Source organism: Ferrovibrio sp. GW821-FHT12F09 (assembly GCF_058806775.1).
In genome coordinates this window covers 1,116,905-1,229,291 of record NZ_JBXAPZ010000001.1, presented here as the reverse complement: position 1 = coordinate 1,229,291, position 112,387 = coordinate 1,116,905, and the positions used below count along the sequence as shown (strand labels likewise).

110 protein-coding genes (1 of these 110 only partly in view) are annotated in these 112,387 nt (G+C 64.3%); 40 read left to right on the top strand and 70 right to left on the bottom strand.

Annotated elements, in window-relative coordinates; genetic code table 11:
* Positions 1 to 23: 23 nt before the first annotated feature.
* From AC1ROB_RS06255 to kdpF, 7 genes are all read right to left on the bottom strand, one after another.
* Positions 24 to 1,307 carry a tyrosine-type recombinase/integrase gene (locus AC1ROB_RS06255; protein ID WP_492972067.1) on the bottom strand — a complete coding sequence of 428 codons (1,284 nt, stop codon included), beginning with the start codon at positions 1,305 to 1,307 and terminating at the stop codon, positions 24 to 26.
* A gap of 334 nt (positions 1,308 to 1,641) precedes the next feature.
* A complete protein-coding gene (locus AC1ROB_RS06250; protein WP_492972068.1) occupies positions 1,642 to 2,328 on the bottom strand; it encodes a response regulator in 687 nt (228 codons plus the stop codon).
* The gene (locus tag AC1ROB_RS06245; protein WP_492972069.1) at positions 2,321 to 5,035 is read right to left on the bottom strand and encodes an ATP-binding protein; all 2,715 of its coding nucleotides are present in this window, start codon (positions 5,033 to 5,035) and stop codon (positions 2,321 to 2,323) included. The genes AC1ROB_RS06250 and AC1ROB_RS06245 overlap by 8 nt, the downstream gene beginning before the upstream one ends.
* Before the next feature lie 7 nt (positions 5,036 to 5,042).
* Positions 5,043 to 5,621: a potassium-transporting ATPase subunit KdpC gene (kdpC, locus tag AC1ROB_RS06240; RefSeq protein WP_492972070.1), complete on the bottom strand. Its 579-nt coding sequence runs from the start codon at positions 5,619 to 5,621 to the stop codon at positions 5,043 to 5,045.
* Between the two features lie 11 nt (positions 5,622 to 5,632).
* Positions 5,633 to 7,666: a potassium-transporting ATPase subunit KdpB gene (gene kdpB, locus AC1ROB_RS06235; RefSeq protein WP_492972071.1), complete on the bottom strand. Its 2,034-nt coding sequence runs from the start codon at positions 7,664 to 7,666 to the stop codon at positions 5,633 to 5,635.
* A gap of 12 nt (positions 7,667 to 7,678) precedes the next feature.
* Entirely contained in the window at positions 7,679 to 9,376 is a 1,698-nt protein-coding gene (gene kdpA / locus AC1ROB_RS06230; RefSeq protein WP_492972072.1) for a potassium-transporting ATPase subunit KdpA, read from the bottom strand.
* Between the two features lie 9 nt (positions 9,377 to 9,385).
* Complete coding sequence (kdpF, locus tag AC1ROB_RS06225) at positions 9,386 to 9,475, bottom strand: K(+)-transporting ATPase subunit F (protein ID WP_492972073.1); 90 nt, start codon at positions 9,473 to 9,475, stop codon at positions 9,386 to 9,388.
* Positions 9,476 to 9,784: 309 nt separating this feature from the next.
* Here kdpF and AC1ROB_RS06220 point away from each other — a divergent pair, with 309 nt between their 5' ends.
* The gene (locus tag AC1ROB_RS06220) at positions 9,785 to 10,225 is read left to right on the top strand and encodes a hypothetical protein (protein ID WP_492972074.1); all 441 of its coding nucleotides are present in this window, start codon (positions 9,785 to 9,787) and stop codon (positions 10,223 to 10,225) included.
* Positions 10,226 to 10,230: 5 nt separating this feature from the next.
* Positions 10,231 to 11,157, top strand: a complete 927-nt coding sequence (dapA, locus tag AC1ROB_RS06215; protein ID WP_492972075.1) for a 4-hydroxy-tetrahydrodipicolinate synthase — start codon at positions 10,231 to 10,233, stop codon at positions 11,155 to 11,157.
* Between the two features lie 111 nt (positions 11,158 to 11,268).
* On the opposite strand, the gene AC1ROB_RS06210 is transcribed toward dapA, so the two are convergent.
* Positions 11,269 to 13,053 carry an acetolactate synthase catalytic subunit gene (locus AC1ROB_RS06210; RefSeq protein ID WP_492972076.1) on the bottom strand — a complete coding sequence of 595 codons (1,785 nt, stop codon included), beginning with the start codon at positions 13,051 to 13,053 and terminating at the stop codon, positions 11,269 to 11,271.
* Between the two features lie 202 nt (positions 13,054 to 13,255).
* Here AC1ROB_RS06210 and AC1ROB_RS06205 point away from each other — a divergent pair, with 202 nt between their 5' ends.
* Entirely contained in the window at positions 13,256 to 14,047 is a 792-nt protein-coding gene (locus AC1ROB_RS06205) for a TetR/AcrR family transcriptional regulator (protein ID WP_492972077.1), read from the top strand.
* Between the two features lie 16 nt (positions 14,048 to 14,063).
* Here the strand turns inward: AC1ROB_RS06205 and AC1ROB_RS06200 are convergent, their stop codons facing one another.
* The 15 genes from AC1ROB_RS06200 to AC1ROB_RS06130 all read right to left on the bottom strand — a co-directional run bounded on the left by AC1ROB_RS06200 (position 14,064) and on the right by AC1ROB_RS06130 (position 30,303).
* On the bottom strand, positions 14,064 to 14,645 hold the full coding sequence (locus AC1ROB_RS06200) for a cupin domain-containing protein (RefSeq protein ID WP_492972078.1): 582 nt from the start codon (positions 14,643 to 14,645) through the stop codon (positions 14,064 to 14,066).
* Positions 14,646 to 14,670: 25 nt separating this feature from the next.
* Positions 14,671 to 15,642 (bottom strand): ABC transporter ATP-binding protein, encoded by a 972-nt coding sequence (locus tag AC1ROB_RS06195; protein ID WP_492972079.1) that lies wholly within the window; start codon positions 15,640 to 15,642, stop codon positions 14,671 to 14,673.
* Positions 15,643 to 15,647: 5 nt separating this feature from the next.
* Positions 15,648 to 16,661, bottom strand: coding sequence for an ABC transporter ATP-binding protein (locus AC1ROB_RS06190; protein WP_492972080.1), 1,014 nt, complete (start codon positions 16,659 to 16,661; stop codon positions 15,648 to 15,650).
* Positions 16,662 to 16,669: 8 nt separating this feature from the next.
* Positions 16,670 to 17,560: an ABC transporter permease gene (locus AC1ROB_RS06185; protein ID WP_492972081.1), complete on the bottom strand. Its 891-nt coding sequence runs from the start codon at positions 17,558 to 17,560 to the stop codon at positions 16,670 to 16,672.
* The gene (locus AC1ROB_RS06180) at positions 17,557 to 18,498 is read right to left on the bottom strand and encodes an ABC transporter permease (RefSeq protein ID WP_492972082.1); all 942 of its coding nucleotides are present in this window, start codon (positions 18,496 to 18,498) and stop codon (positions 17,557 to 17,559) included. The genes AC1ROB_RS06185 and AC1ROB_RS06180 overlap by 4 nt, the downstream gene beginning before the upstream one ends.
* Positions 18,499 to 18,519: 21 nt before the next feature.
* The gene (locus AC1ROB_RS06175; protein WP_492972083.1) at positions 18,520 to 19,614 is read right to left on the bottom strand and encodes an NADH:flavin oxidoreductase/NADH oxidase; all 1,095 of its coding nucleotides are present in this window, start codon (positions 19,612 to 19,614) and stop codon (positions 18,520 to 18,522) included.
* A gap of 13 nt (positions 19,615 to 19,627) precedes the next feature.
* Positions 19,628 to 21,199, bottom strand: a complete 1,572-nt coding sequence (locus AC1ROB_RS06170; RefSeq protein WP_492972084.1) for an ABC transporter substrate-binding protein — start codon at positions 21,197 to 21,199, stop codon at positions 19,628 to 19,630.
* Positions 21,200 to 21,230: 31 nt separating this feature from the next.
* Positions 21,231 to 22,235, bottom strand: a complete 1,005-nt coding sequence (locus AC1ROB_RS06165) for a succinylglutamate desuccinylase/aspartoacylase family protein (protein WP_492972085.1) — start codon at positions 22,233 to 22,235, stop codon at positions 21,231 to 21,233.
* Positions 22,236 to 22,373: 138 nt separating this feature from the next.
* On the bottom strand, positions 22,374 to 22,862 hold the full coding sequence (locus AC1ROB_RS06160; protein WP_492972086.1) for a nuclear transport factor 2 family protein: 489 nt from the start codon (positions 22,860 to 22,862) through the stop codon (positions 22,374 to 22,376).
* 31 nt (positions 22,863 to 22,893) lie between these two features.
* Positions 22,894 to 24,486 (bottom strand): ABC transporter substrate-binding protein, encoded by a 1,593-nt coding sequence (locus AC1ROB_RS06155; RefSeq protein WP_492972087.1) that lies wholly within the window; start codon positions 24,484 to 24,486, stop codon positions 22,894 to 22,896.
* A gap of 14 nt (positions 24,487 to 24,500) precedes the next feature.
* Positions 24,501 to 26,150: an ABC transporter ATP-binding protein gene (locus AC1ROB_RS06150; protein ID WP_492972088.1), complete on the bottom strand. Its 1,650-nt coding sequence runs from the start codon at positions 26,148 to 26,150 to the stop codon at positions 24,501 to 24,503.
* Between the two features lie 5 nt (positions 26,151 to 26,155).
* On the bottom strand, positions 26,156 to 26,995 hold the full coding sequence (locus AC1ROB_RS06145; protein WP_492972089.1) for an ABC transporter permease: 840 nt from the start codon (positions 26,993 to 26,995) through the stop codon (positions 26,156 to 26,158).
* Positions 26,992 to 27,969, bottom strand: a complete 978-nt coding sequence (locus tag AC1ROB_RS06140) for an ABC transporter permease (protein ID WP_492972090.1) — start codon at positions 27,967 to 27,969, stop codon at positions 26,992 to 26,994. The genes AC1ROB_RS06145 and AC1ROB_RS06140 overlap by 4 nt, the downstream gene beginning before the upstream one ends.
* 266 nt (positions 27,970 to 28,235) lie before the next feature.
* Positions 28,236 to 29,423 carry a serine hydrolase domain-containing protein gene (locus tag AC1ROB_RS06135; protein WP_492972091.1) on the bottom strand — a complete coding sequence of 396 codons (1,188 nt, stop codon included), beginning with the start codon at positions 29,421 to 29,423 and terminating at the stop codon, positions 28,236 to 28,238.
* A 268-nt stretch (positions 29,424 to 29,691) separates the two neighbouring features.
* Positions 29,692 to 30,303: a cupin domain-containing protein gene (locus AC1ROB_RS06130; RefSeq protein WP_492972092.1), complete on the bottom strand. Its 612-nt coding sequence runs from the start codon at positions 30,301 to 30,303 to the stop codon at positions 29,692 to 29,694.
* A 108-nt stretch (positions 30,304 to 30,411) separates the two neighbouring features.
* Here AC1ROB_RS06130 and gabT point away from each other — a divergent pair, with 108 nt between their 5' ends.
* Together gabT and AC1ROB_RS06120 are read left to right on the top strand one after the other, a co-directional pair.
* Complete coding sequence (gene gabT / locus AC1ROB_RS06125) at positions 30,412 to 31,698, top strand: 4-aminobutyrate--2-oxoglutarate transaminase (protein WP_492972093.1); 1,287 nt, start codon at positions 30,412 to 30,414, stop codon at positions 31,696 to 31,698.
* A gap of 65 nt (positions 31,699 to 31,763) precedes the next feature.
* On the top strand, positions 31,764 to 33,311 hold the full coding sequence (locus AC1ROB_RS06120) for an acetolactate synthase large subunit (RefSeq protein WP_492972094.1): 1,548 nt from the start codon (positions 31,764 to 31,766) through the stop codon (positions 33,309 to 33,311).
* 4 nt (positions 33,312 to 33,315) lie between these two features.
* On the opposite strand, the gene AC1ROB_RS06115 is transcribed toward AC1ROB_RS06120, so the two are convergent.
* The 6 genes from AC1ROB_RS06115 to AC1ROB_RS06090 are packed head-to-tail and all read right to left on the bottom strand — an operon-like array spanning position 33,316 to position 39,722.
* Complete coding sequence (locus AC1ROB_RS06115) at positions 33,316 to 34,026, bottom strand: ABC transporter ATP-binding protein (RefSeq protein WP_492972095.1); 711 nt, start codon at positions 34,024 to 34,026, stop codon at positions 33,316 to 33,318.
* Complete coding sequence (locus AC1ROB_RS06110) at positions 34,019 to 35,785, bottom strand: branched-chain amino acid ABC transporter ATP-binding protein/permease (RefSeq protein ID WP_492972096.1); 1,767 nt, start codon at positions 35,783 to 35,785, stop codon at positions 34,019 to 34,021. The genes AC1ROB_RS06115 and AC1ROB_RS06110 overlap by 8 nt, the downstream gene beginning before the upstream one ends.
* Before the next feature lie 2 nt (positions 35,786 to 35,787).
* A complete protein-coding gene (locus AC1ROB_RS06105) occupies positions 35,788 to 36,645 on the bottom strand; it encodes a branched-chain amino acid ABC transporter permease (protein WP_492972097.1) in 858 nt (285 codons plus the stop codon).
* 21 nt (positions 36,646 to 36,666) lie between these two features.
* Entirely contained in the window at positions 36,667 to 37,866 is a 1,200-nt protein-coding gene (locus AC1ROB_RS06100) for an amino acid ABC transporter substrate-binding protein (protein ID WP_492972098.1), read from the bottom strand.
* 34 nt (positions 37,867 to 37,900) lie between these two features.
* Entirely contained in the window at positions 37,901 to 38,755 is an 855-nt protein-coding gene (locus AC1ROB_RS06095) for a fumarylacetoacetate hydrolase family protein (RefSeq protein ID WP_492972099.1), read from the bottom strand.
* Between the two features lie 34 nt (positions 38,756 to 38,789).
* Positions 38,790 to 39,722, bottom strand: a complete 933-nt coding sequence (locus AC1ROB_RS06090) for a VOC family protein (protein WP_492972100.1) — start codon at positions 39,720 to 39,722, stop codon at positions 38,790 to 38,792.
* Positions 39,723 to 39,841: 119 nt separating this feature from the next.
* Here AC1ROB_RS06090 and AC1ROB_RS06085 point away from each other — a divergent pair, with 119 nt between their 5' ends.
* The 5 genes from AC1ROB_RS06085 (at position 39,842) to AC1ROB_RS06065 (ending at position 43,741) form a co-directional block, all read left to right on the top strand.
* Positions 39,842 to 40,546 carry a GntR family transcriptional regulator gene (locus AC1ROB_RS06085; protein WP_492972101.1) on the top strand — a complete coding sequence of 235 codons (705 nt, stop codon included), beginning with the start codon at positions 39,842 to 39,844 and terminating at the stop codon, positions 40,544 to 40,546.
* A 23-nt stretch (positions 40,547 to 40,569) separates the two neighbouring features.
* Positions 40,570 to 41,157, top strand: a complete 588-nt coding sequence (locus AC1ROB_RS06080; protein WP_492972102.1) for a malonic semialdehyde reductase — start codon at positions 40,570 to 40,572, stop codon at positions 41,155 to 41,157.
* A gap of 19 nt (positions 41,158 to 41,176) precedes the next feature.
* Positions 41,177 to 41,461, top strand: coding sequence for a YciI family protein (locus tag AC1ROB_RS06075; RefSeq protein WP_492972103.1), 285 nt, complete (start codon positions 41,177 to 41,179; stop codon positions 41,459 to 41,461).
* Between the two features lie 125 nt (positions 41,462 to 41,586).
* Positions 41,587 to 42,345 (top strand): phosphatase PAP2 family protein, encoded by a 759-nt coding sequence (locus AC1ROB_RS06070; RefSeq protein ID WP_492972104.1) that lies wholly within the window; start codon positions 41,587 to 41,589, stop codon positions 42,343 to 42,345.
* 175 nt (positions 42,346 to 42,520) lie between these two features.
* Entirely contained in the window at positions 42,521 to 43,741 is a 1,221-nt protein-coding gene (locus AC1ROB_RS06065) for a GAF domain-containing sensor histidine kinase (protein WP_492972105.1), read from the top strand.
* 4 nt (positions 43,742 to 43,745) lie between these two features.
* On the opposite strand, the gene AC1ROB_RS06060 is transcribed toward AC1ROB_RS06065, so the two are convergent.
* On the bottom strand, positions 43,746 to 44,234 hold the full coding sequence (locus AC1ROB_RS06060; RefSeq protein ID WP_492972106.1) for a hemerythrin domain-containing protein: 489 nt from the start codon (positions 44,232 to 44,234) through the stop codon (positions 43,746 to 43,748).
* A gap of 309 nt (positions 44,235 to 44,543) precedes the next feature.
* Here AC1ROB_RS06060 and ku point away from each other — a divergent pair, with 309 nt between their 5' ends.
* Entirely contained in the window at positions 44,544 to 45,416 is an 873-nt protein-coding gene (gene ku, locus AC1ROB_RS06055; RefSeq protein WP_492972107.1) for a non-homologous end joining protein Ku, read from the top strand.
* On the opposite strand, the gene ligD is transcribed toward ku, so the two are convergent.
* Genes ligD through AC1ROB_RS06040 form a run of 3 tightly spaced genes read right to left on the bottom strand, consistent with a single transcriptional unit; the run spans position 45,391 to position 50,412 of the window.
* Positions 45,391 to 47,925 carry a DNA ligase D gene (gene ligD, locus AC1ROB_RS06050; protein WP_492972108.1) on the bottom strand — a complete coding sequence of 845 codons (2,535 nt, stop codon included), beginning with the start codon at positions 47,923 to 47,925 and terminating at the stop codon, positions 45,391 to 45,393. The genes ku and ligD overlap by 26 nt on opposite strands.
* Before the next feature lie 47 nt (positions 47,926 to 47,972).
* On the bottom strand, positions 47,973 to 49,193 hold the full coding sequence (locus AC1ROB_RS06045) for a CaiB/BaiF CoA transferase family protein (RefSeq protein WP_492972109.1): 1,221 nt from the start codon (positions 49,191 to 49,193) through the stop codon (positions 47,973 to 47,975).
* 28 nt (positions 49,194 to 49,221) lie between these two features.
* Complete coding sequence (locus AC1ROB_RS06040) at positions 49,222 to 50,412, bottom strand: acyl-CoA dehydrogenase (protein WP_492972110.1); 1,191 nt, start codon at positions 50,410 to 50,412, stop codon at positions 49,222 to 49,224.
* A 129-nt stretch (positions 50,413 to 50,541) separates the two neighbouring features.
* Here AC1ROB_RS06040 and gcvA (AC1ROB_RS06035) point away from each other — a divergent pair, with 129 nt between their 5' ends.
* Positions 50,542 to 51,438, top strand: a complete 897-nt coding sequence (gene gcvA / locus AC1ROB_RS06035; protein WP_492972111.1) for a transcriptional regulator GcvA — start codon at positions 50,542 to 50,544, stop codon at positions 51,436 to 51,438.
* Here gcvA (AC1ROB_RS06035) and AC1ROB_RS06030 read toward each other — a convergent pair.
* The gene (locus tag AC1ROB_RS06030) at positions 51,428 to 52,441 is read right to left on the bottom strand and encodes an adenosine deaminase (RefSeq protein ID WP_492972112.1); all 1,014 of its coding nucleotides are present in this window, start codon (positions 52,439 to 52,441) and stop codon (positions 51,428 to 51,430) included. The genes gcvA (AC1ROB_RS06035) and AC1ROB_RS06030 overlap by 11 nt on opposite strands.
* A 64-nt stretch (positions 52,442 to 52,505) precedes the next feature.
* Here AC1ROB_RS06030 and AC1ROB_RS06025 point away from each other — a divergent pair, with 64 nt between their 5' ends.
* Positions 52,506 to 53,102: an HdeD family acid-resistance protein gene (locus AC1ROB_RS06025; protein WP_493031398.1), complete on the top strand. Its 597-nt coding sequence runs from the start codon at positions 52,506 to 52,508 to the stop codon at positions 53,100 to 53,102.
* Between the two features lie 3 nt (positions 53,103 to 53,105).
* Here AC1ROB_RS06025 and AC1ROB_RS06020 read toward each other — a convergent pair whose 3' ends face one another.
* Genes AC1ROB_RS06020 through AC1ROB_RS06010 form a run of 3 tightly spaced genes read right to left on the bottom strand, consistent with a single transcriptional unit; the run spans position 53,106 to position 55,564 of the window.
* Positions 53,106 to 54,614, bottom strand: a complete 1,509-nt coding sequence (locus AC1ROB_RS06020; protein ID WP_492972114.1) for a sensor histidine kinase — start codon at positions 54,612 to 54,614, stop codon at positions 53,106 to 53,108.
* Positions 54,607 to 55,335, bottom strand: coding sequence for a response regulator transcription factor (locus AC1ROB_RS06015; protein WP_492972115.1), 729 nt, complete (start codon positions 55,333 to 55,335; stop codon positions 54,607 to 54,609). The genes AC1ROB_RS06020 and AC1ROB_RS06015 overlap by 8 nt, the downstream gene beginning before the upstream one ends.
* Positions 55,319 to 55,564 carry a hypothetical protein gene (locus AC1ROB_RS06010; protein ID WP_492999668.1) on the bottom strand — a complete coding sequence of 82 codons (246 nt, stop codon included), beginning with the start codon at positions 55,562 to 55,564 and terminating at the stop codon, positions 55,319 to 55,321. Before AC1ROB_RS06010 ends, AC1ROB_RS06015 begins: the two co-directional genes overlap by 17 nt.
* 592 nt (positions 55,565 to 56,156) lie before the next feature.
* Here AC1ROB_RS06010 and AC1ROB_RS06005 point away from each other — a divergent pair.
* From AC1ROB_RS06005 to AC1ROB_RS05995, 3 genes are read left to right on the top strand one after another with little or no spacing between them, the layout of a single operon-like run.
* Positions 56,157 to 56,393, top strand: coding sequence for a YMGG-like glycine zipper-containing protein (locus AC1ROB_RS06005; protein ID WP_492972117.1), 237 nt, complete (start codon positions 56,157 to 56,159; stop codon positions 56,391 to 56,393).
* A gap of 51 nt (positions 56,394 to 56,444) precedes the next feature.
* A complete protein-coding gene (locus AC1ROB_RS06000) occupies positions 56,445 to 57,026 on the top strand; it encodes an RT0821/Lpp0805 family surface protein (protein ID WP_492972118.1) in 582 nt (193 codons plus the stop codon).
* A gap of 57 nt (positions 57,027 to 57,083) precedes the next feature.
* Positions 57,084 to 57,269 carry a hypothetical protein gene (locus AC1ROB_RS05995; RefSeq protein ID WP_492972119.1) on the top strand — a complete coding sequence of 62 codons (186 nt, stop codon included), beginning with the start codon at positions 57,084 to 57,086 and terminating at the stop codon, positions 57,267 to 57,269.
* A gap of 85 nt (positions 57,270 to 57,354) precedes the next feature.
* Here the strand turns inward: AC1ROB_RS05995 and AC1ROB_RS05990 are convergent, their stop codons facing one another.
* The 3 genes from AC1ROB_RS05990 to AC1ROB_RS05980 all read right to left on the bottom strand — a co-directional run bounded on the left by AC1ROB_RS05990 (position 57,355) and on the right by AC1ROB_RS05980 (position 59,170).
* Positions 57,355 to 57,993: a LysE family translocator gene (locus AC1ROB_RS05990; protein ID WP_492972120.1), complete on the bottom strand. Its 639-nt coding sequence runs from the start codon at positions 57,991 to 57,993 to the stop codon at positions 57,355 to 57,357.
* Positions 57,986 to 58,543 (bottom strand): phosphonate metabolism protein/1,5-bisphosphokinase (PRPP-forming) PhnN, encoded by a 558-nt coding sequence (phnN, locus tag AC1ROB_RS05985; RefSeq protein WP_492972121.1) that lies wholly within the window; start codon positions 58,541 to 58,543, stop codon positions 57,986 to 57,988. The genes AC1ROB_RS05990 and phnN overlap by 8 nt, the downstream gene beginning before the upstream one ends.
* 69 nt (positions 58,544 to 58,612) lie before the next feature.
* Positions 58,613 to 59,170 (bottom strand): histidine phosphatase family protein, encoded by a 558-nt coding sequence (locus AC1ROB_RS05980; protein WP_492972122.1) that lies wholly within the window; start codon positions 59,168 to 59,170, stop codon positions 58,613 to 58,615.
* A gap of 74 nt (positions 59,171 to 59,244) precedes the next feature.
* On the opposite strand from AC1ROB_RS05980, the gene AC1ROB_RS05975 reads away from it, so the two are divergent.
* From AC1ROB_RS05975 to AC1ROB_RS05965, 3 genes are all read left to right on the top strand, one after another.
* Positions 59,245 to 59,781, top strand: coding sequence for a hypothetical protein (locus AC1ROB_RS05975; protein ID WP_492972123.1), 537 nt, complete (start codon positions 59,245 to 59,247; stop codon positions 59,779 to 59,781).
* Positions 59,782 to 59,844: 63 nt separating this feature from the next.
* Positions 59,845 to 60,441, top strand: a complete 597-nt coding sequence (locus tag AC1ROB_RS05970) for a PAS domain-containing protein (protein WP_492972124.1) — start codon at positions 59,845 to 59,847, stop codon at positions 60,439 to 60,441.
* A gap of 124 nt (positions 60,442 to 60,565) precedes the next feature.
* Entirely contained in the window at positions 60,566 to 61,753 is a 1,188-nt protein-coding gene (locus AC1ROB_RS05965) for a urate hydroxylase PuuD (RefSeq protein ID WP_492972125.1), read from the top strand.
* Here AC1ROB_RS05965 and AC1ROB_RS05960 read toward each other — a convergent pair whose 3' ends face one another.
* The 6 genes from AC1ROB_RS05960 to AC1ROB_RS05935 are packed head-to-tail and all read right to left on the bottom strand — an operon-like array spanning position 61,754 to position 66,560.
* A complete protein-coding gene (locus AC1ROB_RS05960; protein ID WP_492972126.1) occupies positions 61,754 to 62,557 on the bottom strand; it encodes an alpha/beta hydrolase in 804 nt (267 codons plus the stop codon).
* A gap of 11 nt (positions 62,558 to 62,568) precedes the next feature.
* The gene (locus tag AC1ROB_RS05955) at positions 62,569 to 63,042 is read right to left on the bottom strand and encodes a nucleoside deaminase (RefSeq protein WP_492972127.1); all 474 of its coding nucleotides are present in this window, start codon (positions 63,040 to 63,042) and stop codon (positions 62,569 to 62,571) included.
* A 17-nt stretch (positions 63,043 to 63,059) separates the two neighbouring features.
* Positions 63,060 to 63,413 carry a hydroxyisourate hydrolase gene (gene uraH, locus AC1ROB_RS05950; protein ID WP_492972128.1) on the bottom strand — a complete coding sequence of 118 codons (354 nt, stop codon included), beginning with the start codon at positions 63,411 to 63,413 and terminating at the stop codon, positions 63,060 to 63,062.
* A 12-nt stretch (positions 63,414 to 63,425) separates the two neighbouring features.
* On the bottom strand, positions 63,426 to 63,962 hold the full coding sequence (uraD, locus tag AC1ROB_RS05945) for a 2-oxo-4-hydroxy-4-carboxy-5-ureidoimidazoline decarboxylase (RefSeq protein WP_492972129.1): 537 nt from the start codon (positions 63,960 to 63,962) through the stop codon (positions 63,426 to 63,428).
* 31 nt (positions 63,963 to 63,993) lie between these two features.
* Positions 63,994 to 65,298, bottom strand: coding sequence for a serine hydrolase domain-containing protein (locus AC1ROB_RS05940; protein WP_492972130.1), 1,305 nt, complete (start codon positions 65,296 to 65,298; stop codon positions 63,994 to 63,996).
* Positions 65,295 to 66,560 (bottom strand): glycerate kinase type-2 family protein, encoded by a 1,266-nt coding sequence (locus tag AC1ROB_RS05935; RefSeq protein WP_492972131.1) that lies wholly within the window; start codon positions 66,558 to 66,560, stop codon positions 65,295 to 65,297. The genes AC1ROB_RS05940 and AC1ROB_RS05935 overlap by 4 nt, the downstream gene beginning before the upstream one ends.
* Before the next feature lie 128 nt (positions 66,561 to 66,688).
* Here AC1ROB_RS05935 and AC1ROB_RS05930 point away from each other — a divergent pair, with 128 nt between their 5' ends.
* Entirely contained in the window at positions 66,689 to 67,933 is a 1,245-nt protein-coding gene (locus tag AC1ROB_RS05930) for an allantoate amidohydrolase (protein ID WP_492972132.1), read from the top strand.
* Between the two features lie 3 nt (positions 67,934 to 67,936).
* A complete protein-coding gene (gene puuE / locus AC1ROB_RS05925) occupies positions 67,937 to 68,911 on the top strand; it encodes an allantoinase PuuE (RefSeq protein ID WP_492972133.1) in 975 nt (324 codons plus the stop codon).
* A 3-nt stretch (positions 68,912 to 68,914) separates the two neighbouring features.
* Here puuE and AC1ROB_RS05920 read toward each other — a convergent pair whose 3' ends face one another.
* Positions 68,915 to 70,156: an aminotransferase-like domain-containing protein gene (locus AC1ROB_RS05920; RefSeq protein WP_492972134.1), complete on the bottom strand. Its 1,242-nt coding sequence runs from the start codon at positions 70,154 to 70,156 to the stop codon at positions 68,915 to 68,917.
* 68 nt (positions 70,157 to 70,224) lie between these two features.
* A complete protein-coding gene (locus AC1ROB_RS05915; protein WP_492972135.1) occupies positions 70,225 to 70,896 on the bottom strand; it encodes a TetR/AcrR family transcriptional regulator in 672 nt (223 codons plus the stop codon).
* A gap of 133 nt (positions 70,897 to 71,029) precedes the next feature.
* Here AC1ROB_RS05915 and AC1ROB_RS05910 point away from each other — a divergent pair, with 133 nt between their 5' ends.
* Complete coding sequence (locus tag AC1ROB_RS05910; protein ID WP_492972136.1) at positions 71,030 to 71,764, top strand: SDR family oxidoreductase; 735 nt, start codon at positions 71,030 to 71,032, stop codon at positions 71,762 to 71,764.
* A 3-nt stretch (positions 71,765 to 71,767) separates the two neighbouring features.
* Here the strand turns inward: AC1ROB_RS05910 and AC1ROB_RS05905 are convergent, their stop codons facing one another.
* On the bottom strand, positions 71,768 to 72,676 hold the full coding sequence (locus AC1ROB_RS05905) for a GntR family transcriptional regulator (protein WP_492972137.1): 909 nt from the start codon (positions 72,674 to 72,676) through the stop codon (positions 71,768 to 71,770).
* Positions 72,677 to 72,817: 141 nt separating this feature from the next.
* On the opposite strand from AC1ROB_RS05905, the gene AC1ROB_RS05900 reads away from it, so the two are divergent.
* The 5 genes from AC1ROB_RS05900 to AC1ROB_RS05880 all read left to right on the top strand — a co-directional run bounded on the left by AC1ROB_RS05900 (position 72,818) and on the right by AC1ROB_RS05880 (position 78,871).
* On the top strand, positions 72,818 to 73,852 hold the full coding sequence (locus tag AC1ROB_RS05900) for an NAD-dependent epimerase/dehydratase family protein (RefSeq protein ID WP_492972138.1): 1,035 nt from the start codon (positions 72,818 to 72,820) through the stop codon (positions 73,850 to 73,852).
* A gap of 196 nt (positions 73,853 to 74,048) precedes the next feature.
* Positions 74,049 to 75,362, top strand: a complete 1,314-nt coding sequence (locus AC1ROB_RS05895; protein WP_492972139.1) for a TackOD1 domain-containing metal-binding protein — start codon at positions 74,049 to 74,051, stop codon at positions 75,360 to 75,362.
* On the top strand, positions 75,359 to 76,699 hold the full coding sequence (locus AC1ROB_RS05890; protein ID WP_492972140.1) for a glycosyltransferase family 2 protein: 1,341 nt from the start codon (positions 75,359 to 75,361) through the stop codon (positions 76,697 to 76,699). The genes AC1ROB_RS05895 and AC1ROB_RS05890 overlap by 4 nt, the downstream gene beginning before the upstream one ends.
* Before the next feature lie 15 nt (positions 76,700 to 76,714).
* Positions 76,715 to 77,761: an HlyD family secretion protein gene (locus AC1ROB_RS05885; RefSeq protein WP_492972141.1), complete on the top strand. Its 1,047-nt coding sequence runs from the start codon at positions 76,715 to 76,717 to the stop codon at positions 77,759 to 77,761.
* A gap of 120 nt (positions 77,762 to 77,881) precedes the next feature.
* Entirely contained in the window at positions 77,882 to 78,871 is a 990-nt protein-coding gene (locus AC1ROB_RS05880; protein WP_492972142.1) for an NAD-dependent epimerase/dehydratase family protein, read from the top strand.
* Between the two features lie 8 nt (positions 78,872 to 78,879).
* Here the strand turns inward: AC1ROB_RS05880 and AC1ROB_RS05875 are convergent, their stop codons facing one another.
* From AC1ROB_RS05875 to AC1ROB_RS05860, 4 genes are all read right to left on the bottom strand, one after another.
* Positions 78,880 to 79,182: a hypothetical protein gene (locus AC1ROB_RS05875; protein ID WP_492972143.1), complete on the bottom strand. Its 303-nt coding sequence runs from the start codon at positions 79,180 to 79,182 to the stop codon at positions 78,880 to 78,882.
* A gap of 44 nt (positions 79,183 to 79,226) precedes the next feature.
* A complete protein-coding gene (locus AC1ROB_RS05870) occupies positions 79,227 to 80,417 on the bottom strand; it encodes a benzoate/H(+) symporter BenE family transporter (protein WP_492972144.1) in 1,191 nt (396 codons plus the stop codon).
* An 85-nt stretch (positions 80,418 to 80,502) separates the two neighbouring features.
* A complete protein-coding gene (locus AC1ROB_RS05865) occupies positions 80,503 to 81,159 on the bottom strand; it encodes a LysE family translocator (RefSeq protein ID WP_492972145.1) in 657 nt (218 codons plus the stop codon).
* 155 nt (positions 81,160 to 81,314) lie between these two features.
* Positions 81,315 to 82,103 (bottom strand): alpha/beta fold hydrolase, encoded by a 789-nt coding sequence (locus tag AC1ROB_RS05860; RefSeq protein ID WP_492972146.1) that lies wholly within the window; start codon positions 82,101 to 82,103, stop codon positions 81,315 to 81,317.
* 145 nt (positions 82,104 to 82,248) lie between these two features.
* On the opposite strand from AC1ROB_RS05860, the gene AC1ROB_RS05855 reads away from it, so the two are divergent.
* Positions 82,249 to 82,737, top strand: a complete 489-nt coding sequence (locus AC1ROB_RS05855) for a MarR family winged helix-turn-helix transcriptional regulator (protein ID WP_492972147.1) — start codon at positions 82,249 to 82,251, stop codon at positions 82,735 to 82,737.
* A 3-nt stretch (positions 82,738 to 82,740) separates the two neighbouring features.
* On the opposite strand, the gene AC1ROB_RS05850 is transcribed toward AC1ROB_RS05855, so the two are convergent.
* Positions 82,741 to 83,232, bottom strand: coding sequence for a GNAT family N-acetyltransferase (locus AC1ROB_RS05850; protein WP_492972148.1), 492 nt, complete (start codon positions 83,230 to 83,232; stop codon positions 82,741 to 82,743).
* A gap of 25 nt (positions 83,233 to 83,257) precedes the next feature.
* Positions 83,258 to 83,419 (bottom strand): hypothetical protein, encoded by a 162-nt coding sequence (locus AC1ROB_RS05845; RefSeq protein WP_492972149.1) that lies wholly within the window; start codon positions 83,417 to 83,419, stop codon positions 83,258 to 83,260.
* A gap of 284 nt (positions 83,420 to 83,703) precedes the next feature.
* Here AC1ROB_RS05845 and purB point away from each other — a divergent pair, with 284 nt between their 5' ends.
* Both purB and AC1ROB_RS05835 read left to right on the top strand, forming a co-directional pair.
* Entirely contained in the window at positions 83,704 to 85,074 is a 1,371-nt protein-coding gene (gene purB / locus AC1ROB_RS05840; protein WP_492972150.1) for an adenylosuccinate lyase, read from the top strand.
* A 72-nt stretch (positions 85,075 to 85,146) separates the two neighbouring features.
* Positions 85,147 to 86,028, top strand: coding sequence for a haloalkane dehalogenase (locus AC1ROB_RS05835; RefSeq protein ID WP_492972151.1), 882 nt, complete (start codon positions 85,147 to 85,149; stop codon positions 86,026 to 86,028).
* Here AC1ROB_RS05835 and AC1ROB_RS05830 read toward each other — a convergent pair whose 3' ends face one another.
* Positions 86,029 to 86,481 (bottom strand): VOC family protein, encoded by a 453-nt coding sequence (locus AC1ROB_RS05830; protein ID WP_492972152.1) that lies wholly within the window; start codon positions 86,479 to 86,481, stop codon positions 86,029 to 86,031. It lies immediately after the preceding gene.
* A gap of 114 nt (positions 86,482 to 86,595) precedes the next feature.
* Between AC1ROB_RS05830 and gcvA (AC1ROB_RS05825) the strand changes: the two genes are divergently transcribed.
* Both gcvA (AC1ROB_RS05825) and AC1ROB_RS05820 read left to right on the top strand, forming a co-directional pair.
* Positions 86,596 to 87,480, top strand: a complete 885-nt coding sequence (gene gcvA, locus AC1ROB_RS05825) for a transcriptional regulator GcvA (RefSeq protein WP_492972153.1) — start codon at positions 86,596 to 86,598, stop codon at positions 87,478 to 87,480.
* 83 nt (positions 87,481 to 87,563) lie between these two features.
* A complete protein-coding gene (locus AC1ROB_RS05820; RefSeq protein ID WP_492972154.1) occupies positions 87,564 to 88,460 on the top strand; it encodes a DMT family transporter in 897 nt (298 codons plus the stop codon).
* A gap of 53 nt (positions 88,461 to 88,513) precedes the next feature.
* Here the strand turns inward: AC1ROB_RS05820 and argB are convergent, their stop codons facing one another.
* The 6 genes from argB to rpmH are packed head-to-tail and all read right to left on the bottom strand — an operon-like array spanning position 88,514 to position 92,777.
* Positions 88,514 to 89,431 carry an acetylglutamate kinase gene (gene argB / locus AC1ROB_RS05815; RefSeq protein ID WP_492972155.1) on the bottom strand — a complete coding sequence of 306 codons (918 nt, stop codon included), beginning with the start codon at positions 89,429 to 89,431 and terminating at the stop codon, positions 88,514 to 88,516.
* Between the two features lie 46 nt (positions 89,432 to 89,477).
* The gene (yihA, locus tag AC1ROB_RS05810) at positions 89,478 to 90,131 is read right to left on the bottom strand and encodes a ribosome biogenesis GTP-binding protein YihA/YsxC (protein WP_492972156.1); all 654 of its coding nucleotides are present in this window, start codon (positions 90,129 to 90,131) and stop codon (positions 89,478 to 89,480) included.
* A 6-nt stretch (positions 90,132 to 90,137) separates the two neighbouring features.
* Positions 90,138 to 91,952, bottom strand: coding sequence for a membrane protein insertase YidC (gene yidC, locus AC1ROB_RS05805; RefSeq protein WP_492972157.1), 1,815 nt, complete (start codon positions 91,950 to 91,952; stop codon positions 90,138 to 90,140).
* Complete coding sequence (gene yidD / locus AC1ROB_RS05800) at positions 91,952 to 92,245, bottom strand: membrane protein insertion efficiency factor YidD (protein ID WP_492972158.1); 294 nt, start codon at positions 92,243 to 92,245, stop codon at positions 91,952 to 91,954. The genes yidC and yidD overlap by 1 nt, the downstream gene beginning before the upstream one ends.
* Positions 92,242 to 92,631: a ribonuclease P protein component gene (gene rnpA / locus AC1ROB_RS05795; RefSeq protein ID WP_492972159.1), complete on the bottom strand. Its 390-nt coding sequence runs from the start codon at positions 92,629 to 92,631 to the stop codon at positions 92,242 to 92,244. Before rnpA ends, yidD begins: the two co-directional genes overlap by 4 nt.
* Positions 92,632 to 92,642: 11 nt before the next feature.
* Positions 92,643 to 92,777 (bottom strand): 50S ribosomal protein L34, encoded by a 135-nt coding sequence (gene rpmH / locus AC1ROB_RS05790; RefSeq protein WP_492972160.1) that lies wholly within the window; start codon positions 92,775 to 92,777, stop codon positions 92,643 to 92,645.
* Between the two features lie 305 nt (positions 92,778 to 93,082).
* Here rpmH and rpmB point away from each other — a divergent pair, with 305 nt between their 5' ends.
* Positions 93,083 to 93,376, top strand: coding sequence for a 50S ribosomal protein L28 (gene rpmB / locus AC1ROB_RS05785; protein WP_492972161.1), 294 nt, complete (start codon positions 93,083 to 93,085; stop codon positions 93,374 to 93,376).
* A 66-nt stretch (positions 93,377 to 93,442) separates the two neighbouring features.
* Here rpmB and AC1ROB_RS05780 read toward each other — a convergent pair whose 3' ends face one another.
* The gene (locus AC1ROB_RS05780; RefSeq protein WP_492972162.1) at positions 93,443 to 94,342 is read right to left on the bottom strand and encodes an esterase-like activity of phytase family protein; all 900 of its coding nucleotides are present in this window, start codon (positions 94,340 to 94,342) and stop codon (positions 93,443 to 93,445) included.
* 141 nt (positions 94,343 to 94,483) lie between these two features.
* Here AC1ROB_RS05780 and AC1ROB_RS05775 point away from each other — a divergent pair, with 141 nt between their 5' ends.
* On the top strand, positions 94,484 to 99,412 hold the full coding sequence (locus tag AC1ROB_RS05775) for a PAS-domain containing protein (protein ID WP_492972163.1): 4,929 nt from the start codon (positions 94,484 to 94,486) through the stop codon (positions 99,410 to 99,412).
* Between the two features lie 5 nt (positions 99,413 to 99,417).
* Here the strand turns inward: AC1ROB_RS05775 and AC1ROB_RS05770 are convergent, their stop codons facing one another.
* The 4 genes from AC1ROB_RS05770 to AC1ROB_RS05755 form a co-directional block, all read right to left on the bottom strand.
* Entirely contained in the window at positions 99,418 to 101,073 is a 1,656-nt protein-coding gene (locus tag AC1ROB_RS05770; protein ID WP_492972164.1) for a vWA domain-containing protein, read from the bottom strand.
* A gap of 103 nt (positions 101,074 to 101,176) precedes the next feature.
* The gene (gene cobT / locus AC1ROB_RS05765; RefSeq protein ID WP_492972165.1) at positions 101,177 to 103,063 is read right to left on the bottom strand and encodes a cobaltochelatase subunit CobT; all 1,887 of its coding nucleotides are present in this window, start codon (positions 103,061 to 103,063) and stop codon (positions 101,177 to 101,179) included.
* Positions 103,064 to 103,078: 15 nt separating this feature from the next.
* The gene (gene cobS / locus AC1ROB_RS05760) at positions 103,079 to 104,080 is read right to left on the bottom strand and encodes a cobaltochelatase subunit CobS (protein WP_492972166.1); all 1,002 of its coding nucleotides are present in this window, start codon (positions 104,078 to 104,080) and stop codon (positions 103,079 to 103,081) included.
* A gap of 88 nt (positions 104,081 to 104,168) precedes the next feature.
* Positions 104,169 to 104,783: a J domain-containing protein gene (locus tag AC1ROB_RS05755; protein ID WP_492972167.1), complete on the bottom strand. Its 615-nt coding sequence runs from the start codon at positions 104,781 to 104,783 to the stop codon at positions 104,169 to 104,171.
* A gap of 103 nt (positions 104,784 to 104,886) precedes the next feature.
* Here AC1ROB_RS05755 and AC1ROB_RS05750 point away from each other — a divergent pair, with 103 nt between their 5' ends.
* Positions 104,887 to 105,186, top strand: a complete 300-nt coding sequence (locus AC1ROB_RS05750) for a BolA family protein (protein ID WP_492972168.1) — start codon at positions 104,887 to 104,889, stop codon at positions 105,184 to 105,186.
* 90 nt (positions 105,187 to 105,276) lie between these two features.
* Complete coding sequence (locus AC1ROB_RS05745) at positions 105,277 to 105,645, top strand: ribbon-helix-helix domain-containing protein (protein ID WP_492972169.1); 369 nt, start codon at positions 105,277 to 105,279, stop codon at positions 105,643 to 105,645.
* Here AC1ROB_RS05745 and AC1ROB_RS05740 read toward each other — a convergent pair.
* The 3 genes from AC1ROB_RS05740 to AC1ROB_RS05730 are packed head-to-tail and all read right to left on the bottom strand — an operon-like array spanning position 105,599 to position 108,254.
* Positions 105,599 to 106,489, bottom strand: a complete 891-nt coding sequence (locus tag AC1ROB_RS05740; protein WP_492972170.1) for an AEC family transporter — start codon at positions 106,487 to 106,489, stop codon at positions 105,599 to 105,601. The two genes, AC1ROB_RS05745 and AC1ROB_RS05740, sit on opposite strands and share 47 nt — an antisense overlap.
* A gap of 3 nt (positions 106,490 to 106,492) precedes the next feature.
* Complete coding sequence (gene aroB / locus AC1ROB_RS05735) at positions 106,493 to 107,626, bottom strand: 3-dehydroquinate synthase (RefSeq protein WP_492972171.1); 1,134 nt, start codon at positions 107,624 to 107,626, stop codon at positions 106,493 to 106,495.
* A 4-nt stretch (positions 107,627 to 107,630) separates the two neighbouring features.
* Positions 107,631 to 108,254 carry a shikimate kinase gene (locus tag AC1ROB_RS05730; RefSeq protein WP_492972212.1) on the bottom strand — a complete coding sequence of 208 codons (624 nt, stop codon included), beginning with the start codon at positions 108,252 to 108,254 and terminating at the stop codon, positions 107,631 to 107,633.
* Positions 108,255 to 108,501: 247 nt separating this feature from the next.
* Here AC1ROB_RS05730 and AC1ROB_RS05725 point away from each other — a divergent pair, with 247 nt between their 5' ends.
* From AC1ROB_RS05725 to AC1ROB_RS05710, 4 genes are all read left to right on the top strand, one after another.
* Positions 108,502 to 108,642, top strand: coding sequence for a hypothetical protein (locus tag AC1ROB_RS05725; protein ID WP_492972172.1), 141 nt, complete (start codon positions 108,502 to 108,504; stop codon positions 108,640 to 108,642).
* A 3-nt stretch (positions 108,643 to 108,645) separates the two neighbouring features.
* Positions 108,646 to 110,544, top strand: coding sequence for a hypothetical protein (locus AC1ROB_RS05720; protein ID WP_492972173.1), 1,899 nt, complete (start codon positions 108,646 to 108,648; stop codon positions 110,542 to 110,544).
* Between the two features lie 8 nt (positions 110,545 to 110,552).
* Positions 110,553 to 111,464, top strand: a complete 912-nt coding sequence (locus AC1ROB_RS05715) for a site-specific tyrosine recombinase XerD (protein ID WP_492972174.1) — start codon at positions 110,553 to 110,555, stop codon at positions 111,462 to 111,464.
* A gap of 328 nt (positions 111,465 to 111,792) precedes the next feature.
* Positions 111,793 to 112,387: the 5' portion of an HpcH/HpaI aldolase/citrate lyase family protein gene (locus AC1ROB_RS05710; RefSeq protein WP_492972175.1), read on the top strand. It continues 383 nt past the right edge of the window; only the first 595 of its 978 coding nucleotides appear in the window; the start codon lies at positions 111,793 to 111,795; its stop codon lies beyond the right edge, outside the window.

The window sequence follows — 112,387 nt, the reverse complement described above, 5'->3', positions numbered from 1 at the left end:
ACTAGGCGTCACAAAGAGTTCGTTCAACGTGCAGCAACGTGCGTGATTTTCTTCACCTCTTCATCAAAACCAAAGCTTGGCGCTGCAGTGGCGATAATATCACGCATGTAACTGTTGTTCAGATGCCCGTAGTGGCGCTCAACCATGCGCGTGTCGCGGTGCCCAAGATTCTGCGCCACGACAATTAAGGGCGCACCATTCATTATAGTGAGACTCGCCCAAGTATGCCGCAGTTCATGAAATGTGAACTCCGGATCTATACTCGCAGCCTTGATCGCTGCCTTGAAGGGGCGAAAATACATGTCTCGCCGCCACCGCTCACCATTATCCATGCATAGCATGGGTGTATTGCCTGGTCGCTCACCAAGGAGACTGGCGAAAAATGAAATACCAGCCCTATTCAGGAAAATGTGACGAGACTTTCCACTCTTGCTATCTCGAATGTGGATGCACTCAGATAGAGACGAGAAATCCTCGACATTGAGATTGCAGAGCTCGCCATAGCGTGCCCCCGTGAGCAATGCAGCTTTAATGAGATTGCGTAGAGCCGGTTTACTAACCGCCAACAAATCTTGGGCCTGCTCAGCCGTGAGATACCGAGTGCGCTGACGCTCTACCCCCTTGAATGGCTGAACACGCTCCCAAGCATCACGATGAGTCACAAGGCCGTCTCGCCAGGACAGGTTTAGGGCCGCCTTTAAGGTCGTGAGATGGCGGTTTGCCCGTAACTGACGCTTGCGCCGTGCCTCAGCGACGTCGTCATCCTCCTCGCGATACCGTTGGGGACCGATTTTCTTCTTGCGCAAGCGAGGGGGCTCTTTAGCGATACCTTCATGCCATCGCCGCACCATTGTTGTCGTTAAGTCGATAATCCGCACCCTACCCAAACGAGGTAGAATGTAGGCGTCGGCATAGGTTTTTAGGTGCTCAAAGGACTTCCGATGGGCTCGAATGAACTCGAGATAGCGTTCAAGCGCATCCCCTACTGTTAAGCGGCTGGAGCTGAGCTCTGAACCACCATTTTCTTTGGATTGAAACCATGCACGGGCTTTCTCTTGGGCCTGCGCAAAGTTCAACGAGACAATACCATCTGCGTCTACGGCATCATCTGCAGCGCCAAGGGCCAGCAAGTGCCGAAACTTAGTCTTATCGCGATACCGCGCAATCCAAGAGCCACTGCTGGCACTTAGTTTGCGGTATCCGAGATGACAGCCCCCGATGATTTTTAGCCAATGTGGCTCTCTACGGACCGCGAGCTTCTTACGGGCTTCGCGACTATCAATTCGCCCCTGAACTTGGCGACCCATCTGGCTTCTCCGTACGGCAAAAATACGGCAAAACCATACTAGATGTACCCATATTGTACTAGATGATAAATTATTAAGTTATTGATTTATATATGTACTTAGATGATCCTGGACTGAATTCCCACTTTCCCAAGCTTACGACGGGGGTTCGATTCCCCTCACCCGCTCCAGGACTTGGCAGATCGATAAGCTGACAGAGCTTACGACAGCGAAGCCAGTTCCCTTAAAAAAACCCGGCACTCAAGCCTGCCTTGCGGGACAAGTGGAGACGCTTCAGGAAAATTGCTCTTGCTTCCAGCCATGACCGGCGGTCACGCAAAAGGCGATCGGCAACTCACGCCATGAGCCGGTAACCAACCCCGGGCTCTGTCAGCAGCAACACGGGCTGGGTTGGGTCGGCTTCGATCTTCTGGCGCAGCTGCCGGGCGAAGACCCGCAGATACTGCACGTCGCTTTCATGGGCCGGGCCCCAGACCTGGCGCAGGATGAACTGGTGGGTCAGTACCTTGCCGGCATGCTGCACCAGCAGTTTCAGCAGGTCGTATTCCTTGGGTGAGAGCTTCACCGGCTCGCCTCCCAGGCTCACCTGCCGCTTCTCCAGATCGACCTTCAACTCGCCCGTTGTGAAAACCGCGATCCCTGCACTGGCGCCAACCGTGTGGCGCAGCGCCGCCCGGATGCGGGCCAGCAGTTCGCCGGTGCCAAACGGCTTGGTGACATAATCGTCAGCCCCGGCATCCAGCGACGCGATCTTGTCGACTTCATCCGCCCGCACCGACAGCACCACAATCGGCACCGTCGTCCATTCGCGCATGCGGGCGATGACCGCCTGGCCGTCCATATCCGGCAGGCCGAGATCAAGCACGACCAGGTCAGGTTTTTCCAGGGCCGCCAGACGCAGCCCCTCCTGCCCGCTGGCGGCTTCGAGGATACGGAAGTCATGCGCCTCGAGGCTGACCCGCAGATAGCGCCTGATCTGCGGTTCGTCGTCGATCACCAGAATCTTCGCGCCGTCAGCCATGGGAGGCCTTCTCTTCATTCGGCAATGCCGGCTGTTCTTCCAGCGGCAGCGTCACGATCATACGCGTCCCCTTGCCATCGGCCACCGGACTCTCGGCCCGGATGTCGCCGCCATGGGCCTTCAGGATGCTGCGACAGATCGACAGGCCCAGCCCGGTGCCCGCCACCTGCCGGTCGCCGGCCTTGACGCGATAAAACATATCGAAGACCTGTTCAAGCTCGGCCGCCGGAATACCGGAGCCGGAATCGGTGACCGTCAGCATAAGGCGGTCGCGCTGCAGCGACAGGCACACATCGACCGGGCTTCCTTTGGCCGAGTATTTCGCCGCATTGTCGAGCAGGTTGATCAGCACCTGCTCGATCAGGATGTAGTCCACCCGCAGCAACGGCATGTCCGGCGCCACATCGATGCGGATGTCATGCCCCTGGGTCAGCGGCGCCGCGCGTTTCACCGCCGTGGCGACCAGTTCTTCCGGATCGACCCAGTCGAGCTTGGGCTGCATGGCGCCGGCCTCGATCTTCGTCATGTCGAGCAGGTTGCCGACGAAGCGGTTCAGCCGCTCGGCCTCGTCGCGCACGGTCTGCAGCAGTTCGCTGCGGCCGCGCTCATCCAGCCGGCTGTCGAAATTCATCAGGCTGGAGACGCCACCGATGATGGACGCCAGCGGCGTGCGCAGGTCATGGCTGATCGAAGAGAGCAGCGCCGAGCGCAGCTTCTCGGTTTCCGCCGAGACGCGGGCCTCCTCGACATCGCGGTTGAGCAGGCTGCGTTCGATGGCCAGTGCGGCCTGTCCGGCCAGGGCATCCAGCAGGCGCCGCTCGTCCGGGCCCAGCGCCGCGCGATCCTCGGGGAAGCGGATGCCCAGCGCGCCGAGCTTGCGCTCGGCCGTTCGCAACGGCAGAAACAGCCAGTCCGAGGATGGCAAGGTGCCGGTGCCGCGCCCGGCCGGCTCGCCCTTCTCCCAGGCCCAGTCGGCGGCGGCCCTGGCCTTGTCGTCGATCTGGTCTTCCGGCGGATAGGCAGCGCGCACGGCGAGCCGGCCGTTCTCCGGCATCAGCACCAGCGACTGCGCCTTGGCCAGTGCGGCCACATGATGGACGACGGCCCAGAGGATGTCGTCCTCCGCTGCGGCACCTGTCACCATGCGGCTGAAGTCATACAGCGAAGCCGTGCGAGCCTCACGAATACGCGCGGCTTCGGCCTGCGCCCTGATCCGCGCCGTCAGGTTGCTGGTGATCAGCGCCACGGCGAGGAAAACGAAGAAGGTGTAGATATTCTCCGCATTGGCGATGGTGAAGGTATAGAGCGGCGGCAGGAACAGGAAGTTGTAACCCAGCACCGTCAGCACCGAACTCAGCACCGCTGCCGCAGAGCCATACCGGAGCGAACAGAGCAGTACGGCCACCAGGATCAGCAAAGGAATACTGGAAGCCGGCAGCCACGGCTCGGCCAGTTTCACCAGCCCGGTCGCCGCCAGCGAGATCAATGCTGCCGGCACCAGGCCATCCAGGCTCATGCTGGCAAGGCGAGACCGCATCACGCCAAACCACGATTCGGCGTCGGGCGATCCGGTAATGACATGGATATTGATGCCATCCCCCAGTTCGACCAGACGGTCGGTCAGCGTGCCGCGCAGACGGTTGATCAGCCGGCTGCGATGACTGCGGGCGACCACGATCTCGGTGACATTGCGCTGGCGCGCCTGCCGGATGATCTCGGCCGGCACATTGCTGCTGGCGACCGTGACGACCTCGGCGCCGAATTCCTCGGCCAGGGTCAGCGCCCGGTTGATCTGAGTCTTCTCGGCATCCGACAGGCGATCATGCGCCGGCGTCTCGATATAGAGCGCGATCCACGGGGCGCGCCGGCGCTCGGCGATGCGGCGCGCGGTGCGCACCAGCCGCGGCATCAGCGGACTCGGGCTGATGCAGGCCATGATCCTGTCCCGCGTCGGCCAGGGGCCGGATATCGCATGGGACTGCATATAGGACAGCATCTGGCCGTCGACCTGGTCGGCTGCCTTGCGGAGCGCCAGTTCACGCAGGGCCGTCAGGTTGCCCGGCGCGAAGAAGTGATGCACGGCGCGGGCGGCCTGTTCCGGCACATAGACCTTGCCTTCTTTCAGGCGCCGGATCAGGTCCTCGGGTGCAAGATCGACGACCTCGATGCTGTCGGCCTGCGCCAGAACGCTGTCTGGCACCGTCTCGCGCACCTTCACGCGGGTGATCTGCGCCACCACGTCGTTCAGGCTGTCCAGATGCTGGATATTCAGCGCTGTATAGACGTCAATCCCGGCATCGCGGATTTCCTCGATGTCCTGATAGCGCTTCTCATGCCGGCTGCCGGGCACATTGCTGTGCGCCAGTTCGTCGACCAGCACCAGCTGCGGGCGGCGCTGCAGAACCGCATCGAGATCGAGTTCGCTGAAGGCCCGGTCGCGATAGTCGACATGGCGCAGGGGCACCTGTTCCAGTCCCTGCAGCAGCTGCGCAGTCTCCGGCCGGCCATGGGTTTCCACCACGCCGATGACGACATCCACGCCTTCGCGCCGGCGGATATGGGCCGCCTCCAGCATGGCATAGGTCTTGCCCACGCCGGGCGCCGCGCCGAGAAACACGTTCAGACGGCCGCGCTTTTCCTGCACGGCCGCCTGAAGCAGGGCTTCCGGGGATGGTCTGGTCTCGGGATCGGATCGCTGATCGGCCATCAGGCCTCTATTTGGTCACTGGCCTGATCTTATCCAAGGCCAGGTTCAGCGTCAGCACGTTCACACCGGGCTGACCAAGGAATCCCAGCCAGGGCTGCTCGGTATGGGCGTCCACCAGCGCCTTCACCTCGGCCACGCTCATGCCGCGCGCCTCCGCCACGCGCAGGATCTGCCGGGCCGCATTGGCCGGCGAGATATGCGGGTCCAGCCCGCTGCCCGAGGTGGTGACGGCATCCACCGGCACCTGCGCGGAACCGTCCCGGCCCTTATACGTCTCCACGTCGCCAGCCACACGCTCCACCAGCGCCTTGGCGGTCGGCGCGAGATTGGAGCCGCTGGACGAGGTCGCGTCGAAGCCATCCTTGCCGGCACCCGACGGACGCGGCTGGAAATACTGCGGCGCCGTGAAGGCCTGCGCGATCAGCGCCGAACCGACCACCTTGCCATCCTGTTCGATCAGACTGCCGCCAGCCTGGCGCGGAAACAGGCCCTGGCCGATACCGGTGATCGCCAGCGGATAGAGCAGGCCGGTGACCAGCGTGAAGAAAGCCAACAGAACCAGGGCGGGACGAATGTGACTGAGCATGACGGTTCTCCTTACACAAGACCGAGGGCAGCCACGGCCATGTCGATGGCCTTGATGCCGAAGAAGGGCAGCACGACGCCGCCGAGGCCGTAGATCACCAGATTGCGCCGCAGCAGGGTGACGGCCGGCAGCGGCCTGTAGCGCACGCCCTTCAGGGCCAGCGGGATCAGGGCGATGATGATCAGCGCATTGAAGATCACCGCCGAGAGGATGGCGCTCTGCGGCGAGCTCAGCTGCATCACATTCAGCGCCCCGAGCTGCGGATAGGTGGCGACGAACAGCGCCGGGATGATGGCGAAGTATTTCGCCACATCGTTGGCCAGGCTGAAGGTGGTCAGCGAACCGCGGCTCATGAGCAGCTGCTTGCCGATCATGACGACTTCGATCAGCTTGGTCGGGTTGCTGTCGAGATCGACCATGTTGCCGGCCTCGCGCGCCGCCGCCGTACCGATATTCATGGCCAGGCCGACATCCGCCTGGGCCAGCGCCGGGGCGTCGTTGGTGCCGTCGCCGCACATGGCGACCAGCTTGCCTTCGGCCTGTTCCTTGCGGATCAGCTCCAGCTTCTTTTCCGGCGTCGCTTCGGCGATGAAATCGTCGACCCCGGCTTCCGCCGCGATGGCGGCGGCGGTCAGCGGGTTGTCGCCGGTCACCATCACCGTGCGGATGCCCATGCGGCGCAGTTCGGCGAAGCGCTCGCGGATGCCGGTCTTCACAATGTCCTTCAGGTGGATAACGCCGAGGATGCGGCGATCCTGCGCCACCACCAGCGGCGTGCCGCCCGACTTGGCGATCCGTTCCACCGCGCCCGTCAGTTCGGCCGAGACTGGTGCCGCCACATAGCGCAGCACGGCATCGAAGGCACCCTTGCGGATCTCGCGGCCCTTGAGGTCGAGGCCGCTCATGCGGGTCTGGGCGCTGAAAGGAATGAAGCTGCCCGCCTTGGCGCGCTCGGCCTCATGGCCCAGCCCGTATTTCTCTACCGCCAGCGCCACGATCGACTTGCCTTCCGGCGTCTCGTCGGCCACCGAGGCCAGCATGGCGGCTTCGGCCAGTTCATGCTCCGACACGCCGGCGAGCGCGATGAAGGCCGAGGCCATGCGGTTGCCATGGGTGATGGTGCCCGTCTTGTCGAGCAGCAGGGTATCGACATCGCCCGCGGCCTCCACGGCGCGGCCCGACTTGGCGATCACGTTGTGGCGGATCAGCCGGTCCATGCCGGCGATGCCGATGGCCGACAGCAGACCGCCAATGGTGGTGGGAATCAGCGTCACCAGCAGCGCGATCAGGTAGACCACCGGCACCGGCATGCCGGAATAGATCGCCAAGGCTTCCAGGCTGCCGGTGGTGACCAGGAAGATCAGTGTCATGCCGACCAGCAGCACGGTGAGCGCGATCTCGTTCGGCGTCTTCTGCCGCTTCGCGCCTTCCACCAGGCCGATCATGCGGTCGAGGAAGCTTTCGCCCGGATTGACGGTGATCCGCACCTTGATCCAGTCCGACAGCACCCGGGTGCCGCCGGTGACACCCGAACGATCGCCGCCGGATTCGCGAATGACGGGCGCGGATTCGCCGGTGATCGCCGATTCATCCACCGAGGCGATGCCCTCGATGACATCGCCGTCGCCGGGGATCGGATCGCCGGTCTCGACCAGCACCACATCGCCGACCCGTAGCGTGGTGGCCGATACCACCTTGATCCGCCCGGGGGCATCCAGCAGCTTGGCCGTGGCCTCGGTCTTGCCGCGCCGTAGGGATTCCGCCTGCGCCTTGCCACGGCCTTCGGCCAGGGCTTCGGCGAAATTGGCGAACAGCACGGTGAACCACAGCCAGGCCGAAATCTGCCCCAGCAGGACGATTTCGCCGCCGGTGAAGATGTCGCGGATGAAAATGACGGTCGAGACGGCCGCCACCGTGGCAGTCACGAACATCACCGGGTTGCGCCACAGAATGCGCGGATCGAGCTTGACGAAAGACTGACGGACAGCTTCGCCCACCAGTGACGGATCGAAGATCGGCTGCGCGACAGCAGAACGTTTGGTCATGACTCTAGCTCCTTAAAACGTCTGGCCGGCGACGAGCAGCAGATGCTCGACGATCGGCCCCAGCGCCAGCGCCGGGAAGAAGGTGAGGCCGCCGACGATCAGGATGGTGCCGGCAAGCAGCAGGACGAACATCGGGCCATGGGTCGGGAAGCTGCCCGCCGAAACCGGAGCCGCCTTTTTAGCCGCAAGGCCACCGGCCAGAGCCATGACCGGCACGATCATGGCGAAGCGGCCGAGCAGCATGACCAGGCCCAACGCGGTGTTGTAGAAGACCGAATTGGCGGTCAGGCCGGCGAAGGCGCTGCCGTTGTTGCCGGCCGCAGACGTGAAGGCATAAAGCACTTCGCTCAGGCCATGCGGACCCGACGACAGCAGGCCAGCCAGGCCGGCGTCGCTGACCAGCGCAATCGCCGTGCCGACCAGAATGGCCATCGGCGAGATCAGGATGGCCAGCACTGCCAGCTTGGCCTCGCGGGCTTCGATCTTCTTGCCCAGATATTCCGGGCTGCGGCCGACCATCAGGCCGGCAATGAACAGCGTGGCCACGATGAACAGCGCGATGCCATAGAAGCCGGCGCCGACACCGCCGACGATGATCTCGCCCAGCATGATGTTGATCATCGGGATCATGCCGCCCAGCGGCAGGAAGCTGGAATGCATGGCGTTCACCGCGCCGCAGGAAGCGGCCGTGGTGATGACTGCGAACAGCGCGGAACTGAAGCTGCCGAAGCGGACTTCCTTGCCCTCCATATTGCCCATGGCCGGATCGACGCCCAGCGCGGTGAGCAGCGGGTTGGCCCCGGCCTCGACATAGGCCGTGACCAGAACGCCGGCCACGAACAGCAGCAGCATGGTGGCGAGGATGGCCCAGCCCTGCCGCTGGTCCTTCACCATGCGGCCGAAGACATTGGTCAGCGCCGCGCCGATGACGAAGATCAGCAGCATCTGCACGAAGTTGCTGAGCGCTGTCGGATTCTCGAAGGGATGCGCCGCATTGGCGTTGAAGAAACCGCCGCCATTGGTGCCGAGCATCTTGATCGCCACCTGCGAGGCCACCGGCCCCTGGGCGATCATCTGCTCGGCACCTTCCACCGTGGTGGCGGTGGTATAGGCGTCGAAATTCTGCGGCATGCCCTGCCAAATCAGGAAGACGGCCGCGATGATGGCGCCGGGCAGCAGCAGGCCGAGCGTCGCGCGCGTCATGTCGGTCCAGAAATTGCCGACGGTTTTGGCGGACTTGCGGGCAAACGCGCGGATCACCACCAGGGCGATGGCGATGCCGGTGGCAGCCGAGATGAAGTTCTGCACCGTCAGGCCGACCATCTGGCTGAAATAGCTCATGGTGCTTTCGCCACCATAGGACTGCCAGTTGGTATTGGTGACAAAGCTGACCGCGGTGTTGAAGGCCAGGTCAGGCGACAGGCCCGGCAATCCTTGCGGATTGAGCGGCAGCAGATCCTGCAGGCGCAGGATACCGAACAGCAGCAGGAACCCCGCCAGATTGAAGATCAGCATGGCGATGGCATAGACCGACCAGTGCTGCTCACGCTGCGGATCGACACCGGCCAGAGCATAGAATGGCCGTTCGACGGGCCGCAGCCAGCCGATCTCGCCATTGAACAGACGGACCATATAAAGGCCGAGGACGGGCGTGGCCGCCAGGATGATGGCGAGGAAGACGCCGAGTTGGACGTAATCGTTCTGGGTCATGGCCAGCCTTTAGAACTTTTCTGCCCGCAGCAGGGCGTAAAGCAGATAGATCGCGAGCAGCAGCGCGATGCTGCCGCCCAAGATGAAATCGAATGTCATGGGGTGGCTCCTAAAGCCGCTCGCAGAGCAGCGTGTAGGCAATGAAGCCGGCAAAGAGGCCGGCACCGAGGGCGATGAAGATGAGATCAGGCATGGGGCGCTCCAATGAGACCCCTGATCTAGGCCGCTCCCGCATTAAGCCGCCATGTGGGATGCCGCAGGGTTGCATAAAGAAAGCATAAAGACGCCTGTAGAGCGGTCCTTATCCGGTCCTTATGCATTCCTTATGCCCTTGAAGCGAAAGCCACATGGCCGCCTTAGCGCAAATACCCAAGTCTTCGGCATCGGAAACAGCCAAGGAGACCATCCGTGTCGACCATGCCCAGGCGGCTTCGTCAGTTTACGGTTCCCCACGATGCCCATACCGTCCGTGACCTTGTGGCCATAACGCCAACCCGTGACACCGACGGTGTCGTCGTGATCGGACGCGGCACCTTGCCGCTGTTCATTGCTTTCCTGAATCGGGGCTGCCGTAGCGCCGCGGAACTGCGTGTTGGTGTTGCATCACCTTCGGCCGAGCATGCCGATCTGGTCTGGATTACCGGTATTGCCGAACCGGAGGAATGCGACAGCGCCATCAAGATGGCCCTGCGACGCGCCGGCAAGACCGGTCGGATCGCCATCGACGCAACGATGCTGGTCGCCCGCAAGGGCATGGAGCGCCTGGTCCGCTATCTGAAGCGCCTCGGCCTGCATGTCGACAGCACGCACAGCGTGGGCACGCGGATCGTTCTGCTGGCCCATGGGTGAGCACCATGCCTCGTCATAAACCAGAGCTTCGCGGCTCGATTGTCGCCCTCGTGACACCCTATCGTGGCAGCACCATCGACATGGACTGCTTTTCCCGGCTTGTGGCCCGCCAGATCGAGCGCGGCACAACCGCCATCGTTGCCGGCGGCAGCACGGGAGAGGCGGCCATGCTGGTCGACGAAGAACACGCCGGGCTGGTTGAAGCAGCCGTTGTCGCTGCCCGTCGCCGCGTACCGGTCATTGCCGGCATCGGATCGCCCTCGACCGAGCGGGCCGTCTTCCTCGCCCGTCAGTCGGAACGCCATGGCGCCGACATATTGCTCTGCAGCGCGCCATCCTATGTGCGGCCCACGCAGGAGGGCCTGTTCCGCCATATCAAGGCGATCCACGATACCGTGCGCCTGCCGATCCTGCTCTACGACGTTCCGACCCGGACGGCCTGCGCATTCTCCGACGAGACCATCGGTCGCCTGTCGGAACTCGCCCGCGTCATCGGCATCAAGGATGCCACCGCCGATCTCGGCCGCCCGGCGCGGCTGCGGCACCTGACCGGAACCGACTTCCTGCAATTCTCCGGCGACGATGCCACGGCGCTTCACTATCGGGTTGCCGGTGGCCATGGCTGCATATCGGTCCTCGCCAATATCGCTCCCGGCCTCTGTGCCCAGATGCATGAGCGGTTCGAAGCCGACGATATGGCTGCGGCGATTCGGCTGAATGGGCGGCTGCTGCCGCTGGTGCAGGCCCTGTCGCTGGAAAGCAATCCGATCCCGGTGAAGCGCGCCCTGTCCCGCCTCGGTCTATGTGCCGACACGCTTCGCCTGCCACTGACACCGCTCAGCCTGGCAGCCGATGCTCCGCTGGCCATGGCGCTCGAGCCGGTCTGGGCGCAGGAGGAATCTGCGGTCCGCGGGAGCCATCGGGCGGCGTAACCGGGTCATGCTGATGGCGGTGGGGCTGGCGGGAGGCAGGGGGATCGGGCCGCGATGCATATCCTGGGAATGCCGGTTGCGTGAGCCTCCCAAGCTTACGACAACGCGCAATCAGCCCTGCTGCGCCAGCGCCCGGCGCGACTGCCGGATCTTATCGATCTGGACGTCGAAGACCGTTAGCGGCGGATAGGCCTCCGGGTCGGTCACCACATCGATCAGCGTCGGCCCCGGACTGGACAAAGCCTGCTGCAGGGCGGCGGCATACTCCGCAGCCGTGCTCACCCGGATGCCGGTGCAGCCGGCAGCGCGCGCCACGGCGGCATGATCGACGGCCGAGAAATAGATGGCATCGGTGTGGCGGCCATGGCGCTCGTCCTCGCCATCCTTCTGGAAACCGAGAATCTGGTTGTTGAAGATGGTAACGACCACCTTGATCTGCTCGCGCACGGCCGTCTCCAGCTCGGACCAGACATGACCGAAGCCGCCATCGCCGGCAAAGCACAGCACGGTTGCATCCGGACGAGCACAACGCGCACCCATGGCCAGCGGCAGTCCCCAGCCGAGTCCGGCCAGGCCGCGCGGCGTCAGGAACCGCATGCCGGGCTTCAGCGCCCGCAGGTAATTGGCGAGCCAGACCGAGGAGTAGCTGGCATCGGCCACCGCGATCATATCCGCGCTCAGCACCCTGGCCACCTCGGCCATGACGCGCTCGGGCCGCAGCGGCGAACCATCGCTTTCAACGACATCCCGAGCTTCATCCTGGTGCTGCAGCCTGGCCCTGGCGATTTCAGCCTCCAGAACCGGCCGCTGCTGCTGCCGCCTGCTCAAGTCCTGTCTGCGCAGGGCCGCGGTCAGCGCCGTGAGCGTCAGCCGGGCATCGCCGGCCAGGCGCAGGCTTTCATAATTGCGGCCGATCTCGCCGCCATCGATATCGATATGGATGAAGCGCACATCCTTGGAGAACAGACGCCAGGATTCCGTGCCATTCTGCGCCGTGCGGGTGCCGACCAGCAGCACGACATCGGCCCGGTCGATCACCGGCTTGCAATACCGCGAAGCACTGCGGCGGCCCATGATATTGCCGATCACGCCCAGCGACAGCGCATGGGTTTCGTCGACGCCACCCTTGCCCATCACCGTGGTGCCAACCGGCAGCGCCGCCTGGTCCTGCAGGGCCGCCAGCGCGTCATGGGCCTGCGACAGATGCACGCCACCGCCCGAGACCACCAGCGGATACTGCGCCCGGGCCAGCAGGCTTGCCGCTTCCTCGATCAGCCGATGTTCAGGCTGCAGGCGATCCAGCGGGTAGTGCCCCAGCACGGACTGGCGCTGCGGCAATGCTTCCATGCGCTCGGCCAGGAAATCCATGGGCAGCAGCAGAACGACCGGCCCGGGGCGGCCGCTGGTGGCTGCGGTGATCGCCATGTCGATATAATCGTCGATGCGCGCCGGGTCGGTCAGCCGCCGGATCCACTTGGCGCAGCCGCCGAACAGCGCGACATGATCGAGTTCCTGGAAAGCATTGCGGTCGACGCCCGAACGCGCCACATCCTGCACGATCGCCAGCAACGGGATGGATGACTTCAACGCCTCGGCCAGGCCCGGCACCAGCAGGGTGGCCGCCGGGCCGTTCTGTGCCGCTACCACGCCGATGCGGCCGGATATGCGGGCATAGCCATCGGCCATGGCCGCACCGGCATTCTCGGTGCGATAGACCACCTGGCGGATGCCGATGTCTTCACAGGCCAGCATCAGGGCAGAGGGAATGCTCTGGCCGAACACCGTGTCGATACCATGGCGCCGGAAGGCGGCGGCAATCGCATCGGCGACGATGAAATCGGGATTCCGGGACAGAGCTTTGGGCGTGCGCGGTCCCTGCAGCGAGACATGTCTCATGTTTCATTCCCATTCCGGCTGCGCTTGGTGCGCGGCGGATTTTATTAATCAATCGATTGGTTATCTATATCGTCCGGTCCGCGCATCGTCAACCGCGGGGCGATAACGGCTAAGTTAATTGTTTTATTGGGCAAAATGCGGAAAACAGTCCTTCTAATGCGCGGCGATGCGGGTTAAATAAGCGACAGGTAAAGGGAATCGCATGGCTAAAGACATCAAGGCGAAACAGGCTCCGCGCGCAACACGCCAGCGTGGTGCGGCCAGTCGCGAACGAATCCTGGACGCCGCCGAACGCCTGTTTGCGGAAACCAGCTTTGCCGCCACCTCGACCCGCGCGATTGCCGCCGCGGCCGAGCTCAACATCGCCATGCTGCACTATCACTTCAAGGGCAAGACCGACCTGTTCGAGGAGGTCTTCAAGCGCGGCAGCGTGCGGCTGGCGACACGCCGCATCGAACTGCTGGATATCGCCGAGAAGGAAGCCGCCGGCAAGCCCGTGCAACTGCATCGCATCATCCATGCCTTTGTCGCACCGGCCCTGGAAATGATGGCATCTCCCAGTAACGGCCGTCACTTCATGCTGATGCACAGCCGCTTCAACGACGAGCCGCGCGAAGTGATCGCCAAGATCCGCCCGCAGGCCTTCAACACCAGCACCATGCGCTTTGCCAACGCCTTCCGGCGCACCCTGCCGGGACTGGATGTCGACGGCATATACTGGCGCATGCATTTCATGATGGGGATCTACATCTACAATACGGCGGACAGCGGCCGGCTTGAGGAAATCTCTGCTGGACGCTGTACGACTAGAGATCGCGAAAAGTCGCTGAATGAAATTATCGACTTCATCGTCGGTGGTTTCCAAGCCGCCCGACACCAGAGCGACTACAAGCTGAATAAGGACAGACGTCCCCGCCGCACCGCAAAGCTGGCCGAAAAGAAGCCGGAAAAGCCGAAAGCCGCGAAAACCAAGGCCCGATCAGGCCGCGCCTGATACCGCTGGACTGCAATCAGAGAAATGGTGGCGTACAGCCGCTGACGATCTCGCAGACCTCGTCGCCGACATTGCGGAAGCGATGGGGCCGGCGGCTGTCGAACAGATAGGCGTCGCCGGCACGCAGGATTTCGCACTGGTCGCCGACGGTGAGTTCGATCGCTCCGTTGATGACGACGCCACCTTCTTCCGCATCATGCTGCAGCATGGCCCGCCCGGTATCAGCGCCGGGCTCGTATTTCTCATGCAGGATCTGCAGATTGCGCTCGCGCACATTGCCGACCTGGCGAAAGGCAATGCGCCCCTTGGTCAGCGAGATGAGCTGGTTCGAACGATAGAAGACCTGCTCCTTTGGCGGTCCCGACAGACTGAAGAATTCCGCCAGCGGCATCGGGATGCCCTGCAGGATCTTGCGCAGGGAGGCGACCGAAGGGCTGACGCGGTTCTGCTCGATCAGGGAGATCACACCATTGGTGACGCCGGCCCGGCGCGCCAGTTCGCGCTGCGACAGGCCGCAGCCGATCCGAACCGAACGCAGGCGCTCGCCGACATCGAAGTCATCCTGCAGATTCTCGAAGATATCCAGTTTCATATCCATGGGGGCAACCCTGCTCGATACCGGTTCAACCATGCAAATGACAGGCAACGATGCGCCCGGGCGCCGGCTGTGTCTGCGCCGGCACCTCGGTGCGGCAGCGCGCCATGGCATGGGGACAGCGCGTATGGAAATGGCAGCCGCCCGGCGGATTGATCGGGCTGGGCACATCGCCGGTGAGGATGATCTTCTCGCGCCTGTGGCGCGGATCGGGCACCGGGACAGCGGACAGCAGTGCCTGCGTATAGGGATGCAGCGGATTGGCAAACAGCGATTTACGGTCGGCCAGTTCCACGATCCGCCCGAGATACATCACGGCAATGCGGTGGCTGATATGCTTCACCACCGCCAGGTCATGGGCGATGAACAGGTAGCTCAGGCCGAATTCCTCCTGCAGGTCTTTCAGCAGGTTGATGACCTGGGCCTGCACCGAGACATCAAGCGCTGAGACCGGTTCGTCGCCGACGATCAGGCTGGGACCGAGCGTAAGCGCACGAGCGATGCCGAGGCGCTGGCGCTGGCCGCCGGAGAATTCATGCGGATATTTTCGCATCTGCTCGGGCCGCAGGCCGACTTTGGCAAACAGGGCGGCGACGCGCTCGCGGATTTCAGCCGCCGACAGATTCTCATAGTTCAGGAAGGGCTCGGCGACGATGGCGCCGGCCGACATGCGCGGATTCAGGGAAGCATAGGGATCCTGATAGATGATCTGCATGGTCCGGCGATAGGGCCGCATCGCTGCCGTATCCAGCGCGGTGATGTCCCTGCCTTCGACATGGATGCTGCCGGCCGAGGGTTCGATCAGCTTCAGGATCGCCTTGCCGGCCGTGGACTTGCCGCAGCCGCTTTCGCCCACCAACCCCAGGGTTTCGCCATGGCCAAGCGTGAAGCTGATGCCATCCACCGCCCGCACCTGCCCCTTGCGACGGGCGAAGAAACCCTGGCCCAACGGGTAATGCTTCTTGAGGTCGCGGACCTCCAGCAGGGGATGTTTTGCCACGGCGTTCACTGGGCGGCCCCCATCTGCTGGATGGCAGCCCAGTTCCAGCAGGCCACGCCATGGCCGCCCTCGACCATCTGGAAGGCCGGCACCTGCACGTGACATTGCCCGGTGGCGTGCCGGCAGCGCGGCGCGAAGCCGCAGCCTGCCGGCTTGCGGCGCAGCGATGGCACCAGGCCGGGGATTTCCGTCAGCCGCCGGTCTTCGTCATCCGTGTCGGTCAGCCGGGGCACGGCGGCGAGCAGACCCTGCGTATAGGGATGCAGCGGCCGGTCAAACAGCGCGGTGACCTCTGCCTCTTCCACCTTGCGGCCGGCATACATGACGACCACGCGCCGTGCAGTTTCGGCCACCACGCCCAGATCGTGGGTGATCAGCACGATGGCGGTGCCGAACTCGCCCTGCAGGTCTTTCATGATCTGCAGGATCTGCGCCTGAATGGTCACATCCAGCGCGGTGGTCGGTTCATCGGCGATCAGTACCGACGGATTGCAGCACAGCGCCATGGCGATCATGATGCGCTGTCGCATGCCGCCCGACAGCTGATGCGGGTATTCATCCAGCCGGCGCCGGGCTTCCGGAATCCGCACCTTGGTGAGGATGGTTTCGGCCCGTTGCCAAGCCTCGGCCTGGCTGAGCCCCAGATGCAGCACCATGGCTTCCGAGACCTGCCGACCGATGGTCAGCACCGGGTTGAGCGAGGTCATCGGTTCCTGGAAGATCATCGAGATGCGGTTGCCGCGCACCTTGCGCAGCTCGGCCTCGCTGCAGGCCAGAAGATCGACGCCGTCGAAGCGGATGCTGCCATCGACGATGCGGCCTGGCGGCATCGGGATCAGGCCCAGGATCGCCAGGGTGCTGATGCTTTTGCCGCAACCGCTCTCGCCGACGATGCCGAGCGTTTCGCCCTGGTGCAACTGCCAGGACACGCCGTCGACCGCATGGATGACGCCATCCTCGGTCTGGAAGTCGATCTGCAGATTCTCGACTTCAAGGATCGGCGCCGGATTACTCTTCATGTCCATCATCATGTGCGGCGCCGAATGAAGCGCGGATCGAGCGCATCGCGCAGGCCGTCGCCCAGCAGGTTGACGGCCAGCACGGTCAGCGACAGGAACAGGCCCGGGAACAGGATGATATGCGGCGCCACCTGGAACAGGCTGCGACCATCGGCCAGGATATTGCCCCAGCTGGGGATTTCCGGCGGCGTACCAGCCCCCAGAAAGCTCAGCGTGGCCTCGGTCAGGATCGCCGCGGCGGCGACATAGGTAGCCTGGATCACCAGCGGCGCGATCGTATTGGGCAGCACATGGCGCAGGATGATCTTGTGAAACGGCGTGCCGATGGCCCGCGCCGCCTCGATGAAGGGCTGTTCGCGCAGGCTGAGCACCACACCACGCACCAGACGGGCAACACGCGGGATTTCGGCAATGGTGATCGACAGGATGACGCCCTGGATGCTGGCGCGCGACAACGCCATGACCGCAATGGCCAGCAGCACGGCGGGAATGGCCATCAGGCCATCCATCAGGCGGCCGATGACAGCATCGGCGCGCCGGTTGAAGCCGGAAATAAGACCGATAGCCAGACCGCCGCCGACCGAGAGCAGCGCCACGCCGAAGCCGACGATCAGCGATATCCGCGCCCCGTAGATCACCCGGCTGAAGACATCCCGGCCCAGCATGTCGGTGCCGAACCAGAACCGCTCTGACGGCGGACGCAGCCGGCGGATCGGACTGACCGACAGCGGATCATACTGCACCAGCAGCGGCGCGAAGATCGCCATCAGGGCCAGCAGCAGCAGCAGGATGCCGCCCAGCAGGGCCAGCGGATGATGCCGCGCCATGCGCCGCAGGAAATGCGGCCGGCCGGGTGTATCGTCGTCAGTTGCGACGGCGGGCGTGGAACCGGCACTCAATAGCGAATCCTCGGATCGAGGAAGGTGTAGGAAATATCCACCGCGAGATTGATCAGCACATAGGACCAGGAAAAGACCAGGATCACGCCCTGAATCACCGGATAATCGCGCCGCAGGATGGCATCCACGGTGAGGCGCCCGAGACCCGGAATAGCGAAGACGCTTTCGGTTACCACCACGCCGGTGATGACCAGAGCAAAACCAAGGCCAATGGTGGTGACGATAGGAATGGAGGCATTCTTGAGCGCATGACCGAATAGCAGTTCGCGATTGCTCAGGCCTTTTGCCTTGCCGGTGCGCATGTAATCCTGGTTCAGCACTTCCAGCATCGCGGCCCGCGTCATGCGCGTGATCAGCGCCGTGAAGACCAGCGCCAGCGCGATGCTGGGCAGGATGATTTTTTCGATGAACGGCCCGAAGCCCTCCCTGATGCTGGTATAGCCCTGCACCGGCAGCCATTCGAGCGACACCGAGAAGGCAAAGACCAGGCAATAGGAAATCACGAAGACCGGCAGCGAGAAGCCCAGCACGGCGAAAAACATCACCAGATGATCGACCCAGGTGCCGGCTTTCCATGCCGCCAGAATGCCCAGCGGCACCGACAGCAGCACGGTGATCAGCATGGTCAGAACCGTCAGCGCCAGCGTCGGCTCCATGCGCTGGGCGATCAGCTCAGTGACCGGCATGTTGGAAAAGACCGAGACACCCAAGTCGCCGGTCAGCACGCCCCAGGCCCATTGGCCGAACTGCAGCAGGAATGGCCGGTCCAGGCCAAGCTGATGCCGGATGCGTTCGATATCTTCGGGCGAGGCATTGTCGCCGCCGATGATGGTCGCCGGATCGCCGGGACTGAGATACAGCAGGGAAAACACGAACAGCGCCACCACCAGCATCACCGGCAGGGTGCCGAGAACACGCTTGATAATGAAGCCGAACATGCTGCGCCTGCCCCGTTCCGCTTAACGGCCGAAGGACGGCAGGTCGGCCTTGGTGGCGCCGCGGCGATAGGGCACCGGCACCTCGATGCTCACGCCCAGCTCCTCGGCGGCATGCCAGGCCCAACGCGGATCGTTGAGGAAGCCACGACCGATGGACACCATATCGGCCTGGCCACCGGCCACGATGGCCTCGGCATGTTGGGGAGCACGGATCAGGCCGACCGCCATGGTCGGGATGCCGACTTCGGATTTGACCTGCGTGGCGAACGGCACCTGATAGCCGGGACCGGTGGGGATATTGGCCAGACAGTTGCCACCGCTGGAGACATCCACATAGTCGCAGCCATGAGCGGCCAGGGCCTTGGCATAATTCACCGCATCGTCGGCGCCCAGGCCACGCTCATCCCAGTCGGTGCCGTTGAAACGCACACCGAGCGGCTTTTCTTTAGGCCAGGCCGCACGCACGGCGTCGAAGACCTCGAGCGGGAAGCGCAGGCGGTTTTCCCAGCTGCCGCCATATTCGTCGGTGCGGGCATTGGCAATCGGCGAGAGGAAGCCGCTGAGCAGATAACCATGGGCGCCATGGATTTCGAGCAGATCGAGCCCGAGGCGGGCGCAGCGCTGCGTCGCCTGCACGAAGGCGGCCACCACATCGTCCATATCCTTGCGGTCCATCGCCCGCGGCATCGGCCAGTTGTCGGCAAAGCGCAGCGCCGAGGGCGCAATGGTTTCCCATCCGCCATTTTCGGGACTGAGATGGCCGCGGCCATCGGCCGGGTTCATCAGCGACGCCTTGCGGCCGGCATGGCCCAGCTGCAGGCCGATCGGCATCTTGCTGTACTGCCGCACGATCTTCAGCACCCGGGCCAGCGCCGCCTCGTTCTCATCGCTGTACATGCCCAGGCACTGGTTACTGATGCGGCCGCGCGGTTCGACGCCGGTCGCCTCAATGATCAGCAGGCCGGCACCCGACAGGGCCAGATGGCCGAGATGGATAGTATGCCAGTCGGTGGCGCTGCCATTCTCGGCCATGAACTCGCACATCGGCGCAATCACGATCCGGTTGGGCAGCGTCAATCCGCGCAGCTGGATCGGTTCAAACAACTTGCTTTTCATAACCCTGACCCTGTCACTTGCGATCGATATTCCAGAACACCAGCTGCGGTCCCTTCAGCACGCCGGTAATTTCCTTGCGCCAGGCAAATGGCGTGAAGTACTGGCCGGTCGGGATGATGGGCAGCGAGGCCCAAAGCGCCCGGGACAGCGCTTCCAGCTTCACCTTGCGGGCGGCCTCGTCAGGTGCGTCCGCGTATTCGCGGCGCAGACGCTCGACGTCCTCGTCGCAGGCCCAGCCGACATAATTCTTCTGGTCGCAGCGCGAGTCGATGACGAAATTGGTCAGCGGCGAATACATGATCGAACCGCTGACCGCGATATGGAACAGGTTCCAGCCGCCCTGGGCCGCCGGTTCCTTGCGATTGCGCCGCGACAGCATGCCGGCGAAATCCATGATCTGCAGATCGACATTGGCGCCGATCTCGCGCAGGTTCGCCGCCGTCACATCGGCCAGCGCGCCCTGCCCCGGCAGTTCGCGGGTGGCCAGGATCACGATCGGCTCGCCCTTGTAGCCGGACTCGGCCAGAAGTTTCTTTGCCTGCGCGAGATCCTGCTTCTTGTAGAGGTCCGAGCCGGCGGTCGTGTCGTTCGGGCTGTTGCAGATGAAGTAGGACATGCAGTTTTCCAGCCACAGGTCCGGCGTGCCGTAACCAGCCAGCATGTAATCCGACTGCTTGACCAGCAGTGCCAGGGCCTGGCGCGCCTTCAGATTGTTGAAGGGCGGATTCAGGTGATTGGGCCTGATGAAGGTCTGCGCGCCCGCCTTGTTGAGGATCTGCACCTCGACCTTGCTGTTCTTTTTCAAGATCGGCATGACATCCGCCGGCACCTGGTCGATCAGGTCAATCTCGCCATTGATGAGCGCCGTCGCCCGGGTATTGGCATCGGGGATGAAGCGCATCTCGATACGGTCGAAATTGGCGACCTTGCCGCCCGACATGCCATTGGGCTTTTCCTTGCGCGGCACGTAATCCTTATTGCGCTCCCAGACAGCGCCGTTGCCCGGCTGCCATTGCTCGCGCAGGAAGCGGTAAGGGCCGGAGCCAATGGCCGTGGTCAACGGCTTGAAGGCATCGGTCTCGGCATCGGCCCGCCGCATGATGACGGCCTGGTTGGCCATGGTGGAAGCCAGCGCCACCTCGACGAACGGGAAACGCTTCTTGAACAGCATGACGAAGCCGTCCGTGCCGTCAGCGCGGAACTCGGCCATGGCCGCCTTCATCTGCTGCCCCAGCACATCGCGCGTCATCCAGCGGTTGATCGAAGCAACCACATCGTCGCCGGTCACCGGCTGGCCGTCATGGAACTTCAGGCCGGGCCGCAGCTTGAAACTATAGGTCAGTCCGTCCGGCGAGACCGAATAGGTATCGACCATCTGCGGATGCGGCACCAGCGATTCATCGAAGGCGAACAGCGTGTCGAACACCATCATGCCGAGCTGGCCGGTGGTGGTGGTCTGGGTGGTGTGCGGGTCGAGATTGTTCAGGTCGCTGCTCGGCGAGTAGCGGAAAACCTTCGGGGCCTGCGCGGCAGCCGGCAGGGCCGTGGCAAGCAGGACGGAAACCAGAGCAGCATAGCGAAGCATGTTATCCCCCTGTGAATAGTGATCGGATCGGTCAGCGCCGCGGCACTGGCATGTCGCCCCGGCTCCAGCCCAGCATGAACAGCAGGGCGCCGGCACGGACCATGGACGGCACATACTGGGCGATCATCAGCAGTGGCGGCGCGGTCATCACGAAAGGCTCCATGACAACGCGGCCGAAATGAATAAAATCCGGCCCCTCGCCACTCTTCTCCCCGAGCGCGGGTACGCTGAATTCCTCGACGCGCTTGCCGGTGACCACATTGGTGATCCAGGCGAACACGCCGGAGGGCACCGGCTCGCCCACATGTTCGGGTCCATAGGGGCTGCACAGGGCGCCATCGGTGGAGGCGACGCAGTATTTCACCTTGTCGAACACCGCCACCTTGTCCGGGCCGGTCGGCGCATCGTCGAGATGGCCGCGATAGCGCAGGATGTTGAGCACGCTTTCCAGGCCGACCTCGGTATCCTGGTCCGAGCCGCCGCCGAATTCGAGCGTGCAGGACTTGATGCCTTTGGCCATGGCGCTGGAGCAGAGATTGCCGGGATTATGACGATTGATCATCACCGGCATATGTCCCGCCGAAGCGGTCATATCGAGATTGCCGTAGTCGTAGGCAAAGACCGTACGCCGCATCGGCGTGCCGGAATGCAGGTCGATGATGGCGTCGACGCGTTCGAACAGGGCCGTCATCAGCGCATGCGCCAGTTGGTCCGACACCAGGCCGCGCGTGCTGCCGGGGAAGCGGCGATGCAGCTCGACCAGATCGGGATTGTGCCGCGTGCCGCCCTGCAGGCCGAAGGGATTGGCCGCCGGGATGATGATGATGCGGCCGGCGATATCCTTGCGCTCCGCCAGTTGCCCGACCAGATCGTGCAGCGCCAACACACCCAGCGGCTTGTCGCCGATGGTGCCCGAGATCACCGCCGTCGCTGGACCCGGCCGGTCGCCGACGATCTCATGCACATGAATCCGCCAGGGGAATTCATCGACCCGAGTGTCGGGCAGATCAATCGTCCAACGTTTCACCTCGGCCACGCAGACGTCCCTTTCACCACAAGGCAACAGCCAAAACCAGCTTTGCCCGGCTGTTAAAAATATAAGTCGATCGCCGATTTCTGTCTATTTATTTAATCGGTCGATTGCTTAGTTAGAAGTGCAAAAAACAGACGGCACTCACTTCACCCAAGGCTTGTCATAGGGCGTGAGGAACTTGAGGCGCACGGTGTATTTCTTCAGCCGCCAGCCCTGCGGCGTGCGCACATAGTCATCCTCGGTGAGCGCCGACATCCACAGCGCCTTGTTCTCCGTTTCCTGCGTGCAGGGCTCCCACAGCATCCAGGTGGCATGGGCCTTGTCGCCATCCAGCGTGATATGCGGGTTCAGATAATAATGCATGGCGAAGGTCCAGCGGCTCTGACACAGCCGCTGGCAGATCGCTTCTCGTCCCTTGATCGGCGGAACGGCTGGGCTGCCCTGCCACTCCGCATCCTCGGTGAAGGTGACATCCACCATCGGCCGGATGATCGCCTCGATTTCCGCCTCGGACTTCGGCTTGTGATCGTCGGTGAACTTGTCGTCGCAGGCCCAGGCGTAATAGGCCTTGAGCTGGCGGATCGCCTCGAAATCCTCCAGACGGCGGATACGGCTTTCAAGATCGGACATAACGGGACTCCGGCTTCAGGGATGTTGAGCTTCAGGCGACCTTACGCGCTCGACGATAGGTTTCGTTGACGCCGATGGCGGTGACCACGCAATCGTCGAACCGCTTGTCGAGCAGCACCGGGCGTTCCGGCTCGAACATCCAGACCATCGGGACATCCTCAAGCAGGATCCGCTGGATCTCGGAGTAGATCGCCTGACGCTCGGCTTCGACGATGGTCTCGCTGCCTTTGGCGAACAGCTCGTCGATCTTGGGGTTCACATAGCCGGTCGTGTTCGAGAAGGGCACGCCCTTGCGGATGTTGCTCGAAATGAAGAACCGCGCGACGCCCAGCGCCGGATCGCCGAACTGATACGGCAGATTTATGGTCATCTGGAAATCCCAGTTGCCATAGCGCGAGGTCCAGCCGGCGAAATCCACCGATTCGAGCTCGACTTCGACGCCGATCCGCTGCAGGGCCTGCTTGATGTATTCCGCCAGGCGTAGGTAATTGTCGCCCAGTGGCAGACGCAGCAGCGAGATCTTGGTGCGCATTCCGTTGGCGCCCGGCTTCAGGCCCATCTCATCGAGCAGGGCCCGCGCCTTGGCAAGATCGAGATCGTAACGCTTGACCTTATTGTCATAGAACCGCGTCCGGCTGTTGATCGGACCGGTGGCTTCCCGGCCCAGGCCGAAGAAGATCGAGTCGCGCACAAACTTCTTGTCGATGGCGTAGTTGATTGCCTGGCGGAAACGTTTGTCGTCGAACGGAGCGATACGGTTATTGAGTTCGATGCGAACAACCGGGCCATAGAACTCGAAGCCACGATTGATCTTCTGCAAATGCGGTAGATCCTGCAGGCGGATGGCATCCAGCGGTTCAAGATCAACCGACTGGACCTGATTGATCTTCTTCTGCTCCACCGCCACCGCGCGCGAAGCGGCATCCGGGATAATATGGAAGTAGATCTCGTCCAGATTCGGCTGATCTTTGATGTAATAGTCGGTGTTTTTCACCAGCTTGATGAATGCGCCCTTGCGCCATTCCTCCAGCTTGAACGGGCCCGTGCCTACCGGCTTGGCGTTGTTCGGGTTGGTGCGGAAATTGGTGCCCTTATAGAGATGCGCCGGAACGATCGGCGTGGTCGACATCTCGAAAGCGATCATGAAAGGCGCGAACGGGGTCTTCAGGTGGAAGCGCACCGTCAGCGGATCAAGCGCCTCGATCACATCGCAATTCTGGAAAATCGCCCGGGCGCGCGGATGCACCTCCATCAGAAAATCCTTGATCGAAAACACCACGTCATCGGCCGTGAAGGGCGCGCCATCATGCCATTTGACGCCTTCCTGCAGCCGGAAGACATAATTCAGGCCGTTTTCGGTGATCTCCCAGGACTTCGCCAGGCTGGGCATCGGCTTGAAATCGAAATCGTAGGTCAGCAGGCTTTCGTAGATCTTGCCGGCCACCAGCTGGGTCGGGCCGTTCTGATCGAGGCCGATAAACAGGGTGGAAGGCTCCGGGAAGGCGATCGCATTGAAAACGCCACCGCTGGGCGCGGCCTGCAGATTGCCAAGCTTCAACGCAAAGACCGAGGTTGCCGTTGCCGCGCCAAGAACTGCACGGCGGGTCATCATGAAATCAGCCATCTTCCCCTCCAGATTCAGCCCACCGGTATGGCGGGCGCGTGTTTGTCCGTTGTCGTAATCCTGTTTTCCCAATCCTGTCCCGGAATCGCGCCGATCAGGCAGCGCGTGTACTCATGCTGCGGCCGCTCGAAGATCGCGACCGAATCCCCGGTTTCCACAATTTTGCCTTTCTGCATCACGATCACCCGGTGGCACATCTGCGAGGCCACGCGCAGGTCATGGGTGATGAACAGCATCGAGATGCCGAATTCGTCGCGAATCTCGCGCAGCAGGTTGAGCACTTGGGCCTGCACCGACACATCCAGCGCCGATACCGCCTCGTCGGCCACCAGCAAGGCCGGCTCCACGGCCAGGGCGCGGGCGATGCCGATGCGCTGGCGCTGGCCGCCAGAGAATTCATGCGGAAAGCGTTCGGCTGCCGCCGCGTCGAGGCCGACGCGCTTGAGCAGGCGATACATGCGGCGCCGGGCCTGATCTTCTGACACGCCATGGGCCAAGGGTCCGGCCATGATGCTTTGTCCGACCCGGTAGCGCGGATTCAGGGAGTCAAACGGATCCTGGAAGATGATCTGGATCTTGCTGCGGTAGGGCCGCATGGCCTGGCGGTCCAGTTTGGCCAGGTCCTGCCCGCGAAACTCGATAACGCCGCTATCGGGCTCGATCAGCCGGATCAGACAGCGGCCGACCGTCGACTTGCCAGACCCGCTCTCCCCCACAAGCCCGACCGTCTCGCCATGCCCGATGTCGAAGCTGACATCGTCCACGGCTTTCACCGTTGCTGCTGGCTGGAAGAAGCTGCCCTTGCCGCCATAGCGTTTGTTCAGATTGCGGACACTCAGCAGCGGCTGGTCGCTGTGCTGCTCCAGGATATCCTTGCGGAAATGCGGCACGGCAGCGATCAGGGTGCGGGTATAGGCGTGCTGCGGGTTATACAGAACCTCTTGCGCCGTGCCGATTTCAACAATGCGGCCATTCTGCATCACGGCAACCCGGTCGGCGATATCGGCCACCACGCCGAAGTCATGGGTGATGAACATCACGCCCATGCCGCGGCTGCGCTGGATATCGCGGATCAGCGTCAGGATCTGCGCCTGGGTGGTGACATCCAGCGCCGTGGTCGGCTCGTCGGCGATCAGAATCTGCGGTTCCAGTGCCAGCGCCATGGCGATGACGACGCGCTGGCGCTGACCGCCCGACAGGCGGAAGGGATGACGATGGCGCAGGGTTTCCGGGTCGGGCAGACCGACCGCGCGCAGCAGCTCCAGCACGCGCGCCGGCCGCTCGGCCGCTGGCACGTCATGGGCCTCAAGCACCTCTTCGATCTGCCTGCCGATACGCATCACCGGATTGAGGGCCGACATCGGCTCCTGGAAGATCATGCCGATATCGGCGCCGCGGATCTGGCGCAGGGATTCTTCCGGCAGCCGCAAAAGATCGGTGCCCTTGAACAGGACCTGGCCGGAACGCAGCTTGACGCCGCTTTCCGGCAGCAGGCCCATCACCGCAGAGGCCGTTATCGACTTGCCCGAGCCGGATTCGCCGACGATGCAGAGAATTTCCCCGGCCCGGACCTCGAAGCCGACATCCTCGACCGCATTCAACCGGTCGCCGGCATTGGACAGGCCGATGGTGAGGTTCTGGACCGAAAGCAGCGTCTCACCCATCGCCATCACCGCTTGTTGGTCTGGCGCGGGTTGAGCATGTCGTTCAGTCCCTGCCCGACGATATTGAGCATCAGGACGACCAGGAAGATCACCAGGCCGGGAAAGAAACTCATCCACCAGGCCTGGCGGATCACTGAACGCGAAACGCCGATCATGTAGCCCCAGCTCATCATGTTGGGGTCGCCCAGGCCAAGAAAGCTGATCGCGGCCTCGGCCAGGATGGCAGTGGCCACCATCAGCGTGCCCATGGTCACCACCGGCGAGATGGTGTTCGGCAGGATCTGGCGGAAGATGATCCGGCGGTCGCTCTCGCCCAGCGCAATGGCGGCCTGCACGAATTCACGGTTGCGCAGGCTGGAGAACTGTCCGCGCACCAGCCGGGCGATCGGCGGCCAGGTCACAATCGCGATGGCAAGAATGATGGAATAGATCGACGGCCGCAGGATCGCGACCATCACCAGGGTAAAAATGAAGGTTGGGATGGTCTGGAAGAATTCGGTGATGCGCATCAGCAGGTCATCAGCCCAGCCACCGTAATAACCGGCAACGGCACCCAGCACGACACCGACCAGCAGGGAGCAGACGGTGGAGACCAGACCCACGATAAGCGATACGCGCGCGCCATAGGCCAGGCCGGCGGCGATGTCGCGCCCCAGCATGTCGGTGCCAAGCGGGTAACTCATATTGGTGAAAGGCGGCAGGAACGGCCGCGTCACCATCTGCCACGGATCCTGTTCGTAGAGAACCGGCGCAAAAATGGCGACGAGGACGACCGCGGCCAGCAGTACCAGGCCGACAATCGTCCCGACCCGGCTGAGGAAATACCTGAGCGCGACAATGTTCATGCCACGGCTCCGATACGCGGATCGGCGAAGCGATAGATCGCATCGGTAATCATGTTGAAAATAATGACCATCAGCGAGGTCACCAGGAAAACGCCGAGCAGAACCGCGTAATCACGCTGCAGCAGGGCATCGAAAGCCAGCCGGCCGATACCTGGCCAGGCGAAGACCGTCTCGGTCAACACCGCACCACCGACCAGCTGTCCGGCCTGTATGCCGGCGAAGGTGATGACCGGCAGCACCGCGTTGCGCAGGATATGGCGCGTGATGATCGGCCCGCGTCGCATGCCCTTGGCCTTGGCGGTGCGCACGAAGTCAAGGTCCTTCACTTCCAGCACCGAGGAGCGCGTCAGCCGCGCGTAAATGGCAACGTAGAACAGACCCAGCGTTCCGGCCGGCAGGATCAGATGCGAGATGATGTCGAGCGCGCGCTTCCAGCCGGTATAACCCGCGCCGATGCTTTCCATGCCATTGGCCGGCAGCCAGTCGAGCCAGACGGAAAACAGCATGATGGCCAGCAGGCTGAGCCAGAACAGTGGTACGGCATAAAACAGCAGCGCCAGCAGCGTCACAACGCCATCCAGCAGTTTGCCCACCTTCAGCGCAGCCAGTACACCCAGGCTGACACCGACCAGGATCGCGAAGACAAAGGCCGTGAGGGTCAATATCAGCGTCGCCGGCAAACGTTCGAGGATCAGGGTCAGCACCGGTTCGTGCTGACGGTAGGAATAGCCGAGATCGAGCTGTATCACGCCGAGGAAATAGCGGCCTATCTGTTCGTACAACGGCTTGTCGAGGCCGAATTGCTCGCGCAGCTGCGCCACGAACATCGCATCGGCCACACCGGCCTCGCCCGCCATCACTTCGGCGGGGTCACCGGGCGCCATGCGGATCAGAATGAAATTGAGGAGGATGATGACCGCGAGTACGGCTATGCCCTTCAGGATTCGAACGCCGGCATAACCAAGAATCCGCATCCCCAACACCCCCGCACGCTATCGCTGTCTTGTTCCGTCCCGGATTGCCCGTGTGCCGCAGGACGATCTTTAATCACTCGATTAATGTTGCATTTTTAAAACAAACACGCAGTTTTGTCCACGATTAATAGACACAGCCTGCGGGCTGTCTGCGCTCGCCGATCCACCACTCATAAGCGCAGGCGTCTTGGCATCGCACACAGTCACAGACAGCCGCGCGACATGCCGTAGCGGCAATGCTCGCACCATGCGATGCCCGGCGCGCGTCAGATCTTGCCGCCGCCCAGGGCATTCACCAGCGCGCGCCAGACCTCGAAGGTTTCGGCATTGCGCTGCTCGTCGACCGGAATCTGCCGCACGGAAGTCTGCTCCATCACCAGCTTCGATGCCGGATCGACATAGATCATCTGGCCGCGAATACCGCGCAGCGAAAACATACGACGTTCGCGGTTCGGCACGATCCAGGTCTGGAAACCATAGGCCTTGCCGGCCTGCTGCGGCTGCGGGGAAGCCACGCCTTCCGCCGGCAACGTCGTCGCTTCCTTCACCCAGGCCTCAGGGATGATCTGCTCGCCATTCCAGTTGCCGTCATGGGCGAGCAGACGGCCGAAACGTGCATAATCGCGCGCCGTGGCATTGATCCCGGCATAGGCGATTTCATGGCCATAGACGTCGGTCTGCCATGTGGCATCGGATTCACAACCGATCTTGTGCCAGATCCTGTCGGTCAGATAATCCGACAGATGCCGGCCGGTGACGTTGCGCAGCACCACGCCTAGCAGCGCCGTATCGATGCCGGCGTAATTGAACACCTTGCCCGGCGGGTTGGCCATCTGGCTGAAGGCGAGCAGCAGGCGGTTGCGGTTGACCACGCGCGAGCCCATCAGCTGCGCATTGCGGAACTCGCCGAGATTGTCGCGCCCCCCGTAATCTTCCGAGAAGTCGAGGCCCGAGGCCATCTGCAGGGCGGCGCGCACCGGAATGTCACCGATGGCGCCGGCGCCCAATGCCGGCTCGTATTGCTTGATCGGCTTGTCGATGTCGATCAGCCCTTCGCCTACCGCGATGCCGACCAGCATGGCGGTCACGGTCTTGGCCATCGACATCGAGGTGAAGCGATGACGGTCGTTGCGGGCGTAGCGGTAGCGCTCGTAGAGGATCTTGTCGCCCTGGGCGACGATGAAGGAGGTGACCGGGTTGTGGGTGAAATAATCCTCCAGGCCGCGGGGCTTACCCTCATGCTGGTAGGTGATCGGCGGCAGTGCGGCGCGTGCAAAATTCCAGGGCTCGGCCGCCCGATGGATCACATGATGGGGATAAATCTGGTCGTAATGGCTGTAGGAGCCGACAATGAACGCAGGCTGGGATTCGGTGTAGAAATTGCCGACCGGGTAATTGAGCGCCTGTCCGTTGCGCTCGGCCTCGAAGCCCGCGGTATCGAAAATCGGTGTCATCCACGCCCCTCTAATCAATCAGTCGATTAGTTTCCGTATCATCTGAAGAGAGACGGCGGCAAATTGCAATGCCCTTATCTCTCCCGCGCAGCGGCCGGGTTTGGCCTCCCGGCAGCGGTCCCAAAGCGGGCGAGGCGGGCGGATTCGGCAGTATCTTGCTCAAAATTCTGCACAATTTGACCGCAGCCTGTCCGACGCAAAGCGGGCCGGAGCCCGCCAGGCCAGTTACGGCCCGGAAAAATATTGCTCCGGGAACCGGAAAACCGCCTCAGAGATAGGGCGGCGTGCAGGCGCTGACGACCTCGCAGGGCTCGGTGCCGATATTGCGGAACCGGTGCAGCAGGCGGCTGTCGAACAGATAGGCGTCGCCCGGCTGCAGGATGCGCACCTGATCGCCCACCGTCACCTCGATGCTGCCCGAGAGCACGATGCCGCCTTCATGGGAGGTATGCTCCAGCATGCTTTCGCCGGTATCCGCACCGGGCTCGTAGCGCTCCTGCAGTATCTGCAGGTTATGGGCATGCGCATCGCCGACCTGGCGCAGAATCACGCGTCCCACCTTGTCTTTCATGGTGCCGTGGATATGCGAGGTCAGGTCGAGGAAGTCGCCCGGACCGAAGAAAACCTTCTCGGCATTCTTCTGGCTGTCTTCGTTGAAAAAGTCGGCCAGCGTCATCGACAGGCCATCCAGGATCTTGCGCAAGCTGGCCACGGAAGGGCTGCTCTTGTTCCGCTCCACCATGGCGATCTGGCCATTCGGCACCCCCGCCCGCAGCGCCAGCTCGCGCTGCGACAGGCCGGCGGCCGTGCGCAGATCCCGCAGCCGGCCGCCAACATCGAACTCGCTGGCCGGTTCTTTCGCGGTGGCTTCGCTCGACACTGTCGCCCTCCTTGCCTGATTACCCATGCATGGCCTCTTGCTCAAGATATTGAGCAGTGCCATATTGCCCGCTCCATCATGGCCTGACAATCCCGGAAAGGAAATCCGATGGCTACGGCCCCCTCGCTTGCCACCCGCCAGTCCAGCGCTGTTCCCCGCGGCATCGCCACCAAGGCGCTCTACGCCGCCCGCGCGGAAAATGCCGAACTCTGGGACGTGGACGGCAAGCGCTATATCGATTTCGCCGCCGGCATTGCCGTGCTGAACACCGGCCACCGCCATCCTGCCGTGATCCAGGCGGTGAAAGACCAGGCCGATGCCTTCACCCATACCTGCTTCCATGTGGCGCCCTATGAGAGCTACATCCGGCTGGCCGAACGGCTGAACAGCCTGACGCCGGGCGATCACGCCAAGAAGACCATGTTCGTCACCACCGGCGCCGAAGCCGTGGAGAATGCCGTCAAGGTGGCCCGGGCCCATACCGGCCGCACGGCGGTGATCGCCTTCAGCGGCGCCTTCCATGGCCGCACGATGATGGGCATGGCACTGACCGGCAAGGTGACGCCCTACAAGAAGAATTTCGGTCCCTTCCCGGCCGAGATCTATCATGCGCCCTATCCCAAGCCCTATCACGGCATCAGCACGGCCGATGCGATCAACGCGCTGCAGCAGCTTTTCTTAAGCGACGTCGACCCGGCCCGCGTGGCGGCGATCATCGTCGAACCGGTGCAGGGCGAAGGCGGCTTCTATATCGCCCCGGCAGACTTCCTGCAGGAAATCCGCCGCATCTGCGACGAACACGGCATCCTGATGATCGCCGACGAGATCCAGACCGGCATCGGCCGCACAGGCCGCATGTTCGCGGTCGAGCATGCGGGCGTGGTGCCCGACCTGGTGACCACGGCCAAGGGCCTGGCTGGCGGCTTCCCGCTGGCCGCGCTCACCGGCCGCGCCGAAGTGATGGATGCGGCGCAGCCGGGCGGCCTGGGCGGCACCTATGGCGGCAATCCCATCGGCGTGGCCGCGGCCAATGCCGTGTTGACCGTCATCGAGGACGAGAAGCTCTGCGAGCGTGCCGAGGAGCTGGGCACGCTGATGGCCGACCGCCTGCGCGAGATGGCACGCCGCAACAGCTTTTCCTGTATCGGCGAGGTGCGCAACCTCGGCTCGATGGTGGCGATCGAACTGGTCAAGGACCGCAATACCCGCGAGCCCGATGCAGCGCTGACCAACGCGCTGATCGCCAAGGCGCAGGAAAAGGGCCTGATCCTGCTGTCCTGCGGCGTCAATGCGAACATCATCCGCATCCTGGCGCCACTGACCATTCCAATGGCGCAGGCCAAGGAAGGCCTCGACATCTTCGAGGCCGCGCTGGCCGAAGTCGTCGGCGCCTGATTAAATCGGGCAGCGGCAATCCCGCTGCCCATTTTTCTGTTTTGCACATCCAGGAAGTCAGTCCGATGAACGGTGCCGATCGCCTTTGCGACACGCTGCTTGCCCATGATGTCGATGTCTGCTTTGCCAATCCCGGCACGTCGGAAATGCATTTCGTCGCCGCGCTGGACCGCAAGCCGCAGATGCGCTGCGTGCTCGGCCTGTCCGAAGGCGTGGTGACCGGCGCCGCCGATGGCTATGCCCGCATGGCCGACAAGCCGGCCGCCACCCTGCTGCATCTGGGCCCCGGTCTGGGCAATGGCCTGGCCAATCTGCATAACGCGCGGCGCGCCTTCACGCCGATGATCAATGTGGTGGGCGATCATGCCACCTATCACCTGCATCTGGATGCGCCGCTGACCAGCGATATCGAAAGCATCGCCCGTCCGATGTCGCAATGGGTCGGCCGTATCACCCGGCCCGACGAGGTGGAAAGCCAGACCGTCGCCGCCTATCAGGCCGCGATGACCAAACCCGGTATCGCCACCCTGATCCTGCCCGCCGATGCCGCCTGGGGCGACCTGCCGGCCGCCAAGGTGACCCGCGCCGCCCTGCCGGCGCTGCAGCCGGTGGCACCCGAGGCCATCCGCAAGGCGGCCGCAACCCTGCGCACCAAGGGTGCCCGCACCGCCATCATGATGAGCGGCAAGGCCATGCGTGCCGATGCGCTGGAGATCGCCGGCCGCATCGCGCAGGCTACCGGCGCGCGGCTGCTGACCCAGGGTGCCAATGGCCGTATCGAACGCGGCGGCAATCGCGTGAGTGCGGCCCGCATTCCCTATGTTATCGACGTGGCTGTACCGTTCCTGAAGGAGCTGGACGCCCTGATCCTGATCGGCGCCAAGGAGCCGGTCGCCTTCTTCGCCTATCCCGGCAAGCCCGGCCGCCTGGTGCAGGATCATTGCGAGGTGCTGCCGCTCGCCGGCCCCGAGAATGACCTGAAGCATACGCTGGCCTGGCTGGCCGACGAACTGGGGGCGAAAACGCCGCTGGCAACACCCGCCGCGCAACCGCTCGATCGGCCCGGCAGCGGCAAGCTGACCGTGGAGGCCATCAACCTCGCCATCGCCGCGATGATCCCGGAGAATGCCATCCTCTGCGATGAGTCGATCACGTCGGGCCGCAAGTTCTACGACCTGTCGCAGCAGTCGGCCCCGCATGATTTCCTGGCACTCACCGGCGGCGCCATCGGCATCGGCATTCCGCTGGCCACCGGGGCGGCGATTGCCTGCCCCGACCGCAAGGTGATCGGCCTGCAGGCCGATGGCAGCGGCATGTACACGATCCAGGCGCTGTGGACGCAGGCGCGTGAGAACCTGGATGTGGTTACTGTCGTCTTCGCCAACCGTTCCTACGCCATCCTGCAGGGCGAGATGCGCAATGTCGGCGTCAACGATTTCGGCGAGAATGCCAAACGCATGCTGAACCTCGATGCCCCGAACCTCGACTGGGTTTCGATGGCCCGTGGCCTGGGCGTGACGGCGGCACGCGCCGACAGCGTCGAAACCTTCGTCACGCTGTTCGAGGGCGCCCTGCGCCAGCGCGGCCCGATGCTGATCGAGGCGGTGCTCTGACCGGTCAGTGCGTCAGGCCGAGATAGGCCTGGCGGATTTCCGGACGCTGCATCAGGTCGTCGGCCGGACCTTCCATCACGATGCGGCCTTCTTCCAGCACATAGACGCGCTTGGCCAGCTCCATGGCCATGCTGACATTCTGCTCGACCAGCAGGACCGATAATCCGTCGGCATTGATGCGCCGGATGGCGTCGAACATGTCCATCACGATGGATGGCGCCAGACCCAGCGAAGGTTCATCGAGCAGCAGCAGCTTTGGCAGCGCCATCAGCGCCCGGCCAATCGCGACCATCTGCTGCTGCCCGCCCGACAGCGACCCCGCCGGCATCGGCAGTTTCTGCCGCACGGCGGGAAACAGCTCGCAAACCTGCTCCAGCGTCTGCTTGCGGCGCGCCTTCGCCTCGGGCAGGAAGCTGCCGAGTTCCAGATTCTCCAGCACCGTCATGCTGGTGAACAGCCGGCGGCTTTCGGGCACGATAGCGATGCCGGCCTGACAGAATTTATGCGGCGCGATGCGGGTGACATCCGAACCGTCGAACACGATGCTGCCCAGAGAGGCGCGGTTGAGGCCAGCCAAAGCGTTGATCAGCGTGGTCTTGCCGGCGCCATTCGGACCGACGACGCAGACCAGTTCGCCGGTCTGCACCTTGATGCTGACATCCCACAGCGCCGGAGCCGCTCCATAGGCAACCTTCAGATTGCTGACTTCAAGCATGCGCTTTCCCCAGATAGGCGGCCTTGACCTGCTCGTCGTTCATCACATCGACGGCATCGCCCTGGGCAATCAGGCCGCCGTAATTCAGCACCACGATACGGTCGGTCAGCGCCATGACAGCGCGCATCACGTGCTCGACGAAAATAATGGTGGTTCCGCGATCGCGGATACGGCGGATCATCTCGATGGCCTCGTTGATCTCGCCGGGCGTCAGGCCGGACAGCACCTCGTCCAGCATCAGCAGCTTGGGTCGCGCCGCCAGTGCACGCGCCAGTTCCAGGAACTTGCGCTGATGCAGATTGAGATCTTCGGGCAACACATGCGCTCGATGGGAGAGTCCGGCAAAGGCGATAAATTCCTCTGCCTGCCGTAGCGCCTCGGGCCGGCTCATGCCCTTGCCGCCAAACATCCCGACCATGGCTACATTCTCCAGCACGGTCATTTGACTGAAGGGCCGCGGGATCTGGTAGGTGCGGGCGATACCGGTCTGGGCGAAGCGATGGGCATCCAGGCCGGCCAGATTCTGGCCGTCGAAGATGATCTCGCCGGCGGTCGGCTTGAAATGGCCGCTGACGACATTGATGAAGGTCGACTTGCCGGACCCGTTCGGTCCGATCAGGCCCAGGATTTCGCCCTTGCGCACTTCCAGCGTCACATCGTTCAGCGCCTTCAGGCCGGCGAAGGCCTTGGTCAGGCCGCGCACCTGCAGCAGCACTTCGGCCGAAGCCGCCGGCTTGGTGGCCAGCCGCGCCACCGGTGCTGCCTGCCCATCAACGCCAGCATGCGCGGGCGGCGGTTCGACCGCCACTTTCCTGCGACGACCGTTCAGCCAGCTGGAGACCACGCCGAGGAAACCGGACGGCATGAACAGGATCACCACCACGAGGACAAGGCCGACCAGGGCACGGCCCAGCACGGCATAATCACCGGAAGTGAAGAAATAGAGCAGGCAGGTGATGAAGACCGCGCCGACCGCCGGGCCGATCCAGTGCCGGCTGCCGCCCAGGATGCTCATCAGCACCACCGACAGTGGCACCGTGATCGAGAAGGTTTCCGACACGGTGATATAGGACACGAAGACCGCATGGATGCCGCCGGCCAGGCCGGCCAGGCCGCAGGAAATCGCGAGCGCATAGAGCTTGAAGCGATAGGTTGGCACGCCCATCACCTCAGCCACATCCTCGTCATCATGGATCGCGAACAGGCCGGCGCCGAATTTGGAGACATAAATCCAGTAGGAGATCGCCACTGTTCCCACCGCCGCGACCAGGCCCAGCATGTAGATCGACGAAGCCTGCGAGGGACCGAGATGCGGAATGTCGACGCTGAGCAGGTAGATGCCGGGGCCGCCGTCGATGCTGGTATTGAGAATGATGGTGGCGAGCACGAAGGTGACCGCCAGTGTCAGCAGCGCGAAGAGTTCGCCGCGCACGCTCGCCACCCGGAACACCACGGCGCCGAGAGCCACGCCGAGCACCGCCGCCACCAGCACGGCCGCCGGCAGCGTTGCCAGGAAGGGCCAGCCCATCTTGCCGGCCAGATAGGCCGTGCCGTAAATGCCGGCACCGAAGAAAGCGCCGTGGCCAAAGGAGAAATAGCCGGTATAGCCGGACAGGATGTTCCACGACACTGCGAGGATAACCCAGTGGAACAGCAGGTAGAGGAAGGATTCCCAGAAAGCCGGCGCGCCGAGCCAGGGCAGGGTGGCAAGCGCGATGCCGGCCGCGAAGATGCCGGAAAGAATGGCCTTGTTCAGCATGATCAGGCCCTACCCGGACGGAACAGCAGCATGAGGATCAGTAAAGAGAACGACACAATGGGAGCCCAGGAGGGCGCGAAGATCACCATGGCGATGGCTTCGCTGACCCCGATGATGATGCCGGCCACCAGCGGCCCGAGCGCACTGCCCAGTCCACCCAGCATGACGACGGCGAAGACCACGCCCACCCAGGAGAAAATCTGCGTCGGTGTGAGCGTGAAGGTGAGTGCGAAGCAGACGCCGGCGATGGAGGCCAAGGCGACACAGACCCCTGACAGCATGAGCGACAGCCAGCGCTGGTTGATGCCGAAGGCGGCCGCGATCTGGCCGTCCTCCGCCATGGCTCTCATCGCCTTGCCGATATCGGTGAAGCGCATCGCCGCCCAGACGGCGAAGGCGAAAAAGATGGCGAGCACGAGGGTCAGCAGTTCGGGCACCGGCACGAACAGGCCGCCGATCCGGAACTTCTCCTCGCCATAAGACGACTGCAATTTGCGGAAATCGGCGGTCCAGACATACTGGATCAGGCTTTCCAGCATCACCGTCATGCCGAAGGTGACGAGCAGAGAATTGAACGGCGAGATCTTGAATCGCGACAGGACCGCCTGCTGGGCGACGCCGATCACGAAAAACACCGGCGGCAGGATCAGCAGGGTCAGCAGCGGATCGATCCGCCAGACCGAGACCATGTGGTAGCTGAGATAGGCCGAGAGAAAGACGAAACCGAAATGCGCCAGGTTGATCTGGCGCAGCAGGCCCCAGGACAATCCCAAGCCCAGACCGATCAGACTGTACATCCCACCAATGAAGACGCCAGACAGGATGGATTGCAGCAGAAGGTTCAGGCTTGGGAAAGTCATCAGGATTTACTCGTTAAACGGTTACTGCTTGAGCGTGGCGCCGGGCGCAGCCCATTCCTTGGGCCAGACCGTGACCCAGTTGTCGCCCTGCACCTGCTTGATGCGCATCAGGTCGTCGCCAAAGTTGTTGCCCTTGTCGAAGCGCAACGTGCCCTGGATCGTCGGCACCTGATTGGCTTTCAGCCAGTCAGCCATCTTGCGGTCGTCGAGGCTCTTGGTGGCCACGACCGACGCTTCCAGCAACTGCCAGGCCGTGAAGGACGCGGCCGCCTGCACCTCAACCTTGGTGTAGGGGAAACCGGCCGCCTTGGCCCGCTCGTTGAAGGTCTGGACGAACTTCGCCGCAACCGGGTTGTTGGTGTAAGGCGCATGCTCCTCGAAGATCGTGACCGAGAGGGCATTCTTGGTTTCCGGAGAGGTCGCCATCGGACCGGGTGCCGGATAGAGATGGAAGTGCAGCGGCGGCTCGTAATCCAGCTTCTTCATCGCCTCGAGCAGCATGTTGCCTTCCAAGCCGATATCGCCGACGAAGACGAGATCGGGCTTGGCATCCTTCACGCGGGCGGCGATCGGACCGAAGTCGCGGTTGCCGAATTCCCACTCGAGGAACAGAACCTCCTGCAGGCCACGCTTCTTGGCCACCTCACGCGCGCCCAGCGACAGGAAATGCAGCGAGGGGAATTTCGAGGTGACGACGGCGATGGTCTTCGGCGGCTTGGGCGCTTTTTCCAAGGCGTCGAACAGCGTGTTCGGCACAGTGGTGCCCGGATCCGGGCCGAGCGACCAGGCCGGGAAGTGCATGTCGTACTTCACCAGCGACGGAATGCCCATCGTGTGCGAGATCAGAATCTTGTTGTAGCGCTGCGCCACGCCGACGGCGGACAGGATCGCGCCGGTGGCATAGGGCCCCATGAACAGATCGACCTTGTCCGACGTCAGCAGCTGTTCATAGAGGGTGCGGGCCACTTCCGGCTTGGACTGGTCGTCCTTGACGATCCATTCCACCTGCCGGCCGAGCAAGCCACCGCGCTTGTTGAGGTCTTCGACATAGATGTCGCCGACCAGCTTGTGGACCAGCGCGGTGGCCGAGAGCGGGCCGGTCAGCGCCAGCGAGCTGCCGATGCGGACCGGACCGGACTGCGCCTGGACCGGTGCAGCGGCCAGGCCCAGACAGCCAGCCGCCATCACCGCCAGTGCGGCAATGCGTTTCAAGCTTTTCATTGTTTCCTCCCTAGTGTGAAATTTTATAGACGACTTACTCGTTCCTGACGCCATTGCGCAGGATGCCGATCTTTTCGACTTCCACTTCAACCACATCGCCCTGCTTCATGAAGATCGGCGGCTTGCGCGCGAAACCGACACCGGCCGGCGTGCCCGAGATGATCACATCGCCCGGCTGCAGCTCGAAGACTTCGGAGCAGGTGCTGACCAGGGTCTGCACATCGAAGATCATGTCCTTGGTATTGGCATCCTGCAGTACTTCGCCATTCAGGCGGCACTGGATACGCAGGCCGACCACGCCGGCCGGCAGTTCATCGGCGGTGACCAGATCCGGGCCGAAGGACGCGGTCTTGTCGACATTCTTGCCGATCATCCACTGGTGCGACTTGAACTGGTAATCGCGGATCGAGCCATCGTTGAACAGCGAATAGCCGACCACATGCTCCAGCGCCTTGTCCTTGGCGATGTAGCGACCGGCCTTGCCGATGATGACAGCGACTTCGGCTTCGTAATCGAACTGGTCGGAAATCTTCGGCTTGATCAGCGGCTCGTCATGGGCGACCCAGGATGACGGGAAACGATGAAACAGCACCGGATATTTCGGCGCGTCCTTGTAGGGGCTCTCGGCGGCGTGGTCGATATAGTTCAGGCCAACCGCAATCGCCTTGGACGGATTGAGCACCGGGGCCAGCAGCTTGGCGCCGGCAAACGGCGTCTTCTCGGTGCCGGCGGCAGCGGCGGCCTTGGCCTTGTCCAGACCGGCGGCGCCGAGGGCCAGCAGGGCATCGGTGCTGTCGGGCAGGCCGGCGGCGGTCAGGTCGACAATCTGGTCGCCCACGCGCGCGCCGAGCGAACGACGGCCGGCCTTGATGTAATTCACGAGTCTCATTGATCTGTCCTGGTTACGGTGTTGGGGAGAAGGGTCAGCCCTTGTGGGCCTGGGTTTCATGGTTGGTGACGAAATCTTCCGGCACGGCCGGTCCCCAGAGGTAGAAGGAATCCTCCGGCGGGTGATCCTGGGCCGGCCAGCCATCGAGACCGACGAAGTCGATATCGTAGGAATATTCGGTGAAGCTGCCCCAGGGATCGCGCTGGTAATAGAAGTAATTCGACCCCAGCACATGGCGGCCCATGCCCCAGCCATACTGGTAGCCCTTGTTCAGCATCTGCTCCATGCCGAGGCCGACTTCGTCCACGCCGCGCACCACCCAACTGGTATGGTGCAGGCCGGGACCGTCGGACTTGGCGAAAGCCAGCAGGTGATGGTCACTGGAATGCACGCCATGCATGAAGGCGATACCGTCGCCGGACTGATCCGAAAGATTCATGCCCATGGCTTCGCGATAGAAGTTCAGCGACCGCGGCACGTCGGAGCAAAACAGCAGCGCATGGGTGAGGCGCACCGGCTTCACCGGCTGCATCGTGCGGCGGTTGATGCCGATGTCGATGCCAGCCGGGTTTTTCATGTTCATCGGGCCGAAGGTTTCGCCCTTCTGGCTGGGCGAGGATTTCTCGGCCACCACGACCTGCAGGGTGATGCCGTCAGGATCGCGCAGCCAGAATCCCTGCTCGTCGACCAGCGGGTGCGGGTCGATCAGCGGGACGCCGCTTTTTTCCAGATGGCGCCGCAGCGGCTCGTAATCGTCCGGATAGACGCCCAGCGCCAGATATTCGAGCTTCTTCGGCTTGCCGCTTTCATAGATCGAGCCCCAGCGATGGGGATGGTCGAAGGTGTAGAGATCGAGGCGCTGGCCGACCTGGCGCACATCGAGGCCGAAGTCGGTGAAGTATGTCCGAGCTTCATCCAGGTCCGGGACGCTGAAGACGAAACGGTCAAGGGAATGGATAGCGGTCACACCGGGCCGCCTCGGGTCTGCCATTGCTCGGTCCTCCTGTCCGTTCTTGCAAGAACGTGACTTTTTATATATTTTTTGGTCTATCATATGGATTAAACAGCTGGCAATATATTTTTCAGATGAAAATAGCTGAAACCCTGGTTGAGCTTGAAACGGCCGCCGAACCCACGGCGCTGACCAAGTCCCATCGCGCCTACACCCAGATCCGCGCCGATATCCTGTCCTGCCGCCTGTTGCCCGGTATGAAGCTCAATATTGCCGGCCTCGCCGCCGACCTGGATGTCAGCCTGGGGGCCGTGCGCGAGGCCCTGTCGATGCTGCAGTCGGAGGCGCTGGTCGTCTCCGAGCCCCAGCGCGGCTACACGGTCAGCCCGGTTTCGCCCAAGGAACTGGCCGATATCACCGAAGCCCGCATCGCCATCGAAAGCCTGTGCCTGCGCGCCTCGATCGCACGCGGCGACCTGAGTTGGGAGAGCGGCATCGTCGCCGCCTTCCATCGGCTGTCGCGGCTCAGCGAGACCGTCGAAGGCAAGGACATGCATCTGAGCGAACCCTGGTCGCGGGCGCATGCGGATTTCCATGCCGCGTTGCTCGGGGCCTGTGGCAACGACTGGCTGCTGCGCATGCGGGCGATGCTGTACGAACAGAGCGAGCGCTACCGCCGCATGTCGGTGCCGCTCGACAGTGGCACCCGCAACGTCCATGGCGAGCATAAACTGATGTTCGAGGCCGTGATGGCCCGCGATGCCGACCGCGCCGCCGCCGCGCTGGAAAATCACCTGCGCCGCACCGCCACGATCGTGCGCGAGTCGGTCAGCCTTTAACGCCCCCACCACGGATTGCATCGATGACAAAGATTGCCCAGGCCGCCCTGGACCAGCTGTTTTTCAACGCACGTACCCAGAATGGCTGGCTCGACAAGCCCGTGTCGGATGCGCAACTGCGCGAGCTGTATGACATCGCGAAAATGGGCGCCACCTCGATGAACACCCAGCCGATGCGCGTGGTCTTCCTGCGCACGGCCGAGGCCAGACAGCGCCTTGCCCCGGCGCTGTCGCCCGCCAACCTGGACAAGACCATGGCTGCGCCGGTGACCGCCATTGTCGCCCGCGATACGCAGTTCTACGAATTCATGCCCGAGATCTGGCACAAGCCCGAAGCGCGCGAGACCTTTGCCAACAATGCCCCGATGGCCACGGCCACCGCGCAGCGCAATGCCACGCTCCAGGGCGCCTATCTGATGATGGCCGCCCGCGCCATCGGCCTCGACTGCGGCCCGATGAGCGGCTTCGATATCGCCAAGGTGAATGCCGAATTCTTCCCCGACGGCCGCTGGCAGACCGATTTCCTGTGCAATATCGGTTACGGCGACAGCTCGAAGCTGTTCGGCCGCCAGCCGCGGCATGATTTCGACCGCGCCTGTCGTTTTCTGTGATCTGCCGCCTGCTGTGACGATGCTGTTCGCCATCCACTGCATCGACGGTGCCGACGCCCTGCCGCGCCGGCTGGCGCATTACGATGCCCACAAGGCCTATCTGGCCCAGGCCCGCGTGAAGACCGTGATCTCCGGTCCGCTGATGTCGGATGATGGCGAGCGCATGATCGGCAGTCTGTTCGTGGTGGAAGCCGGAAGCCGCGCGGATGTCGAGGCTTTCAATGCCGGCGACCCCTTCCGCCTGAATGGCATCTGGGACCGTATCGCCATCCACGTGTTCAACAAGCGCGTCGACAACCGGTAAATCCGACCGCCCTGCATACCGTCCGGTCACCGTCTGGTCACCGGCCCGGGCCCCTTGGTCACAGCCGCGCCACCATGAACGTTTTATGACACCCGAAACCGTCATAACCGTCCGGGTGGAACGCCATGTCCAGTCTCGCCACGCTTGTGGCACCGATCGCCGGAATCGATCGCGCCATCGCCATCTGGCTCAACCAGTTCGTTGGGCATGACGCGCGGCTTGACCGGTTTGTCTATAACATCGCCGATTCAGCCATCTTCAAGGGCGGCCTGTTCATGGCGTTTTTCTGGTGGCAGTGGTTCCGACGCGATCACGAACCGGAACAGCGGCGCCAGACGATCATCACGGCCCTGGCCGGCAGTGTGGTGGCGATTGGCATTGCCCGCCTGCTGCAACTGATGCTGCCCTTCCGGGAGCGACCGCTGCACAACACCGGGCTGGACCTGACCCTGCCGCTGGGCATGGACGCGCAGAATCTCGATGGCTGGAGCTCCTTCCCGAGTGACCATGGCGTCCTGTTCTTCGCGCTTTCCGCCGCCATCTGGCGCCTGCAGCCACGACTGGGCCAGGTGGCCATTGTCTGGACCCTGCTGGTGATCTGCCTGCCGCGCATGTTCCTGGGCTATCATTACACCACCGATATCCTGGCAGGCGGCATCATCGGCATCGCCGTGATGCAGGTGTCCTTCCTGCTGCTTCGTCCGCGCTTCCTGGCCCAACCGCTGCTGCGCTGGGAAGGGGCGCATGCCACATCCTTCTACTGCATAGCATTTTTGGCCAGCCTGGAACTGGCCGTCCTGTTCCAGGATCTGCGGCAGCTGGTGAGCGACAGCCTGCACATGATGCAGTATTTCACGGCGACCTCCGGCGGCCCAGCCACATAGGGATCGCTCCGGCTATACGGAGCGGAATATAAAGAAACGGAAACCTGTCAGGAAAACCCGGCTTTTCGGGCCGGGCCGGGACGGCCGTTACTGTAAAGTTAGGCTGCCCTCTTCAGGGCCGATGATAGCGTTCCGGTCGATCGCACACTCGCGATTGCATCGAAGGTCCGCCATCATGACTGTTGCCGCCGCCCTGCCCGTCCATGAAGCCGAACGTCTCGTCGCATTGAACAGCTATCAGATTCTCGATAGCGCCCCTGATGTGCGCTTCGACCGCGTCACACGCCTGGCTGCCGATCTGTTCGACACGCCGATCGCCATGGTCTCGCTGGTCGACGCTGAACGGCAGTGGTTCAAGTCCAGTTACGGTCTGGCCGTGCAGGAAACCACCCGCGACATCGCCTTCTGCGCCCATGCGATCCTCGACGACATTCCCTTCCTCATCGAAGATGCCGAAGCTCATCCGCTGTTCCGCGATAACCCGCTGGTCACCGGCGCGCCCCATATCCGCTTCTATGCCGGCATCCCGCTGGTGACCGCCACCGGCCACCGCATCGGCACTTTCTGCGTGGCTGACCGTCAGCCGCGTCATCTGACACCCCAGCAACTGGGCCATCTGCAGAGCCTCGCCGCCATCGCCATGGATGAACTGGAGTTGCACAAGGCGAAACGGCAGGCCGAGCAGCATGCCGCCGAGCAGGAAGCCTCCAATCGCATGAAGAGCACCTTCCTCAGCTCGATGAATCATGAATTCCGCACACCCCTGAACGCCATCATGGGCTTTGCGCAGATCCTGCGCATGAATCCCAGTGGCACCCTGTCTTCAAATGAACTGGATTATGTTTCAGCCATCGAGACCGGTGGCCGGACCCTACTGGCACTGACCGACGGAATCATGACCATGGCCTATATCGAAGCCGGCAACCTGAAGATCGAGCGCGAAACGATGACCGCGGCCGAAGTGATCGCCGAAGCCTTCGATCTGCACCGGCCGGCCGCCAAGCTGAACAGCCTGACCCTGGTGGAGAATCCGGGCCAGCAGATCCTGCGCTTCCAGGCCGACCACACGCAGCTGATGCGCGTGCTGGGCAACTTCATCAGTAATGCCTACAAGTTCACACCGCCCAGCGGCAAGGTCGAGCTGGGCTGCCGGTGCGAAAACGATGCCGTGGTGCTGTATGTGGCCGATACCGGCTGCGGCATCCCGGCGGCGCGGCAGGCCGATACCTTCAAGAGCTTCAACCGGCTGGGTCGCGAGGGCAGCGCCGTTGCCGGCAGCGGCCTGGGGCTGGCCATCGCGCGCCGCTTGACCCAGGCGATGGGCGGCGAGATCGGCTTTGAAAGCCAGGAAGAGGCCGGCAGCCGCTTCTGGGTGCGCTTCCCGCTCGCCGCGTAAGCGGTCAGGCCCGACAACGGACTTGCTGCGGCGCCTGAGCGGTCAGCTCGTCGCGGGCCGCCAGGAAAACCGCCACCATATCGGCCTGCTGCGCAGCGTTGAAATGGCGGTCCAGCATCGCGAAGAGGATCTGCCGCTCGTCTTCGACATGCCGCAGCAGCAGCGATTTCAGCACCACGGCGTGGGCCGTCCAGGGCGGGCTGGTGGTGGCGCTCGAGCGTCCAAGCTTTTCGATGATATGGTCGAACAGGCTGTGCTCGACATAACCCTGCAGGGCCAGGGCTTCGGTCCCTACGCCCTTCGCTGCCTTCAGCATCTCGTAGACCGCCGCTTCTTCCGCCCGCGCCGCCAGGCTCCAGGCCAGCCTGAACCGATGCAGGATGTCGCGCCGCTGCTGCGGATTGTCCTCTTCGCGACAGAGTTGATCCGCCAGGTCAAGAACCGCGTCATGGCTTTGGCGCAGCAGCGCGGTAATGCCGGCTCCGGCTTCCACGGTTATCACTGCTGACGCTGCTGCTGGGCCTGCTCCTGCTGGCGGCTGGCCTGGGGATTGCTCGCTTGCTCAGGGCGCGGCGGAAGATGGTTGGGTGCGGCTGGAGCGGATTTGGGCGGCGCGGGCCGGGATGACAGCAACGTCTGATCCTGCATCTTTCCCTCCATGGTCCTGTGGTTGCCGAGCCAAACCCCAACGAGGCCTATGCGTTCCATGGTCGGGCGAATATTTCTCCGGAACCCCCGTCCAGGGCTTCCGTTCGACTCACGCCATCAATTTCATGCCATTGGATTTTCCCGGAGAATCGCCATGCAACGCCCCAGTTGGGAAGGTCATCTCAAGTTGTCGCTGGTGTCCTGCCCGGTGGCTCTGTACAGCGCCACCACACGCGGCAACGATATTGCCTTCCACCTGATCCACAAGAAAACCCACCGTCGCATCCGCATGGTGCCGCATGACCCAAAGCTGGGAGCCGTAAAGCGGACCGACCTGGTGAAAGGCTACGAAGTGGGCAAAAACCGCCATGTGATTCTGACCGACGCCGATATAGACGCTGCCCGCATTGAATCGACGAAGAATATCGACATCGAAAGCTTCGTTGGCATGGACGATATCGACAGGGTTTACTGGGACCAGCCCTATTACGTCGCACCGAATGGCAAGAATGCCATGGAAGCCTACAGCATCATCCGGGAAGCAATGGAAAGCACACAGCGTATCGCCATTGGCCGGGTTGTGATGCATACCCGCGAACGTGTTGTCGCCGTCGAGCCGCGCGGCCGCGGCCTGTTGCTGACAACCCTGCGCAGCCACGATGAAATACGCGATGAAGACTCTGTCTTCCGGGGTATCCCGGCACGCAAACCTGACAAGAAAATGCTGTCCATCGCCGAACAGATCATCGGCCAGCAGGCGGAAGCCTTCGATCCGTCCGATTTCATCGACCGCTATGAGGATGCCCTGCGCAAGATCATCAAGCGCAAGCAGAAGGGCCAGAAAATCACCGCACCGCCGCCGGATGAGGACAAGGCGGAAGAGAGTGATCTGTTGGGTGCCCTGCGCCGCAGCCTGAAGGGTAGCGGCAAGGCGGCGCCGGCCAAACCCTCCAACCGGCGCCGCAAGGCAACCACCCGCAGCGCATCCCGGAAAAAGGCCGCTATGCGCCGGCGCGCCGCAGCATAGCTGGAGTCAACGCCACGCGGCTGGCCTCGAAATCATCCCAGTCACCAATATGCTTCAGCGCCGCCGGCAACTTTTTCATGCTGTAGACCGGCAGCCGCTTCTGTCTGGTCAGAAAATCCCAGGTGACCGGCACGGCCAGCGGTGCGCCGGGTCTTGCGCGCGGCGACCAGCATGACACTGCCGTGGCGGTGCGGTCATTGCGCAGGTAGTCGACAAAAATCTTGCCTTTGCGCTTGGCTTTGCGTGCCTCGGCAATGAAATGTTCCGGATCGGCCTGCTCGAAGGCCACGGCCACTGCGTGGGTGAAAGCCTTGATCTCCTTCCAGCCCGCCTTCGGCTGCAGCGGCACCACCACATGCACGCCCTTGCCGCCGGTGAGCTTGGGGAAACTCGCCAGGCCCAGCCCGGCCAGATGATCGCGCATCGCCAGTGCAGCTTTCTTCACGAAACTGAATGGCACGGTCGCATCAGGATCAAGATCGAAGATCATCTGGTCGGGGTGTTCAATATCCTTGACCGTCGATCCCCAGGGATGCAGTTCCAGCACGCCGAACTGCGCCATAGCCTGCAAACCCTCGGCGTCTTCCACGGTGAGATAGGGCTGCGTCTCGCCCCTTATCTTCACCTTACCGATCAGGGCAGAGGTTCCGCGATTGTGGTGTCGCTGGAAAAACTGCTCGCCAGCAATGCCGTCGGGCGCGCGAATGATCGACAAGGGTCGATATCCGGCGAAACGCAGCAACGGCACGGTCATGCGCGCATAATAGGCTGCCAGATCCAACTTGCTGATCTTCTCCTTCGGCCACAGAAGCTTGTCGGGGTTGGTCAGCACCACCTTGCTTTCGGCCCCTGGAATCTTTGCTCGCGCCACGGCCTTGCCCTCGCCTTTCACGGTTTTCGCCGGCTTATCTTCGCGCAACCCCTTGTACGATGCATGCCTCAGCAGCCCCTCACCGGTCCAGCCGCCATATTCCACTTCCGCCACCAATTGCGGCTTTACCCAGCGCACGTCGGAAGTCTTCTCCGGCTGCGGGCCGATAAACGGCGTCGCTTTCACGGATAATGGCTTCAGGGCTTTATTCAATACCTTTGATAGCGTGACATTGAATCCGGTGCCGACCCGGCCACGGTATTTCAGGTCCCTGCCATCGTAAACGCCAACCAGAAGAGAACCCATACTTCTGCCGGCCGTACCCAGGCTGTAACCGCCGATCACAAATTCCTGCCGGCCTTTGCACTTGGTCTTCACCCACAGATCGCTGCGGCCAGAACGGTATGGAGCATCGAGCTGCTTGGAGATTATGCCTTCCAGCGCCATGCGGCAGGCGGACTGGCGCAGGCTCTCGCCCGGCAAGATGAAATGCGGCACATACCGGATCAGCACCTGTTTCTTTTCGGGGGCCAGATAATCCTGCAGTAGCCGTTTGCGTTCCTCGTAACGCTCGACGCGCAGGTCCCGGCCCTCACTCCAGAGCAGGTCGAAGGCGAAATAGACGAGATCCGCGGTGTCGCCCTCCTGCAGGGCAGCCTGTAGCGCCGGAAAGTCTGGTCTGTCCGCATCATCCAGCGCACATATTTCGCCATCAACGATACCGTCCGGAAATTGCCTGGCCGCATTGGCGATCTCGGGAAATTTTTCGGTCCAGTCGAGCCCGCTCCGCGACCAGGCCGTCACGGCGCCATCATGAATCCGGAGCTGGATGCGATAGCCATCGAACTTGATCTCGTGGGCCCAGCCTGATTCCTCGGGCGGCGCATCCCAGAGCTTGGTCAACTGCGGCTCGATGAAACCCGGAGGCTCATCCTCCCGGGATTTGCGGCGGGCGGATTTCTTCTTTGCCGCCTTCCGTTGTCCGGTCTTTTTCTTCGCCGTCTTTGGTTTTGCCACTGCTTTCGGTTTCACGGCCTTACCGCTACGCCACTCCGCCGAATTGCCCTCGGCGATCTCGGCCAGACTGCGGCCGCTCTCCACCGACTCGTCGATGGCGGCGATATTGGCGGCGCGCCCGGTTTTGACGAAGCGGTCCTTTTCCTTGATCAGCAGCCAGTTCCTGCCGTCCGGATTGCGCGATCCGCGCATTTGCACCAGCGCCCAGCGGCCATGCAGGCGCTCGCCTTCCAGTTCGAAGGCGATCTTGCCCTGGCGAAGGGCTTTGGCCGCATCGTCGGTCTCGACCGGATGCCAGTGGCCCCGATCCCAGAGCTGCACCGTGCCACCGCCATATTCGCCCTCGGGGATCGTGCCCTCGAAGGTGCCGTATTCGACCGGATGATCCTCCACCTGCACGGCTAGGCGCTTGTCGGCCGGATCGAGGCTCGGACCTTTGGGCACAGCCCAGGATTTCAGTACGCCGTCATGCTCGAGCCGGAAATCGAAATGCAGACGACTGGCATCGTGTTTCTGGATCACGAAGCGATGCTGGTCACGCTTGTGGGCCTTGCCGCGCGGTTCGTCGGTTTTTCTGAAGTCGCGTTTGCGGTTGTAGGTGGAAAGGGTCTGTTTCGGCATGCCGGGTAAACCGCCGGCAGGCATCGAAGTTCCGGGCTGAAACCAGCCTAGATCACGCCCTTCTTGCGCAGTTCGGCGAGTTTCGCCGCATCCATGCCCAGCCGCTCGGCCAGCACCTCATCCGTATGTTCGCCCAGCAGCGGCGGACCCCGGTCATAGCTGACGGCGGAGTCCGACAGGCGCAGCGGGCTGGCCACGCTGGGTAGGCTGCCCTGCTGGGCATGCGGCACGGTTTTCTGCAGGCCGCGGGCCTGCACATGCGGATCGGCGAAAACGCGATCGACGGTGTTGATCGGGCCGCAGGGCACGGCGCGCTTTTCCAGCGCCGCGATCAGGTCGTCCATCGTGCGCTTTTTCGTCTCGGCCTCGATGGCGGCGACGATTTCGGCACGGTGATGCAGCCGGTCGATATTCTTGGCGAAGCGCGGATCAGTCTTCCATTCCGGATGGCCAAGCTCGTCCGCCAGCTTTCCGAATTGGCCGTCATTGCCCACCGCGATGATCACGAAACCGTCCGATGCCGGGAAACTCTGGTAGGGCACGATGGCAGCATGGCCGTTGCCCATGCGCACCGGCGCTTCGCCGCCGACCAGATAGTAGGTCGCTTGATTGGCCAGCGCCGCCACCTGCACATCCAGCAGCGCCATGTCGATATACTGCCCCCGGCCCGAACGTTGACGCTGGTTGAGCGCACCGAGAATGGCGATGGTGGAGTACAGCCCGGTCATCACATCGGCCAGCGCCACGCCGGCCTTCTGCGGGCCGCCGCCGGGAAGATCATCCTTCTCGCCGGTCACGCTCATCAGGCCGCCCATGCCCTGGATGATGAAATCGTAGCCGGCGCGCGGCGCATAAGGCCCGGTCTGGCCGAAGCCGGTGATCGAGCAGTAGACCAGACGCGGATTGATCTGCGACAGGCTGTCGTAATCCAGCCCGTATTTCTTCAGGCCGCCGAGCTTGTAATTCTCCACCACCACATCGGCCTTGGCCGCGAGGTCGCGCAGGATCTGCTGGCCCTCCGGCGTCGCCATGTCGACGGTGATCGAGCGCTTGCCGCGATTCGCTGCCAGGTAATAGGCGGAATCGGCACGCGCGCCGGTCTCGGGGTCCTTCAGATAAATCGGGCCCCAGCTGCGCGTATCGTCGCCCTCGCCGGGCTTTTCCACCTTGATCACGGTGGCGCCGAGATCGGCCAGATTCTGGGTGCACCAGGGCCCGGCCAGAACCCGACTGAGATCGAGCACGACGATGTCGTCGAGCGCGCGCATCGGCGCCTCCGTGTCTATGGTGGAAGGCTTAGTAGAAAGCCTGGATACCCGTCTGGGCGCGGCCGAGGATCAGCGCATGGACGTCATGCGTGCCCTCGTAGGTGTTCACCGTCTCCAGATTTACCAGATGGCGCATCACATGATAATCCTCATGGATGCCGTTGCCGCCGTGCATGTCGCGGGCGACGCGGGCGATATCCAGCGCCTTGCCGCAGTTGTTGCGCTTGATCAGCGAGATCATCTCCGGCGTTTCCTGGCCGGCATCGCGCAGACGGCCAACGCGGAGCGCCGCATTCAGCCCCAGGGCGATTTCGGTCTGCATGTTGGCCAGCTTGAGCTGGATGATCTGGTTGGCGGCCAGCGGCCGGTTGAACTGCTTGCGGTCCAGCACATACTGCCGCGCCAGATGCCAGCAGGTTTCCGCAGCACCCATGGCGCCCCAGGCGATGCCGTAGCGCGCGCTGTTCAGGCAGCCGAACGGACCTTTGAGGCCCTGCACATTCGGCAGCATGTTTTCTTCCGGCACGAACACGCTGTCCATGACGATTTCGCCGGTGATCGAGGCACGGAGCGACAGCTTGCCGTTGATCTTCGGCGCCGACAGACCCTTCATGCCCTTTTCCAGGATGAAGCCGCGGATGATGCCATCCTCGGTCTTGGCCCAGACGACGAAGACCGTCGCCAGCGGCGAATTGGAAATCCACATCTTGGCGCCGGTCAGTTCATAGCCGCCGGGCACCTGCTTGGCGCGGGTCTTCATGCCGCCGGGATCGGACCCGTGATCGGGTTCGGTGAGGCCGAAGCAGCCGATCCATTCGCCGGTCGCCAGCTTGGGCAAATACTTCTGGCGCTGGGCTTCCGAGCCATAGGCATAGATCGGATACATCACCAGACTCGACTGCACGCTCATCATCGAGCGGTAGCCGGAATCGACGGCTTCCACTTCGCGGGCGACCAGGCCATAGGCGACGTAAGACGCGCCGGCGCAGCCATAGCCATCGATCATCGAGCCGAGCAGGCCCAGTTCGCCCATCTCGCGGAAGATCGCCGGATCGGTCTTTTCCTCGCGGAAGGCCTCCTTCACGCGCGGCAGCAGCTTGTTCTGGCAGTATTCGCGCGCCGTATCGCGGATCAGCCGCTCGTCCTCGGTCAGCTCCGCGTCCAGGTTGAACGGATCTTCCCATTTGAAGGCGGCTTTGGCGGCTTTCTGCACGTTCATGGCGGTTTCCTCAGGCAGGCGTGTTTGAAGGAGCAAAATATACCCCTCAGGCGAGGCCGCAAGCTGCCCGACCCGCCCTTGGCGCGCAAACGACTTCTCGCTATTACTTGATAACCGGAGGTTATCAATATGGCCCTGCCCCGCCGCTACCTGCCGCCGCTTTCGGCGCTCACCGCCTTCGAGGCCGCCGCCCGCCACGAAAGCTTCACAGCCGCCGCATCCGAGCTGAATGTCAGCCAGGCGGCGATCAGCCGGCGGGTACAACTGCTGGAGGAGATTCTGGGCCTCACCCTGTTCGAGCGTATCCGGCAGCGCGTGGTGCTCAGCCCGGCCGGCGCGGCCTATGCCCGCGAGTTGCAGGAGGCGCTGGGCCGCATCGGCACGGCGACAGTCAACACCATGGCGGCGCGCGGCGGCCACGCCACGCTGACCATCGCCACGCTGCCCACCTTCGGCACTCGCTGGCTGATCCCGCGCCTGCCGGATTTCAATGCCCGGCATCCGCAGATCACGGTAAACCTGCCGACCCGGATCGAGAGTTTCGATTTCACCGCCGAGCCGCTGGATGCCGCAATCTCGTTCGGCGATCCGGTTTCGCCCGGCGCCGCTGTCGACCGCCTGATCGAGGAAGAGCTGGTGCCGGTGGCATCGAAAAAACTGCTGACCAGGAATCGCATCCGCAAGCCCGAAGATTTGTTCAGGCTGCCGCTGCTGCAACAGTCGACGCGCCTGTCAGCCTGGCCCGACTGGTTCGCGGCACTGGGAATCAGTTGTCCGCCGGTGCCGCTGGGGCCGCGCTACGGCCAGTTCGCCATGGTGGTGCAGGCGGCCGTGATCGGCATGGGGGCCGCCATCGTTCCACGCTTCCTGGTCGAGCAGGAACTGAAGGACGGCAGCCTGGTGATCCCGTTCCCGCAGACAATCGGCAGCAAGCAGGCCTACTGCCTGTTCTATCCGGAGGCGCGCCGCAACGACCCGGTGCTGCGCGCCTTCCGGGACTGGCTGCTGGACGCCGTCAAGGCTTAGCCGCGTATACCTGCAGCGCGGCGAGATGGCGCGTCTTGGCCGCGTCGTCGATAAAGGCACTGCGAAAACCGTTGGCCGCCAGCACGACGATCTCGTCCCGGTTCAGATCCAGCGCCTGCTGCACGGCCAGGTAATTCTCGGTGACATAGCCACCGAAATAGGCCGGATCGTCGGAATTGATCGTCGCCATCAGGCCGGCCTGCAGCATTTTCCGCAACGGATGCTGCGTCATATCGTCAATGACGCAGAGCCGCAGGTTCGACAGCGGGCAGACGGTGAGCGGCATCTGCTCGGCGGCCAGCCGCGCCACCAGCGCCGCATCCTCCAGCGACCGGTTACCGTGATCGATGCGGTGCACGTGCAGCAGGTCGAGCGCTTCCCAGACGTAAGCCGGCGGCCCCTCCTCGCCGGCATGGGCCACGGCTTTCAGGCCATGTTTATGGGCCTGCGCGAAAACGCGCTGGAATTTCGAAGGCGGATGGCCCTTCTCCGATGAGTCCAGACCGACGCCAATGAAGCGGTCACGCCAGGGTTGCGCCTCCGCCAGCGTTTTCAACGCGCTCTCTTCATCCAGATGCCGCAGGAAGCACAGGATCATGCTGATGGTCATGCCGAAGTCTTTCTCGGCATCGGCTTTCGCCCGCCACAGGCCATCGATCACGGTCTGGAACGGCACGCCGCGATCGGTATGGCCCTGGGGATCGAAAAAGATTTCCGCATGCCGCACCTGCTGCGCCGCAGCCCTGCGGAAATAGGCCATGGCAAGGTCGTAGAAGTCCTGTTCGACCAGCAGCACGCCCATGCCCTGGTAATAGAGATCGAGGAAATCCTGCAGGCTGCCGAAGCGGTAGGCGTCGCGCAGCGCCTCGACAGACGCATACTGAAAGGCGACGCCGTTGCGTTGCGCCAGCGCATACATCAGCTCGGGCTCGAACGTGCCCTCGATATGCACATGCAGTTCGGCCTTGGGCAGACCGGTGATGAAGGGGCTGAGGTCCGTCATGGGGTAAAGAGTAGCGCGCCACCACCGCCGCGACAATTGCGGTATTCGGCGTTATACTGCCGCCATGCAACAAGGAGATGACGAGATCATGGTCGAACGCATGCCGCCGGGTACCGCCGCCCCGATGCCGCGCCGCCTGTGGTGGATGATCGTGCTGCGCGGCCTGGCCGCCCTGGCATTCGGCCTCGTCGCCATCTTCTGGCCCGGCGTCAGCCTGGCGATGCTGGTCATGATCTTCGGCGCCTATGCCATGGTCGATGGCGCCATCACCCTGCTGCTGGCCCTGCGCGCAGCGCCCGGCCAACCCGGCCGCACATTCCTGCTGGCGACCGGGATCGCCGGCCTGACCATCGGCCTGGTCAGTGTGCTGTGGCCGCAGGTCACGGTCACGCTGCTGATCTATATATTCGCGGCCTGGCTGGTGCTGTTCGGACTGATCGCCATTGCCAACAGCCTGAACATGCGGCGCCAGTTCGGCGCCACATGGCCCATCAGCAAGGGCGGTATGCTGCTGGTGGCGCTCGGCCTGCTGCTGACACTGTTCCCCAATGCGGTAGCGGTGGCTGCCACCTGGGTGATCGGCATCCTGGCGTTGCTGCTGGGCGGCGGCCTGCTGGCCTTCGCCTGGCGGCGGCACCAGCGCGACAGCATGGTGCTGTAACCGTCAGCCGAGCGGCAGGCCCAAGGTCACAATAAAGCCGCCGCCGCGCCGGTTGGCCGCCTCGATGCTGCCACCGACGGCTTCCATGTTACGCTTGGCGACCCAGAGGCCGAGGCCGAAATTCGGCGGCGCGCCGGTGCCGCGATCACTGCGGCCGCCGTCGCGGAACGAGACATGGCGATCGAAAATCCGCGGCATCAGAGCCGGGTCGACGCCGGGGCCGGTATCGGCCACCACGATCAGCACCCGCCTGGTGCCGCGATGGAGCGTGATCGTGACGGCGCTGCCGGCCGGCGCATAACTCAGGGCATTCTCGATCACCTGGCCGAGCGCCGCCGCGATCAGGCGGCCGCCCAGCGGCGCGGAGGCCTCGGCCTCGACAGACGTCTTGATCGTGATGCTGCGCGTGGCAGCATCGGCGGCATGGGCATCGGCCACATCCTCGACCAGCGCGCCCAGATCGACATGCTCGCGCGGCGGATCCAGGCGATCGGCCACCACGTCATCAAGATGACGGGCGGCGCGCACCAGGATATCCAGCCGTTCAAGGGCACCGTCGATGGCCATGAGCGCCACCTGGCTGCGCTTGTCGTCGCCGGTCACGCGGGCGCGCAGCGGCACCAGGGCCTGGCGGATGGTGCCCAGCGGCGTCTTGAAGGCATGGGCGCTCTCTTCCGCCGCCGTACGCAATTCGCTGGCGGTGGAGCGCAGGCTGTCTTCCATGCGGTCGAAGGCATTGGCCACGGGCTCAAGTTCGGGAATCTGGTTGCGTGCTGCAAACCGCCCTTCGATGCGGCGCTCCGCCACGGCGCGCGCGGTGGCGGCGAAGCGCCGCAGGCCATGGCCGATATCGAAGGCGATCACCAGCACGATGGCGGCGAAGATCAGGTAAATCGCTGCCGCGACCTGCACTTCGGGCGCCCGCCAGTAGGGCTGACCCAGACGCTGCTCGGCGACATCGGTTAGGTCGCTGGAAATCACCAGCACCCAGCAGCCGCGCGCTGTGCGCACCGGCGTAATCGAGGTGATCAGTTCGGTCAGGCCGTCGGCACGGTCGATACGCAGCGCCACAGGCAGGTCGCCGGCGCAGGACTCGCCCAGCTGGTCGAGAACGCCGGTGGCCGCCAGCCGCGCGCGTTCGGATTCCACATCGGCCGGCTGCACCGGCGGCGCCGAAGCGACATAGAGGAACCCGGTGCCAGGGGTCGCATCCTGCGGACGGAACAAAAGGCGCAGACTGACGCCGGCGGTCTGGAACCGCGACAGCTCTTCGCCCAGCTTGAACAACGGAGTCATGTCGGCACGCTGCAGCCGTTCTTCCAGCACGCGGCCGACGGTGAAGCCCTTCACGCGGATGCTTTCCAGCAGCAGGCGCTGGCGATCAAGATCGGCCTGGCGGAAAGTGAGATAGAGCACCACCGGCAGAGCGATGAACAGCGTCAGCACGACAAGGGCGCGAACTGTCAGCGACCGCCAGAGCCGATGCAGCGTCCAGCCATTGATCTCAGCCATGGCGCCAGCGATAGCCGAAGCCCGGATAGGTTTCGATCGCCTCGAATTCCGGATCGAGGTCGCGGAATTTCTGCCGGATACGCTTCACCATGGCGCGCACATTGGCGCGATAGCCGTCCGGACCCTGGCCGGCCTCGAAACCGACGCCGCGCACGGCATCATAAATCTCGCGATAGCCGACATCGCGGCCGACGCGCTGGGCCAGCAACTGCACGACCTTGAATTCACCATGGGTCAGGTCGACCTGGGCGCCGTTCCACACGGCCCGAGCACTGGCCACATCCAACATCAGGCCGCCGCCGTCGCCCAGTTCGTTCGGCGCCTCGCCGGCGGCGGGCGCCTTGGCCGCGAGCGCAATGCGCAGGCGCTGCAGGATGATGGCAAAGCTTTTGCTCTTGTCGACGAAATCGACGGCACCCAGCTTGAGGCCCTTTTCCTCAAAGATCGGCTGATTGAGGCCGGTCAGGAAAATGACCGGCAGCGTATGGCCGGCAGCGCGCAGCTGCTCCAGCGTGGCCGGACCATCCTGCACTGGCATCTGCCAATCGAGCAGCAAGGCGGCCGAGCGATTGCCCTTGGCAAACCAGTCGACGACAGCACTGCCATTGTCAAAGGTGATGGCGCGATATCCGGCCTCGCGCAGATTGGCGGAGATGGTATCGCGGAACAGGCCATCGTCGTCCACGACGGCAATCAGGGAAGCATCAGCGGCGGCTGGCATCGCGGGATATCCTGTTGAGGCAGCGGTCGGCATCGGGACTTGGGCCCGCGACGCCATTCATGTCGTAGTGCAGTGTGTAGAACTCATTACGGGCGGTATCGAAATACAGATACGCAGTCAAACGACACTCCCCTATGCCGAATTCCATCACCCGCGCCGGCGGCGCTTCGCGCTCCAGCGTCGGCAGGCCATAGGCCTGGATCAGACCGAGGCGGTTCAGGCCGGTCACGACCGGAGCCGGCCTTGCAGTCTCCGGCTCGGGCACGGGCGCAGGCGCCGACATGGTCGGGGCCGGCGCTTGCGGGGGTTTGCGTGCCGGAACCGGTGTGGCGCGCGGCGGGCCGGGGGGCTCGACAACCGGCGGTGGCGGCGCTGGCTCAGGCTCGACAATCGGTGGCGGCGGCGACGCTGTCAGTCCACGCAGCATCTCGCAGCCGGACAGCACCATCACGGCCGGCAGAAGAAGAACGGCAAGCGGACGACTAAAGGGTCTGAACATGCCGCAAACGATACGCAGGAGTATGACCATGGGGAAAGCACGATGAATCTCGGTAATCCAAGGATATCATTGTCTCGCATAGAACTACAAAGTCTTTGCAAGTAAAGACAATAGTAATTCATGTGATAATCCTGTGATGCAAAGAGGATATACTTGTGATGCCCGCAATAAAACCGGGATGTAGAGAAATACTCATTGCCGAATACATGCGAATCACCAATTCTCATTGGCGACACGCAGGCCTTCCCGCCTTTCAGAGTTTCAGCCCGACCATTCCGGTGGGCATCTGGCAGAGCGGCCCTGCAGCGAGAGGAGGATCGGTTTGAAGAAAGCCCAGATCGTCGCCCTTGCTATGATTGGCTTCCTTGCTGCCGGTTGCAGCAACATGAACAACACCCAGCAGCGCGCAGTTTCTGGCGGTGCCATGGGTGCGGCTGCTGGCGGTGCCATCGGCCTTCTCACCGGTCACACCGTAGCGGGCGCCCTGATCGGCGCCGCAGCCGGTACGGCCGGTGGCCTGATCGTTGACTCGAACGAAAAGAGCAACGGCGGCAAGTAATCGAGCTTTGCGTTTGTGTTGAGTTCTTTGGGTTTAGCGGAGCGGTGCGACATGCCTGCCTCAACCCCGTGGTGGAGTACCCCCTCCACTGCCGCACCGCGGCCTGGTCGCCGACCCACCCTCGGCCTGGCCGCTGCCATCGCCTTCTCGGTGTTATCCGGGATGGCGATGGCAGATCCGCGCCCCCAACTCACCCGCGCCAGCAACAATGGCGCCTATGCTATGCACATTCTCCCTTATGGCATCGATCGTGGCACCTGCGACCGCAGCCTGCTGTCCCGCGATCTTGCCGTAGATCCCGCCCGCCTGGCGACATCGAAAACTGCCGTCGGTGGCGCCGATACCAGTCTGCTTGCTGCGGCCACGGTCGGTCGCAGCATGGATGCCATCGACCAGGCCTGCATCGGCCGTGTTCTGGAATATGCGCCGGACCGCACCGCGATCCGCTGGTATGGCGCACCGCGCGCCGCCTATGGCGGCCCGGCCTATGCCGTGACGCCGTTGCGCACCTTCGAGCGAGACGGGCAATACTGCCGCGACTATCAGGCAGTGGGCACCATCGACGGACAGACCGAGCAAAGCTATGGCACGGCCTGCCGCATGGCCGACGGAATCTGGCGCACGCCAGGCTGAAACCGCGCAGGATTTGCCTGCGCCGACCGTGATTGTAAGCGCCGAATGGAGGCGACCATGCTGACCAATACCTTGCTGCTCTACATGACCCAGGAAGCGCTGACCAAGGCACGCCAACGCCTGAAAGCCCGGAAGGGTGAAGAGGTCGACGAGCGCGGCAATCATGGTGCCGGCGCACCCTTGCCGCACTGGCGCACCATCCGCCGCCCGGCCGACAAACGCCCGGCTTCGCTGCGCCACTGAATGCGGCGCGCCGAATGCGCGCGCCAGATCATACGCAAGAAAAAGCCTGCCCTCACCGGCAGGCTTTTTTATTGGCGGCCGCGGGTCAGCCGCGCGCGGTTTCGTAGATCAGCCGCAGCCCGAGCAGGCCCATCACGCCGCTGGCGGCACGATCGACCCAATGCTTGGCATTCAGATAGGCGGCGCGCGGACGCTGGGCCGAAAAGGCCAGCGCCACCACCGCATACCAGCCGCTTTCGATGGCGAAGATGCAAAGCGGCAGCGCAAAAGCCAGCCACAGCGGCAGGGCAGCCGGCAGCAGGGCGGCGAAAATGCCGGCATAGACCACCGCCGTTTTCGGATTGCTCAGCTGTGTCGCCAGGCCGAGCAGGCCGGCGCGCCACAGCCCGGCCGCAGCCGGCGGCGCATCGGCCAGGACCAGCGGCTGCCGCGCTCCGCGCCAGATCAGCACCGCCAGATACAGCAGATACAGGCCGCCAAGGATTTTCAGGCCGGCATACAGCCAGGCCACCTGGGCCAGCAGCGCGATCAGGCCGAGCAGCGCCAGGCCGGCAAAGATTGCGCCGCCCAACCCCATGCCGAAGGCGGCGGCCAGACCAGCGCCGCGCGACGCGGCCACGGCGGTGCGGGCCACCATGATGAAGCTTGGCCCCGGACTCATGGCGCCGATGGCGATCGCCACCATGATACCCAGCAACGGCAGCAGATAATCGACCTCAGGCATGATGCATTCCATGTTCCAGCAGCGCGACGAACTGCGCCGCCGTATCGGCCAGCGCGCCATCATTGTGCAGGATCGCCACATCCGCGCCAACCAGATCGAAGGCGGCAGCGCGCGCCAGCCGCTCTTCGATCACGGCCGGGGTTTCACGACCACGGGCCTCCAGGCGTCGCCGCAGCACGTCAGGCGCTGCCGTGATGCCGATGACCAGCAGACCCGGATATTTGCGCCGGGCATCGTCCACGATGGCGCGCGAGACATTGACCACCACCTGGCGGCCGGCGGCGAGATCGGCATCGATGCTGGCCGGAACGCCATACTGCAGGCCATGCGCCGGCCAGTGCAGGGCGAAAGCGCCGCGCTGCTGCAGGGCTGCGAATGCGGCTTCATCGACCGGCGTGTAATCCTCACCGCCCAGACCGGGCGCCCGGGTGATCACACGGCGCGGAAACACCACATCGCTGCGATCCTTGAACAGGAGCCGCACAGCATCCAGCACGCTGTCCTTGCCGACACCGCTGGGCCCCACCACCAGAACAAGACGGTTTTGCATGGGCTGGTTTTAACGCAAGCCGGGGCCCATGCACCAGACAGGCCGCGCAGAGGTCGAAGAAAGTCGACGTCACGAATCCGACATCTTCAGCCGCCGCAGCACGGCCAGATCCTTGCGCGCCACCACGATCATCTCACCGCTGGCCGGATAGACGCCCGTCAGCGCGGTGATATTGACCTGATGCGTCACCAGGATTGCCGGCCGCCCCAATGGCAGGCCGTCGATCAGTCGCCGCAGGGCGGTTGTCTGGCGGCCACCGGGGTCGCCATCGCCGAAAAAGGAATTCAGCGGCGTGGCAATCTCCGGCTGGCCCAGCCCCAGAGCCATGGCGGTGTCGCGGCAGCGGCACCAGGCGCTGGTGAACACCGCGGCAGCCGTCAGCCCCTGTTCGCGCAATTGCGACCCGATCCGCGCCGCCTGCGTGCGCCCGGCCGCCGAGAGGTTGCGCTGGGTCGCACAGTCCTCCAGCCGGAAGCCGGGGGGATCGCCGGTGCCGGGTGCCTCGGCATGACGGATCAGGGCGATGGCCTCGCCATTCCGCAACATCGGCCAGATATCCTGGGCCACGGCAGGCACAGAGGAGCCAGCCAGACCGAACAGGACTACTGCCAGAAACCGAAACCGCATCGTGACCATCCCTCGCCGCCGCACCCGATTGCCCTAAGTCATAGGGCGAAACATCCGCGCGACCAGAGCACATCATGACCCTGCCGGTGGCCCAGACCCTGAAACTGATCCTGGCGCTCAGGCCGCCGGGGCAAGATTCGCTTGCGCCGCTGTTCGCCGAACTGCAATGCCAGCCGACGCCACGGCCGGCCCATCTGATCGAGGACGAAATCTGGGCGCGCTGGATCGCCCATGCCGAACCGGCGCTGGAGGCCCGTATGCAGCGGGCGATTTCCGCCACCGCGCGCCGGCGCTTTCCTGAGGCCGAACGGCTGCTCGATGAGCTGGTGCGCGATGCACCGACCTGGGCCGAGGCCTGGAACAAGCGTGCCACGCTGTATTTCCTCACCCGGCGCGATGCCGAATCGGTGGCGGATATCTGCACCACGCTGCAGCATGAGCCGCGGCATTTCGGCGCCATCTGCGGCTTCGGCCAGATCTGCCTGCGCCATGGCGAAACGGCCGCCGCCGCCAGCGCCTTTGCCGCGGCCCTGCAGATCAACCCGCAGCTCGACAACCTGAGGGTTGCGTTGGCCGAACTCGAATCAATGCCACCATCACGGCTGCACTGAAAAAGCGCCTTGCCCGGCCAGCACGACACCGGCAATCTGGATGCGGGAAGGCAGGACATCACGATGCCCATCGATCTGGCAATCATAGATGCCATGCGCGACGAGTTGCTGGCCGGCGGCACAACGCGCCTGGTTGCACCGTTTCAATCGCTCGGACTGCGATCGCCGGTGGTACGCTGGAATCCGTCGCCGTCCAGCCTGCCCACCGAACAACTGCCCTTCCTGCTGCGGCACTGGCTGCTGCTGCAGAACCGTCACGGCACCGTGCGGCCGGAGCATATCGACCCGTTCGACCTGCGGCCGGCACTGGGCCATATTCTGCTGCTCGACGTGCTGGAGGACGGTGCCGATTATCGCTACCGGCTTTATGGCAGCGACATCGCCCGCGTCGCCGGTTTCGACATGACCGGTAAGCGCACCTCCGAAATGGTCACCGGTACGCTGGCGAGCAATTTCTACCTCGCCATCTATCGCGCCCTGCTGCTGCGGCCGGAGCCGATTTACAGCTGGCACGAAATGCCGGCGGAAATCACCATCAACAACTGGGATCGCGTGGTGCTGCCCCTCTGGGATGCCGAAGGGCGCATCAGCCGCATCATGACCTGCAATGTCGCCGGCCGGCCCACCCCGCTGCTGCCGCGCTCGGACCCGGCAAGCTGACTCGCGACGAAATCGTACACAATCCGGATTGACGATTCTGCCGCGCCCCGGTAGGGCTTGGACATTGCCGCACCCGCCGCCAGCCCCAGGCGGAATCCGGGCTGCGTGCGGGGGATGATCTGCGATGTTCGATCTGGCAATGGAATGGCTCAATCTGGTGCTGCGCTGGATGCACCTGATTTTCGGCATCGCCTGGATCGGCTCGTCCTTCTTCTTCGTCTGGCTCGACAACTCGCTCCGCAAGGCGGCCGACCAGGGCCCCGACGTGCAGGGCCAGGCCTGGCTGATCCATGGCGGCGGCTTTTACTTCACCGAGAAATATTCGGTGGCGCCAGCCCGGCTGCCGGCCGAGCTGCACTGGTTCAAATACGAAGCCTATTTCACCTGGATCAGCGGCTTCTTCCTCATGGGCGCGCTGTACTATGTCAGCGCCGACCTCTACCTGATCGACGACCGTGTGCTGCATCTCAGTCCGGCGGAAGCCATCGGCTTCAGCCTGGTGTCGCTGTTCCTCGGCTGGATTGTCTACGACCTGCTCTGCCGCTCGCCGCTGGGCAAGAGCGACGCGCTGCTGGCCATCGCAGGCTTCGCCCTGCTGGTTTTCGCCGCCTGGGGCTATACGCAGATCTTCTCGGCGCGCGCCGCTTACTTACATGTCGGCGCCCTGATCGGCACCATCATGGCCGCCAATGTGGCAATGAACATCATCCCGAACCAGCAGATCGCCGTGGCGCAGATGATCGCCGGGCAGGCGCCTGACCCCTCCTTCGGCAAGATGGCCAAGCAGCGTTCGCTGCATAACAACTACCTGACCCTGCCGGTGCTGTTCGCCATGATCAGCAACCATTACCCGATCACCTATGGCCACCCTTACGGTTGGGTGATTCTGGCTTTCGTGATGATTATCGGCGGCCTGGTGCGGCATTTCTTCAACCTGAAGAACCAGGGCCGCGGCACGCGGTACGAATTCCTCGCCGCGGCCTTCGCGCTGACGGTGGGCCTGGTCTTCTTCACCCACTGGGACCCGCGGCGGGTGACGCTGGCCGAAGGCGTGACCGTCGAGGATGTGCAGAAGGTGGTCGCCGCCCGCTGCACCGCCTGCCATGCGGCCAAGCCGACCTTCAACGGCATCACCGAAGCGCCGAAGGGCGTGATGCTGGAAACCCCGGCGCAGATCCGGCGCTTCGCCGCGCTGATCAGTCAGCAGGCCGTGCGCACCGAAGCCATGCCGCCGGGCAATGCCACCGGGATCACGCCGGAAGAGCGCCAGGTGCTGGGCGCCTGGATCGCGGCAGGCGCGCATCTGAAATAATCAGTTCAGGCCTTTAAGCCAGCCGGTTACGGTCCGGACGACGTCGTCATCCAGTCCAGCGAAACCGTGGTAACCGGCGGCCTCGCATTCCTGCCCCGGCGGATCGGCCCGGCCGCCCTTCAGCATCACGATATCGACGCGCGGCGCAGCCGTCAGCAATGCCTTGAAACCTGGCGTCGCCGCGGCCGGCGTATAGGGACAGGCATCGCTTTCATGCGCCACCAGCAGCACCGGCATGGTGATGGCATCCAGCGGCCGCACATTGCGCTGGACGGAGGGCTGCGCATCGGTCTGGTGCATCAGCATGCCGGAGGTGATGACAATGGCGTCGGGCTTCTGCACGCCTTGCAGCCGGGTTGCGGCATTGGCAACGCTCAGCGCACCGCGACTGGTGCCGACCAGATAGACCTTAGGCGTTTCCTTACGCAGCATTTCGACAAGAACGCCAATGTCTGCGGCATGCTCAGCAGCCCATCGATAGCCATCCCTAACTCCGCCGTCAGGTCGCTTGAAATCTTCTGGCAAATCAGGGGTAGCAACCACGTATCCGGCCCAGGCATAGCTTCCGCGCGTCCGAATCAGTTGATTGCCCGTCAGGCTCCTGACCCGACCATTGTCGTCGATATCGAGCCGCCCGCTGCCACCCGCCAGGACAATTATGCTACCCAGTACTGGCAACGCCGACTGGCTAATATGAACACGCATATGAGTATTACGAACCGGAATAGAACCGTGTCGATCTTGAGTCGCGTGGGCCGGTAATGCAGAAACGACCAAAACAACCAGTAAGAAAATGGCACGCATCGCGGACTCCATCAGTACGGTGTCTTGTCCGGCTTGGCATCCCATTCGCGGAACACCTCCAGCGCCTCGTCGCGCAGGATCTGCTCGCAGGCCAACGTGCGGCGTTCGCGCGGGATGGCCAGCTGCCGGTACAGGAAGGCATCATCGAAATTGATCGCTGCCGCATCGGCCTGCTCGTTGGCGTAATAGACCTTGTCGATGCGCGCCCAGTAGGTGGCCGACAGGCACATCGGGCAGGGTTCGCAGCTGGTGTAGAGCACGGTGCCCCGGAGATCGAAGCGCGCAAGCCGCTGGCAGGCATCGCGGATGGCGACCACTTCGGCATGGGCCGTGGGATCGTTGGTGGAGGTGACGCGGTTCCAGCCCTCGCCCACCACCTTGCCGTCCGCCACGATCACCGCCCCGAAGGGGCCGCCGGCACCGGCATTCATATGGACGCGGCTGAGGGCAATGGCGCGGCGCATAAACTCGGCATGATCGGTCATGGCGAAATGCCTTTCGTTCAGGATCCCCGGTAGGTCGAGAAACTCCAGGGCGAGACCAGCAGCGGCACGTGGTAATGCCCGTCTGCTTCGGCAAGGCCGAAACGGATCGGTACGGTGTCGACGAAGGCCGGCTCGGGCAGCGCCACGCCGATCTTGCGGAAATAGTCGCCGGCATGGAAGACCAGCTCGAACTCGCCCGGCCGGAAAGCCTCATTGATCAGCAGCGGTTCGTCGGTGCGGCCATCGGCATTGGTCGCCACCCGCTTCATCAGGATGCGCTGGCCGCCGCCCAGGGCGTACAGCTCGATGGCGACGCCGGCGGCCGGCTTGCCGTTCATGGTATCCAGCACATGGGTGCTCAGGCGGCCCATTGTCATTCGCTCCTAGCCGGTGATCAGCGCTTCAAGACGGATGCGGGCGATGCGGCCCACCTCCGACAGCGCGGTGGTGAGTTCGGTGTCGCGCCCATTGGCGATCCGCGCCTCGAAGGCCGCAAAGATCTGCGCCTTGGTGCGCAGCTTCACGGCGATAATGAAGGGAAAGCCGTGCGCCTGCAGATAGGCCGCATTGAGCGCCACGATCCGGGCTTTTTCATCGGCGCTCAGGCGGTTCAGCCCGACACTGTCCTGCTCGGAGGTCGAATGCGCGGTCAGGGTACCGGCTTCGGCTTCCCTGCCGGCGAGCTGCGGATGCGCGCGCAGCAGGTTGAGCTTCTCGAGCTCACTCGCGGCCCACATCGCCGCCACCATGGCGCCATGCAGGCTGTCGAGACTGGCGAAGGGGCGCCTGGCGAAGGCGCGTTCGGGCACCCAGGGCGAATGCTCGAAAATACCGCCGAGCACAGCAATGAAATCCGCCGCAGACAAACGGTTCAGATCGGCCAGAGAGACACTCTGGGGGGTCAGCGTGACATGCTGCATGCGGCCTCCGGGATGACCGCTTCTGTATAGCCTATCCGGGCCGGCGGGGGAAATATGCGCGCAGCCCACGCCACAGCGCGGTGGCCTCGGCGCCGCCGGGATCGCGGGCATCGGGACGGACGGCGGTATGCACCATCACCAGGCGCCGGGCCGGATCGACGAAAATCGTCTGCCCGCGCACGCCCAGGAAAGCGAAGCTGCCGTCATTGTCGGGGAAGATCCAGGTCTGGAAGCCATAACCGTACCAGCGGCCGGTCTGCGCGCCGGAGAAATGCGGCCGGGTCATCTCGCGCAGCCAGGCGGCCGGGATCACCTGCCGCTCGCCCACTTTTCCGCCATTGGCCAGCAGCATGCCGAGCCGGGCATAGTCGCGCAGCACCGCGTTGAAATTGGACGAGGTGTTTTCCTGGCCGGTGCGGTCGACCAGCCAGCTGGCATCGGCTTCGGCGCCCATCGGCTGCCAGATGCGTTCGGACAGATAGTCGGCCAGCGGCCGCTTCAGCGCGCCGCGCAGCACCAGGCCCAGCACCTGGCTCTCGGCCGAGGCGTAATACCAGCGCTGGCCCGGTTCGGCATCGCGGGTATTGAACTGCCGTACCGCGCCGGCCCCGCCCGGGCCGGACAGGATGGCACGCGACAGCTGCGCCGAATCATCGGTGCCATCGTAATCCTCGCGGAAGCGCACGCCGGACGACATGGTCAGCAGATGGCGGATCGGTGTGCGGCCATATTCGCTGCCCTTCAGCGCCGGGGCGTAGGTTTCCGCCAGATCGTCGATGGAGGCGATGGCGCCGTCGGATACCGCCAGCCCCACCAGCAGGGCGCAGATGGTCTTGGCCATGGAGAACGAGATCAACCGATGCGTATCGGTGCGGCCATACTGATAGCGTTCGATATGGATGGTGTCGCCGACCGCCACCAGCAGGCCGGTGGCCGGATTGCGCGCCATGTAGCCGTCGATATTTTGCCGCCCGCTGCCCAGTGCCGGCGGGACCTGATAGGCGATCACCGGCTCCTTCGCCGCGCGGCGCCAGAGGCTGGCTGCGGCCGGCCGCTGCACCACGTGGACGGGGAAGATTTCGTCCAGGCGCGAGAAACTGTCGACGCTGTAGGCGGGCTGCCACCAGTTGGCTGCCGTGGCGCGCGGATACTGACCGGCGGCATTGGTGTAGCGCGCCAGATCGGGCCCGCCCGGATCGAAGCGGATGCCATTGACCGTGACCGCGGCCGTATGCGGTGCCGACGGACTCGGCAATGCCGGTAGCCGCTGGCTGCAGCCGGTCGCGCCCAGAAGCAGCAGGGCGGCAGCAACCGGCAGCGCAGCGCGGACAGTCATAAGACCAGGATGGCGCGGAAATCGTTGACGTTGGTCAGGGTCGGACCGGTGACGATCAGGCCGCCAGCAGCCTGGAACAGGCTGTAGCCGTCATTGTCGGCCATACAGGCCTTGGCCTCGATGCCCTTCATGGCGGCACGCAGGATGGTGTCGGGTTTCAGCAGCGCCCCGGCATTGTCCTCGCTGCCGTCGATGCCGTCGGTATCGGCGGCCAGGGCATAGATACCCTCGGCGCCATCGAGTGCGACGGCCAGCGCCATGAGGAATTCGGCGTTGCGGCCGCCGCGGCCCTTGCCGCGCAGCGTGACCGTGGTTTCGCCGCCCGACAGCAGCACACAGGGGGCTTTCGCCGGCTGGCCGTGGCGGCGCACCTGCCGCGCCATGCCGGCCATCACCATGGCCACCTCGCGCGCCTCGCCCTCGATGGCATCGCCCAGGATCAGCGGCGTGATGCCGGCCGCGCGTGCCACAGCGGCGGCGGCTTCCAGCGCCATCTGCGGCGTGGCGATCATCACTGTCTTCGTATTGGCAAAAGCCGCATCGCCCGGCTTGGGCGATTCATTCTGACCCGACTGCAGATGCTTCAGCACATTGGGCGGCGGCTGGATATTGTATTTTTCCAGCACGGCCAGCGCATCGGCGACCGTGGTCGGATCGGGTACCGTCGGGCCCGAGGCGATCACGGCGGGATCGTCGCCCGGCACGTCGGAGATCAGCAGCGATACCAGCGGCGCCGGCGCGGCGGCAGCGGCCAGCCGCCCGCCCTTGATGGCGGAGAGATGTTTGCGCAGGCAGTTCATCTCGGCGATGTTGGCGCCGCAGCTCAGCAGCGCGCGGTTCACCGTCTGCTTGTCTGCCAGGGTCAGGCCATCGGCCGGGAGCGACAACAGCGCCGAACCACCGCCGGAAATCAGGCAGAGCACCAGATCCTCGGGGCCCAGACCCTGCACCTTCTGCAGGATCAGCGCCGCCGCCTTCTCGCCGGCGGAATCGGGGACCGGATGCGCAGCCTCCACCACGGTGATGCGCTCGCAGGGCACGTCATGGCCGTAGCGTGTCACCACCAGGCCATCCAGCGGCGCATCGGCCGGCCAGTGGTCTTCGACCGCACGCGCCATGCTGGCGGCGGCCTTGCCGGCACCGACCACCAGGGTGCGGCCTTTCGGCACCGGCGGCAGATGCGGCGGCACGCAGGCGGCCGGATCGGCAGCGCGCCGCGCCGCCTCGAACATGGCCTGCAATAGTGCTTCCGGATCGCGCATCGTCGGCATCCCCCTGCCCATTTGCTAATCGAAGGCGCCGCGCTTGACCAGCGTCAGGCTGTGCAGTTGTTCTGGCATGGAAACTGTATACAATTATTTGCCTGCTTTTCCAGATTGAGGATCGCCCCATGCCCGCCTATCGCTTTGCCGACCGCATGCTCGCCCAGCTGGACGAACTCGGCCGCATCAGCGAAAGCCCGGACTTCCTCGCCCGTACCTTCCTGGTACCGCAACACAAGCAGGCGCATGAACGCGCCGCCGCATGGATGGTCGAGGCCGGCATGACGGTGGAGCATGACAGTGCCGGCAATGTGGTGGGCCGTTATCCCGGCCAGACGCCGGATGCGCCGGTGCTGATGACCGGCTCGCATCTCGATACCGTGCGCAACGCCGGCAAGTATGACGGCATGCTGGGCGTGATCGCGCCGATTGCCTGCATCGCCGACCTGAACAGGCGCGGCAAGCGCCTGCCCTATGCCATCGAGGTGGTGGGCTTCGCCAATGAGGAAGGCACCCGCTTCGGCTCGGCCATGACCGGCAGCCGCGCCATTGCCGGCACCTTCGATCCCGCCATCCTGGAGGCCCGCGACAAGCAGGGCGTCTCGATGGGCGAGGCCTACAAAGAGTTCGGCCTCGATCCGGCGAAAGTCGGCTTCTGCGCCCGCAAACCCGGCAGCATCGCCGCCTTTGTGGAACTGCATATCGAGCAGGGCCCGGTGCTGGAGAATGAGGGCTTCGCGCTTGGCGTCGTCACCTCGATTTCCGGCGCGCGACGCTTCCGCGTCGAGATCACCGGCCTGGCCGGTCATGCCGGCACCGTGCCGATGGGCCAGCGCCAGGACGCGCTCGTGGCCGCCGCCGAGATCGTGCAGTATATCGAAAAGCGCTGCACCGGCACGCCAACGCTGGTCGGCACTGTGGGCATGCTGGAAACCCTGCCGGGTGCGATGAACGTGATCCCCGGCAAGACGGTCTTTTCAATCGATGTGCGCGCCGGCGAGGACGACCTGCGCGACCTGGCTGCTGACGACATCCTGAAGCAGATCAGTGTGATCTGCGCCGGCCGCAATCTGGAAAAGAAGATCACCGAGCTCTACAACAGCACCGCGACGCCCTGCCATCCGGCGCTGATGGACCAGGCCGAGGCGGCGATCACGGCGCAGGGCGTGAAGACCATGCGGCTGCCGTCGGGTGCCGGCCACGATGCCGCTACGCTGGCGCCGCTCTGCCCGATCTCGATGATCTTCATGCGCTGCACCCGCGGCATCAGCCACAATCCGCTGGAAGCCGTGCTGCCCGAGGATGTCGAACTCGCCACCGGCGCATTGCTGCATTTCATCGAGAATTTCCGCATTCCAAACTCCCAGGCGTAAGACATGGCCAAGAAGAAAGCCGTCAAGGCAAAGAAGAAAACCGACATCGTTGCGAAAGCGTTGGGCAGCAAGCCCTATCCGCGCGATCTCGTCGGCTATGGCGAGCATACGCCCGACCCGAAATGGCCGGGTGGCGCCAAGGTCGCCGTCAGCTTCGTGCTGAATTACGAAGAAGGTGGCGAGCGCAATATTCTGCACGGCGATAAGACCTCGGAAGTCTTCCTGCATGAAGTGCCCGGCGGCATCCCGCGCGAGAAGATGCGCGACGAGCAGGTCGAGTCAGTCTACGACTACGGCAGCCGCGCCGGCTTCTGGCGTATCATGCGGCTGTTCAAGGAGCGCGGCCTCAGCTTCACCTCCTGGGCCGTCGGCATGGCCGTGGCGCGATACCCGGAAGCCGCAAAGGCCATGCACGAGGCCGGCCACGAAGTCGCCAGTCATGGCTGGCGCTGGTACGACTACTCAAAAACCCCGCTCGCCACTGAGCGGGCCCATATGAAACTGGCGATCGAGGCGATCCGCCAGGCCACTGGCGCAGCGCCACGCGGCTGGTATACCGGCCGCATGTCGGCCAATACGCTGAAACTGGTCGCCGAGGAAAAGAGCCTGGTCTATTCCTCCGACACCTATGACGACGACCTGCCCTACTGGACGACCATCGGCAAGACGCCGCTGCTGATCCTGCCCTATACCTTCGACAACAACGATATGAAGTTCGGCCAGTTGCACGGCTTTGCTACCGGTAATGACTTCTTCGATCATCTGAAAGATGCCTTCGACATGCTGTACCGCGAGGGCAGCGAGGGTGCGCCGAAGATGATGACCGTGGCGCTACATTGCCGCCTGATCGGCCGGCCGGGCCGCGCGGCATCGCTGGCGCGGTTCATGGACTACATCCAGAATCACGACAAGGTCTGGGTAACGCGGCGCGTCGATATCGCCGAGCACTGGAAAAAGGTGCATCCCTATAAGGGCTGAGGCTCAGGCCGCGCGGTTCGCCCGCAGCTTGTTCTGCAGCAATGCGGCCAGCCGCTCGATGCCCTCGCGGATGCGCGCCGGCTCGCCCAGCGAGAAGCTGAGCCTGGCAGTGTTGCGCTTGATCCCGGTGGCATAGAAGGCCGAGCCCGGCACGAAAGCGACCTGGATATCCTTGATCGCCTCGGCCAGCAGCTCCGTGCCATCGATGCTGTCGGGGAATTCCAGCCAGATGAACATGCCGCCATCGGGCCGCGTATAACGCACTTCCTGGGGCAGGCAGCGCGCCAGCGTCTCCAGCATCACGTCGCGGCGCTCCTTGTAGGCCTTGCGCAGCTTCTCCACCTGGCTGCCATGGGAGGTCCGCGCAATGTCGAAGGCGATCATCTGGTTGATGGTGCTGCAATGCAGGTCAGACGCCTGCTTGAGCAGCACCAGCGCATTGATCAGCGCCGGATCGGCATTGATCCAGCCGATGCGCAGCGCCGGCGTCAGCACCTTCGACAGGCTGCCGACATAGATCACCAGGCGGCGGCCGTCATTGCCGGGGCTCTGCAGATACTGCTGCTCCAGCGCGGCGAAGCTGGGGATGCGTGCGTTTTCGTAGCGCAGCTCCTCATAGGGCGAGTCTTCCAGGATGGCGACGCCGTAGCGATGCGCCAGGTCCAGGATCGCCTTGCGGCGCGCCAGCGATGTCGTAATACCGGCCGGATTGCAGAAATCCGGCGTCAGGTAGAAGAATTTCGGCTTCTGCCGGAACGCCGTTTCCAGGTCAGCGAGCAGCACGCCCTCGTCATCCATCGGCACCGAGAGGAAGTCCGGCCGGTAGGTGCCGAAGACCTGGATGGCGCCGAGATAGCTGGGAGAGGACATCACCACGCGGTCGCCAGGCTCGATGAAGGCGCGGCCGATGAAATCCAGCGCCTGTTGCGCACCCGAGGTGATCAGCACCTGTGCCGGATCGGCAGCGATGCCATGGCTTTTCAGATAGCCGGCGATCCACTCGCGCAGCGGCAGATAGCCTTCGCTGATCGAATACTGGAAGGCCTCGCCCGCCATCGCCTGGTTTTGCAGCACCGCCTGGTAAGCCGTGCCGATGGCATCGAGCGGGAACAGGGCCGGATCGGGAATGCCGCCGGCAAAGGAGATGATTTCCGGCCGGCTGATCAGCTTGAGCAATTCGCGGATTTCGGACGCGCGCAGTTCGCTGACGCCCTGCGACAGGCCGGGGAAGGAAGGTTCGGTCATGGCGGTGACGCTCGGTGTTTCCTCAACAGTTGCCCCAGCATATCGAGGCAGCGCCGATCCGAAAAGCGTCAGCCGCGGCGGGCCTTGCCCACCATGCCGTCCCAGGCGCCCAGCGCCACCTCCACCGAGGCCAGCAACTGCTTCTTCGCGGCGCCGTCGCGCGCCTGGATCGACATGCCCTGCACGAGAGTCGTGTAGAAAGCTGCAATCATGGCGGCATCGGCTGTGGCCGGCACGTCGCCTTCGGCCTGGCCGCGCCGGATGCGATCGGCCAATGCGTCCATCGCCGCACGGCGGTTCCTGGTCATCAATGTACGCACGCTCTTGTTCTCCGGCGCGCCGACGATGGCCGACAGCACCACCATGCAGCCCGGCGGGTGATCCGCGCTGACGTAATAGCCGGCATAGAACCGCAGCAGCGCGGCGAAGCCCGCTTTCGCCGTCCTGGCCTCGCGCAACAGCCGCTGCGGCAGGGCGCCCTCAGTGGCCTCGTAGAGCGCCAGCGCCTCCTCGAACAGCGCCTCCTTGCAGGAGAAGGCCGCGTAGAGGCTCGGCGCGTTGATGCCCATCGCGCCGGTCAGGTCGCTGAGCGAGGTGGCCTCATAGCCACGCAGCCAGAAAACCTGCATGGCCGCCTTCAGCGCCGCCGCGCGGTCGAAGCCGCGCGGACGCCCCCGCGCGACTTTGGCCCGGGCCACTTTCGGCGCTTTCAGTGTCTTCGGCTTTGTGACGGCGCGCACGGCCATATCCGTTTCCTGCGATCCCGCTCGATTCTGTAGCAATCGATAAATAAAGCGCTTGACCCTTCGGGACAAGCCCCTACCTTGCCGCTTCCATTCTGTATCGATCACTACATAAAATCAGGAGACTCCCATGAGCACGTTTTCCAGCACCGCCCTCAAGGGCAAGGCCGTTCTGGTCACCGGTGCCAGCCGCGGCATCGGCGCTGCCATCGCCAGGGCGCTCGCCGCCGCCGGCGCTGATGTCGCCATCACCTACAGCGCCTCGCCGGCCAAGGCCGAGCAGGTGGTGAAAGAGATCGGCAGCAAGGCCTTCGCCATCCAGGCCGACAGCGCCGACCCGAAAGCGGTGCAGGACGCCGTGGCCGAAACCGCCAAACGCTTCGGCCGCTTCGATATCCTGGTGAACAATGCCGGCGTCGCCTATGGCGATGACTCGCTGGAGAACATCGAGCGCATGCTGGCCATCAACACCCGCGCACCCTATGTGGCGGCGCTCGCCGCAGCACCGCTCATGACCGACGGCGGCCGCATCATCACCATCGGCTCCTGCCTGGGCGAGAATGTGCGCATCACCGGCACGGCGCTCTATTCGATGAGCAAAGCGGCGATGACCGGCATGACCCGAGGCCTCGCCCGCGATCTCGGCCCGCGCGGCATTACGGTGAATCTCGTGCAGCCCGGCCCGGTCGATACCGACATGAACCCGGCCGATGGCGAGCATGCAGCGGGCCTCGCCGCCATGACAGCGCTTGGGCGCTACGGCCGGTCTCCGGAAATCGCCGATACGGTGGTCTTCCTGGCCAGCGCGGCCGCCAGCTACATCACCGGCGCGCAGATCGCCGTCGACGGCGGCACGAATGCCTGACGCCTAACTCCGCCGTCCGGTCGCCAGGCGGGTGAAGACATCCTGCAGGTCGACCGGGCGGCGCTTGGCGGCGGCCAGATCGAGACCGTCTTCCAGGCGCAGCAGATGCTCTTCCATGTAGCGCACGGCGCCAGCCACATCGCGAGCCTGCAGGCGGTCGAGCAGGATGCCATGTTCCTCATGGCTGCACATGGCATTGCCCGGCGCCTCGTAGATCGCCACGATCAGCGAGGTGCGCGAGATCAGCGCGCGCAGGAAACCGGTCAGCGGCGCATTGTCGACCAGCTTGGCCAGTTCCATGTGGAATTCGCCGGCCAGCTTGATGGCGCCGCGGCGGTCGCGGGTTTTCTCAGCCTCGTGCTCGTGCGCCACGAAGCGGCGCATCTGCGTGATCTGCTCGGGCGCGATGCGGCGGGCCAGTTCGGCCGCGATGCCAGTCTCGATCACCCGGCGGGCGGCGAAGACCTCGCGCGCCTCCTGCACGCTTGGCTTGGTGACCGAAGCGCCGCGGTTGTGCAGCAGCGTCACCAGATTCTCATGCGCCAGCGCCAGCAGCACCTTGCGGATGCGGGTGCGGCTGACACCGAAGGCTTTCGCTAGCACATCCTCGGGCAGCTTGGTGCCCGGCATGATCACATGGTCGACGATGGCGGAATAAACACTGTCATAGATGGTGGCATCGTCGATGCTGGCCTTGCGCCCGCCGGTTTTGGCGCCAGCCGCCTTGCGCGCGGCTTTATCGGCAGACTTCTCCGGGCGCGCCGTTTTCGGCCCGGTTTGCTTCGATCCGGGCAGGCGCGGCACCGCCATGGCTTCGGCGGCCGTGATCTTGCGCGCCGGAGCCGCCCGGCCGGGCCGGGCCGCTGCAGGTTGTCCTGCTGGGCGTTGCGATTTGGCTGCTGCCTGGGTCATTCCGCCTTCCGCCGGCGCCTCGAATCGGCCGGACAATCCTTGGCCCGGATTGTATACGCCGATCCGATCCAGGGTCCACAGGAGGACCGGAACTCTCTGGCCCGTAAGACGTTTTCTGGTCCTGGCAGCAAAGGGAGCCTCATGGCCCGTTTCCTCGTCACCGGCGGTTGCGGCTTCATCGGCTCGCATCTGGTCGACAGCCTGTTACGGCAGGGTCACCGGGTGCGAGTGCTGGACGACCTCTCCACCGGCCGCACCCACAATCTGGCGCCGGAAGCCGAACTGCTGATCGGCGATGTCGCCGATGCCTCGGCCACCACAATGGCGATGGCCGGCGTCGATGGCTGCTTTCATCTGGCCGCCATTGCCGCCGTGCAGCCGTCGCTGACCCACTGGCTCGGCACCCATCGCACCAACCAGACCGGCGCCATCGCCATCTTCGATGCGGCGCGCAGCCGCGGCCTGCCGGTGGTCTATGCCTCCTCCGCCGCCGTCTATGGCGACAGCCACGAGGCGCAGCAGTCCGAACGCAACCATCCGCGCCCGCTATCGGCCTATGGCGCTGACAAGCTGGGCTGCGAGCTGCATGGTCGCGTCGCGGCCCTGGTGCATGGCGTACCCACGGCCGGCCTGCGTTTTTTCAATGTGTATGGTCCGCGTCAGGATGCCGCCTCGCCCTATGCCGGCGTGATCGCCGCCTTTGCCACGCGTGCCGCCGACAACCGGCCGATGATCCTGCATGGCGATGGCGAGCAGGTGCGCGATTTCATCTTCGTCACCGATGTGGTGGCGCATCTGAATGCCGCGATGAGCCGCATGCAGGAGCGCCGGCGCAACCGTCGCCCCGCCGCGGCCGGCGTGTTCAATGTCTGCACCGGGCAGCCGACCCGCATCCGCGATCTGGCGCGGATGATCGCGCGCCTGAGCGGCGCCACGGCAAAGGTGCAGCATGAACCGGCGCGTGCCGGCGATATCCGCCATTCGCTGGGGGATCCCGCCGCGGCCATCCGCCATCTGCAGGTCGCCGCCACCACGCCGCTGGAACATGGCCTGCGCCAGACCCTGGACTGGCTGCGGCCCGAACTGCCACCGCCGCTGCATCCGGCCGCATCGGCCGGCGTGCCCTGGGTGAAGCGCCCTCTGTCGGCCACGACGGCGCCACAGGCCTTCGAGTAACACAAGCAGAACGGGCTCGATCAAAGCCGCGATATGCGGATATCGGCCCAACTTTTTTTTAAAGCCTTTCGGGGATTTTTCTCCGCCAGCACCGTTCTCCCCTGCATACGATGCCAATCAAACCTGGCCGTGGCCAGGTCACAATACACGCCGTGCGAGAAGCGCAACGCGACGAAACATAAGAACAAGGTGACCCATGTCCTGGCGTATCCTTGCCATCGGTCGGTCCGGCGATCCTCTCCCAGACCATGACGATATTCTCTGGAGCGACGATCCACGCGCGCCCTGCGATGCCGTGGCGCTGTTTGCGCCGGCGGTACCGCCGACTGCCCTCTCGCCGCTGCTGCCGCTGGCGCAATTCGGTGGACCGGCCACAAGCGTGCTGCCCGATTTCGCCGCGCCGCAACCCAGCGCCGATCAGCTGGATGCCATGCTCGCCGCCTTCGCGCCAATCCGCGCACGACTGGACGAGTGTGAAGGCACGATCGAAACTGCCGGCCACACCGTAACCGACCTGGCAATCCTGCGCCTGGGGTACAGCCGTGCACAGACACTGGACACCATGCGCAGCCCGGTCTCGTCGGCCACACTGATTTATCCGCTGCTGCATGGCCGGCCGGGCCTGGAGGAAACCGCCATCCGTCCGGCGCTGGAAAGCCTGGCCAGCCTTGATCTGCTGGACCGCCGTTTCGCTGCGCGCGTCCTCACCTGCCCGACCTGCCATGGCGGGCGGCTGTCTGCTTTCGAGGCCTGCACCGCCTGCGGCAGCGCCCATCTGATGGATGAGCCGATCCTGCATCACTATCGCTGCGGCTATCAGGATGGCGAAAGCCGCTTTGTCAGCGGCCTCGACCTGATCTGCCCGAAATGCAAACAGGAACTGCGGCATTTTGGCGTCGATTATGGCCGGCCGGGCAGCATGACACGCTGCCGTGCCTGCCAGCAGGTGATGAGTGAACCGCAGCCCAGCTTCCATTGCCTCGACTGCCAGACCGTTTCCGCCGGCGACCAGGCGCAGCCGGTGGACTGGCATCATTACGGCCTCACCGAACGCGGCATCGCCGTGGCCCGCAGCGGCGTGCTGCCGCAGGACAGTGCCGCCGGGCCTGCGGCCGCCTTCCCGCGCACCTTCCCGCTCAAGGACTTCACCCTGCTGGTACGCGAACAGTTGCTGGTCGCCCATCGCTACGAACGCGCCATGACTATCGGCCGCATCGGCATCCGCAACCTGGGCGTCCTGCGCCGCCAGCAGGGCGTGGCCGCCGGTGGCGCCATCCATCTGTTCTCGCAGATCCTGGTCGAAAGTCTGCGCGACACCGACTTTGTCACCGCGCCGCGCGACGATCTGCTGCTGGTCGCGATGCCGGAAACCGATACGGCGGAAGCCGAGGTGGTGTTCGGCCGTATCCGCCAGGCCGCGGCCCGCCACCTGGCCCTGCCCGTGGAGCTGGAAACCGAAGCGGTGCCGGCGACACAGTCCGGCCTGCTGCTGGACGAGATCGCCTCATGACCAACGATCTGGCCATGACCATCGCAGCCGGCCTCGACCTGCTGGCCGCCACCGATGCCCGTGATCTGGTGCCGCTGTTCTGGTTCATGATCGTGCTGGAACTGCCGCGCTATTTCATCGGCGCCGTAGTCTTCCTCGCCGGCTCGCTGCAGCAGCGCGGCATCTTTCAATACAGGGATGCCTCGGCAGAAGACCCCGGCCAGCCGCCGCTGGAACGCCGCAAGTTCAGCGTCATCCTCGCCGGCCATAACGAGGCCCTGTCACTGCCCACCTGCATCCGCTCGATCCTGGAACAGACCGTGATGCACGACACGCTGCTGGGCACGCGGCGCTGCCAGATCGTGGTCGTGGACGACGGCAGCAGCGACAGCACGGCCACCGTGATTGCCGACCTGCAGCGCCAGGGCCTGGTGGATGTGGCGCTGTCGCTCAAGCTGCGCGGCGGCAAATCGGCCGCCACCAATCTGGCGCTGGCCCATTGCAGGCATGACATCGTCATCGTGGTGGATGCCGACACCACCTTCGACCGCGACGCCTTCGAGCGCATGATTGCCCATTTCGACGATCCGCGCGTCGGTGCGGTGGGGGGCAGCCTGTTTGCACGCAATGCCGGCACCAGCCTGACCACGCTCTACCAGGATATCGAATACCGCATCTCGATTTCGCTTGGTCGCCGCATCAGTTCGATGATGAACATTCTCGGCATCGTCTCCGGCGCCTTCGGCGCGTTCCGCCGGTCCGCACTGGAACAGGTCGGCGGTTTCGATGTCGAGGTCGGCGAGGATGCCGACCTGACCATGAAGCTGCGCGCCGCCGGCTGGAAACTGGTCTTCGAGCCGCGTGCCCGTGCCGGCACCGATGTGCCGGACAACGTGATCGCCCTGATCCGCCAGCGCCTGCGCTGGGATCGTTCGGTCATCACTGTCTGGCTGCGCAAATACAAACAGATGCTGAATCCCTTCCACGCCAATTTCGATCTGGCGAACGCACTGGTGATCTGGGATGTGGTGTTCATGCAGGTGCTGATCGCCGGTGGGTTTTTCGTCTATCTCGGCTGGCTGATCGTCACCTTCGGCTGGTTCGCCTTCGTGCTGCTGGTCGCCACGCTGATCGTCTATGCCGCACTGGCCGCCATGATGCTGCTGATCGCCGGTCTGGCCGACAACGACCGCGACGTGCTGCAGCGTTTCCTGTTCCTGCCCTATTACGTGCTGTTCGCCTGCTTCGTCATGCGCGCCGTTCGGGTCTATTCCGCCATCGATGAATGGATCTTCCGCACCTCCTTCCACGACTCATACGTTCCGCGGCGCGTGATGCGCCAGGTCGAGAAATACTGACAGGATCCTACGATCATGCGCCGCTTCCGCCTGCGTCCCCGCCCCGATACCCTGAACAATGACGTGCGCCGACAGACCGTGATCTGGACCCGGCTGGTCTATCTCGGCATTCTCGGTGCGCTTGGCTTGTGGTTCACCGATTTCCTGTTCGGCTCCTATGTCTACCTGAAAAGCGAGGGTATGGTGGTGGCACCCGCGGCCACGCTGGCCACCGAATACCCCGCCACCATTCGCGATGTCGCCGTGCGCGAGGGTGACCGCGTCACCGCCGGCCAGCGCATCGCCGGCATCAGCTCGCAGCAGGTGACCGAGACGGTGGCGCGCCTGACCAGCGACCTTGCCCGTCTGCGCGCCCAGGAGGCGGAACTGCGCATCCAGGCCGAGAAGAATGCCTCACTGGTGCAGCTGGCCAGCCAGCGCAGCGCACTGGCGACCCAGACCCGCGAGCGCTACGAAACCCTGCAGCGGCGCGGCATCCTGCCGATGGACAAGCGCATGGCGGCAATGGATTCAGAATACCGCTCGCAGCTCGATGCCGGTGCGCTGAAGGCCGAGACCAATGCCATAGAGCAGCAGCTGGCACGACTGGCGCCAGCCATCGACAAGGCCGAAGCCGCGCTGAACCAGCTGGAAAGCCTGTATGGCACCGGCGAGATGGTGTCGCCGATTGATGGCATCGTCGGCCGCCGCAACGTGGAGGCCGGCACCGTCATTTCGCCAGGCCAGGTGGTGGCGGAGATTTACGGCCAGGGCAGCTATATTCTGGCCTATATGCCGACCGGCACGCTCTACAGCGTCGAGGCCGGCGAACGCGTCACCATCGAATGGGGTGTGCGCAAAACCAAAGGTCGTATCGTCGCCATCGAGCCGCTGGCCATGGCCCTGCCTAAGGAATTCCAGACGGCGTTCAAGCCGGTGGCGCGCCACCAGCTGCTGCGCATCGATTTCGACCCGCCGCGCGAGGGGCAACCGCAAGGAGATACAGAGACGCCGCCGCTGTTCACCAAGGTCAATATCCATGGCAGCGGCCTGGTCGCCAGCATCCTGGGCACGATCTTCTGAACAGGTTCCGTTCTTGGACTTGCCAAGGCCGGTATTCCGGCCCAGTTTGACGCGGGGGACTGCAATGCCGACATGCCAAAACCTGCCCGGCCGCGCCCCGCGCGGCTCCCGGAGCGGCCGATGACCCGTTATCTGGTCACCGGCGGCTGCGGTTTCGTCGGCTCGCATCTGGTCGAGGCGCTGATCCGGCACGGCCATGATGTGCGCGTGCTGGACAACCTGAGCAGCGGCCGCACCCAGAACCTGCATCCTGCCGCCGAGCTGATCTTCGGCGATGTCGCCGATCCGGCGGTGATGCTGGCCGCCATGCGCAATACCGATGGCTGCTTCCACCTGGCGGCGGCGTCGGCACAGACGGAAGACTGGCTCGACAGCCACCGCACCAACCTGACCGGTACCGTCACCGTTTTTGATGCCGCCCGCCGCAGCAAGCAGCCGGTGGTTTATGCCTCATCCAGCAGCGTCTATGGCGACGGCACGGATGACAATTCCCGCGCGCGCCTGTCGGAGGCGATGACGCCGCGGCCCGGCAGTGCCCGCGGCGCCGACGCCTTCAGCTGCGAATTGCAGAGCCAGGTGGCCGCGCGCCAGCATGGCGTGCCCAACACCGCGCTGCGGCTGTTCCATGTCTACGGTCCGCGCCAGCCCGGTGCCGGCGATCATGTCGGCGTGGTTGCCGTCTTCGCCCGCCGGCTCACCGCCGGCCTGCCGCTGCTGCTGCAGGGTGACGGCGAACAGACCCGCGACTTTGTCTATGTCGGCGATGCCGTGGCCTTCCTGCTGGCGGCGATGCAGCGGCTGGAAAGCCATGGCCGCGCCACCGCCGAGGTCTTCAATATCTGCACCGGACGCGCCACCCGTATCCGCGAACTCGCCATGCTGATGGCACAGACCTGGGGCCGCAGCCCGGATCTGCAGCTGGCGGCGCCGCGCAGCCAGGACCGGCGCCATGTGGTCGGCGCACCCGATTTCGCCAGCCACAGCCTGAAGCTGCAGGCGCAGACATCGCTGGAAACCGGCCTGCGCCTGCTGTTCAGCCAGCCGGCTGCCACCACCGGCGGCCACAGCGCCACGCTCGATCCGCGCGCGATGACCCTGCCGTTGGACTGACCTCGACCCTAATCGCCCTCACCATGGCCGCTGTGGCGGCCATAGCGTTTTTCCTTTGGGCCCTGCGTCGGCCGCTCCGGTCGCGGCTGGCGCCCGCGCAGGCCCTCGGGCTTGCTGTCGTCCTGCGCGAAATCCGCGGCCGGCTGCGCCGCGAACTGGTCGTTGCCATAGGTGCCGGGACCGTAATCGCCCTGGCGCGGCGAGCCCTTCACAAGGCGTTCCTTGTGCAGCGGCCCGTCGCCGCGGCCATGATCACCAGGTTCCAGCGTGACCTGTTCCGGCGCTTTCGGGGCGATGATGTCTTTCGGCATGGCGACCTCCATCGGATGCGATGAAGAAACCCGCCAGCCTGCCATCAGGTTCCGCTTTTTCCGGCCCTCCAGCGCGTCAGCGCCAGCACCGCGCCGCCGGCGATCAGCCCCCAGAAGGCGCCGCCGATGCCGTAGATGGTGAGGCCCGAGGCGGAAACGAGAAAGGTGATGGCCGCCGCCTCGCGGCTGTCAGGGTCGGTCAGCGCCGCCACCAGCGAGGACGCGAAGGCGCCGAGCAGCGCCAGGCCGGCCACCGCCTGGATCAGGATCGGCGGCGCCGCGGCAATGAAGGCGGTGGCCGCATTGGCGCCGAGTCCGAGCAGGATATAGGCGGTCCCCGCCACGGCTGCCGCGACCCAGCGTTTGCTGCGATCGGGATGCGCATCGGGCCCGGCGCAGATCGCGGCCGTGATGGCGGCGAGATTCACCGCATGGCTGCCGAAGGGTGCGGCCAGCAGCGAGAAAATGCCAGTGTCGCGGAACAGCGGCGAGGGATCGGGATGATAGCCGTTGGCATTCAGCACCGCGATGCCGGGGATATTCTGCGACGCCATGGTGACGATGAAGAGCGGCAGCGCGATGCCGATCAGGGCCTGGAGAGTGAAGACCGGCATGATGAACACCGGCTGCGGCGCGAGACTTTCAACCGCGATGCCGGAGAGATCGGTGGTGGCGGCGATGATGACGACCGTGACGATCACCGCGGCCGGCACGGCGTAAAGGCGTTTGAATTTCGCCATCACGGCCCAGGTGACGACAATGATGAGGCCATGAAGCGGCAGGGCGGCGACCGCTTTCACCGGCGCGAGGCAGAGGCTGAGCAGCACGCCGGCCAGCATCGCATTCGCCAAGGGCGCTGGAATAGCAGCGACCCAGCGCCCGAGCGGCTTCCAGATGCCGGCAAGAGTCAGCAGCACGCCACAGGCGATGAAGGCGCCGATGGCGGCGGCAAACCCGCCATCGCCAAGCGCGGCCACACCCGAGGTGGCAAGCAGCGCGGCCCCCGGCGTCGACCAGGCGATGCTGATCGGCAGGCGCGTGCGTAAGCTAACCAGGATCGCGCAAAGCCCCATGGCGATGCTGAGCGCCATCAGGCCCGAGGCGGCTTCGGCTTGGCTCGCGCCCATCGCCGTGAAGCCCTGCAGGATGACGGTAAAGGACGAGGCGAAGCCGACAAAGGCGGCCAGCAGGCCGGCGGCGATGGCGGGAGCGAGGGACGTCTGCGATTGCGTCATGCTGTGCATCTATCGCGGGCCTGGCGCCACTTCCACACCGGCCGCGCTGGTTTTCCGTGATGGCTCGTGTCTGAATCCGTGATGGCTACCGCCGCGCTTCCGTCGCCATCTTCACGGCGAGGCCGGCCAGCACGGTACCCATCAGCCAGCGCTGGATCACGATCCAGCTCGGGCGGCTGTTGAGGAAGCCGGCAATGCTGCCGGCGGTGATGGCGATCAGCGCATTGATCGACAGGCTGATGATGATCTGGATGAAGCCCAGCACCAGCGACTGCGTCAGCACGCTGCCCGCCGTCATAGTGCCGCTGGCGGTTTCCGCCGGGGTGATGAACTGCGGCAGCAGCGCCAGATACAGCATGGCGATCTTCGGATTGAGCAGGTTGGTGACGAAACCCATGGTGAAGAGCTTGCGTGGGCTATCCTGCGGCAGGGTCTTGACCTGGAAGGGCGAGCGGCCGCCGGGCTTCACGGCCTGCCAGGCCAGCCAGAGCAGATAGGCGGCGCCGCCGAAGCGCAGGGCGTCATAGGCATAGGGCACGGCGAACAGCAACGCCGTGATGCCGAAGGCGGCCGACAGCATGTAGAAGACGAAGCCGAGCGCCACGCCGCCCAGCGAGATGAGGCCGGCGACACGGCCCTGACAGATCGAGCGCGAGATCAGGTAGATCATGTTCGGCCCGGGCGTCAGCACCATGCCGAAGGACACGGCGGCGAAGGCCAGCAGGTTGGCGGTTGTGGGCATGGGGAGGACTCCGGCGTGTTTTGGCCATCCTAGCCAAGATGCCCTGCCGCTTCAGCAGCGGAATTGTCAGGGGGCAATGCGCGCCAGCGTCATCCGGACAGAAAACGGGCAGGCGGGACCCAGGGTCGCCGCCTGCCCGCGCCGGTCACCGCCCCTTAACGCGCGGCGGCGCCGGCTTCCCTGGCCGCCCGGTCGATCACATCGGCAACCACCTTCGGCTGCGTCATGAAGACCGCATGGCTGGCCGGCACCTCCGTGACCTTGGCGTTGATGCGCTGGGCCATGTGGCGCAGCATCTTCTGGTCGAAGGCCTTGTCATCGGTGGCGATCACCGCCCAGCTCGGCTTGCTGCGCCAGGCGGCGTTCGTCAGCTTGGTGGCGAAGGCCGACAGGTTGATCGGCACCTGCGAGTCCCGCATGAAGGCGGCATCCGCATCGCTGGTATCGGCAGCAAAGCCGGCCTTGAACTTCGCCGGCAACACGAAGCCATAGCCGTCCTTATGCGCGTCGATGACGAATTCAGGCGGCGTGGTGAAGCCGGTATACTGCTGTGCCGTGGTTTCACCGGCATCGGGCGACAGCGCCGAGACATAGACCAGGCCGGCGACCTTAGGATCAATGCCGGCTTCGGTGATCACCGTGCCGCCCCAGGAATGACCGACCAGGATGGCCGGCCCGGTCTGGCGATCGAGCGCGCGCTTGGTGGCAGCCACATCATCGGCCAGCGCGGTCAGCGGATTCTGCACGATGGTGACGCGATAGCCGCGCCCGGTCAGCTCGTCATAGACGCCGCGCCAGCCCGAACCGTCGGCGAAAGCGCCGTGCACCAGCACCACGTTTTTGACGGCCTGGGTCTCGGGGATGCGGTCGGCGGCCTGGGATGCGGTGGCCATGCCGGTGGCGACGATGGCGGCGGCCAGGACAGTGCGGGTCTTCTGGGTCATGGGGCTGCTTCCTTTTTTTAATTGCGATAACTATTATCGCGATAACAGTCTTTTAATCTGGCCCCGCACCCCAGTCAAGCATAATTATTATCGCGATATTCATTTTTGCGATTATAATGACGATATGAAGGGACAGGAGCCTGCCATGACCAAAGAAAAGCCCGGTAATACCGTAAAGTCCGGCAATCCCGTGCCCTTGGACGACCAGCTCTGCTACGCCATCTATTCGGCGGGCATGGCCATCCAGCGGGTTTACAAGCCCCTGCTCGACGGTCTCGGGCTGACCTATCCGCAATATCTCGTGCTCAATGTGCTATGGCGCGAGGACAGTCAGACCGTCGGCACCATTGCCGACCGGCTGGCGCTGGAATCGAGCACCCTGACACCCCTGCTCAAGCGGCTGGAAGCCGCCGGCCTGGTGCGCCGGATGCGAAACCCCGAGAACGAACGCCAGGTCGTCGTCGCGCTGACCGACCAGGGGCGCGCCATCCGGTCCGAGGCCGGCTGCCTGAATGACGCCCTGCTCGCGGCATCCCAGCAACCGGTCGCCAACCTGGGTAACCTGAACCGCGATGTCCGGCAGCTGCGCGATGCGATTTATGAAAGTATCGGCGGCTGGACCGTGCCGACGTGACGATCAGGCGCTGAGCGCGCGCTCGAAAATCACCAGCCGCGCCGGACCGATATCGCGGTCGATCGCCTGCCAGCCGCGCTTTTCGTAGAACCCCTGCACCGCCGGCCGCGCCGAAAGATAGAGCCGCGCGATGTTCAAGACGGCGCAGCGCTGCTCAACCGCCCGCACCAGAGCCGCACCCAGGCCGGCCTTGCGGAAATCCGGCGCGACCCATAGCGCCGCCAGCCAGGGGGCAAGGTCCGTGCGTCCCGAGTCTTCAACATAGGCCGGCTCGTCGCAGGCGATCAGCGACACGGTGCCGGCAAACACGCCGTCGCGCTCGGCCGCCAGCGTGAAGGGCAGCGGACCCGACACCAGATGCCGCGCGAAGCCGGCGCGGATCTCCGCCAGCCGGCTGCCCTTGTGTTCCCAGAAGGCGCGCCAGACGCTTTCTGCCACCACATCCAGCAGGTCGGAGCGGTCACGCAGGTCATGAATCTGCAGCAGGCTGTCCATGTCCCCGCTGTAGCATCGGGCCGGATCAGGAGGCGAGTAAAAAGCTGCGCAGATGCTGCGTCAGGCGCGGCAGCTGCGACTCCAGATCGGTTGCCGCCAGCGGGCGGTTGGCATGGCCGTAGCAGACCGGATCATTGGCGAGGAAACGCCGGCGATAGGTTTCGTAAGCCGCCGCATCGCGCCGCACTGCCGGTCCTCTTGCTTCTGAAATCATGTTCACTATATGTACTAATAGTTGAAGCGATTGCCACCCCAGACAAGGAGAAGGCGACTTAAGGATGGAATAAGCACCAAATAAGCATCGGATAAGCCGCGATAAGGCGAAACAGCATCCCGCTAAGCCGTAGCAGACATCGGATAAGCAGAAATACGCTGGCGTCGCATGGCCATTCTTGATCCCCCCGACCTGAGGGGCTAAACCAGCCGCGCCGTCCGGCTTTCCCCTTCCCGATTCTGCCCAGAGGCTTTGCGATGATCCCGCGCTACACCCGTCCTGAAATGGCCGCCATCTGGGAGCCGGAATCGAAATTCCGCATCTGGTTCGAGATCGAGGCCCATGCCTGCGACGCCCAGGCGCAGCTCGGCGTGATCCCGAAATCGGCCGCCCGGGATGTCTGGAAGAAAGGCAAATGGGAGATCAAGCGCATCGATGCGATCGAGCGCGAGACCAAACATGACGTCATCGCCTTCCTGACCAACCTGGCCGAATATGTCGGGCCGTCCGCCCGCTTCGTGCACCAGGGCATGACCTCATCCGACGTGCTCGACACCTGCTTCAACGTGCAGCTGGTGAAGGCGGCCGATCTGCTGCTCGCCGGCACCGACCGTGTGCTGGCCGCGCTGAAAGAGCGCGCCTTTGAATTCCGCCTGCTGCCCACCATCGGCCGCAGCCACGGCATCCATGCCGAACCGACCACCTTCGGCGTCAAGCTCGCCGGCTATCACGCCGAGTTCCAGCGCGCCCGCAAGCGCCTGGAGATGGCGCGCGAGGAAGTCGCCACCTGCGCGATCTCCGGCGCTGTCGGCACCTACGCCCATATCGATCCCTTCGTGGAAGAATGGGTGGCGAAGAAGCTCGGCCTCGCCGTCGAGACCGTGTCGACGCAGGTGATTCCGCGCGACCGCCATGCGGCTTACTTTGCCCATCTGGCCGTGGTCGCCGCCTCGATCGAGCGGCTGGCCACCGAGATCCGCCACCTGCAGCGCAGTGAAGTGATGGAGGCGGAAGAATTCTTCTCGCCCGGCCAGAAGGGCTCGTCGGCCATGCCGCACAAGCGCAACCCGGTGCTGACCGAGAACCTCACTGGTCTCGCCCGCCTGGTGCGTTCGGCCGTGGTGCCGGCGCTGGAAAACGTGGCGCTGTGGCATGAGCGCGATATCAGCCATTCGAGCGTCGAGCGCGGCATCGGGCCTGACGCCACCATCCATCTCGACTTCGCGCTGCATCGCCTGGCCGGCGTGATCGAGAAGCTGGTGGTCTATCCTGAGAACATGATGAAGAACCTCGACCGCTTCGGCGGCCTGGTGCATTCGCAGCGCATCCTGCTGGCGCTGACCCAGGCCGGCGTCAGCCGCGAGGACAGCTACAAGATCGTGCAGAAGCATGCGCACCAGATCTGGCAGCATGGCGGCGACTTCCTGAACGCGCTGCTGGGCGAACCCGCCGTGACCAGCAAGCTGAAGCCGGCCCAGGTCACCGCGCTGTTCGATCTCGGCTACCACTTCAAGCATGTCGACACCATCTTCGCCCGCGTCTTCGGCAAGGATGCCAAGGTCGGCAAGGGTAAGAAGAAGGCCGCCCCGAAAAAGGCAGCCAAAAAGGCCAGGGCGAAGAAGCGCTGACCTTACGTCGGGATTGATCCCGCCGGGGTAATCGTGACAGCCTCTCTCCATAACAAACGGGAGAGAGACGCCATGATCGAGGCCCTGCGCACGCCGGACGAACGATTCGACACTCTGCCCGGCTACGGTTTCCGGCCCCATTACGTCACCCACGACAACGGCCTGCGCATGCATTACCTCGACGAGGGCAAGCATGGGGGCAAGACCTTCCTCTGCCTGCATGGGCAGCCGACCTGGAGCTACCTCTACCGCCGGATGATCCCGATCTTCACGGCGGCCGGCCATCGCGTGGTGGCGCCGGATCTCTTCGGCTTCGGCAAGTCCGACAAGCCGCGCGACGAGAGCATCTATACCTTCGACTTCCACCGCGACAGCCTGATCGCGCTGATCCGCGGGCTGAACCTGCAGAATATCGTGCTGGTCTGCCAGGACTGGGGTGGCCTGCTCGGCCTCACCATTCCGAAGAAGATGCCCGAGCGTTTCGACGGCCTGGTGGTGATGAACACCACCCTGGCGACCGGCGATGCGCCGCTGACTCAGGGGTTCATCGACTGGCGCGCCTGGAACAACAAGAATCCGGATATGGCGATCGCCAAGCTGATGAAGCGCAGCTGCCCGCATTTAAGCGATGCCGAAGCCGCCGCCTACGAGGCGCCTTATCCCGACGCGACCTACAAAAGCGGCGTGCGGCGCTTCCCCAACCTGGTGCCGGATACGAAGGATGCGCCGGGCGCCGAAATTGCGCGGCGAGCGCGGGATTTCTGGAGCACGGACTGGGCCGGCACCAGCCTGATGGCCATCGGCATGACCGATCCGGTGCTCGGCCCGCCGGTAATGCAGGCGCTGCACAAGCAGATAAAGAATTGCCCGGCGCCGCTGGAGTTAGCGGAGGCCGGGCATTTCGTGCAGGAATGGGGCGAGCGCGTCGCGACCGAAGCGCTCGCCAGATTCTGATTACTTCGCGAAGATCATGTCGTCGTTGGCAAAGGCCTTGAACTCGAGCGCATTGCCCGAGGGGTCGAGGAAGAACATGGTGTGCTGCTCGCCGGCTTCGCCCTCGAAGCGCACATAGGGCTCGATGATGAAGTTGATGCCGGCCTTGGTCAGCTTGTCGGCCAGCTTCTGCCAGTCCGGGATGCTGAGGATGACGCCGAAATGCTTGGCCGGTACCTGGTGATCGTCGACCGAGCTATAGGCCTTGATGGTGCATTCTTCCGGGGCCAGATGGGCGACCAGCTGATGACCGTAGAAATCGAAGTCGACCCAGTGTTCAGCCGAACGGCCTTCCGAGCAGCCGAGCAGCTCGCCGTAGAACTTGCGCGTTTCCGGGATGTCCTTGACCGGGAAGGCCAGATGGAACGGACGGATGGTGGTGTGCTTGGACTTGACCGGGGTCAGGGCATTCATGGGGAAACCTCATGGGGGAAAGGCTGCTGATGGCGGCCATCCTAGCGACTGGCGCGGCTGCCTCAACCGATTTAAACTTGGGGCATCATGAGTTTTTCTCATCCAGAAACCCGCATGCCCTCTCTCAATGCCCTGCGCGCCTTTGCGGTCGCCGGCCGGCACTTAAGCTTCACCCGGGCCGCGGCCGAACTGCATGTGACCCAGGGCGCGGTCAGCCGCCTGGTGCAGCAGCTGGAGACCGATCTGGGCGTGACGCTGTTCCGCCGCACGTCGCGCGGCCTGCAGCTGACCGAGAGCGGCGCCGCCTATCTGCCGCCGCTGGCCGAAGCCTTCGACCGCATGCTGGCGGCAACCCGGCTGGTGGCCCGCAGCGGCCGGCCGGCGAACCGCCTGGCGATCACCATGATGCCGACGCTGGCCATGCGCTGGTTCATGCCCCGGCTGGCCGACTTCCACCGCCGCCATCCCGAGATCGCCGTCGACGTCACCAGCGCCGACCGGCCGGTGGATTTCACGGCCGAGCCGGTGGATGTCGCCATCCAGTATGGTGCCGGTGACTGGCCGGCGGGGTTGAAGACCGAACGGCTGTTCCCCGAAACCGTCATCCTGGTGGGCAGCCCGGCGCTGCTGAAGGCAAAGCCGGTGAAGAAGCCCGAGGATGTGAAGCGCCACACGCTGCTCACCCATTCAACGCGGCCCGAGGCCTGGGCCGAATGGTTCGGCATCGCCGGCCTGAAGACGGTGGCGGCGCGCGGGCCGACCTTCGAGCATTTCTTCATGTCGATCGAGGCGGCCGTGAACGGGCTGGGCCTGGCGCTGGTGCCAGATTTCTTCGTCGCCGCCGACCTGCGCGCGGGTCGCCTGGCCGAGCCGTTGCCACGCTGCCGCGTCGCCCGCAAGGGCGGCTATTATCTGCTGCACCTGCCCGGCCGCGAAAGCGAACCGGCGATCCGCGCCTTCCGTACCTGGCTGCGCGAAACCGGCGACCATAAAGCCTGACCGTCCTGTGACATTGGACATTGCCGCCGCCGACGATATATCGCCTACTCCCGCCGCCGTCTCGCCATCCCGGATTCATAAAAATGTTCGCCGCCCTGCGCCAGTCGCGCTCCTATCCCCTGCTGCTGCTGATCGCCACCGGCGTCACGCTCGGCCTCGCGCCGCCCTTCGCCCGTATCGCGGCGCAGAGCGGCATGCCGATGATCGCCTTTGCCTTCTGGCAGAACCTGATCGGCGGCCTGCTCCTGCTGCTGCTCGCCAGCCTGACCGGCGCGCGGCCACCGCTGCAGCATCTGCGTTTCTACGCCATCAGCGGCCTGATCACGCTGGCGCTGCCCAGTGTGCTGATCTTCCTGGCGGTGGCGCGCATCGGCGCCGGCCTGCCCAGCATCGCCTATGCCTTCCCGGCAATGCTGACCTATGTCTTCGCCCTCACCCTGCGCATGGAGAAACTGGTCTGGATGCGTGCCACCGGCATTGCGCTTGGCCTTGTCGGGATTCTCCTGATCCTGGGGCCGCGCACCGGGCCGGTCAGCGATGCCGACCTGCCCTGGATGCTGCTGGCCTTCATCGCGCCGGTGTCGCTGGCAGCCGGCAATATCTACCGCACCCGCTACTGGCCGAAGGACGCGCCGCCGCTGGCCCTGGCGGCGGGCACCCTGCTGGGCGCGGCCTTCTGGCTGCTGGTCGGCTGCGTGGCGTTCAGCGCGCTCTATCTGCCGTCCAGCACCGCCAGCGCCGACTGGGTGCTGCCGGCGGCCGGGCTGTTTGCCTGCCTGAGCTTCATTCCCTATTTCGAACTGCAACGCGTGGCCGGACCGGTATATCTGAGCCAGATCGGCTATGTGATGGCGGCGACCAGCCTGGGCATCGGCACCTTCGTCTTCGGCGAGCGCTATGGCCTGCTGGTCTGGCTTGCCGTGGCGGTGATCGTCACCGGCATCCTGCTGGTCAATCGCCGGCCGCTGCCGCCGGCATGAAAAAGCCGCCGGTTTTGCGCCGGCGGCTTTTTCAGTTGCGCGCAGACGCCGCGTCAGGGCGTCCGTTCGATCATCGTGCCGACGCCATGCGCCGTGAACAGTTCGAGCAGCAGCACATGCGGAATGCGGCCATCCAGGATATGGGCCGCCGATACGCCGCCACGCACGGCATCCAGGCAGGTTTCCACCTTGGGGATCATGCCGCCGGTGATGGTGCCATCGCCCATCAGCACCAGCGATTCCTTGGCTGTGAGGCTGGGGATCAGCTTCTTGTCCTTGTTCAGCACGCCGGCCACGTCAGTCAGCATGAGCAGCTTGGTGGCGCCGACCGCGGCGGCAATCGCGCCGGCCGAAGTATCGGCATTGATGTTGTAGGTCTCGCCGTTCTCGCCGATGCCGATGGGCGCCACCACCGGAATGACGTTGGAACTGAGTAGGGTCTGCAGGATGCCGGGATTGATCCGGGTCGGCTCGCCGACAAAGCCCAGATCGAGAATCTTCTCGATGTTGGAGCCGGGATCGCGGACCGAGCGGCGCAACTTGCGCGCCTCGATCAGGCGGCCGTCCTTGCCGCTGAGGCCCAGGCCGGTGCCGCCGGCGGCACTGATCGCAGTGACGATCGCCTTGTTGATCGACCCGGCCAGCACCATCTCGACGATCTCGACGGTCGCCTGATCGGTGACGCGCAGGCCATCGACGAACTCGCTCTTGATCTTCAGGCGCTCCAGCATCGCGCCGATCTGCGGACCGCCGCCATGCACCACGATGGGATTGATGCCGACCTGCTTGATCAGCACCACATCGCGGGCGAACTGCATGGCCAGGGCCTCGTCGCCCATGGCATGGCCGCCATACTTGATCACCATGGTCTGACCGGCGAAGCGACGCATATAGGGCAGCGCCTCGGACAGAACCCTGGCGGTCTGCTGCAGATGCGCTTCCAGCGGTTGCGGGCCGGTCGTCGTCTTCATGGCTGCTTCTCGGCGTGTTTATCGGTTGGAACGGTTATACGGGGCGTCAGGCCAGGGCTGCAAGCTCGGCCCGGAGTTCGGCGATACCGAGATCGTCGTGGCTGGAGGTGACGCGGATGATCGGATGGGCGGCGACATGCTTCTGTAACACGGCGGCCGTGGCCGCCTTGACCGCGGCCAGTTCGGCCTGGCTGGTCTTGTCGGCCTTGGTCAGGATCACCTGGTAGATCACCGCCGATTTATCCAGCAGCTTCATGATGTCTTCGTCGCCGGTCTTCAGTCCGTGGCGGCCATCCACCAGCAGGCAGACCCGCTTCAGCTCAGGCCGGCCCTTCAGATAGGCCCGCGTGGTTTCGGTCCAGGCCTCGGCCTTCGCCTTGCCGACCGAGGAATAGCCATAGCCCGGCAGGTCGACCAGGCTGAAGGTGCCCAGGCCCAGATCGAAGAAATTGAGCTGCTGGGTGCGGCCCGGCGTATTGGAAGTGCGGGCCAGCGCCTTGCGGCCGCAGAGCGCATTGACCAGCGACGACTTGCCGACATTGGAACGGCCGGCAAAGGCGATCTCCGGTCCGCGTGCCGGCGGCAGCTGCGGCACGGTCATGGCGCCGGCAAAGAAGTCGCAGGGCCCGGCGAAGAGCAGCCGGCCGCGCTCCAGCGCGGCCGGTGCAAATCCTTCGTCCGGCGCCGGCAGGTCGGTCATGCCAGTCTACTTCTTCGGCTTCGGCGCGGGGTCGGGCTTTTCGGCACCACCGCCGATCTTCACGCCCATGCGCTTCATGATCACATACTGCTGCAGGATCGAGAGCGTGTTGTTCCAGCTCCAGTAGATCACCAGGCCAGCCGCGAACGAGCCGAGCATGAAGGTGAAGACGATCGGCATCAGGGCGAAGATCTTCTGCTGCACCGGATCCGGCGGCTGCGGATTCATCTTCATCTGCAGCCACATGGAAATGCCCATGATGATCGGCCAGACGCCGATCGAGATGATATGCAGTGGGCCGAGATTGGGCACGTCCCAGGGCAGGAAGCCAAAGCCGTTCAGCCAGGTGGTCGGATCGGGCGCGGAAAGATCCTGGATCCAGCCGTAGAAGGGCGCATGGCGCATTTCGATGGCGATATAGAGCACCTTGTAAAGCGCGAAGAAAACCGGAATCTGCAGAAGGATCGGCAGACAGCCGGCGGCCGGGTTGACCTTCTCCTTCTTGTACAGCGCCATCAGCTCCTGCTGCATCTTGGCGCGGTCTTCGCCATAGCGCTCGCGCATGGCCTGCATTTCGGGCTGCAGCTTCTTCATCGAGCTCATCGCCACATAGGACTTGTAGGCGAGCGGGAAGAACAGCAGCTTGACGATGACGGTGACCGCCAGCATGGCGAGGCCGATATTGCCCAGCACGCCCTTGAGCCATTCGATGCTGTAGAACATCGGCTTGGTCAGGAAGTGGAACCAGCCCCAGTCGATCGAAAGCTCGAAGCGGGCGATCTTCTGCTGCTCTTCGTAGCGGTCGAGCACGCGCACTTCCTTGGCGCCGGCGAACAGCAGCGTGGTGGCGCTGACGCTCTTGCCCGGTTCCAGCTGCTGGCCCGCGCCGAGATAGTCGGCCTGATAGCGCTCCAGGCCGGCATTGGGCTTGGCATGGCTGAAGCGCGCCTTCACGGTCTGCTCGACGCCCGGCACCAGCACGGTCTGCCAGTATTTGTCAGTGAAGCCGATCCAGCCGCCGATGGTGTCGAATTCGCGCGCCTTGTCGTCGGCGAGATCCTTGTAGCTGAGTTCCTTCAGCGTGCCCTTGTCGCCGGTCTTCTCGCGGAACACGGCGACCGGGCCTTCATGCAGGATGTAGAGGCCGTCGGTATGCGGCGTGCCATGACGCGACACCAGCGCATAGGGGAACAGCGTGATCGCCTTGTCGCCCTTGTTCTCCACGGCCTGGGTGACGGTGAAGAGATAATTGTCGTCCAGCGTGATGGTGCGGGTGAAGACCAGGCCCTGGCCGTTGTCCCAGGTCAGCTTCAGCGGCTGGCCCGAACGCAGCACGCTGCCATCGGCGGTCCAGCGCGTCTGTGCATCGGGCAGCGCCACGCCGCCGCCGGCCACGGTCCAGCCGAATTCGGCATAATAGGGCGACGGGCCACCGGCCGGTGACAGCAGATGGATCGGCGGACTGTCGGCCTTGATCGTCTCTTTGTATTCCGGCAGCACCACATCGTCGATCCGGCCGCCGACGAGATTGAGCGAACCGGTGAGGCGCTTGCCTTCGATCTTCACGCGCGGGCTGTCGGCCAGCGCCTTGTCGCGCGTCGCCGCCATGTCGATCTGCTGGGCCAGGCTGGGCAGCTGCGGCAGACCGGTCGTGGTATTCGGGGCACCCGGCGCCTGCGGCGCGGTGCCGGCTTCGATCTGCTGTGCGGCCTGCTGCTGGCGCAGCTTTTCCTGCTTCGGCGCCTCCACGAAGAACTGGAAGCCAAGCATGATCGCGACCGAGACGACGATCGCGATGATGAGATTCTTCTGGTCGGACATCAGACTGAACCTTGCTGTACGGAAGAGGGTGACGAAACGGTAGCGGCTTTTTGTGACACGGACTCGGATGCAGCAGGCGGCACCGGATCGTAACCGCTGCTGCCCAGCGGATGGCACCGCGCCAGCCGCCGCACGGCGAGATAGCCGCCGCGCGCCGCACCATGCTTCTCCAGCGCTTCGAGCGCATAGCAGGAGCAGGTCGGCTGGAAGCGGCAGTTATGCCCGATCCAGGGCGAGAGTACGAGGCGGTAGGCCTTGATCGGCAGGCTGAGCAGGCGGGCCAGCGGCGTCATGCCGCACCCCCGGCCGACTCGCCTGGATTCCCTGCTGGCACGGCCTGCCACAGCTTCAGCTTGCGCAGGGCAGCTTCGAGATCGCGGCGCAACGCGGCATAGTCGCGCTGCGGCGTGTCGCGGCGCGCAACCAGCACATAATCGTGCCCAGGAAGGGCATGTTGCGGGAGAAGTTCGTGCACCAGCGCCTTCAGGCGGCGGCGGGCGCGATTGCGCAGGACAGCATTGCCAACCTTACGCGAGGCGGTGAAGCCAACACGGCAGCAGCCGGTTTCACCGGGTGCGGCCTGCAGCAGCAGTCCCGGCAGCGCCACGCGCCGCTCGGCCGCCTGCACCCGGAGATAATCCGCGCGGCGGCGGAGTCGTTCGACACCGCCCGTCGCCATCGCGGACGGACTTAAGCCGAAAGCTTCTTGCGGCCCTGGGCGCGGCGGGCAGCGATGACCGCGCGGCCACCGACGGTGGCCATGCGGGCGCGGAAACCATGGCGGCGCTTACGCACCAGCTTGGAGGGTTGATAGGTCCGTTTCACAGCGGCTCTCCGTCTGACAGCCGGCTTTTTGCGGAAAACCGGCAAAAAGCCTTCAATAAACATACATATGCGGGAGCCCGCGGGGGCCCCGGCAAAATCGGTCCCGCTGTATAGGGGGTCGCCGGGGCGGAGTCAACGCGGGATTCAGGCCATTTCCCCCGCCATTCCCGAACGTTAATACCGCAGATCGCGCGGCGGGGCCGAACCCGGCCCGGAAGCGGGTTTTGCCGGTTGACGGCCGGGGGCCCAGTCCCTATAACCGGCCACCAAATTTACGGCAAACACTGGAAAGTTAGAGGTTCACCATGGCTCGTCGTTGCGAAGTCACCGGCAAGGGCGTTCAGAGCGGCAACAATGTCAGCCACGCCAACAACAAGACCCGGCGTCGGTTCCTGCCGAATCTGCATGTCGTTTCGCTGATCAGCGAAGCGCTGGGTCGCGACGTGACGCTGCGCGTGTCGAGCCACGGCCTGCGCTCGGTCGAGCATAACGGCGGCATCGACAACTGGCTGATCAAGACCAAGGACGAGCTGCTGTCGGCGCCCGCCCGCGTCATCAAGCGCAAGATCAAGAAGGCCCTGGCTGCCAAGGCGGCCTAAGCCCTTCGACCTTTACGGTTTCAAACGCCCGCCGGCAGCGATGCCGGCGGGCGTTTTCGTTTCCGCTCACGGATCGAGCCGGAAGACCATGAGCAGCGTGCGCTGCAGGCTGTTCTGGTTGTCGTCCGACATCACATAGAGCCACAGGCTGCCATCGGCAGCGGTGCGCACATCCAGCGCTTCCATATTGTCGACCGCGACCGGCGGCGCCAGTTCCGCCAGCAATGTTCCCTGCAGCACGGCACCGGGCCGGATATCGCCGGCCGCGATGCGGGTCAGGCGGGCCTTCGGGCCGACCAGCGGTGTGAAATAGCGCTGCAGCAGAACCACATCGCCATTGGGCAATGCCACTGCATCGGTCGGCCTGAAATCATCGCGCGCCGTCCAGGCCAGATCGTGCCAGCGGCTTTCGCGCCACAGCCAGACCGCCGTGTTTTCGCTGCCGCCGCCGACCAGCGCGGGCTTCTCTTCGCTGAACAGCATCAGCTCGCCATTGGGGAAACTCGCAACTGCCTCGATGCCGCCATTGTCGGGCTGGTCGGCGACCGAAGCCGGCACCGAAAGCGTGCCGGCCGCAGCGCCGCCCGGCCGGTCGAAATACCACAGGCGATGGGCGCGCTCGAAGGCTACGAGCCAGCGCCCGTCCGCCAGGCGGCGCAGACCCTCGGCATCGCTCAGCACTTTGCGTGTCACCGTCGCACCATTGGCATCACGCAGCGGCAGGATCTGCGCAGCGGCCACGCCGTTGGGCAGTCCGGCCGCATCGCGCTGAAAGTCCAGCCGCAGCCAGTGCCCCACATCGGAGATCGCCCACAGGCCGGCGCCGTCCGCATCGACCGCGATGCCCGAATAGCCACCGAAAGTGCCGCCGCCGGCCGACAGCACCAGACCGCCCAGATAGGTCAGGCTGCCGAGCCGGTTCGGGACCCCCGGCTCCACACTCAGCGGCAAGGCCTCGGCCTGCACGGCCAGCGGCTGGGCAACGACCGGACCGCCGGAGGCAAAAATCAGGAAAAGCAGAGTTAAAACAATGCTTGTCGAATGTTTAGCTTGGCGCAGGGCCGTCATTCGGTATGCTTCCCAAAGGTGGAGGATCTTACGTCTACAATGACCGACCAGGTTGCAAACAACACCTCGAAAGACTCCCGTCTGGCCTTTACCCCGGCCCGGACGCCGGTGCTGTTCGTCGGCGCCATGGTGCTGCTGCTGGCAGCCCTGCTCGGCCTGCAACTGTACCGCCAGTATAATGACGAGATTACGTCCGGCCGGGCAACCGCCCGTTCGATGGCCAACCTGCTGGAAGAGCATGCCGGCCGCAGCCTGGGTGCCGTCGACATCTTCCTGATCAACTTCGCCGAAACCCTGAGCGGCATGGCCGGCAGCGGCCAGATCAGCAGCATGTCGGCCCTGCGCGAGCGAATGAATGCGCGCCTGGCGGATCTGCCACAGGTGCGCGCCTTCATCGTGCTGGACGAGAATGGCGATTCCATCCTCGACAGTGGCGCCGTGATGCCGCGCAGCTTCAACGGTGCCGACCGGCCCTATTTCCAGGTTCATCGCGACCATCCACATCAGGGTCTGTTCATCGACGAGCCGCGCCAGAGCCGCATCAACCAGATGTGGGGCATCAGCGCCAGCCGCCGCATCAACAAGCCCGACGGCAGCTTCGGCGGCGTGATCTCGGTTTCCATCGAGCCCGAATATTTCCTCAGCTTCTATCGCGAAGCCGTGATCGACAGCGAGACATCGCTGGTGCTGTATCACGCATCGGGGAGCCGCATCGCCCGCGTGCCGGAAAATGGCCCCGGCATCGGCACGTCCGCGGCCAACCTGATGCTGTTCAAGCCGCCTTACAACGAGCAGGCCCGCAGCGACCTGACCACCAGCGGCGGGCTGGACGGTATCGTCCGTTTCCTGGCGGTGAACCGCGTGACCGGTTATCCCCTGATCGTCGGCGTCGGCATCTCGCGCGACCGGGTCTTGGCGACCTGGCGTGAAAATCTGCTGATCAGCATGGCCTCGGTCCTGCTCGCCGCCGCCGCCGGCATCAGCCTGCTGATCCTGCTGCGGCGCCAGATGCGCCGCCGTCATGCCGCCGAACAGCGCCTGAGCGATGCCATCAGCAGCCTGTCGGACGGCTTCCTGCTCTACGACGAACAGAATCGCCTAATCCGCTTCAACCATCGCACCGTCGAGCTTCTGCCGCCCCTGGCGCGGTTCGAAGGCCAGCTTCCCGTGACCTTCGCCGATGTGATGGCCGCGCTGGAAAACGATTTCGGCGCCGTAAGCCCGGAACAGCGCGCCCGCCGCGTCGCCTATCGCGACGACATGCTGTTCAACCGCAAGCGCGGCTACCAGTTCGAACGACGGACCGTCGACGGACGCTGGCTGCGCTTCACCGTCAACCCGACCCAGGAAGGCGGCGCGGTCGACATCATCACCGATATCACCGCTCTGAAAGACGCCGAGCAAAGGCTGCGCGATGCCATCGACAGCCTGGCCGAGGGCTTCGCCCTGTTCGGCCCCGATGGCCGCCTGATTACCGTCAACCGGCGCTATTACGAACTCACCGGCCATGAGGAGAGTGTGGTCCGGCCCGGCGTCTACAACAACGAGATCATGGCCAATATCCTGGCGACAGGAAAAGCCAACGGCCGTTCCGCCGAGGCCGCCGCCTATGTCGCCCGGCTGCGCGCGGATTTCGCCAGTCCGAGCGGCAAGCCGTTCGACATCCAGGCCCGGCCCGGCTATTGGCTGCGCACTGTGCGCCACCGGACCAGCGATGGCGGCGTCATCAGCATGGTGGCGGACATCTCCGACCTGAAGATGGCTGAAAAGCGCCTGCGCGATGCCATCGACGCGCTGTCGGACGCCTTTGTGCTCTACGGACCGGACGACCGCATGGTGCTGGCCAACAAGCGCTTCTACGAGATGACCGATCACGATCCCGATATCGTGATGCCGGGCATCAGCTATGAAGACCTGATCGACATCATCATAGCCCGGCGCAAGATCGCCTGGCCCGGCGTCGACCAGAGCGCCTATACCGCCCGCCTGCGCGAGGAGCATCGCAATCCGACCGGCCAGCCCTTCGACCGCGAAGGCATCCCTGGCCGCTGGATCCGCAGCGCCCGCCACCGCACCAACGACGGCAGCACCATCGTGGTGATGAGCGACATCACCGATCTGAAAATGGCAGAAGCCCGCCTGCGCGATGCCATCGAATCCTTGGCGGAAGGCTTCATCCTGTTCGGGCCGGATGGACGCATGGTGATGGCCAATCACCGCTATTACGAGGTGTTCGATATCGAACCCGACAGCCTGAAGCCGGGTGCGACCATGGACGATATCGTCGATACGGCGGCTGCGCGCCGGGCGAAATCCTGGCCTAATGCCGATCATCATGGCTACATCACGGCCGCACGCGCGGACTATCACAATCCATCGGGCCGCCCAGTCGACGGCGAATTCCTCCCCGGCCGCTGGTTGCGCAACGTGCGCCACCGCACGGCGGAAGGCGGCACCATCCTGGTCGCCAGCGACATCACCGATCTCAAGCTGGCGGAAGAGCGCCTGCGCGATGCCATCGAGACGCTGACCGAGGGTTTCGTGCTGTATGACCGCGACGGCTACATGGTGATGGCGAACCAGCGCTATTACGAAATGACCCGCCACGATCCGTCGCTCATCAAGCCGGGCATTCATTTCCGCGAGATCATGCGCATCACCGCCGAGCGCGAGCCGGATTTCGATGGCGAGTTCGACTTGAACACCTATGTCGAAGCCCTGTCGCGGGAATTCCTCAGCCCGACCGGCAAGCCGCTGGATGCGCAGCCCTTCCCCGGCATCTGGCTGCGCATGCAGCGCCGCCGCACCGTCGATGGCGGCATTATCACCGTCTTCAACGACATCAGCGACCTGAAACAGGCCGAGCAGAATCTGCGCGACGCCATCGATGCGATCAGCGATGGCTTTGTCCTGTATGACCAGAATGACTGCGTGGTTCTGTATAACGAACGCTTTATCGATCACAACCGCCGCATGGCCGATTCAATCCAGCCCGGCGCCAGCTTCGAGGGCATGATCCGGATCGCGGTCGAACGCGGCCTGATGAAACCTGACAGAGGCATGAGTGCGGAGCAGTGGATCGCCGACCGCGTCGCGCGCCACCAGAATCCGGATGGCGAACCTTTCGAACGCTATCTGGAAGATGGCCGCTGGCTGCTGGTGCACGAACGGCGCACCGTCAGCGGCGGCATTGTCGGCATCGGCACGGATATCACCGCCGTGAAGCAGGCCGAACGACAGCTCTATGACGCGATCGAAAGCATCTCCGACGGCTTCGTCCTCTACGACAAGGACGAACGCCTGGTTCTGAGCAACAGCAAGTATCGCGAGCTGTACAAGGAAATCACCGATCACCTAGTGCCGGGCGCCACCTTCAGCGACATCCTGAAGGCCAGCATCCAGCGCGACACCATCGATCTGGATCCGAAATTCCTCGATGACTGGCTGTCCGAGCGCATCGAGCAGTTCCGTAAAGGCAGCGGCAGCACCGAAACCCGCCTGGCCAGCGGCCGCTGGGTGCGCAACACCGAACGCCGCACCTCCGATGGCGGCATCGTCGGCATCCGCACCGACATCACCACGCTGAAGGAGCAGCAGGAAACCCTGCGGCGCAATATCGCCGATCTGGAAGCCGCCAAGCGTCAGGTCGAGCAGCAGTCCTTCCGCATGCGCGAACTGGCCGACCGCTTCGCCGAAGAGAAAGAACGCGCCGAGGAAGGCAGCCGGGCGAAATCGGAATTCCTCGCCATGATGAGCCATGAGATCCGCACCCCGATGAACGGCGTGCTGGGCACCATCGGCCTGCTGCAGAATACCGACCTGACCATGCACCAACACAAACTGGTGGGAACGGCGCGCGAGTCGGCCGAGCATCTGCTGACACTGATCAATGACATCCTGGATTTCTCCAAGCTGGAAGCTGGCCGCATCGATCTGGAAGAAATCGACTTCGACCTGCCGCATCTGATCGAGAGCGCGATCTCGATGATGAATCCGCGCGCGGTGATGAAGGGCCTGCAGATGTCGAGCGATGTGGCGCCGGACACGCCGCGCTTCCTTAAGGGCGATCCCGGCCGCCTGCGCCAGATTCTGTTCAACCTGGCCGGCAACGCCATCAAGTTCACCGACCGCGGCAGCATCACGCTGCAGGCCGAGGCCGCGCGCATGGAGGATGGTCGCTACTACCTCACCGTCCGGGTGCGCGATACCGGCATCGGCATCCCGGCCGACAAGCTCGACCGCCTGTTCGGCAAGTTCAGCCAGGCCGACAGCTCGATCGCCCGCCGCTTCGGCGGCACCGGGCTTGGCCTCGCCATTTCCAAGCAGCTGGTCGAGCTGATGGGCGGCCGCATCGGCGTCGACAGCGTCGAGGGCCAGGGCAGCACCTTCTGGTTCGTGATGCCGCTGCAGGAAGGCCAGCCCGTCGTCACCGAAGTGCAGGACATGGCCATCGACGGGCCAGCAACCCAGAAAAACCTGCGCATCCTGGTGGCCGAAGACAATCAGGTGAACCAGATGGTGATCGGCCTGATGCTGCGCCAGCTCGGCCATCAGGTGGATGTCGCCATCAACGGCATCGAGGCCTGCGAACAGGTGCAGAAAGCGCCCTACGATCTGGTGCTGATGGACATGCAGATGCCGGAGATGGACGGCATCACCGCCACGCAGACGATCCGGCGCCTGCCCAAGGATTGCGCCACCATCCCCATCGTCGCGCTGACCGCCAATGCGATGGAAGGCGACCGCGAGCGCTACATCGCCGCCGGCATGGACGATTACGTGGCCAAGCCGATCTCGCTGCCGCAGCTGCTCGCGGCGATGAACCGGGTGCTTGGCGGCGCGACGGCAGAAAAGCCCGCCGCCGCACCGACAGCAGAATCCGAAGCTGCAGCACCGGAGCCGGGTCTGAACGAAAAGGCCAAGGCCGGACTTGGCAATCTGCTGGCGTCGCTAAAAAAACTCAACTGACCGGCTTACTGCCGCGACTGCTGCGCCACCGGCGCAAGCGCGCCGGCATCCCGGACCAGCTGCACGAATTCAGCCCGATACCCGCCGGCATCCATGCCGCGCGCCGCATCGGCCAGCGACGCCACATCGGCATAGTTGAAGCCGCTGGTATAGGGTTCGTTGCGCAGCAACTGGCCGAAGCCAGCAACAGCGGCGACAAAGCGCAGATCCGCTGGCGCGCGCGCCACGCTGCTGAACACGTCGTCCGCGGTCACCGCCCGCACCATTTCCTCGCTCTGCGCCTGGCTCGGACGCTTGTAACGGATGCGGATATGGGCAATCTCGTCGCTTTTCGCGGCGGCCGGCGTCGCTGCCGCGCCGTAACGCAACGGGTCAATCAGCCTGGCGGCGCTGTCGGGCGCCACGATCTCATACAGCGCCGTTACGCGATGACCGCTGCCCACCTCGCCGGCGTCAACTGCATCGTTTTTGAAATCCTCGCGCCGCAGACTGCGTGTCTCGTAGCCGATCAGGCGATATTCAGCCACCCGGGCCGGATTGAACTCGACCTGGATTTTCACGTCATCGGCAATCGGGAACAGCGATCCCGCCAGTTCGTCGATCAGAGTGCGGCGGGCCTCGGTCAGGCTGTCTATATAGGCCGCGATGCCATTGCCGGACTGTGCCAGCATCTGCATCAGACCATCATTGAGATTGCCGGTGCCAAAGCCGAAGACCGACAGGTAAACGCCGGTCTTGCGTTTCTCGGCGATAAAGTCCTTCAGCTTGGCCGGATCCGTGATGCCGAGATTGAAATCGCCATCGGTCATCAGCATGACGCGATTGATCGCCTTGGCCTGGAAATTCTTCTCGGCCTCCTGGTAGGCCAGTTGCAGACCCGCGCCGCCAGCAGTGCCGCCTGAAGCTTTCAGGGCATCGACAACCGACAGGATGGCCGCAGCATTGCTGGCTGGCGTCGGCGGCAGCGCCACGCCGGTGGTGCCGGCATAGGTGACGATGGCCACCGTATCCTCGGGCTGCAGCTGCCGCACCAGCAGGCGGATCGCCGACTTCGCCAACGGCAGGCGGTCCTGCGGGTCCATCGAGCCCGACACGTCGATTAGCAGCACGATATTGGCACGCGCTCGCTGGGCCTGGGGTAAGTCAAAACCCTGCAGCGCCACACGCAACAGGCTGGCATCCTTGCGCCAGGGCGCAGGCATCACCGCCGCATCGATGGAAAAAGGCCTGTCGGCACTGGCCGGCCGGGTATAGCCGTAATCGAAGTAGTTGATCATTTCCTCGATGCGCACCGCCTGCTGCGGCGGGCGCTGGCCGGCGCGCAGGAAGCGCCGTACGACGGCGTAGGAGGCGGTATCGACATCGGCACTGAAGGTCGAGACCGGCTCGCTAGCCACCGCCCTGACCGGATTGGCCGGCGCATGGGCGAAGCGATCTCTCGCCTGTTCCTGCAGAATCACATAGCCGGCCTGCATGGGCGCGGCGGCAGGTGCAGCGGCCGAATAGCCACCCGCAACATTCATTTCGATCCGGCGGGCGACTGGTGCGTGTGCGGCACCGGCGCTGGACGTCGTTGTTGTCGCAACCGGTGCGGTTTCGCAGGCCGCGAGGCCGAGCGAGATCAGCAGCGCCAATGCGGCGCCGTAGTGCAGCTTAGACATGTTGGAACCCCTCCCAATGCTTGCCTGCACAAAGCATTGGGAGCCGATTACGGCTGAAACATGACGCAATCCGGGCGGCTTTCAGGCCGCCATAAAAAGAGACTCAGGCCGCGCGGCCCTTCTTGCGCTGCGGCTGCGCCGCGCCTTTGCGCCCCGGCGCCTCACCGGTCTCGTCGAACAGTTCGGCGAGCTTTTCCATCATCACGCCGCCCAGCTGTTCGGCATCCACGATGGTGACCGCGCGCTTGTAATAGCGGGTGACATCGTGGCCGATGCCGATGGCGGTCAACTCCACCGGCGAACGGCGCTCGATCCAGTCGATGGTCTCGCGCAGATGGCGATCGAGATAATTGCCCGGATTGACCGACAGCGTCGAATCGTCGACCGGCGCGCCATCCGAGATCACCATCAGGATGCGGCGCTGTTCGGTGCGCGCCAGCAGACGATCGTGCGCCCAGAGCAGCGCCTCGCCATCGATATTCTCTTTCAGCAGGCCTTCGCGCAGCATCAGGCCAAGATTGCGCCGCGCGCGACGCCAGGGTGCGTCGGCGCCCTTGTAGACGATATGGCGCAAATCGTTCAGGCGGCCCGGCTGGGCCGGCTTGTTGTCCGACAGCCATCTTTCGCGGCTCTGGCCGCCCTTCCAGGCGCGCGTGGTGAAGCCGAGGATCTCGACCTTCACGGCGCAGCGCTCCAGCGTGCGTGCCAGGATATCGGCGCACATCGCCGCCACGGTGATCGGGCGGCCGCGCATGGACCCGGAATTGTCGATCAGCAGGGTGACGACGGTATCGCGGAAATCGGTATCGCTTTCCTGCTTGTAAGATAATGGCAGGGTGGGATTGGCGACCACGCGGGCGAGCCGGGCCGCATCCAGCATGCCTTCCTCGAGATCGAAATGCCACGAGCGCGACTGCTTGGCCATCAGACGGCGCTGCAGGCGGTTGGCCAGCTTGCCCACCACCGACTGCAGATTACTGAGCTGCTGGTCGAGATGGTGCCGCAGCCGCGCCAGCTCTTCGGTGTCGCACAGATCGTCGGCGCCCACCACTTCGTCGAACTGCCTGGTGAAGGCCTTGTAGGTCGGCTCGCGGTTATGGCCCATCATGTCGGACATCGGCGGACGACGACCCTTGCCGGCCTCCTCGCCCGAACCGGCAACCTGCTCTTCCATGCCGGCTTCGGCTTCCATCTCGACCGACTCGCCGCCCGAGGCATCGGAGGCTTCCGCCTGCTCCATGCCGCTGCTGGCCGCTTCGCCCTGCTCGGAATCGGAGCCGTCGGACTCGCTCTGGGGCTGCTGGCCCTGGCTGTCCTGGTCCTCGCCCTCATCCTCGTCGTCCATGTCGCCGCTTTCGTCGTCGACAAGTTCGAGGTCCTTGATCAGCTTGCGGGTGACTTTCCCGAAGGCGCGCTGGTCATTCAAGTTGGCCACCATGCCGTCCAGATCGGCGCCGGCTTTTTCCTCGACCCAGTCGCGCCACAGCGCCACCATCTTCTGCGCCTGCTTGGGCACCGGTTCTCCGGTAAGGCGCTCGCGAGCGAGCAGCCCGAGCACATCGGCCAGTGGCGCCTCGGAGCGATCCTTGACCTTGGCATAGCCTTTCGAGCGGCAGCGGTCTTCCAGTGCCGCATTCAGGTTCTGCGCCACGCCGGCCATGCGGGTGGCACCGATGGCTTCCACACGGGCCTGCTCGATGGCATCGAACACCGCGCGCGCCGTGCCGCCCTGGGGCAGCAGCTTGGAATGCAGGCTGTCGTCGTGATGGCGCAGCTTCAGAGCCATGGCATCAGCCATGCCGCGGATCTGCGCGACCTCGGCCGCCGGCAGATCGCGACCCGGCACCGGCAGGCGTGCGCGCTTGCCCCGCAGGCCCGGGGTTTCCGGCCCGAAGCTGACCTGCAGGTCGCGGTCGTGCGAAATCGCCCGCGTCGCTGCGGTCAGCGCGCGCTTGAATGGCTCGATCGGACTTTCCGGCTTGCTGGCCATGGCCTGGCGCGACCCTTAGGTGAGGTCGGCCTTGCCCGCGGTCTCCGGCAGTTCCTCGCCGAAGCAGCGCTGGTAGTATTCGGCCACCAGCGGGCGCTCCAGTTCGTCGCACTTGTTGAGGAAGGTGAGACGGAAGGCGAAGCCGATGCTGCCGAAGATGCGCGCATTCTCGGCCCAGGTGATCACGGTGCGCGGGCTCATCACGGTGGAGATGTCGCCATTGATGAAGCCGGCGCGGGTCAGTTCGGCCACCGCGACCATGTTCTGGATGTCTTTCTTGCCCTTGTCGCCGGTATAGGTCGGCGACTTGGCCAGCACGATGGCGGTCTCGTCATCGGCCGGCAGGTAGTTGAGCGTGCAGACGATGCTCCAGCGATCCATCTGGCCCTGGTTGATCTGCTGGGTGCCATGATAGAGGCCGGTGGTATCGCCGAGGCCGACGGTGTTCGCCGTCGAGAACAGACGGAAGGCCTTGTGCGGGCGGATCACGCGGTTCTGGTCGAGCAGCGTCAGCTTGCCTTCGACTTCCAGCACGCGCTGGATCACGAACATCACGTCCGGGCGGCCGGCATCGTATTCGTCGAAGACCAGCGCCACCGGCGACTGCAGGGCCCAGGGCAGGATGCCTTCGCGGAATTCGGTGACCTGCTTGCCGTCGCGCAGCACGATGGCATCCTTGCCGACGAGGTCGATACGGCTGATATGGCTGTCGAGGTTGACGCGCACGCAGGGCCAGTTCAGGCGGGCGGCGACCTGCTCGATATGGGTCGACTTGCCGGTGCCGTGATAGCCCTGGACCATGACGCGGCGGTTGTAGGCAAAGCCGGCCAGAATGGCGAGCGTGGTCTCGCGGTCGAAGCGATAGGTCGAATCCAGATCCGGCACATGCTCGCTGGCCTGGCTGAAGGCCGGCACCTTCATGTCGCTGTCGATACCGAACACGTCGCGCACGGAAATCGTGATATCCGGCAGTTCGCTGGCCGGCTGGGAAACAGGCTTGGTCTGAAGGGCCGTCATCGTCACTCTCAAATCTTTCTTGGGCTCAAGTCGCCGCGGGCGGGATCGGCGAGCGATCCGTGGCGCAGCTAGAAGGGGAGATCAGGGATCAAGTATAGCCGCGCGATTGCAGGAAGGCATAGGCTTGGGTGATGGTTTTCAGCCTTTCTTCGGCCGACTTGTCACCGCCATTGGCATCCGGGTGATAGCGTTTCACCATCCGTTTGTACTGCGCCTTGATATCGGCTTTCCGCAAGGGGAGCGTCAATTTGGTGATGTCGAAGCCCAGGGCGATCAGGGCATCGCGTTCCCGCGGCTCCAGCTGCAGTTCGGCCCGGGTCTTGCGGCGCTCGGCGCCCAGTTTGATGCCCACCTCGGCCAGAATCCCCAGATCGTCCTTGACCCAGACCTGGGGTTCGTCGCCCTGCGGCTTGGTGCCCAGCTTCCAGGTCGGCCGGTGCCCCAGCACGTCCTGGCGCTGATAGCGCTCGATATCGGCATCGGTCATGCCCTGGAAGAAATTCCAGCCGGCATTGTACTGGCGCACATGGTCGAGACAGAAATGCCAGCGCCCATCCAGCCGTTCCCGGGTTTTCGGGGCCGGAAACCGGCCCTCCTCGGGGCAGCCGGGATGATCGCAGCGACGCAGACGGCGACGGCCGAATGCCGTTTCGGCCTCGGCTTCGATGAACAGTTTCTGCTGGGCAGTCCGGGCGCGCGACATGAGTGGTAAATTATGGGTCGAAGGGTGGGCACTGGCAAGGCAATAGCCGCTGCCCTACCCTGTCGCAAAAGCTGCATTTTCTTGACGCTACAGGATTTTTATCATGTCGATCGCCGCCAGCATCCGCGCCAAACTGACACAGGCCCTGCAACCGGTCCGGCTGGATCTGGTGGATGAATCCGCCATGCATGCCGGCCATGCCGCCATGAAGGGGCTGGGAGCGGGCGAAACCCATTTCCGGTTGCTGGTTGTGGCCGAACGGTTCAGCGGGTTGAACCGGGTGCAGCGACAAAGGCTGATTTACCAGCTTTTGGATGTCGAAATGGCCAATGGCCTGCATGCCCTGGCAATCACCGCCAAGGCACCGGAAGAGCTGAAAGACCCAACGGATGCAATGAGTTGATTCGGAACTGCAACCTCATCAACCCAAAGTCTTAGAATAATACAACCTTTTCATTTGAGAAATCGGCACGCATCCATTATAGGTTGCGATATGCCAACGACACGCCAACCGCAGCACGCCACGCCAGCCCATACGGGTTCGAGCCTCATTACCCGCAATCTGCGGCTGGGGCGCGGGCGAACGAGCATCCGGCTGGAGCGGCTGGAATGGGCGGCGCTGGATGCGATTTGCCAGACCGAGAATGTTGATCGTCACATGTTTGCAGCCCAGGTCGACCGCGACCCGCTGCGGCGGGAAAAGACCCTGACCTCGCGGGTGCGCAGCGCCATTCTGGCTTATTTCGTGTCGCGGTCCGGGATCATCGTGCCGGGGCTGACGGCGGCCGGCCGCGAGGCGCTGCTCAATATCGGCCTCAGCCCAGGACCAGCGCCAGCAAAACAGGAAGAGTCGCGAAACTGAGTAGGGTGGAAATCACCACCAGGCTGGCGACCGTCTGCGGGTCGCGATTGTAGCGCACCGCGAAAATGTAATTCACCACTGCCACCGGCATGGCGCACTGGATGATGAATACGCCACGCGCCGCCCCTTCCAGGCCCAGCACCCAGCTCAACCCGAATCCCGCGCCCAGGCCCGCCAGCAGACGGATGGCCGAGAGCAGCAGGCCGCGCCTGAGATCGTTGACCTTCAGCGTCGCCAGCGACACGCCGAGCGTCAGCAGCATCAGCGGAATGGCGATACCGCCGGCCACGTGCAGGCTGCGCATCACCCAGCCCGGCGGATGCACCTGCAGCAGATTGCCGATCACGCCGATCAGCACGGCGTAGATCATCGGCGAGCGGAAGACTTCCTTGAGATTGCCGCGTCCTGCCAGGATCGATTGTCCCAGCGTGAAATTGCCCAGTGAACTGACCGCGAAGAACACGATGCCAAGCGCCAGTCCGGGCTGGCCATAAGCGAAGAGGCTGAGCGACAGCCCGGCATTGCCGGCATTGGGAAAGGTCAGCGACGACACATAGCTGCGGATCGGCAGGCGCAGCGCCGACAGCACTGCCGTATTCATCGCCATGAAGGCCGCCATCGCAATGAAGGTGGCCATGGCCATGGTGCCGATCATGGCGCGATCCACCTCGGCATTCAGCAGCGAGTGAATCACCAGACAGGGCGTGCCGAAATTGGTGACCAGCAGGCTGATATTGTCGACCTGGAACGGCCGGCCGCGCCGGGCCCAGAACCAGCCGAAACCGACCAGCATCAGCAGCGGCGCGATGACCGAAAAGACTTCAGCGAATAAGGCAAGCGACATGGATCAGGCCGCGCGGCCGGTGGCGCCATCCAGCTGTTCGGCCAGCAGCGCCAGCACAGCCTGCGGCGCGACATCGTTCTTCTGCACGGCGCGGCCGATGGCTTCGGCCAGGATGAACACCAGATTGCCGTCGCGCACCTTCTTGTCCTGCTTCATATGGTCGAGCAGAGCGGCGGCCTTGAACTGCGCGGCGCCATCCACATCGGCAAGCCGCGCCGGCAGGCCGCTTTCGGCCAGATGCGCTTCCACGCGCGGCGCCAGGCCGGCATCGCACAGACCCAAGACCGCCGACAGACGGAAGGCCAGCGTCATGCCCACCGCGACGCCCTCGCCATGCAGCAGGCGCTGCGAATAGCCGGTCTCGGCTTCCAGCGCATGGCCGAAGGTATGACCGAGATTGAGCAGCGCGCGTTCGCCTTCCTCACGCTCGTCGGCGGCCACAATGCGCGCCTTGTGCGCGCAGCAGCGCGCCACCGCTTCGGTGCGCAGCGTCATGTCGCCGGCCAGCAGCTTCGCGCCGTTCTGTTCCAGCCAGGCATAGAAATCCGCATCGCCGAGCAGGCCGTATTTCACCACCTCGGCATAGCCGGCCCGCAGCTCGCGCGGCGACAGCGTATCCAGCAGCGCCACATCGGCCAGGACGAGTTTGGGCTGATGAAACGCGCCGATCAGGTTCTTGCCCTGGCGACTGTTGATCGCGGTCTTGCCGCCGACAGATGAGTCGACCTGCGCCAGCAGCGAGGTCGGTACCTGGATGAAATCCATGCCGCGCCGGAGCACGGAAGCCGCGAAACCGACCAGATCGCCGATCACGCCGCCGCCGAGCGCGATCAGGTAATCGCGGCGCTCGACCTTCAGCGCCAGCAGCGATTCGCACAGATGCTCGAAACCGGCATAGGATTTCTGCTTCTCGCCCGGCGGCAGGATCACCGTTTCGCAGCCGATATTCTTCAGCGCCAGCGCGCGCCGCAGCGTATCGAGATGATGCTTGGCGACCGTCTCGTCGGTGACGATGACGGCGAATGGCCGGCGCAGCAGCGGCGCGATGTGGTCGCCGGCACGCTCCAGCAGGCCGGCGCCGACCTGGATGTCATAGGCGCGGTCGCCAAGAGCCACACGCACAATCTGTTCGCTCATCGCTTCACTCGTTCACATGCGCAGGATGGCCATGGCCGGTCCTGGCATGCTGTCTGGCATAATCGTGATAGGCATCGGGCAGCGCCTGCAGGATCTGATCGACCACGCCGTCATGGGGACCGTCCACGCTCTCCACCGTGATGTCGGCCTCGGCGTAGAACGGATAACGGTCGGTCATCAGGCGCGACAGCGTGCTGCGCAGGTCGCCATTGGCCAGCAGCGGGCGGTTGCTGCGCCGCGCACAGCGCTTGACCAGGATATCCAGCTCGGCCTTGAGCCAGACCGAGATTCCTTTGCTGCGGATGCGCTCGCGCGTCTCGACATTCATATAGGCGCCGCCGCCGGTGGCCAGCACCAGATGCGGCTGCTCCAGCAGGCGCGCGATCACCTTGCGCTCGCCATCGCGGAATGCGGCCTCGCCATGGCTGGCGAAGATTTCCGGGATGCTCGCGCCGGCGGCCTTTTCGATTTCGGTATCGGCATCGAGGAAGGCGAAGCCGAGCCGGCTGGCGAGCCGGCGGCCGACCGAACTCTTGCCCGCGCCCATCAGGCCGACCAGCACGATGCTGCGCAGCCGGCCGTCCGGGCCAGGTGCTAGGGAGCCGGCAGCCGCTGTCCCGGGAGCCATCCCTGGGGCGGAGCGGGAGTGGTCGGAGGGAGCGGCAACGGCGGAGACGATCTCGGTAATGCTCACGCCCATTCTCGTAAGTCTGCCGGCGCTGGGCCGGGCCTGAAACCAATGCCTTACGCCCCGCCGATTGCCTGCGCCGGGCCGCGCCGATACAATAGAGCAATCGGTTCACAATTCCAGCGCGCGCCGCTGCCCCGGGGTGTCCGGGCCGCAGCCGCGCCGCCCAAGCCGGAGCGCAAGCCGCATGGCCCGTATGTCGCTAATCCTCGGTGCCACCCTGATCGTCCTGATCGGCGGCGGCGTCGCCTTCCTGGCCAGCTGGGACATTCCGGCCCCGCGCGGCAAGGTGGAAAAGGTCATCCCCGCCGACCGCCTCGGGAAATAACCCATGCGTCGTCTGGCGTCGGCCAGTGTTCTTGGCGTCGCCCTGCTGGCCGGCCAGACCGCCCTGGCCCAGCCGATTCGCCTGATCCCGCCGGAGCAGCAGGCCGCCCCGGCCGGCAGCCAGCCATCCGAACCCTCAAACCAGGTCCAGACCCAGGGCAATACCCCACCCATGGGCAGCCCGCCGCTCAGTGCCCCGCCGCAGATTCTGCGCCCGCCTGCCGGCATGGTGGAAACCCAACAGCTGGCGCCGCCGCCGGCCGCCGAGACACCGGCCGCCGCCGAAGCGCCCGCCGGCAAAACGCCTGACTTCGTCATCCAGCCGCTGAAGGCGCCCGACCCGTCCTCGGCCGGGCTGCTCGACGAGGGCAACGGCGGGCTGGGCAGCGCCATGTGGCAGGGCAGCAGCCGCGGCCAGGCCATGCAGGCGCTCGGCGTGCTGCCGGCCCCGGTAGCCGCGCCCGCCCTGCGCAACCTGCAGCGCCGCCTGCTACTCAGCATCGCCGAAGTGCCGCCGGGCAACGACACGGTGCCGACGCTGCTCGGCCTGCGCGTGGCGCAGTTGATGAAGCTCGGCTTCATCAGCGATGCCGAACGCCTGACGCCATCTGCCGTCTCGGCCCCGAAGGACGCGGTGTTCCGCGAGCTGCCGTTCAATCTGGCGCTGCTGAAGAACGACATGCCGCGCGCCTGCGAGTTGGCCGCCAGCGGCCTGCGCGACGATCCGGCACCGCTGTGGCAGAAGGCCACCGTCTTCTGCCGCTACAGCGCCAAGGATATCGCCGCCGGCGACCTGGCGCTCAGCCTGTGGCGCGACAGCGGCACCGACAGCGATCCGGTCTTTGGCACGCTGGCCAATATCCTGCGTGGCGATGCGCGCGCCAAATTCGACAGCTTCGGTGGCACGGTTTCGCCGCTGCATTTCGCCATGCTGCGCGCCACCGGCCGGCCTCTTCCTAAAGATACGCTCGAGGTGGCATCACCAGCCGCGCTGATCGCCATTGCCGCCTATGACAAGGCCGATGCGGATACCCGCCTGATGGCGGCGGAACGCGCGGTGGCCTTTGGCGCATTGCCGCCCGAGGTGCTGGCCGAAGCCTATGGCGCGGTCGAGATTGCCGAGGCCCAGCGCGCGACGCTCACCGCCGCCATAGCCACCGGCAAGGACCGGAGCGTACGGGCGGCGGCGATGCTGTATCAGCAAACCCGCGCCACCACCGAGCCGAAGACCCGCGCCGAACTGATCCGCCGCGCCTGGGACCTGGCGGTCACGCGCAATCTGCAACTCGCCACCGCCAGCGTCTACAAGCCGCTGCTGGCCAACCTGGTGCCCAACGAAGGCAGCATCGCCGCCGCGCCCGCCGTGATCCGCATGGCGCTGGCCGCCGGCGATACCGGCCTCGCACGCCTGTGGCGCAACACGCTGATGGCGCTGCCGCCCGAGCGCGACAATGCCGGCGATATCGCCGCCACCGCCTGGCCTTTGCTGCTGATCGCCGGCGAAGACGGCGACTGGCGCGACAGCCGTTACGAAGCCTGGCTGGCCGCGCAGGACAGCCTGCCGCCGCCCGAGCGCACCGCGCGCGCCGCCCTGCTGCTGACCCTGGCCGAGGCCGCCGGCCTGACCGTGCCGGCCGAACGCTGGGACAGCCTGCTCAATGCCGCCGCCGCGGCGAATGCCAAAGCTCCGCCGGTGGCGTTGTGGCGCAACCTGCAGCGCGCTGCCACCGCCAAGGCGAAAGCCGAGACCGTGGCGCTGGCGCTGGCCATGCTCGGCGGTCAGGGCAGCCTGGAGGCCGATGGCCAGAGCCTGGCCACCGCGCTGGAAGCCCTGCGCAGCGTCGGCCTCTCGGCGGAAGCAAAGCAAATTGCCCTTGAAGCTGCGCTGCTGCGCGGCTTCTGATCGAACGCATGGCGAGAGCCAGCCGCCATATCGACAATTTCCTGGAGATGCTGAGCGCCGAGCGCGGTCTGGCGAAGAATTCGCTGATCGCCTACCAGACCGACCTCGCCGAATTCAGCGGCTTCATCGCGGCGCGCAACGAGACGCCGGAAAAGATCGGCGTCGATTCTTTACGCGCCTATGTCCAGGGTCTGCACGATGCCGGACTGAAGCCCGCCACCGCCTCGCGCCGGCTCTCGGCCCTGCGGCAGTTCTTCAAATTCCTGGTGCAGGAAAATATCCGCAGCGACGATCCGGCCGCCCTGCTGGATGCGCCCAAACGCGCGCGGCCCCTGCCGAAGCTGCTCAGCGAAACCGAGGTCGATACGCTGCTCGACGAGGTGCGCAGTTTGCGCGACGATCCGGCCGAGAGCGCGCGGCTGACCGCCCTGCTGGAAATCCTCTACGCCACGGGCCTGCGCGTCAGCGAGCTGGTCGGCCTGCGCTGGCCGCCGTTTGGCGACGACGACCGGTTTCTGGTCATCCGCGGCAAGGGCAACAAGGAGCGGCTGGTGCCCTTGAGCGACCCGGCGCGTCAGGCCATCGCGGCCTATGCCGGCTGGCGCGGCCAGTTCATGGACGCGAAAACCTCACCCTGGCTGTTTCCCTCGCGCGGCGAAAGCGGCCATCTGACGCGGCAGCGCTTCGGCCAGTTGCTGAAGGAGCTGGCGGTGGCCGCTGGACTGATGCCGTCGAAAGTGTCGCCGCATGTGCTGCGCCATGCCTTCGCCAGCCATCTGCTGGCCCATGGCGCCGACCTGCGCGCAGTGCAGAAGATGCTGGGCCACGCCGATATCAGCACCACGCAGATTTACACCCATGTCCTGGAAGCGCGGAAACAGGCGCTGGTGCGCGGCCATCACCCGCTCGCCAAGGACTGAGTCCCGGTTTTCTGCGATAATCCTGTCCGCCGGGCGACCAATTCAGGCCCATTCGGCGCCAATCGGAGACCGATTGGAGCCCATTCAGGGCCAATTGCGTCCTATTGCGAGCCAGTCGGGACCGATGGAGTCCCGTGCAGGACCAAGTCTGGCCCACTCGTGCGTCCCGTCTTTACGATGTCCAGCAGCAGCGGCGCAGTAATGAGAACATATATGGTACACCAGAAAGCCTGACGGTCAAGCGCCCTCGCGTAACGTCAGGCTTGCCAACACCCCTCCGGGCCAGTTAGCAGATGCAGCATAGATAAAAACAGGGAGCGTTGCCGCCATGAGCTTCAAAACCATCACCCCCGCCCCGGCCCGGCTGAACCGCTGCGAGCTGGCGGTGCCCGGCAGCAGCGTGAAGCTGTTCGAAAAGGCCGCGAAAAGCGCCGCCGATGTGATTTTCCTTGATCTCGAAGACGCGGTGGCGCCCGACGACAAGCCGCAGGCGCGCAAGAATATCGTGGCCGCCCTGCATGACATCGACTGGGGCCGCAAGGTGATGTCGGTGCGCATCAACGGGCTCGACACCCATTACATGTATCGCGACGTCGTCGAGGTGATCGAGGGCGCCGGCGACAAGGTCGACCTGGTGATGGTGCCGAAAGTGGGCACGGCGGCCGATATCTATGCCGTCGACATGCTGCTGACCCAGATCGAGACGGCGAAAGGCTTCAAGAAGCGCATCGGCATCGAGGCGATCATCGAGACGGCCCTGGGCATGCAGAATATCCACGAGATCGCCGCCGCATCGCCCCGCATGGAAAGCCTGCATTTTGGTGTTGCAGATTATGCCGCCTCGACCCGGGCCCGCACGACCTCCATCGGCGGGCCGAACGCGCTCTACGGCGTGCTGACCGACAAGGATGGCGACAAGCCGC

Coding starts and splice junctions, on each gene's coding strand:
- AC1ROB_RS06255 (WP_492972067.1), bottom strand. CDS start 1,307: ATGGGTCGCCAAGTTCAGGGGCGAATTGATAGTCGCGAAGCCCGTAAG.
- AC1ROB_RS06250 (WP_492972068.1), bottom strand. CDS start 2,328: ATGGCTGACGGCGCGAAGATTCTGGTGATCGACGACGAACCGCAGATC.
- AC1ROB_RS06245 (WP_492972069.1), bottom strand. CDS start 5,035: ATGGCCGATCAGCGATCCGATCCCGAGACCAGACCATCCCCGGAAGCC.
- kdpC (WP_492972070.1), bottom strand. CDS start 5,621: ATGCTCAGTCACATTCGTCCCGCCCTGGTTCTGTTGGCTTTCTTCACG.
- kdpB (WP_492972071.1), bottom strand. CDS start 7,666: ATGACCAAACGTTCTGCTGTCGCGCAGCCGATCTTCGATCCGTCACTG.
- kdpA (WP_492972072.1), bottom strand. CDS start 9,376: ATGACCCAGAACGATTACGTCCAACTCGGCGTCTTCCTCGCCATCATC.
- kdpF (WP_492972073.1), bottom strand. CDS start 9,475: ATGACATTCGATTTCATCTTGGGCGGCAGCATCGCGCTGCTGCTCGCG.
- dapA (WP_492972075.1), top strand. CDS start 10,231: ATGCCTCGTCATAAACCAGAGCTTCGCGGCTCGATTGTCGCCCTCGTG.
- AC1ROB_RS06210 (WP_492972076.1), bottom strand. CDS start 13,053: ATGAGACATGTCTCGCTGCAGGGACCGCGCACGCCCAAAGCTCTGTCC.
- AC1ROB_RS06205 (WP_492972077.1), top strand. CDS start 13,256: ATGGCTAAAGACATCAAGGCGAAACAGGCTCCGCGCGCAACACGCCAG.
- AC1ROB_RS06200 (WP_492972078.1), bottom strand. CDS start 14,645: ATGGATATGAAACTGGATATCTTCGAGAATCTGCAGGATGACTTCGAT.
- AC1ROB_RS06190 (WP_492972080.1), bottom strand. CDS start 16,661: ATGAAGAGTAATCCGGCGCCGATCCTTGAAGTCGAGAATCTGCAGATC.
- AC1ROB_RS06180 (WP_492972082.1), bottom strand. CDS start 18,498: ATGTTCGGCTTCATTATCAAGCGTGTTCTCGGCACCCTGCCGGTGATG.
- AC1ROB_RS06175 (WP_492972083.1), bottom strand. CDS start 19,614: ATGAAAAGCAAGTTGTTTGAACCGATCCAGCTGCGCGGATTGACGCTG.
- AC1ROB_RS06170 (WP_492972084.1), bottom strand. CDS start 21,199: ATGCTTCGCTATGCTGCTCTGGTTTCCGTCCTGCTTGCCACGGCCCTG.
- AC1ROB_RS06160 (WP_492972086.1), bottom strand. CDS start 22,862: ATGTCCGATCTTGAAAGCCGTATCCGCCGTCTGGAGGATTTCGAGGCG.
- AC1ROB_RS06155 (WP_492972087.1), bottom strand. CDS start 24,486: ATGGCTGATTTCATGATGACCCGCCGTGCAGTTCTTGGCGCGGCAACG.
- AC1ROB_RS06150 (WP_492972088.1), bottom strand. CDS start 26,150: ATGGGTGAGACGCTGCTTTCGGTCCAGAACCTCACCATCGGCCTGTCC.
- AC1ROB_RS06145 (WP_492972089.1), bottom strand. CDS start 26,995: ATGAACATTGTCGCGCTCAGGTATTTCCTCAGCCGGGTCGGGACGATT.
- AC1ROB_RS06140 (WP_492972090.1), bottom strand. CDS start 27,969: ATGCGGATTCTTGGTTATGCCGGCGTTCGAATCCTGAAGGGCATAGCC.
- AC1ROB_RS06135 (WP_492972091.1), bottom strand. CDS start 29,423: ATGACACCGATTTTCGATACCGCGGGCTTCGAGGCCGAGCGCAACGGA.
- gabT (WP_492972093.1), top strand. CDS start 30,412: ATGGCTACGGCCCCCTCGCTTGCCACCCGCCAGTCCAGCGCTGTTCCC.
- AC1ROB_RS06120 (WP_492972094.1), top strand. CDS start 31,764: ATGAACGGTGCCGATCGCCTTTGCGACACGCTGCTTGCCCATGATGTC.
- AC1ROB_RS06115 (WP_492972095.1), bottom strand. CDS start 34,026: ATGCTTGAAGTCAGCAATCTGAAGGTTGCCTATGGAGCGGCTCCGGCG.
- AC1ROB_RS06110 (WP_492972096.1), bottom strand. CDS start 35,785: ATGCTGAACAAGGCCATTCTTTCCGGCATCTTCGCGGCCGGCATCGCG.
- AC1ROB_RS06105 (WP_492972097.1), bottom strand. CDS start 36,645: ATGACTTTCCCAAGCCTGAACCTTCTGCTGCAATCCATCCTGTCTGGC.
- AC1ROB_RS06100 (WP_492972098.1), bottom strand. CDS start 37,866: ATGAAAAGCTTGAAACGCATTGCCGCACTGGCGGTGATGGCGGCTGGC.
- AC1ROB_RS06095 (WP_492972099.1), bottom strand. CDS start 38,755: ATGAGACTCGTGAATTACATCAAGGCCGGCCGTCGTTCGCTCGGCGCG.
- AC1ROB_RS06085 (WP_492972101.1), top strand. CDS start 39,842: ATGAAAATAGCTGAAACCCTGGTTGAGCTTGAAACGGCCGCCGAACCC.
- AC1ROB_RS06080 (WP_492972102.1), top strand. CDS start 40,570: ATGACAAAGATTGCCCAGGCCGCCCTGGACCAGCTGTTTTTCAACGCA.
- AC1ROB_RS06075 (WP_492972103.1), top strand. CDS start 41,177: ATGCTGTTCGCCATCCACTGCATCGACGGTGCCGACGCCCTGCCGCGC.
- AC1ROB_RS06070 (WP_492972104.1), top strand. CDS start 41,587: ATGTCCAGTCTCGCCACGCTTGTGGCACCGATCGCCGGAATCGATCGC.
- AC1ROB_RS06065 (WP_492972105.1), top strand. CDS start 42,521: ATGACTGTTGCCGCCGCCCTGCCCGTCCATGAAGCCGAACGTCTCGTC.
- ku (WP_492972107.1), top strand. CDS start 44,544: ATGCAACGCCCCAGTTGGGAAGGTCATCTCAAGTTGTCGCTGGTGTCC.
- ligD (WP_492972108.1), bottom strand. CDS start 47,925: ATGCCGAAACAGACCCTTTCCACCTACAACCGCAAACGCGACTTCAGA.
- AC1ROB_RS06045 (WP_492972109.1), bottom strand. CDS start 49,193: ATGCGCGCGCTCGACGACATCGTCGTGCTCGATCTCAGTCGGGTTCTG.
- AC1ROB_RS06040 (WP_492972110.1), bottom strand. CDS start 50,412: ATGAACGTGCAGAAAGCCGCCAAAGCCGCCTTCAAATGGGAAGATCCG.
- gcvA (WP_492972111.1), top strand. CDS start 50,542: ATGGCCCTGCCCCGCCGCTACCTGCCGCCGCTTTCGGCGCTCACCGCC.
- AC1ROB_RS06030 (WP_492972112.1), bottom strand. CDS start 52,441: ATGACGGACCTCAGCCCCTTCATCACCGGTCTGCCCAAGGCCGAACTG.
- AC1ROB_RS06025 (WP_493031398.1), top strand. CDS start 52,506: ATGCAACAAGGAGATGACGAGATCATGGTCGAACGCATGCCGCCGGGT.
- AC1ROB_RS06020 (WP_492972114.1), bottom strand. CDS start 54,614: ATGGCTGAGATCAATGGCTGGACGCTGCATCGGCTCTGGCGGTCGCTG.
- AC1ROB_RS06015 (WP_492972115.1), bottom strand. CDS start 55,335: ATGCCAGCCGCCGCTGATGCTTCCCTGATTGCCGTCGTGGACGACGAT.
- AC1ROB_RS06000 (WP_492972118.1), top strand. CDS start 56,445: ATGCCTGCCTCAACCCCGTGGTGGAGTACCCCCTCCACTGCCGCACCG.
- AC1ROB_RS05995 (WP_492972119.1), top strand. CDS start 57,084: ATGCTGACCAATACCTTGCTGCTCTACATGACCCAGGAAGCGCTGACC.
- AC1ROB_RS05990 (WP_492972120.1), bottom strand. CDS start 57,993: ATGCCTGAGGTCGATTATCTGCTGCCGTTGCTGGGTATCATGGTGGCG.
- phnN (WP_492972121.1), bottom strand. CDS start 58,543: ATGCAAAACCGTCTTGTTCTGGTGGTGGGGCCCAGCGGTGTCGGCAAG.
- AC1ROB_RS05980 (WP_492972122.1), bottom strand. CDS start 59,170: ATGCGGTTTCGGTTTCTGGCAGTAGTCCTGTTCGGTCTGGCTGGCTCC.
- AC1ROB_RS05975 (WP_492972123.1), top strand. CDS start 59,245: ATGACCCTGCCGGTGGCCCAGACCCTGAAACTGATCCTGGCGCTCAGG.
- AC1ROB_RS05970 (WP_492972124.1), top strand. CDS start 59,845: ATGCCCATCGATCTGGCAATCATAGATGCCATGCGCGACGAGTTGCTG.
- AC1ROB_RS05965 (WP_492972125.1), top strand. CDS start 60,566: ATGTTCGATCTGGCAATGGAATGGCTCAATCTGGTGCTGCGCTGGATG.
- AC1ROB_RS05960 (WP_492972126.1), bottom strand. CDS start 62,557: ATGCGTGCCATTTTCTTACTGGTTGTTTTGGTCGTTTCTGCATTACCG.
- AC1ROB_RS05955 (WP_492972127.1), bottom strand. CDS start 63,042: ATGACCGATCATGCCGAGTTTATGCGCCGCGCCATTGCCCTCAGCCGC.
- uraH (WP_492972128.1), bottom strand. CDS start 63,413: ATGGGCCGCCTGAGCACCCATGTGCTGGATACCATGAACGGCAAGCCG.
- uraD (WP_492972129.1), bottom strand. CDS start 63,962: ATGCAGCATGTCACGCTGACCCCCCAGAGTGTCTCTCTGGCCGATCTG.
- AC1ROB_RS05940 (WP_492972130.1), bottom strand. CDS start 65,298: ATGACTGTCCGCGCTGCGCTGCCGGTTGCTGCCGCCCTGCTGCTTCTG.
- AC1ROB_RS05935 (WP_492972131.1), bottom strand. CDS start 66,560: ATGCGCGATCCGGAAGCACTATTGCAGGCCATGTTCGAGGCGGCGCGG.
- AC1ROB_RS05930 (WP_492972132.1), top strand. CDS start 66,689: ATGCCCGCCTATCGCTTTGCCGACCGCATGCTCGCCCAGCTGGACGAA.
- puuE (WP_492972133.1), top strand. CDS start 67,937: ATGGCCAAGAAGAAAGCCGTCAAGGCAAAGAAGAAAACCGACATCGTT.
- AC1ROB_RS05920 (WP_492972134.1), bottom strand. CDS start 70,156: ATGACCGAACCTTCCTTCCCCGGCCTGTCGCAGGGCGTCAGCGAACTG.
- AC1ROB_RS05910 (WP_492972136.1), top strand. CDS start 71,030: ATGAGCACGTTTTCCAGCACCGCCCTCAAGGGCAAGGCCGTTCTGGTC.
- AC1ROB_RS05905 (WP_492972137.1), bottom strand. CDS start 72,676: ATGACCCAGGCAGCAGCCAAATCGCAACGCCCAGCAGGACAACCTGCA.
- AC1ROB_RS05900 (WP_492972138.1), top strand. CDS start 72,818: ATGGCCCGTTTCCTCGTCACCGGCGGTTGCGGCTTCATCGGCTCGCAT.
- AC1ROB_RS05895 (WP_492972139.1), top strand. CDS start 74,049: ATGTCCTGGCGTATCCTTGCCATCGGTCGGTCCGGCGATCCTCTCCCA.
- AC1ROB_RS05890 (WP_492972140.1), top strand. CDS start 75,359: ATGACCAACGATCTGGCCATGACCATCGCAGCCGGCCTCGACCTGCTG.
- AC1ROB_RS05885 (WP_492972141.1), top strand. CDS start 76,715: ATGCGCCGCTTCCGCCTGCGTCCCCGCCCCGATACCCTGAACAATGAC.
- AC1ROB_RS05880 (WP_492972142.1), top strand. CDS start 77,882: ATGACCCGTTATCTGGTCACCGGCGGCTGCGGTTTCGTCGGCTCGCAT.
- AC1ROB_RS05875 (WP_492972143.1), bottom strand. CDS start 79,182: ATGCCGAAAGACATCATCGCCCCGAAAGCGCCGGAACAGGTCACGCTG.
- AC1ROB_RS05870 (WP_492972144.1), bottom strand. CDS start 80,417: ATGACGCAATCGCAGACGTCCCTCGCTCCCGCCATCGCCGCCGGCCTG.
- AC1ROB_RS05865 (WP_492972145.1), bottom strand. CDS start 81,159: ATGCCCACAACCGCCAACCTGCTGGCCTTCGCCGCCGTGTCCTTCGGC.
- AC1ROB_RS05860 (WP_492972146.1), bottom strand. CDS start 82,103: ATGACCCAGAAGACCCGCACTGTCCTGGCCGCCGCCATCGTCGCCACC.
- AC1ROB_RS05855 (WP_492972147.1), top strand. CDS start 82,249: ATGACCAAAGAAAAGCCCGGTAATACCGTAAAGTCCGGCAATCCCGTG.
- AC1ROB_RS05850 (WP_492972148.1), bottom strand. CDS start 83,232: ATGGACAGCCTGCTGCAGATTCATGACCTGCGTGACCGCTCCGACCTG.
- purB (WP_492972150.1), top strand. CDS start 83,704: ATGATCCCGCGCTACACCCGTCCTGAAATGGCCGCCATCTGGGAGCCG.
- AC1ROB_RS05835 (WP_492972151.1), top strand. CDS start 85,147: ATGATCGAGGCCCTGCGCACGCCGGACGAACGATTCGACACTCTGCCC.
- AC1ROB_RS05830 (WP_492972152.1), bottom strand. CDS start 86,481: ATGAATGCCCTGACCCCGGTCAAGTCCAAGCACACCACCATCCGTCCG.
- gcvA (WP_492972153.1), top strand. CDS start 86,596: ATGCCCTCTCTCAATGCCCTGCGCGCCTTTGCGGTCGCCGGCCGGCAC.
- AC1ROB_RS05820 (WP_492972154.1), top strand. CDS start 87,564: ATGTTCGCCGCCCTGCGCCAGTCGCGCTCCTATCCCCTGCTGCTGCTG.
- argB (WP_492972155.1), bottom strand. CDS start 89,431: ATGAAGACGACGACCGGCCCGCAACCGCTGGAAGCGCATCTGCAGCAG.
- yihA (WP_492972156.1), bottom strand. CDS start 90,131: ATGACCGACCTGCCGGCGCCGGACGAAGGATTTGCACCGGCCGCGCTG.
- yidC (WP_492972157.1), bottom strand. CDS start 91,952: ATGTCCGACCAGAAGAATCTCATCATCGCGATCGTCGTCTCGGTCGCG.
- yidD (WP_492972158.1), bottom strand. CDS start 92,245: ATGACGCCGCTGGCCCGCCTGCTCAGCCTGCCGATCAAGGCCTACCGC.
- rnpA (WP_492972159.1), bottom strand. CDS start 92,631: ATGGCGACGGGCGGTGTCGAACGACTCCGCCGCCGCGCGGATTATCTC.
- rpmB (WP_492972161.1), top strand. CDS start 93,083: ATGGCTCGTCGTTGCGAAGTCACCGGCAAGGGCGTTCAGAGCGGCAAC.
- AC1ROB_RS05775 (WP_492972163.1), top strand. CDS start 94,484: ATGACCGACCAGGTTGCAAACAACACCTCGAAAGACTCCCGTCTGGCC.
- AC1ROB_RS05770 (WP_492972164.1), bottom strand. CDS start 101,073: ATGTCTAAGCTGCACTACGGCGCCGCATTGGCGCTGCTGATCTCGCTC.
- cobT (WP_492972165.1), bottom strand. CDS start 103,063: ATGGCCAGCAAGCCGGAAAGTCCGATCGAGCCATTCAAGCGCGCGCTG.
- cobS (WP_492972166.1), bottom strand. CDS start 104,080: ATGACGGCCCTTCAGACCAAGCCTGTTTCCCAGCCGGCCAGCGAACTG.
- AC1ROB_RS05755 (WP_492972167.1), bottom strand. CDS start 104,783: ATGTCGCGCGCCCGGACTGCCCAGCAGAAACTGTTCATCGAAGCCGAG.
- AC1ROB_RS05750 (WP_492972168.1), top strand. CDS start 104,887: ATGTCGATCGCCGCCAGCATCCGCGCCAAACTGACACAGGCCCTGCAA.
- AC1ROB_RS05745 (WP_492972169.1), top strand. CDS start 105,277: ATGCCAACGACACGCCAACCGCAGCACGCCACGCCAGCCCATACGGGT.
- AC1ROB_RS05740 (WP_492972170.1), bottom strand. CDS start 106,489: ATGTCGCTTGCCTTATTCGCTGAAGTCTTTTCGGTCATCGCGCCGCTG.
- aroB (WP_492972171.1), bottom strand. CDS start 107,626: ATGAGCGAACAGATTGTGCGTGTGGCTCTTGGCGACCGCGCCTATGAC.
- AC1ROB_RS05730 (WP_492972212.1), bottom strand. CDS start 108,254: ATGGCTCCCGGGACAGCGGCTGCCGGCTCCCTAGCACCTGGCCCGGAC.
- AC1ROB_RS05725 (WP_492972172.1), top strand. CDS start 108,502: ATGGCCCGTATGTCGCTAATCCTCGGTGCCACCCTGATCGTCCTGATC.
- AC1ROB_RS05720 (WP_492972173.1), top strand. CDS start 108,646: ATGCGTCGTCTGGCGTCGGCCAGTGTTCTTGGCGTCGCCCTGCTGGCC.
- AC1ROB_RS05715 (WP_492972174.1), top strand. CDS start 110,553: ATGGCGAGAGCCAGCCGCCATATCGACAATTTCCTGGAGATGCTGAGC.